Origin of the sequence: Acinetobacter sp. YH12156 (assembly GCF_013418235.1) — a bacterium.
GTDB classification, from domain to species: domain Bacteria; phylum Pseudomonadota; class Gammaproteobacteria; order Pseudomonadales; family Moraxellaceae; genus Acinetobacter; species Acinetobacter pseudolwoffii.
Genome location: NZ_VPCL01000008.1, coordinates 1 through 88,425, shown reverse-complemented (window position 1 = coordinate 88,425; position 88,425 = coordinate 1). Strand labels below are relative to the sequence as shown.

The following is an 88,425-nucleotide window of genomic DNA, read 5'->3' as shown; positions in this document are numbered from 1 at the left end:
TGCTTTCAAGGTCGTTTAGATGACTTGAACACCACAGTTCCTGGGGTGAACGATACCGACAGCGATGGCACCATCGACAGCAGCGTTGCAGCAGCGACAGCGGCGGTAGAAGCGGCTGAAGAAGCAGAGCAAAAGCTTATCGATGCGATTGCAGGCAAAGGCGGCGTGATTAATCCTGCTGACAAATTAGAGTTGGATGCACTCAAAGACTTAGTTGATACAGCGAAAGGCACAGCTCAAACTTTAGTTAATGCTTTACCAGACTCTGAATCAGCAAAACAAACAGAGCTTCAAGGTCGTTTAGATGACTTGAACACCACAGTTCCTGGGGTGAACGATACCGACAGCGATGGCACCATCGACAGCAGCGTTGCAGCAGCGACAGCGGCGGTAGAAGCGGCTGAAGAAGCAGAGCAAAAGCTTATCGATGCGATTGCAGGCAAAGGCGGCATCATCAATCCTGACGACAAAGCAGAATTGGATGCACTTAAAGCAGCCGTTGATACAGCGAAAGGCATAGCCCAAGGCTTAGTTGATGCATTGCCAGCCTCTGAATCAGCAAAACAAACAGAGCTACAAGGTCGTTTAGATGGCTTGACCACCACAGTTCCTGCGGTGAACGATACCGACAGCGATGGTATTGATGACAGCGTTGAAGCAGCACAAGACTTATTAAATGAAGCACAAGCTGCAGTGACAGCGGCTGAGAATGAATTAGTCACTTCGCTTGAAGACGATAAATTGACTGAAACTGAAGTTGAAGCACTTAAAAAAGCGATTGCTAATGCACAAACTAAGTTAAATGCGGCGGTTGAGGCGATTGATAAACTTCCAGAAGGTACAGCGAAAGAGGGCTTAGAGTCACAAGCTAAAAATATTCAAGATCGATTAGATGTGACGGGTGCATCAACCTCTGTTGCAGTGGCTGAGCAAGCTTATGCAGATGCGAATACAGCTATTGCAAATGCGAAACAAAATGGCTTTACGCCAGCTCAAAAAGCTGAACTTGAGCAAGCTGTGAAAAATGCAGAAAGCTTAAAAGCAATAGCTCAAGACAAAGTTGACGGTTTAGCTCCAGGTGCACAACCAGAACTTCAAGAGCGCTTAGATGACTTATCTAAACTAGATATTCCAGTAAATCTAGATATATCTCAGTTAACGCCTGTAGATACGGATGAAATGGCAGACGGTGAAGCAGATCGGTTGATTGTCAAAGGTCAAACCAGTGAAGCAAACACCACGGTTATCATTAAAGATCACGCTGGTGAAGAAATTTATCGCGGTCACACTGATGCAAATGGTGAGTTCTCATTCACACTTGATACCACGAAGGTTCAAGCGGGCAATCAAGTTCAAATTGAATTGGTTGGAGAGCAAGGCTCACTTGCAAATACTACAGCAACAGTGGGTGACTTAGAGTTTGTAGATGATACAGCGCCATCAACACCAACTGTGACAATTGGAAGCAATGCTGATGCATTTATTAATGCGACAGATATTGATGAAAATGGTCAGGTTACAGTCACAGTCACATTGCCAAGTGATGGTTCTGTGCGTGCAGGAGATACATTAACGATTAATGGTGAGGATCAAATCTTAACTGCTGAACAAGTTGCGGCTGGGAAAGTACAAGTCCAATTTACAACACCAAGTGAAGATAAGACATTAGCGTTATCGGTCAGCTTAACAGACCAAGCGGGTAACATTTCTAAGATTGTTAGTGCTACAGCAGTGGTTGATACTTTTGCAGATATCAAAATTACAGATTTTGCTGAAGATAATCTTGTACAGTGGAGTGAAAAAATAGAAGGTTTCACCATTAAAGGCACTGTCGATGGTGTGTCTGAAGGTGCAACTGTGACCTTAACTTTCAAAGATGCTCAAGGTCAGCCAATTCTTGGTGAAGATGGTGCACCAATCATGATAACTGCGACAGTGAACGCAGAGAAAGGTTGGACAGCTGAAATTTCATCTGAGATCTCTAAACAGCTGAAAGATGGTCAGGTTCATGCAAAAGTGACGGATACCGCAGGTAATATCGCCCAATCAACTCAAGACTATATTGTGGCTACACCACCAAAGTCTGTGATTGAAATTACAGGCTACTATGACAATATCGGTAGTGTTTATAATAAAGTGACAGACACAGGTATCGCTGCAGATGGTCAAGGTAAACTAACAGGGAAAATTACTAATAAGTTTGGTCAGGTGATAGAGTTTGAAGAGTCTTTAGGTTCTAATGAACTTTCAGGTATTGGTGAAATAACTTTTAATACAGATGGTTCATGGGTTTTGAATATTGCGGACATTCAAGAGCAACTAGACAGTTCTACTGCACCATTACATGCAACCTTTACTCTTAAAGATACATTAGGTCACAGCTATCAAATACAGTTCTCTGTTCGTAAGGATGCTGATTTTGCAACTACAACAGGTAAAGTCAGTGTTACAACGACGACAGTAAGTCTTGTTGATAAAGAGGTGGTTGAGAATGATGGCGAGACTCACACCCAGCTTACCAATGATGTCTTAGGCGAGCTGACTGGTAAAGTCGATTTAGCATTAGTGCAAAATGGTAAAGCTACTATTCGCCTCTATGTCAATAAGTTTAATACATCTGACACAGAGTCTTCGGTCGAGCCGTATCCAAATGGTGCGGATATTGAGGTAAATGTTGAAGCAGATGGTACGTGGAGACTGACGGAATCGGACTTGCAAAAAGTCTTAAATGAAATTTGGGCAGCAGATGAACTACGTGAAGATAATATTTATATTCAGGTTAAAGTTTACGACCCTGTCACTGGAAAGTTAAGTGAGGTTACTGACAAGTACACCTTTAAGACAGACATCACACCGCCAGAGGCGACCAATGTTGGCTTTGATGCAAGTCATGGCGAGCATGGTCAGGTGACGGCTTTAGTCACCAAGTCAGGCGAAACTTCTGCCGAAACAGGTAATATTGTCACGGTACTGTACGATGGTAAAATCGTGGGTACAGGTGTAGTAGGTGGAGATGCACTTGGATTTAATGGTTACTTAGATATTAAAGTGAGTCTTGATCAAGCCATTGAAAACTATGATCCACTTAAATTACAAGTTTTTGTTGAGGATAGTGCGGGTAACGTTGGTGTCAATAATGGTAAGACGCTTAACCCAGAGTTGAGTTTAGCCACTCCTGAAGTAATAGCTTATGTAGACAATGTTGCAGGTGGTATTGTTGGAAATATTGTCAATGGTGGTGTAACCAATGATGCACAAGGGGTGATCAAAGGTACAATTGACCTTGGTACAGATGGTTTAGTCAGCCAAATTTGGGTGTATTTACATAACATTAACACCCCAATTAAGATTGATATTCCACAGGGTGCAACGGGTGTTTATGAATGGAATGTATCATCTGATCAACTTTCTGCTGCGGTGACCACTGGTAAGTTGGTAGGTAACGTTAAAGTTACCGCAAAAGCTTATAATGATGAAACTGGCTTGCTTAGTGATGCATCAAATGAGTTCAACTTTACAGTCGATACTACACCGCCAGTGATTGAAAATATCGTTGTCAGCAACCAAATGGCAGCGGATGGTTCGGTTGCAAGCACCATAATGACAGTAAAAGTCAATGCGGATGCACAGCAGGTGTATACAACGCTTGATGGGGTGAAATACACTGCGGTTGCAACAGGTGTTGCAGGTGAATATAAATTAACACTTCCTGCGCTAGCGAAAGGTAAAACACTTGATATCTATGCTGAAGATGCTGCAGGTAACGTTGTGGTTTCAAAACAGTCTGGTCTAAACAACCAACCGACTGCGCCAGGCACGTCTTTCAATATCAAAGAAGATCAATCGATCATCTTGACACAGGCAGATTTACTGAAAAATGCCAAAGATATTGATGGCGATAGTTTGAGTGTGACTGCAGTGACTTTGGCAGACCCAAGTATGGGTAAAATTGTAGCCAATGCAGATGGTACATGGACATTCACACCAAAAGAGCATTTTTCGCATGCCAATACTACGGATGCTATTGTGCTGAACTACACAGTTTCTGATGGTACGCAGCAGATATCGACTACCGCAAAAGTCAATGTTGAAGCAGTCGCTGATGGTGCAAACATTATCTTAAATGCCAATATTTGGGATAACTCAAGCACAGGCGGTATAGCTGGTTCAGGTGTTGCATTAAAACCAGCACCTGCTTCAACAGGTCTAATTTTTAAACAATATAATAGCCTGAGCTTAAGTAGTAGTAAAAAGAATTTTGATTCAAATGGGCTTGAAGACTTGCTCGACACCGCTAAGGCAACTAGCACTGGACGTGCCAACGAGTTTGCAGGCAACTTTAGTGGTAGTAGTGTTACTAGTTCAATATTTGACGCTGTGTCTTATACGGGCTTAATTTACCTAGAAGCTGGGCGTGAGTATAGCTTTGAAGGTTATGCCGATGATGCAATGCATATTGAGCTTGGAGGTAAAGTTCTAGCACAAACTATCGGTGACGCCTATGGCAACTATCATCCGACCATTATTGGCGGAGATGGTAACGGTACCATTAATATCAGCAGTTTTGTACCTGAAAAAACCGGCTTTTATACTTTTGAAGCTTATTTTGCCAATCTAAATAGTAGAGGTGAATATAACATTAGCGTTCTAGAAAAAGGCAAAGGACAAAGTTGGGCTCAGGCAACATCGAAACTATTGACTTCTGAAAACTACAAACTTTATGGTAGTGCCGAAGAGTTACTGACTTTAGGTGCGGACGTGGGTGGTTTTGTAAGCAATACGACAGGTAAGCCTGATGGGGGTTACTTCTCTGCTGAAGCGGTTGATAATGGTATGCAAGACACACCAATCAAGCTATCTGGTATCCAGGTCGATTTGATTGATAAAGATGGATCTGAAACGTTAACTGCACTTGAGCTCAATGGAATTCCAGTTGGTATCACCATCACCGATGGTGTACATACCTTTACTGCTAAAGCGGGTCAAACAGGTTTGAGTATTAAAGACTGGAATTTGAATAACCTCAGCTTAATACCAAGCAAAGGCTTTACTGGTAAGATTAGCTTATCTATTTCAGCAACTACGACTGAAAGTAGTAATTCGCACAGTAAGACCACAACTAAAGCGTTGGAAGTAGAGGTACTTGACTTTAATAAAGCAACGACAGGCTTAGACAAAGATATCAAAAATACAGATAACTTGTTTCAGAATGGAACTGCTGCTAATGACCTTGTTGGTCATAAGCTGACCGCAACTGTCAAAGGCGAAACAGGTTCAGGTACTCCATGGTCATTGCAATATCATAATGACAAACCAAATACTTCAATTACTAAAGTGGTGATTGATCTAAGTAGTTCTAGAACTTCTAGTGTGCATTTTGGTGCTGCTAATACTGGACGCTTAGATACTGATAAACAAGGTAATCAGTTTAAGTCAGACAGCCCGAGTCATAAAGCTATTAACGAAAATAGCATGGTGCAAAGTTACGAAATTAAACGTAAAGGCACAAATGCAAATAGACCAGAGCTTTTAGAAATTAACTTTAAGGCTGGGCAGTTTACTGTAGGTAAAGAGTTTAATTTTGCTGCTGATACAGATAATTCTTCTTACAGAAATCATAGTTATGCCAGAGATATGGAAGGATCGACGATTACGGTTTACTTCAGTAATAATACGAGTCAAACCATGATCTATTCAGGTATCGGTTCAGGTAGCACAAGTTCTAGTATTTCAGAGGCGGTAGATGGTATCGGTTATCAATACTACAACGGTGGTGCGGGTGATGACACGATCTTTGGAACGACTTTAGATGATTACTTGGTGGGAGGTGATGGTAATGACTTTATTGCTGGTGGTGCCGGTAATGACTATCTGCTGGGTGGTGCCGGTGACGATATCCTCTATGGTGGTGCAGGCAATGATACTTTCGTTGGTGGTTTAGGTAGTGATACTGCAGTCTATGATGTTTTAGTTGCTGCCGATGCGACTGCTGGCAATGGTACCAATACATGGAATGATTTTACCGTTGGTAAGATTGGAGCGAATGTCAATGCCGATAAGATTGAGTTTAGCCAAGGATTCTTCCAAGGATTACTGGATGTCAATCAAGGCGATATCGGGCAGTACATTAAAGTCGAAGATGTGAATGGCACAGCGACGGTGAAAGTGGACCGTGATGGTGCTGCAGGTGCGCATGATTGGGCAAATCTGTTGGTACTTGAAGGGCATAAAGCTGCCGATGTAAATTTACAAACTTTATTAGATAATCATCAGATTATTATTGGATAAAGTGAATTGAATCCATGCCTCGGCATGGGTACAATAAAAAGCTGGTTGGTTGCAACCAGCTTTTTTTATTTTAAGAGTGTGATATTGTTTTTGGGCCTTAGGACGCAAGAATTGGCTATTTGCAGGTTCGCTGCGCAGTGGTCAGCGAGCGGCAAACATCATGACTTTAATCCAGTCAGCAAAGCTGAATGGACTGGATTCGTATGCCTATTTAAGTGATGTGCTGAAAAGGCTGCCGACACATAAAGTGACCCAGATTGAATAATTACTGCCACACCGCTGGAAATCTGAACCGAATTAAAAAATAGGCATGGTGTTAGCGGCAGTGTAAAAATGACCCCCTTGGTTAATATAGCTGTCATTTTGGACTGCTCAATATGTTAACTTTGGAGCAAGCAGCGACAATCCAAATTCTTCATCAACAGGGTAAATCTATTAAAGCCATTAGTCGTGAACTGGGGGTGTCTAGAAATACCGTGCGTAAATATTTACGGCAGAACATCACACCTCATTATCAGCGTATACAGCCTAGAAATAGTATCCTTGACCCGTATAAACCTTGATATGTGCTGAATGAGCAGGAGACTTTCACTTGGGATATGCTAGGCAGCTAACCGATAAAAGTTCTCTGCTATTTGATTTGGCGTTTTAAGAGCCTGTAAATAATTTTAAGTAATTGTGAACCGTACCGGGTTTGTCGGAGAGTTAATATTCTGAGAGACTATTCCGATGAAAAAACCAAACTATACCCCCGAAATTAGAGAAAGAGCGGTTCAATTACTAATTGAATCTGAAAAAGATTATCCTTCTACTTGGGCAGCAATCACAGCTATTGCGCCTAAAATCGGTTGTACTCCTGAAACATTGCGTGTTTGGTATTTAAAGCATATGGATCAACTAAATCCTGCCAAAGTACAACAGATATCTGACCAAGAAAAAATGAAGCAAATGGAACGTGAAATTAAAGAATTAAAGCGTGCCAATGAAATTCTACGCAAAGCAGCCGCTTTTTTCGCCCAGGCGGAGCTCGACCGCCCACACAAATAATGGTGGATTTTATCCATAACAATAAAGATCGATATGGTGTTGAAGCGATTTGTAGAATTTTACCGATTGCAGCTTCGACCTATTATCGGGCTTTAGATCTCGTTGATAACCCAGAACATCGAGCGAAACGTGCTCTGCATGATTTACATCATGCAGAGCAAATCAAACGTATTTGGAAAGAAAGTTCAGGTCGATATGGTGTACGTAAAGTTTGGCAACAATTGAAACGTGAGGGTTATGTTATTGCACGTTGTACAGTTGCTCGATTGATGCAAAAGCTAGATATACAAGGTGTTTGGCGTGGTAAGAACAAACAAACTACCCGCAGCCGAGATGATCAAAAACGGGCAGGTGATTTAGTGAAACGGAATTTTAGTGCTGATCGACCTGACCCTTGCGAAGCAGTGCTTCTCAGGTCAGTGACTTTAGTGTGCCGCAGCAAGCGGCGTAAGAGATGAGGGTATGGCCCCTCGCTATCGGCTTGCAGGAGCAGGTAGCAAACCACCATAAGCGGCTTGGATCAAAAGTCCCGGTCGTGAGCGTTATGGAAAAGGCATCGTAGAGATGTCAGGTAAGAATTAGGAAGGCGAACAACAGTGAACTGCCGTTCAAGTGTCGAAAGTACTCAAATGACATCAAAACCGGGGATGGAAGTTACCCCGCGATTAGTTTGGCCGTTACCTGCTTACGGGCCATTCGGTGTCCGGCGTAGAGGCAGCGCGATCCTAATTCAGGCTCTTACGTTGAACTGCGGGAACCTTCGGTGGCGATGTCAAGCGAAAGGCACAAGCTCAAAAGGCAAGGCTGATAATAGCAATGCGTCACCAAGGGGCGGAGCAACTCGTAGTAGTGTTGAAGTTACTGTAATGGTAATGGAGCGAAGGGGTTGCATTATCCAGGTCTACGGATTTGTCAACTGTGCAAGCAGGAGGAGCAAAACTTTATGACCAAACCATTTAATATTCCTAAAGCGTTAATCTGGGAGGCATTTAAAAAAGTCAAAGAGAATGGTGGCGCTCCAGGCGTTGATCATGAATCTATTGAGCAATTCGAAAAGCATTTAAAGAACAACCTATACAAACTATGGAATCGACTTTGTTCTGGCAGTTATTTTCCACCGCCAGTTAAGGCTGTTCCGATTCCAAAGAAGTCAGGTGGCGTGCGTATACTAGGTATTCCAACAGTTGCAGATCGAGTCGCGCAAACAGCAGTTAAGCTCTTATTAGAGCCGAAAATTGATCCATTATTTCATCCAAACTCATATGGATATCGTCCGGGGCGTTCTGCCCATGATGCAATTGCGATAGTGAGGAGACGAAGTTGGGATTATGACTGGGTTGTGGAATTTGATATCAAAGGTCTCTTTGATAACATCGACCATGATTTACTCATGCGTGCACTCAAGAAACACTGTGAAATTCCATGGATTCTTTTATATGTGCAACGTTGGTTAAAAGCACCAATGCAACACATAAATGGCCATCTTTTAGAAAGGAATCGCGGCACACCACAAGGTGGTGTTGTGAGTCCTTTATTGGCGAATTTATTTATGCATTATGCTTTTGATATGTGGATTACGAAACATCTTCAAAGTGTACGGTTCTGCCGTTATGCAGATGATGGCGTAATTCATTGTCGGAGTTTATCTCAAGCCAAACTTGTTTTACAAAAGATCGATGCACGATTTCGTGAATGTGGTCTCGAATTGCATCCAGACAAGACAAAGATTGTTTATTGCCAAGATATTAATCGTCGTAAAGCATATCCCGATGTTCAATTTACTTTTCTCGGGTACACGTTTAGGCCCCGTAAGGCTGTGGACAAGTATAAAAGAGTTTATGTAAATTTCTCTCCTGCAGTCAGTCGTGATGCACTTAAAGCAATGCGACAGACTATTCGGAAATGGCATCTACATCTGATGTGAAATCGCGAATTAAGTGATTTATCTGCAATATTTAATCCAATTCTTCAAGGTTGGCAGCAATACTATGGTCGATTCCATGGTTCAGCAATGTCAGCGATCTGGCAACACATGAATGCTTATCTTATACGCTGGATGAGGCGTAAGTATAAAAACTTGGCCCGTCATAAAAGACGGGCTAGATATGCCTTAGGGCGACTTGCGCGTGATTTTCCAAATGCCTTTGTGCACTGGAAAATGGGATGTTTACCATCGGTTGGATAATGGGAGCCGGATGAGCTGAGAGGTTCATGTCCGGTTCTGCGAGGGGCTAAGGGTGAAATTCCCTTGGTCTACTCACCCGTATATTCAAACCAATTCTGGCTGGGTCTACACCGCATTTATTATTGATGTGTTCTCACGAGCAATTGTTGGATGGAAAGTATCTACACGGATGAATACAGATATGGTGCTCGATGCATTGGAGCAAGCATTGCACGATCGAGGCATGCCAAAGAATGTAATTCATCATTCAGATAGAGGTGTTCAATATCTTTCCATTCGCTATACCAATCGTTTAGAAGCAGCAAATTTACGAGCATCAGTCGGTACAACGGGTGATTCATACGATAATGCTCTGGCTGAAACGGTGAATGGCTTATACAAAACAGAGGTGATTGAATATTTAAAAGCAGATTGGCAAGGTTTAGCAGATGTACAACTTGCGACACTAAACTGGGTAGATTGGTTCAATAAAGAGCGTGTACACAGCGCATTGGGTTATGTATCGCCTTTTGAGTTTGAAGCAATGTACTATGATAAGATTAATCCGTTAGGTCAGGTGGCCTAACTTAAATAAAAAAGTCTCCGACAAACCCGGTACGGTTCACTATCTAGTTAAGTATTTCTAATAAAACTATAAAGTGATACAGTTGACACAAAAAATAAATGTTCAAAATATACATTTATTTTGATATAAAGATGTTGAAATGTGCACTGCGTCACAATAATAATTTTTCAGTAGATTCATGGAAAGATATTTGTGTAGGAAATGTGCTTGAAATTGTTCCTTAAATTGTTCTAAGTCCACAAGGGATAGTTATGTTGAGATTGTCACTTTTAGCTGTTGTAGCTTCATTGGGGGTAGCGGCTTGCACATCAAGCCCATATACGAAGCCATCAGATTTACGTTTTCAGAAAAAAACGCAAGAAAATAATCAACCTATTGTATTAAAGCGAGATGAGAAGCTTTGTGGTGGTGATACAGCAGAACAGCAAAATTGCCCGATTGAATTTTATATTGACAGTATTAAAGCTGGAAATTTTTATATAAATAATTCGGCTCAATATGCATTGAAACCAGAAACATATAATTTCAAAGTAAAAAACTGTACTGAAGAATCATGCCAAAGTTGTGATGTTGACTTAAACGTAGGAAAGCTAACAAGCAATGAATTTGTACTCTCTGTCAATACAAACGGTAAACCTTTTATTTCCAATAATGGTCAGCCTTTAAGTTGTGAGGTGAAGCACAAGGTTGCTGCTCAGGAACAGATAATACGAGTGGATTTAGCTGCGGACACTTTATTTAAATTTAACGGTTCTTCCTTGAATGATTTACTGCCAAAGGGGCGTCAAGAGGTCTTGAATGTTGCTTCGCAAATTCATAACAACTTCGTTTCTGTAAGCCGCATTAATTTAGTTGGTCACACAGATCGTTTGGGAAGTGATAGCTATAACAATCAATTGGGGCAAAACCGTGCAGACACAGTACGCAACCTGTTGGTTCAAAACGGTGTATCTGAAAATAATATTTCAACGTCTAGTGCAGGCAAAAATCAACCTGTGACGAATGGTTGTTTTGATGTAAAACAGCGTGAAGAACTCAAAGCTTGTTTACAGCCTGACCGCCGTGTAACTGTCGAAATTACAGGCATTACTAAATAGTTAAAGTTTTAGAAGATAAAAGAATATAATTTTTTGGGTAAAAATATGACTAATTTTATTGTAATTGAGAAAGACTCATTAAATAAGTCTACAGTAAATGCGACACAGATTACATTAACCGAAGCTTCTATTGTTCATACTAAAATGAGCCGTGATGACGTCGACGAATTTATCCGTGATGGCAGTAACTTAGTGCTTAAGTTAAAAAATGGTGAAGTTGTTGTTATTGAGAATTTTTTTATAACATATGACGATGTCGCTTCAGATTTGGTTTTTGAAGAAGATGGGTGTGTTCTATATTGGTTTGATGGCGTATCGGGTTTTAAAGGCATTCCAGGATTAGAAGCATTATTGCCTGCTGTTGAAAGCAGTCAACTCGTTGGATTGTTACCTTGGTTGGTGGGTGCTGCTGTAGTTGGTGGCGCTGCAGCAATTATTGATCACAATGACAAGGATGAAGAACCGAAAGATACTACAGCACCTACAGCACCAACTGTTGAGATTAATGATGGTGGTGATGGTGTTATCAATCCAACTGATCTTGTCAACGGCAAAGTTACAGTGACTGTTAAGCCGACCGAGCCAGTTGTAGAGGGTGATAAGATTACGATCACTCATCCAGATGGTTCAATAGAAGAAATTGAAGTTACAGCATCAAGCAAAGATGACATTAACAACAATGGTATTACTGTTGAAGTAACTCCTGCTGCGGAAGGTAAAGATACAGTTGTTACCGCAACAGTGACCGATAAAGCTGGCAATACGTCACCAGAAGGCAGCGATAATTCAACAGTTGACTTGGTAGTTCCGGGCGATGTTGACGGTGACGGTGAAAAAGACCTAACAGGTGCGCCAGTTGTTGAAATTCAAGATGGCGGTGATGATGTCATTAACCCATCAGATGTTGATGAGAATGGCAAAGTTGATGCAAAAGTAACCTTCCCGAAAGATGCGGGTTATAGCGTTGGTGATACTGTTGTGATCAAAGATCAAGATGGCACTGAACTGGTTAACCGTCCATTAACAGCTGAAGACCTTGAAAACGGCATTACTGTCAAAGTAACTTCTGCAGCGGAAGGTGAAGACACTATGTCAAACATAACGCTCCTTTCATTCATTTTAAATTTGAATTTATCTTAAGTTAATTTTGGATAAAGATAGATAAAAATTGTAATGAAAATGGCTGCAATTACAGTACTCATTTAATGCTATGACGCAGCATTTGAAAAACTCCCACGGTATGAATTTACCAAGATGCTTAAATCATGAATTTTATAAAATCAAAGATATGGCTTGTGCTGTTTCTTCCGTTTTGTGCACCAATAATGCCTATTTATGCAGCAAAACCAAAAAATTATTTAGACTCAGCTAAAGCAAACATCGAACAGTTTTTTTCGTCGCAACCTGCAGATTTGAATCAAGTGAGTATTCAAGAACTAAGTAAATACTCATGGGGTGAGCAGACAGCGCAAGATACTTTGCCAGTTATCAAATTGAGTGGTATTCAACAACAACTTAAAGGTATGGAAAAAATAAGCATTAACTCTGAAGCTGAGCTAACACTTTTTGATGCAATTCATCAAGCGCTACAGCGTCGACCTGAAATCACTCAGAGTATTGCTACTATTGCAGGCCAAGGTGCAAACATTGATGCGGCGAAAGCACAATATTTTCCTCAAATCTCTGGTGGTATTAGTACAGCTGATTTAACGACTGGCGAACGGGGAAGACAGCTTTACAGTTTATCAGCGACACAGGTTTTATATGATTTTGGAAAAATCAAAAGCGATATCAATATAGAAGAAGCGAAGTTATTACGAGAACAAGCAAATACATTAAATAGCATTGATGATATTGCATATCAAACAGCGAATGCGATGGTCAATATTAACCGTTATCAAGAAATCGTTCGTATTGCTAATCAACAAATCAAAGGAATTGCTCGAATTGCAGAAATCGCTAATTTACGGGCTAAAGCGGGTATTAGTAGTCAGGCAGATCCGATTCAGGCACAGTCAAATTTAGAAGCGGCGCAGTCAAATTTACTCATACAAGAAACGCAGTTAAAGCAGTATCAGCAAAAGTTACAAATGCTGCTGGGCTATGATGTGTCCCATTTAAAGATGAGGATTCCAAATACTATTATTCGTAATGCAGGTTTATACAATGACCCTGAATTTACGCATCTTCCTAAGATGATAGCAGCTCAGGCAGCAGTACAAATTGCCAAATTTCAAAAAGAACAAACAAAACTAAGTACATATCCAACAATTAATATTAAAGGTAGCTTAAATCAAGCTTTGAATGGGAAAAACCCAAATAATAATGAAGATGATGGTTTTTATAGCTCTGTCATGTTGGAAGCGAATAGCAACTTTTTCCAAGGCGGGGCAGCCCGATCAAAACTCCGTTCTGCTAATTATGCGGAAGAAGCAGCAAAAGCAGCAGTTAACACAGTTTATTTAGATGTTTTGGATCAGGTACAGCTCATTCGTGTGCAGGTCGAAAATAAGCAAAAGCAAATGGATGTTCTAGCTTTAAGAAAAGAAACCACGGCACGGACAAAAGAGTTGTATCAAGAACAATATAAATTAGGCACCCGCACAGTGGTGGATTTATTGAATTCTGAACAAGCAATTCATGCTGCCGCACAGGAAATTGAAAATGCAAGATATGATATTTACGCGGCCCTAATTCAGTATATCTATGTTACTGGTGCTTCAAGAGCATTTTATCAACTAAATAATACTTCTATTCAAGGGTTTGAAATTTTACCATGAGCAAAACTATGAATTATCAGCCATGGCTTCAAGCCGTTCTAGCAATTGCAAAACATTATCGTATCGAACCATCTGAAGAGCGTTTACGCTTGCAACTCGATTGGAATCCGAGCCAGTCACTTGATGATATTTTGATTTTGGTGAGCCGTCAGATCGGGATGAGTCTAAGAAAAACTGAATTTAGTGAAGATATTTTGAATCCGTGGCGTTTACCACTTCTTATTCAAATGAGAGATGGGCAAGTTGGCGTATTGAATCAACTCGATGCCAATGGGAATGCGAATATTCAGTTCAGTGGTGATCAGGGATTAGCACAAGTACTTACTGTAGAGTTATTAAAAGAAAATGTGAACAATGTTTATATTTTAAGACCTGAGAAATCAATTCCTGATGTCCGTATTGATGAGTATATTAAACCATATGAGCAGAACTGGTTTTGGACGATTGTGCTAAGAGATTGGAAGCGCTATTTGGATGTGATGTTTGCATCATTAATGGCCAATATTCTTGCCTTGGCGACAATTTTATTTTCAATGAATGTTTATGATCGAGTTATTCCTGCACAGTCTGTTCCAACTTTATGGGTATTAGCCGGTGGTGTACTCATTGCAGCAATATTTGAATTTTGTTTACGAGTCGCACGTATTTATTTATCAGACATTATCGGAAAACGTGCAGATCTAAAAATCTCAGATAAGGTATTTGGTCATGCTTTAAGAATTAAAAATAAAGAGCGATCCAAATCCACAGGTACGTTTATTTCGCAAATACGTGAATTAGAAGGTGTTCGTGAATTAGTCACTTCTACAACCATTTCAGCGATTGCAGATTTGCCTTTCTTCTTTTTGTTTTTGGCAATTTTTTGGCTGATCGGTGGCAATCTGTTTTGGGTAATGGTTTTGGTTGTACCTTTAATGATTATTCCTGGAATTTTGATTCAAAAGCCATTGGCAAAATTAGCATCTGAAGGAATGCGTGAAGGTGCTATTCGCAATGCAACACTGGTGGAAGCTGTTCAAGGTATAGAAGATATTAAGTTATTGCGAGCGGAATCTCGATTTCAGAACCAATGGAATCACATGAATGAAGCTGCTGCAGATATTTCAATGCGCCAGCGGAAATTAGTTGGAATTGTGGGGGCGTGGACTCAGAAAGTGCAAGGGCTTACTTTTGCGATTGTCGTACTGGTTGGATGTTTTGCTGTGATGAAAGGGGAAATGACTACAGGTGCATTAGTTGCTTGTTCAATTTTATCATCGCGCATGCTTGGACCAATTGCACAGATTTCAGGAGTTCTAGGGCGTTTTCAACAAGCTAAAGTTGCTAAGACAAGTTTAGATGAGCTTATGAAGAAACCAGTTGACCAAGCACCAAATGCACATTTAATTCATAGACCTGTTTTGAATGGACATTATGAACTTAATAATATTGTCTTCAAATATAGTGAAAACGATGCAAAACCTACTCTCATCATTCCTAAACTTGAAATTCAAGCGGGTGAGAAAATTGCGATTTTAGGTCGTAATGGTGCAGGTAAATCAACGCTATTACAGTTGCTATCAGGGATGCAAGAACCTGTTCAAGGGAAAATCAATTTAGATGGGGTTGACTTGGGGTTAATTGATCCAACTGATGTACGTCGAGATATGGGCTTACTCAATCAGAATGCACATTTGTTTTTTGGTTCTGTACGTGAAAATTTAACATTAGGCTCACCTTTGGCGACTGACCAAGAGCTTTTAAATGTGCTCAAGCTCACAGGGGCATTAAACTTTGTATTAGATAAGAAAGAAGGTTTAGATCATCAAATTTTAGAAGGTGGTGTTGGTTTTTCTGGTGGCCAGCGTCAAGCTTTACTTTTATCACGATTATTACTTCGTCAACCAAATATTCTATTGCTTGATGAGCCGACAGCCGCAATAGATGACGTTTCTGAAAAACAACTAATTCAGAACCTTAAGGGGTGGTTAGGACAAAAAACTTTGGTCATTGCAACGCATCGTCGAGCAGTACTTGAGTTGGTGGATCGAATTATTGTAGTACATGATGGAAAAATTGTTATGGATGGTCCTAAAGAGCAAGTATTAGGTAATACTCAAACCAATATAGCGAGTACAGCATCATGATTAGAAAATATATAAAAAGTGATATTGTAAAGGCTAAAGAATTAGAACCTGCATTACCGAGAGCTAGCTTATTTATCTGGATTATTTGTATTGGTCTTTTGTCATTACTCATCTGGGCATGGCTTTTTAAACTTGAAGAAGTTTCAACAGGAATTGGCAAAGTTATTCCATCTTCTAAAGAGCAAGTAGTACAGTCTCTTGAAGGTGGAATTTTAACAAAGCTTTATGTGCATGAAGGACAAATCGTACAAGAAGGGCAGGTACTTGCTCAACTTGACCCAACTCGCTTTGCATCAAATGTTGGTGAATCTGCATCCTTACTACTAGCATCACAAGCAACAGCAGCGCGACTACGTGCAGAAGTTAATGGAACTAGTTTAAAATTTCCGAGTGAAGTACTTAAAGAGCGAGATTTAGTTGAAGAAGAAACAGCACTCTATCATTCACGACGATCTAATCTAGAAGAATCTTTGTCAGGTTTACAACAAGCACTTATTTTAGTTGATGAAGAGCTGCAAATGACTGAACCATTAGTAGCGAAAGGTGCAGCTAGTGAGGTCGAAGTATTGCGGCTCAAGCGCCAAGCAACAGATTTGCGCAATCAAATGAATGATGTGAGAAATCAATATTTGGTAAAAGCTCGAGAAGAGTTGGCAAAAGCCAACACAGATATCGAAACGCAATTACAAGTCGTAAAAGGTAAATCAGACTCTTTAAATCGTACTCTTTTTAAATCACCTGTACGAGGGATTATTAAAGAAATTGATGTTATGACTATTGGCGGAGTGATTTCTCAAAATGGCAAGTTGATGACAATTGTTCCTCTGGATGAACAACTTTTGGTTGAGGCACGTATTTCACCGCGAGATATTGCTTTTATTCATCCTGGGCAAGATGCACTCGTGAAGATCACTGCCTATGATTATTCTATTTATGGTGGGTTGAAAGGAAAAGTTTCAATTATTTCACCAGACACATTGAGAGATGAAGTTAAGCAAGATCAATTTTATTATCGAGTGTATATTCGAACGGATTCAGGAAAATTGATGAATAAAGCAGGCAAACAATTTAGTATTACTCCTGGCATGGTTGCAACAGTCGATATTAAAACAGGGGAGAAAACGATTTTAGATTATCTAATAAAACCATTTAATAAAGCACAAGAGGCTTTAAGAGAAAGATAGTTTTGAGTGAGCCTGTAAATAATTTTGTATTTGTGCTTTTTATATGTGAATACTAGGACTTCCACTGACACCAAGATTTTAGCATAACTTTTCTTTTAATCGTTCATAGGGTGTTTTGCCATTCATGGCTGCATGAGGTCGGGCATAATTGTAAAATGCCTCCCATTCGGCCAGCTTGGCTTTTAAATCCACATCATCGGTGTAGTCTAATAGCTGGTAGAACTCCATTTTATCCGTCTTATGAGATCGTTCGACCTTACCGTTATGTTTAGGTGTTCGGGGTTTAATATAGCGATGATGAACGGCATGATCATTCAGATGCCAATGGAATTTAGACTGAAACTCATGACCGTTTTCAGTCTGAATGGTATGAATACGGAAAGGAAATTTGTTGATCACATAATTGACTAAATCAATAGCATTGGCTTGATTATGTTTCTCATAAATCTTTAATACCCTAATTCTAGTTGCATCATCAATAGCGGTATATTGATATCGTTTGACTTGTTTTCCATTTTGATCTTTAAAAAAGAGAAACTTTACATCAACTTGAACGTGATGCCCTGGTACTTGTTTTTTATAACGTTGAGGAATAGGAATAGAACGTTTACGCTGATTTTGGGGTAATCGATTCATACCATGCCGTTTTAAAACATGGTACGCCCCAGCTGCTGAAATTTTAATTTGGTGATAACGCCATAAATACCAACTGATCCGTAGTTGTCCAAAATGATAGTGTTGACGTAAATAAATAATCTTATCTTCAATCACAGCAGGCGTGCGTAGCTTAAGGTTCTGTGGACATGGCTTACTGTTGACTAATCCTATCTCTCCTTTGGATTTATAATTCCTCTTCCAACGATAAAAAGTATTTCGTGAAATACCAAAATATCGACAGGTCAATACAACATTGCCATTTTGTTCAGCATGAGCAAACACTTTTAATTTATGGGCAATTTCCCGTTGGGCTTTTGTACTCAAAATTCAAACTCCTATGACATGAGGTAAAATTTACCAAAATGTCAGTAGAAGTCTCAATTTTCACACATTACTCAATTATCCATTTACTTTTAAGGTCGATTAGATCGATATAATTAAAATGTAGTCAAATTTACTGACATAGATTTTTGAACGCCCTCTTTTGAAGAGCGTGTAACCAAGTGTTTTTAAAACTGTATTTACACAGAATTATTTACACCCTTTACCAGTCAATTTCTTAACTGACTGGCATTAGTCCGTATCGAGGTATTTCAATTAATGCCATTTCGCACTTGTTGCAAAATCCAATCCTCATATTCTTGTAGTGTTTCTTGTAGCATATCCATAGGTCGTACGATGTAGTGCCTTTCAACTAATGCACTTGGTTTATGACCTGATATCTGTGCTAAAGATCCTTCATTGATTTTTGCCCAAATAGCTAACGTTTTATATGATCTCCTCAATCCATGGGGAGTAAGTTCAATATTTAGTTTTTTACATATTTTCTCTAAGCTATCGTAAGGATTAACAATATGGCCACATTCAGCGCCCTTACTGCTAAATATGAATTTAGAATCAGAATTTTTCTTTAGTTCTAATAATAAGCTTTCAACATATGCAGTTAGAGGAATTAGGCGACCTTCATCTTCAATTTTATCCCTGACTTTTGCTGTTTTCCAACGAAAATCGACATCTGTCCATTTTAATGAAAGCAGCTCATTCTTTCTGCAACCAGTGATTAAACTACATATCAAAAAAATCGCTATTTTTCTGCTAGTTAACTTATTTACCTCTTCAAACCATGGTTTTAGATGCTGTTTCATCAAACAATCATTCTTGGCTTTTGGGGAAGGGACTTTATCTTTAACTTTTTTTGAGTTGTATGATTTTGGAGGCACTAAGTTTTCATAATCCTCGTGTTCATCACACCAATTCAGGAAAGCTCGTGTAAGTCTGTATGCTTTAGCTGATGTTGTTGGACGGAAGTCATTGTGATCAAGCCAATCGCATAATACATCTGCAGTTAATTCAGAAAGTTTGTACTCAAACAGTTGAAAAATGGGTTGACTGGTATAAACACTATTTTTTTCAGGATCGTAACCACCTCTAGATAATTCGATGTGGTCCTGATAACTTCTTGGTCGCCAATTAGGTTGTCTTGCTTTTAAATATTCAAACCATACATCTTTAAATTTAATAGTTTTGCGTTTTTCTTGTTTTAGCAGTTCTTTATTATCAGCTAAACCTTTCTTACGCTCGATTAATGGGTCAATCCCTTTGTGGCACATAATCGCCAATTCTTGTGCATATTTACGAGCTTCATCTAATTTCCATACATCAACGTCACCAATTTTGATACGACGGTTTTGAAGACCAATACGGCCTTGGAAAATGTAGCTTTTATTATTTTTAGGTGTAACTTTGACGCCGAATCCTGGTGTTTTCTCATCCCAAAAAAAAGTTGGTTTATTTTTGTCTGAGCAATCAATTTTATCAATAGCAGGTTTTGTTAACTTCATTCTAGTAAGCATCTGGTAAGCAAGTAGTAAGCAAAATCAATATATATTAATCAACAAAAAGAGTTAATAATAAATTATTAAAATTACATAAATATATGATAATATTGACATTATATTTTTAATTTGTTGATTTTAAATTACTATGTTAACGGACTCATAATCCGTTGGTCGACAGTTCAAGTCTGTCTGGGCCCACCAAATTCATGTATTTATATAGTAAAATACATACTTAAACCCTTAATTCTAAAAGAGTTAAGGGTTTTTTAATGTCTTAAGAATACTCAGGTGTACTCGTATAAAAACACCCTATTTGTATCCTGGCTTGTATCCTGTATAAAAAATAGAACTCAGGATACAGGAGCCTAGTTTAATCTAGGAAAATCAAAATTTTATGGCTAAATCTAAATTACTCACAGATACCCAATTTGCAGTGTTAAAACCTAAAGAATTAGAGTATAGGGTTTCGGATATTATGGGTTTGTATTTAAAAGTCGTTGTAACAGGTAAAAATCATGGCAGTTGCGGTTTAAGAATACACTTGGTAAATGGACATAGCTTGGGACTTATCCAGTAATCTCAGTCAGAGAAGCATGTTCAATGGCCATTAAGTATTAAAATGGTGAACTCATTTTAAAAACTAAAAATGAGAAGTTATTGAAAGCTCAACAAAAAGAGAACCTATTTTTTGGTAATTTACTGATTAAATGGATGAAGACAAAGCAAGCTGTATGAACTGATAAAACTTATAAGAAAGAGTATCAGTCGATAGAAAAGCATATATTGCCAGTATTTTGTTATCGTCTATTCAAAGACATACCTGCTTCGGAGTGGAAAGGATTTTTCCAATAAAAACAATTAAATGAACAGATATTCAATCGATTTGAAAAACTAATTTCGTATTGTCGTAATGCTTATGATTTTACCATTGACGATAATTTAACTATTACACTTAAATAAAAATTAGGCAATATTTGAATCAACTTATAAAAAAGAGGTCTGGCTTCAATAGATGAGTTTTATGAGCCATTCTTGAGGATTTTTTATCTAGAAGAGTTTTACCTCAGGAAAAAAGTTTATATTTATGAATGGACTGTGATGCACTTCAAAAAATATCAGGAAATAAGATTAAAAGTAGATGAAATGCATTTTACAACTGAGAAAATTATGCTAATAAATAAGAGATGATTTTTTAGTCAGAAATCATGATGTTTCAGGAAGGAATATCTTAAGAAGCGTATTAAAAAAATGATTAAACAGGAGTTTCAAGATGCTTCAGCTATTAAGAAAATTATTTTGCTTGCATATCTATGAGTACGAGCAAATGCAGGAAATCGGGGAACACAGGGAGTGTCGTAAGTGTGGGATCAATAAGGACTGATGTTTTACAAAAAAAAGTGAGCGAGGGCTCACTTTTTTTATGCTTATACTTGGCTAATTTCCGTTAAAATTAGAGTGAAATTCCAAGCTGATGATCGGGCATATGAGCAAAAATTTTCATGCAGATACCTATATCGTAGACAGCAATCTGGCAGATACGCTGCATTGGCTTAGTCTGCATCAAGACAGTTATGAGTCTTTTAGCTATGATGCAATCACTCAGGAGTTAGTGGTGCATCATGCCAATGGAATGGATCAAATCAGAGTTGGAGATTATCTGAATGCCCGCTATGGCATACTGATTACTGCACATAACTTTTCAGCGACTTAATTCACTCCTATATTGCTTAGCCTGCCATCGCATCGGTCGCCAATGCACGTACACTTGGTTTAGGCTGCTCTGCAACCAGACCTAATTTCTCAAATAGCTTTTGGTCACGACCTTGGGCAGTATTTGGGGTGGTCAAAAGTTTTTCACCCGAGAAAATGGAATTGGCACCGGCCATAAATGCCAGAGCCTGATCTGAATCGGTTAACGATTCACGGCCCGCAGAGAGGCGGATGTAGCTTTTTGGCATCAAGAGGCGCGCCACTGCAATGGTACGAATCCATTCAATAACATCCAGTTTTTCTACATCTGCCATTGGTGTGCCTTCAATTGGAACCAGCATATTGATCGGTACAGATTCAGGGTGAATGACCAGCGTGGCAAGTTCATATAATAAACCAATCCGGTCATTACGGCTTTCGCCCAGTCCGACAATACCGCCACTACATACTTTTAAACCGGCTTGACGCACATGATCCAAAGTATCGAGACGGTCATCAAAGCTTCGGGTACTGATAATATGTGAATAATATTCACGAGAAGTATCCAGATTGTGGTTGTAGTAATCCAGACCGGCATCTTTCAAACGTTCTGCTTGGGATGCATTCAACATGCCCAGTGTCATACAGGTTTCCAGACCGAGTGCTTTAACTTCCTGCACCATTTCCAGAACATAAGGCATATCGCGCTCATGCGGGTTACGCCATGCAGCGCCCATACAGAAACGAGAGCTTCCAGAAGCCAGTGCCTGTTTAGCCTCCTGAATGACTTTATCGACCGCGATACGTTTTTCAGCTTCTAGCTTGGAATCATAATGCGCAGATTGTGAACAGTATTTGCAGTCTTCAGGGCATTTGCCTGTTTTGATCGAGAGGAGGGTGCTGACCTGAACTGTATTGGCAGTGAAGTGCTCACGATGAACCTGTTGCGCCTGAAACAATAAATCCATTAAAGGCTGCTGATACAGTGCCTGTATTTCTTCACGTGACCAATCATTGCGTACTGCATTACTCGTGTTCATATATCTGTCCTTGTTTGTGCTTATTTATCATTCACCTCATCTTAATAAAAATGTGTGTCTGCCTCACTAGCAAAATATGACCTTCTATAACAAACAAAGCCCACACGGGGTGGACTTTGTCATTATATTCAATCCTGAAATTTTTTATTCACGATGACCCCCATGAATATTCTGATTTTGCAGATCGTCACGATGCTGCTTGTTCAACACTCGTTCATCCTGCTCATGCTGATTGTTCTTAGGAGAATCGATTGGCCCATGTTGGGGCTGCTGCTGTTGTTGCTTCTGCTGTTTAAGTTGATCTAGCTGTTCGTGCTGTTGCTGTTTTTTATCTTGCTCTTGCATCTTCAATCCCTCTCGTCATTTTTTCATCTCTTTCTTTATGACATAAAGTGATCAAATATTGTGTAAGCCTTATAAGAGATCGAGTGAGCCGAAGTAATAAATTGAAAATTTATGCTGTTTTGGTCAACTGTTCCTGAATCGCCCAATCAATATGCACCTGCACAATTTCGTCATGTAATGCCCGTTGATGTTGTAAAGCGTAAACAATCTTTTCATCAAAAGGTGCATTGCCCAGACCAATTGCGATATTGCGCATGAAGCTTTGATAACCTGTACGGCGCATTGGACTGCCTTCGGTCGCACTTAAGAAGGTGGTTTCATCCCATTGCCATAAATCTAGCAAGCTGACCTGATCCAGACCATGTCGTGGATGAAAATCTTCTACCGGGGTGATTTGGGCAAAACTGTTCCAAGGACAAATTAGCTGGCAATCGTCACAACCAAAAACCCGGTTACCAATTCCGCGGCGCAAATCTTCTGGAATAATGCCTTTATACTCGATGGTTAAGTAAGCAATACATCGCCGTGCATCCAGCATATAGGGCTCGACAATGGCCTGAGTTGGACAGATGTCGATACAGGCCGTACAGGAACCACAATGTTTACTGGCAGGCGCATCAAAAGGGAGGTCCAGAGAAGTAAATAGCTCTCCAAGCACAAAGAAAGAACCAGACTTTTTATGAATCAGCAGGGTATGTTTACCTGTCCAGCCCATGCCAGCACTTTCAGCCAGTGATTTTTCAAAAATGGGTGCAGAATCGGCAAAAGGGCGTGATTCAAAATCGCCAACTTTTTCTCGGATTTTTGTCGCCAAGGTTTTGAGCCGACCGCGCATGATCTTGTGATAATCCCGGCCACGGGCATAACGCGCAATAATCGCGGAATTGGGTGCATACGGAACGTAACGTGGCTTTGGAGTCTCGACCAGATAATCCATACGCACGCAGATAATGCTGCGCGTGCCGGGGACAAGTAAGGCAGGATTGGCACGTTTTTCCAGATTATCTTCCAGAAATTTCATGTCGCCATGATAGCCACGATCCAGATATTCCTGTAAGCGCGCTAATTCTGCTTGAGCATCTGGTTTGGCAATGACACAATCAGAAAACCCCAATTCTAGCGCCTGCGCTTTAATCCAGGCTTTTAGCTCGGCTGGATCTTGTTGATAGACTTGAATTTGTGCGTAAGAATCGGGAATTGTCATAAACCAAAGACAGGGAATAAAAAATGCAGCAACAAGTTTACCATAGCCCTGTTTATCATAGCCAAAGTATTCAAGCATGGGAGCAGCGTTGGTTTCAGCAGCAAAATAGTTCCTATGGTTTGATGCAGCAGGTGGCTTGGTCAGTCACACAGCGTCTGAGTGTGCTATTTAAAGAAAAAAATATACAGAAAATAGCGGTGTGTTGTGGTCAGGGCAATAATGCTGGTGATGGTTATCTGATTGCAAAATATTTAAAACAGGCCGGTTTCGATGTAGATATTTATGCGGCTGAAAAAGGTCAATCAGTGGACTTGGCCAAAGCTTGGCAAGAAGCGCTGGATGCTGGATTGGAAGTAGGGCCGCATTTTCAGTTTAAGCATGAATATGACGCTTATATCGATGCCTTATTTGGCATTGGTTTAAATCGTGAGCTGGATGCGAACTGGCAATCCATCATCCAATTGATCAATGACCAGAAAGGTCTCAAAATCGCGGTTGATATACCGAGTGGACTGCATGCCAATACCGGTCAGCCTTTGCCTATTGCGGTTAAAGCGGATTTTACGTATACGGTTTTGGGCTTAAAGGCAGGACTGTTTACCGGACAAGCTAAGGAATATGCCGCTAAGGTTGAACTGATTTCTGCCATTCCAGTTGATGCCGAACTGCAACCAGTTGCCAAACTTTCCTCACAGCAGATTAAATTACCGAAACGTGAAGCCTTTGGTCATAAAGGCAGTTATGGTCATGTGCTGGTGGTGGGGGGGCATGCTGAAATGGGCGGAGCAGTGATTATGGCAGCAGAAGCGGCATTTGCTGCCGGAGCAGGTAAGGTCACCATTGTCTGTGATGCGAAACACCATACCGCCATTTTGTCTCGTGCGCCGAATATTATGCTGCGTGATATTAATGCTCTCAACATAGAGCAGCGCACAGCCTTAATTCAGCAGGTCGATGCAGTCTGTTTTGGTATGGGCTTGGGACGTGATCAATGGGCAAAAGAGCAATATCAGGCATGGTTTGATTTAATTCGAAATTCAGACTTAGACATTGTTTTAGATGCAGATGCATTGTGGTTTTTAGCCAAACAGCCGCAACAATTAAATTCTAAAACTTACACTACACCGCATCCGGGTGAAGCGGCAACTTTACTTGATTGTAAAACCTTGGACATTGAAACAGATCGGATTCAAGCGATTCATGCCTTAAGGCAGAAGTATGGCGGGCAATGGGTGCTAAAAGGTTCAGGCAGTCTGATTCTGGAACAACAGCTGTATATTTGCACTGCCGGGAATGCGGGTATGGGAACAGGCGGCATGGGGGATGTGCTGGCCGGGATGATTGCCAGTCTAAAGGCACAATTTGCTCAATCGATTCATTTGCATGAAATTGTGACGCTGCATGCACTGGCAGGGGATGAACTGGCCAAAAACGGCGAACGTGGTTTGCAGGCGCAGGACATGAAACATGCAATTTATCAGGTGGTGAATCGCTAAGGAGAATAGTGTGCCAGTCATCAAAATGAATATTTCAGGCCAAGTGCAAGGTGTGGGTTAGCGCTACTGGTTTGCTGAGCAGGCTGTGGCACTCGATTTAAAAGGCTAGGTGAAAAATTTAAGTAGTGGCGAAGTGGAGGCTGTTATTGTTGGCGCAGATTCACCGCTTCAGGAAATGATTGCACGAAGTTGGCAAAGGGCCTGCTTCTGCAATCGGACAAGCAATTATTCCAGAGCATCTGCAATCCGACTTAGGTATTCAAGGCTTTAAAATACTGCGCTAAACATTAACGACGACGGCTGCTGACCCGACTGCGGCCACGTGCCATGCCGCCCAAAGCATTGAGTACCGCCATTTTACTCATACTACCTGAGGCATGTGCATGACAAATGGCAGCCGCCAGTGCATCGGCGGCATCCTGTTGCGGTTTGATGCTGAGTTTTAAAATATTCATCACCATCATCTGTACCTGCTCTTTATCGGCAGCGCCATAACCCACTACAGACTGCTTGATCTGGCGCGCCGTATATTCAGCAACTTTTAAATCCAGATTGACCAGCGCGGCAACAGCAGCACCACGGGCCTGACCCAGTTTCAAGGCAGAATCCGGATTTTGTGCCATAAAGACCTGTTCTACTGCGGCTTCTGTTGGGCCATAAAATTTTACAATCCGCTCTACACCGGCAAAAATTCGTTTTAAACGTTCAGGCATTTCCGTGGTTTCGGTGCGGATCGTACCGGCATCGACAAAAGTCAGTTTGGAGCCGTCTTTTTCGATAATTCCGTAACCGGTTAAACGAGAACCGGGGTCAATCCCAATAATTAATGACATGCCTGCACTTTAAAAATAGAATAATGCCCATATTGTTACATAAGCGTATCAAAAAAGCTTGATCCTGATGAAGCAGTTGATTACATCATCCTATTATTTATTTTACTGAGATTAGATTAATTTTCATGAAATTATTTCTTATTATCCTTGCAGGCTTAATCCTAGAAGTATTTGTCTGGATTGGCGTGGGTGACCTCGTCGGGAGCATGTGGTACGTATTTTTCTGGTTTGTCGCTGCATTTTTTATTGGTATGAACCTGATCCGTAAATATTCGGCCGGTGTGATGCCACAGATGCAGCAAATGCAAATGGGGCAGATGAATGCAGATCCTGCATTAACAGGAAATTTACCTAAAATTTTAGCAGGCTTCTTCCTGCTTCTTCCTGGCTTAATTAGCGATGTACTGGCGGTATTAATGCTGATTCCAGCCGTGCAGCAGGTATTTAAAGCTGCCATGATGAAGGCGATGATGAAACGTCAGCAGGCCATGATGGAAAAAATGATGGGTGGCATGATGGGCGATATGGGGGGGGCGCAAGGCCAGAACCCCTTTGCCGAGATGATGCGTCAAATGCAGGATATGCAAAACCAGCAAGCAGGTCGTGGTGATTCAACCATCATTGATGGTGAAGCGCGTGAAGTGAAGCCTGAAGCGAAAAAAATTGAAATGAAAGATATCAATCCAAAATAAGATATCCATCTGCAAAGTTCAAAAGGTTGTATTTAAACCGAATCTGATGATTCGGTTTTTTATTGGAATATTCTCATTAGTTTGAACAAACGTTATAATCATTTTTTATAATTTAACGCTATTTTAATGTCTCTGCTTTTTACCATCTGCCTTCTACATTTTGTTGCTCAACTAAGTCCTGGCCCTGATATTCTACTGATCGCCAAAAGTGCTGCATCTACCACACGCCAAAATGCCCTGAAAATTATTGCAGGTATTTCGGCCGGTATTATCGTGTGGGTGGTACTGACACTGGCCGGATTTACCGTTTTAATCGAGCAGTTTCCATGGGTCCAGCAGGTCTTGATGCTGCTCGGTGGAATATTTCTGGCAAAAATGGGCTGGACAATGCTCAAGGGTGGTGTGCGCAGTTTTAGGAATAAACATCAGCCCGAAGATGATTCCAATGAACTGGCACAACCCGAAAATTACTTTATGTTGGGTCTATGGACCAACCTCTCTAATCCTAAAACGCTGATCTATTTTAGCAGCGTATTTTCACTGGCACTGAGTTCATCAGCCTCGGAATATCTGAAAGCACAACTCGCGGTGATTATTCCCTTGCAGACTTTTATCACTTTCGCTTTACTCATGTTGCTGATTTCACAGCCGAAAATTAAAGCTCTGTATCAGCGTTCAGGGAGTTATATTGATATCGTTTCAGGCGGGCTATTTTTACTCTTTGCGTTATGGTTATGGTATGACGCGCTTATTTTGATGAATTAACTGGATGATCATCCAAAGTGGATTCGGTGGGTTTAAGTGAAGAAGACACTAAATTTTCTTGTGTTTTAATCGCTGTTTGATAGCGGTTGGGTCTTAAGCTGGTTTCGGTATTTTCAGAACCCTGATAGCTACGGCTACGGTTGGCACGCTCGCGTAATCCACCTTTTTTAATTAACTGAACCATTGCATATCTCCCATTCCAAGATCTGCTATTGTAAATCAAATCTGGCAGCTATGAAGCTGTTTTTCTGCATAGCGATACTGGTATTAAAGCACTATAAAAAAAGACCTATTTTTCGGAACAGGTCTCTCAATCAGAGCTAAATAAAATTAACGAAGGCCTTTATTTTCTTCTTGTAAAACATCGAGTATAGAGTGTTGTACGGGAACTTCTTGTTGTTGTGATTGCACATAGACGTGCACCACTTTAAATACGATCGCTGTAGCAAGACAGGCCACCAGACACAAAATCCAGAAGCCAAAAGGACTGCGAATATGATGCGAACCGCAATCTGGACATGATTTTTCTGTAGATTCCACTACTTTTTCGCAGCAGGCACATTGATATTGGTAGTGCATTGTTCTTCTCCCAGGATGTTATCCTTTTTTATTCTTCGATCATGAAAGATGATTTGTCACCCTATCATAGGAGAGCTTTCGCAGGCTTGCAATACGAGATTATCGACAGTTACAGACCATCTATACAGAATCAAAATTAATGACATGCTTATGACAAGATTAGCAAGAAGATGAATGGACGCAGTGCTTATAAAATATACTGAATTTAAACCGGTAGTTATTGAAAAATAAAGCCCGCTTCAAGCGGGCTTTATTAGGGTTTTGTTAAGGATTACTGACCTGAGCGGATGATGTAATCAAATGCAGACAGTGATGCTTTCGCGCCTTCACCGGTGGCAATGATGATCTGCTTATACGGAACAGTAGTACAGTCACCCGCAGCAAATACACCTTTCACATTGGTTTCGTTACGCTCATTAATCAGGATCTCACCACGATTTGACAATTCAACCGCTGTTGCTTTTAAGAAATCGGTATTCGGCAACAAACCAATCTGTACGAAGATACCAGCCAATTCAACAGTGTGCTCTTGGTCAGTTGTACGGTCTTTGTATTTCAGTGCAGTCACTTGTGAACCGTCACCCACCACTTCAGTCGACAAGGCATTTTTAATCACCGTGGTGTTTGGCAAGCTTGTTAATTTGTCTTGCAATACCTGATCCGCACGAAGCTTGCTATCAAACTCAACCAAAGTCACATGCTCTACAATCCCTGCAAGATCAATCGCAGCTTCAACACCAGAGTTACCCCCACCGATTACCGCAACACGTTTGCCTTTAAACAGAGGACCATCACAGTGTGGGCAGTAGGCCACACCACGGGTTTTGTATTCCTGCTCACCCGGAACATTCATTTCTCTCCAGCGTGCACCGGTCGACAGAATCACGGTTTTCGATTCCAGTTTGGCACCATTCTCTAAAGTGACTTCTACCAGACCATTCGTTGTTTCATCTGCACCTTTGATGTTAGAGACACGTTGCAGGTTCATGATGTCGACACCGTATTCACGTACATGTGCTTCCATTTCAGCAGCAAACTTGGGACCTTGGGTTTTCTGAATCGAGGTATAGTTTTCGATGTCCATGGTGTCCATGACCTGACCGCCCATGCGTTCAGCCACGATCCCGGTTTTAATCCCTTTACGTGCAGCATAGATCGCAGAGGTATTCCCTGCAGGACCACCACCAATCACCAATACATCAAAAGCATCTTTGGCATTGAGCTTTTCAGCCTCTTTTGCTGCAGAGTTGGTGTCCAGTTTTGCCACGATTTCTTCCAAAGTCATACGACCCTGACCGATATGCTGGTTGTCCTGGAACACCATCGGCACCGCCATGATTTTGCGTTCTTCCACTTCATCCTGAAAGAAGGCCCCATCAATCATGGTGGCTGTTGTACCCGGGTTGTAAATTGCAATCAGGTTTAAGGCTTGAACCACATCCGGACAGTTATGGCAGCTGAGTGATACGAATACATCGAAATCAGATTTGATTCCTAAGCCTTTAATCGACTCTAAAACTTCAGCAGATACTTTCGGTGCATAACCAGAGCTTTGCAGTAAAGCCAGAATCAGTGAGGTGAATTCATGCCCCATTGGCAGACCTGCGAAGTAGACACGTGGTTCTTCACCTGCTTTGGCAATACCAAAGCTTGGAGCACGTTGGTTTGTACCATCAAAGCGTGCAGTGACTAAATCAGATAATGCAGCCACTTCCTCAACCAGTTCTTTGATTTTTGCAGATTTGTCGGAATCATTTAAAGTCGCAACCAGTTCAATCGGGCTTTCCAGACGTTCGAGTAGTGTTTTTAATTGAGCTGAAGTATTTTGGTCTAACATGGCTAACGTCTCCAAAGGAATAAATATTTATTTGATAAAGCGATATTAGTGCATAAATCAAAATAGGTAAAACAGTTTGTTTTTATAATATCGATCGGAATTACTAATTTATTGAAAAATGCATCATTAATTTCAGATTTTTATATGGCGTTAGAATAAGAATTTTCAAGTAATTTAACTTGATATTTGCTTAATTCAGTTAGTATTAGGCATCTATAACAGGAGGGCTGAATCATGGAATTACAGCGCGGAATTTATCAGCATTATAAAGGGCAGCTTTATCAGGTGTTGCATGTCGCCACGCACAGTGAAACTGAAGAAAAGCTGGTGGTTTATCAATGTCTCTATGGGGATTATTCGATTTGGGTGCGCCCTTTAACAATGTTCACTGAAACCATTACCACCAACGATGATCGTGAAGTGGAACGCTTTAAATTAATTCAGGCGCTTTAAGCTAAAAAAGCTCAGGGAGGGGCTATGCTAAATCCAGATGAATTTGAAAAATTCATGCATGAATTATATGAAAAATTTCATATGCATGATCTCAAGCAGACAGATCGACTGCAACGATATCGCAATATAGAACCAGAATCAGGTCGATTTTTATCCATGTTGATTTGTGCCCAGCAAGCCAAAGATATTTTGGAAATTGGTACATCCACAGGCTATTCGACTTTATGGCTAGCTGAAGCTGCTCAGCATACCCAAGCAGTGATAACCACACTGGAAATAGATAAAGCACGTGTCACTCAAGCGAAACACTATGCAAATACATTGGGTTTTGAGCATCTTATTGATTTTAAAGTGATGGATGCGCAGCAATATCTAGAAGCTTCACAGCAACAGTTTGATTTTATTTTACTGGATGCAGAGCGCGATGCCTATCTAGGCTATTGGAAGCATTTGGCTCGATTACTCAAGCCAAAATGTGGGATGCTTGTGGTGGATAATGTCATTTCACATGCAGCAGAAGTGGAAGAGTTTATTCATCTGATTCAGCAAGATCAGCGTTTTATCATCAGCACTGTACCGATCGGTGCGGGTCTGCTGATGGTCGGATATCGTGAATCGCATTAGTTTTAATCCATACAGACTTTATTGAAATGTAAATTATATTCAAGATATTTATGTACGAAAGCAGCTTTATCGTCACGTCTGAGCAGGTTGTCATAAATAAATTCGGGTACAGGATGATAGAGTTCCTTATGGCCATTACTATAAACGATTTTCAGGTGGCGGCTTGAGGGATTATATTTCCATGAAATCACTGTAAGCAGTTTTTGCATATGCGTTCCTCCACTGAATATTTATTTTCTTATCATTTGAACTTATGCCATGCCGTGCTGTAGATGTATAGCTATATTGTAAGAATGGGCAGAGGATTGTAAGAAAATAGCTGCAGCGAGAAATTAAAACTTATTCAGCGCAGTTTGATAGATCGCAAAGAAATAGACGATTCAAGCAATTTCGGGATAAATACACACACTCAATCTGCGTGTAAACATTACTTCTAAAATAAATAAATCAAATCAAAAGTTATAAAAAACCACGCTAAAGAGCGTGGTTTTTTTGAGTCAGTTTAATCTAATTAAAATTAGATTTTACCCACTAGGTCGATTGAAGGAGCAAGAGTTGCATCGCCTTCTTTCCATTTAGCTGGGCAAACTTCGCCTGGGTGAGCATGTACATACTGAGCTGCTTTAACTTTACGAAGAAGTTCTTGAGCATCACGACCGATACCACCGGCGTTGATTTCAACGATTTGGATTTTACCTTCTGGATCGATGACGAAAGTACCACGATCAGCAAGGCCGTCAGCTTCGATTAATACGTCAAAGTTTTTAGCAAGCGTCCAGTTTGCATCACCAACCATTACATACTGGATTTTTTTGATTTCTTCTGAAGAATCGTGCCAAGCTTTGTGTGTGAAATGTGTGTCAGTAGAAACTGAGTAGATTTCAACGCCTAATTTTTGGAATTCAGCGTAGTTGTCAGCAAGGTCACCCAGTTCAGTTGGGCAAACGAAAGTGAAGTCAGCTGGGTAGAAGAATACTACAGACCATTTGCCTTTAAGGTCAGCTTCAGTTACTTCAATAAATTGGCCATTTTGGAATGCAGTTGCTTTAAATGGTTTAACTTCAGTATTAATTAAGCTCATCATTGTCTCCATGATTGAGGTTTGTTTTGAATTTCAATTAGCTTATAGAAATTTACTTTATTGGTGAAATGGTATTTTTACATTACAAAAATCGGAAAAACCGAATCATGTAAAAATTCTCCATTTTCACAAAATAGCTTTGTTCATTGAGCAGCATCAAGATGATGGCTTCATGACAAAATTATCTCTTTTTCCTCGTGCTAACAAACATGATGCTGAAACTGAAAAATTCAAGGGCAAATCAGGAAAAAAATCCTGTTTTCCTCAAAATACTCTCGATATCAATTTAAAAATTAGGTTTATGCTTAAACTTAATCATGTGGACAGGTGAGAGTAGCGGGGTAATTTGCTCGATTTACTACGCCGAATTAAGGGAAATGAGACGAGTAAAGCCAATTTGTCCGGCACTTAACAGAACTACGACTATCTGAAAGCTAATGAACCAAGTAAAATAAACTTTTCCGGTTTTTTGATGTGGGTGTTTTCTCTGTGCAGAGTCATTTAAATGTAGATCAATGGATAATGGCGCGTGACCGTCACCGTTTAAATCGACTGAAGAAGGGGAAAGATGCCAATGCCAAGCAGTATCAGGAACTATTTGAAAAATCCAATCTGAAAGTGCGGCAGCGGCTGGAACGTCTTCCAGACATCAAGCTGAATCAAGATTTGCCCGTTACCCAATACGCTGACAAGCTGATAGCCGCGATTCAAAAGCATCAGGTCATTATTGTGGCTGGCGAAACCGGTTCTGGTAAAACCACACAATTACCGCAAATTGCCATGCTGGCTGGACGCGGCCTGACTGGTCTGATTGGACATACCCAGCCACGCCGACTGGCGGCTCGAAGCGTATCACAGCGTATTGCTGAAGAAGTTGGCGAAAAACTCGGGGAATCAATTTCCTTTAAAGTGCGTTTTACTGAACAGGGTTCCCAAGATTCAATTGTACGCTTGATGACTGACGGTATTCTGCTTGCCGAACTGACGCATGACCGCTACCTAAGCAAATATGACACCATTATTATTGATGAAGCACATGAACGTTCGCTGAATATCGACTTCATTATGGGCTATCTGAAGCAGTTACTGCCGCGTCGTCCAGACCTGAAAGTCATCATTACGTCTGCCACACTGGATGTAAACCGTTTTAGTAATTACTTTAATGGTGCACCCATTTTTGAAGTAGAAGGCCGTAGTTTCCCGGTTGAACTGCGTTATCGCCCGATCTCGGAAATGAGCATTGGCGGCAGCGATGATGATGAATTTGATGACTTTGAAGAAAACTTGCCACGTGCAGTGGTTAAAGCAGTTGAAGAATGCTTCCAGGATGCCCAAGAAAAAGGCCATCCCGAACATGCCGATATCCTGATTTTTGCCAGTACAGAACAGGAAATTCGCGAGCTACAGGAAACCCTGATCAAGCATGGACCACGGCATACTGAAGTCTTAACCTTATTTGCCCGTTTAGCCTTGGCAGAGCAGCAAAAAATCTTTAATCCTTCCGGTGGTGGGCGACGTATTATTATTGCCACCAACGTCGCGGAAACAGCGTTGACTGTGCCGAATATCCGTTATGTAATTGATAGTGGTTTTGCGCGTATTTCACGTTATAACTATCGTTCACGGGTGCAGCGCCTGCCGATTGAAGCCGTTTCTCAGGCTGCAGCCAATCAGCGTAAAGGCCGTTGTGGTCGTATTGCGCCCGGTGTCTGTATCCGCCTGTATTCGGAAGATGACTTTCTAAGCCGTCCGGAATTTACTGAACCTGAAATCAAGCGTACCAATCTGGCATCGGTGATTTTGCAGATGCAGAGTCTGGGTTTAGGTTCGCTGGAGGACTTCGATTTTATCGAACCACCGGATCACCGTCTGGTGAATGATGGCCGTAAGTTGCTGATTGAGTTGGGGGCAATGGCCGAGAAAAATTCTCCTAAAACTGAAGATGATCAAGCAAATCCCTCTAAATCTCCCTTTGAGAAAGGGAGACTTCAAAGCAGTGGATTAACCAAAATCGGTCAGCAAATGGCAAAAATGCCGATTGACCCACGTCTGGCCCGTATGATTTTGGGTGGCGCACATTTTGGTGTTTTAAACGAAGTCTTGATTATTGTTGCGGCGCTCGCGGTGCAAGATCCGCGTGAACGTCCTGCAGACAAACAAATGCAGGCCGACCAGAAACATGCCTTGTTCCGTGAAGCTGATTCTGACTTTTTGTTCTATATAAAACTCTGGGAAACATTGCACGGCAATCGCGAAAGTATGAGTGAGAATAAACGCCGTACATTTGCGCGGAATCATTTCTTGAGCTGGCTGCGTTTACGTGAATGGAAAAAAACCCATGAACAACTGGTGGACTTGGCTCAAGGTCTAAAACTGTCATTTAATGACAAAGCTGCCAGTTATGAAAATCTGCATCGTGCATTACTCACCGGCTTATTGTCGTTTATTGCCAACAAGACCGATGAACGTAATGTGTTTATGGCGGTACGTCAGCAGAAAGCCCGGATTTTCCCGGCATCGACTTTGCATAAGAGCAATACGCCGTGGGTCATGGCTTTTGAGATGGTGGAAACCTCGCAAGTGTATTTACGCACTCTGGCCAAGATTGAACCGGAATGGATACTGCTAGCCGCCCGCGATCTGCTCAAGCATCATTATTTTGAACCGCACTGGTCGAAAAAAGCCGGTGTGGTGAACGCTTATGACCAGATTTCATTATTTGGTCTGATCATTGAGCCAAAACGAGCAATCAATTATGAAAAAGTCGATCAGGCTGCGGCGCATGAAATTTTCTTACGCGATGCTTTAACTACGGGTCATCTCGGTATTAGTCCGCCATTTTTAAAGCATAACTTGCTTAAACTGGAAGAAGTCGAACGGGTTGAGGATAAATTGCGTCGTCGTGATCTGGTGGTAGACGAAGAAACCATTTACCAGTTCTATGCATCTAAAGTGCCAGCTGAAGTGGCCAGCCGCCGTACTTTTGAAGATTGGCGGGCTACGGTTGAGCCTCAGCAGCCACGTTATTTATTTGTTGATGATGATGCATTATGGCTGAATCACCGTCCAACCACACAGCAATTTCCTGACTATTTACGTAATGGTGAACTTCGTCTGGCAGCGACCTATCGCTTTGACCCGAGTCATGATGAAGATGGCGCGACAGTTAAAATTCCACTGCAAGCCTTGGCTCAGGTAGATGAATCAATCTGGTCCTGGGGAATTCCAGGCTGGCGTCTGGACCTGATTGAAGCATTGCTAAAAGGCTTACCGAAGGACAAGCGCCGTAATCTGGTGCCAATTCCAGATACTGCACGAAAACTCATGGCAAAAGTCGATGTACAGGATCTGCAGAAACATATCTTTGGTTTCCTGGCGTTCCAGTTACGTGGCGATCAAATCACTGAGAAAGATTTCAGCTTTGACCGGGTCGAACAGTATCTGTTACCGTTTATTAAAGTCACTGATGAAAAAGGTCGTGTCATTGAACAGGGTCGTGATTTGTCAGAGCTGAAAGCACGTTGCCGGGCTGAAACCCATAGTCCGGTCAAGCAGCTGAAAGGTGAATTTAAAACCTTCCCGGAAAGTTTTGTGTTTGAAGCCTCACAAAAAGTCACGGGTGTCGTGGTCAAGCAGTATCAGGCGCTGGTGCCGACCAAAGCCTTTGCTGCACTGGAGCAAAAAGATGAGTCGGGCGTGGTGATTCAGACCTTTAACGATCAGGCGGAAGCGATCAAAAAACATCGTGAAGGGGTGATCCGACTGGTGCATATGCAACTGGGAGACCTGATTCGCCAGTTAAAAAAACAGATCTCCAAACCTTTGGCACTGGCTTATTCGCCACTCGGTGACAAGGCCCAACTAGAACAAATGTTAGTTTATGCCACACTGCAAGTGTCCATGAATGAGCTACCTGTCAATGCGCAAGAGTTCCAAAAACTGGTTGAAGATGTAAAAAAATCTTTCTTAAGTCATGGGCAAGTTACCCTGAAAGAGATTACAGATATTTATATCCAGTGGCAGGAAATCCGCCGGAAATTATTGGTTTTAGACCATTCTGTGTTTGAGAAAAATATCAATGATATTGAAGATCAACTTGATTTAATGAATCTTTCTGACTTTGTATATCTTAAACCATCCGATGTATGGATCGAATTTCCACGTTATTTGAAAGCCTTGATCTTGCGTTTAGACCGCTTGCCCAATAATCTACAAAGGGACAATTCCGCCATTGACCAAATTGATCAATGGATGGAAAAATTGTTCAAGTTTAAAGATGACCCTCGTCTGAAAGAATTGTATTTCATGGTCGAGGAGTTAAGAATCTCATTGTTTTCACAACCGATGAAAACAAAAGCACCCGTGTCTCCAACTCGCTTGCAAAAAGTATGGGATCGTCTTGGAATCAGTTAAGATATAGGTAATTCAGAGAAGGAGTTTTACATGGGCATCCGCATTACGGGTACGGGCTTATTCCATCCGGAAAATGTCATCACCAATGAAGAATTAGTTGAAAGTTTAAATGCTTATGTGGAACTGTTTAATCACGAAAATGCTGACAAAATCGCTGCAGGCGAAGTTGAAGCACGTCGTGGTTCTAGCGCAGACTTTATTGAAAAAGCATCTGGCGTACAACGCCGTTATGTCGTAGAAAAATCAGGTATTCTTGATCCAAAACGCTTACGTCCTAATTTACCTGAACGTGCAGATGATGAAATTTCACTGCAGGCAGAATGGGGCGTAATCGCAGCCAAACAGGCGATGGAAAATGCCGGTGTGACTGCCGAAGATATTGATATCGTGATCCTGTCATGCTCGAATTTGCAACGTGCTTATCCTGCCGTAGCCATCGAGATTCAAACCGCTCTAGGTATCAAAGGCTATGCCTATGACATGAACGTGGCGTGTTCTGCAGCAACATTTGGTCTGAAACAGGCTTATGATGCGATCAAAGCTGGCGCGCGCCGTGTGTTATTGGTGAATGTAGAAATTACCTCTGCACATACCGATTTCCGTTCACGTGACTGTCACTTTATTTTTGGTGATGTGGCAACCGCTTCAATTATTGAAAATACTGACAGCAAAACCGGTTTTGAAATTCTTGATTCTGAGTTATTTACCCAGTTCTCGAATAACATCCGCAATAACTTTGGTTTCTTGAATACCTCTGAAAATGCTGACATTGACGACAAACGTTTCCGTCAGGATGGTCGTAAGGTATTTAAAGAAGTCTGTCCACTGGTTGCGAAAATGATTACTGCGCAACTGGAGAAGAATCAGATTGAGCCGACAGGTGTTAAACGCTTCTGGTTACACCAGGCCAATGCCAGCATGAATGAACTGATCCTGAAACTGGTCGTTGGTAAAGAAAATGCCAAACCTGGTTTGGTACCGATCATTCTGAATGAGTTTGCCAACACTTCTTCTGCTGGGGTGATCATCGCCTTACACCGTACTGCACATGAAGTTGAAGATGGTGAATACGGCGTGTTGTGTTCATTTGGTGCGGGTTATTCGGTAGGTTCGATTCTGGTCCAAAAGCGCGTGGCATAATCCGGAGTCAATAGGGAGCAGACAACTTGCAGGTCAAACATGATGGACAATGGATTAGACGCTTAAGTGCCTTATCCAAATTATATTTTACCCCTACCTTTTTAGGGGCTGAATATATGGATGCCAGTCGACCTGCAATGTATGTCGGTAATCATTCCATGTATGGCATCTTTGATGCGCCGATGCTGATTGATTACCTCTACAACGAACATAAGGTGGCTGTGGTCAGTATTGCAGATCATAGCCATTTTTATGTGCCGTTGTGGCGTGAAGCCGTGAAAAAGTTTGGTGCCATTGATGGAACACAAGCCTATGTGCGTGCTGCAATGCAGCAAGGCTATTCCATTCTGGTCTTTCCGGGTGGCGGTCGTGAAGTGCTCAAACGTCAGGGTGAGCAGTATCAGCTGATCTGGAAGCAGCGTTACGGCTTTTTAAAGCTGGCGCAAGAATTCAACTATGATCTTGTCCCTTTTGCCGCTCTCGGTGCGGATGAGGTCTATGAGATTGGCTTTAATGCCAATAAGATTATCCAGCATAAGTATTTTCAAACACTACTTAAAATACCACAACTCAATAAATTACTACGTCAGGGCGATGTGATTCCTTCTCTGCCCAAACACCTGTTGCCAAAACGCTTGCCCTTTTATTTTCAGTTTATGCCGCGACTATCGATTGCTCAGGTGCAGACGCAAGAGGAGCTGGTTGAGTTTCGGCATAGCTTGCAACAGCATATTTATACGGGTTTGGCAGCGCTCACTGTGCAGCGTCAGCAAGACCAGCAGGCAACCGAATCCTCGTTGTAAATCCAAGTTGTGACATATTGAGATGCGCTATATTTAGAAGTCATCCTGCAGTGCTGTTTTATTGTGCGAGTACTGCCATAATGTATGGTCAAATAGTCACTGATCGATGATCGAGGGCTCAACATGATTCAATATAAAAATAAAATAATATAGGTGCGTATATGGAACAGGGTGGTTGGGTAGCGCCGTTAAAATTGCTGGCACAACAATGTTTGAGGATTTCTCCGGAGTTGAACCAGCTTTATCTGGATCAGATGGCGATGATTGGTCATCTGACTGCACAAAATCTATTAAAAATTCAGCAGGGTCAATACCGGATTGAATTGCTGGACGGGTTGTTCTATATCCAGTTTTATACTGCATATGCACTGGACTCTGGAACTGCACCCGTTTTGGTCGAGAGTCATTTTTATTTTCAGCAATACAAAGCAGAAGCGCTAGAAGAATTTTTTTTACAGGATATCTATTTCCTGACTGGGGACTTGAAACCGCAGCATTCGCTGTATTTACGTGACAAAGCCAAGCAATTACGCAAACTGATTCTGAACCAGGTCTATGAAGCGGTAAATGGCCCAGCACGGGTATTGGCATTCCTGCGACAGATGTCGGTGCTTCAGGCTGAGATTATTGATCATCATTTAATAGAGGCCGGGTTGTATACAACACCAGTCATGCAAAACGTTGTTCTGGACGAACAGGATATTCCCCCGCAAATTCTTGAAAGCTTGCAACAGGCTTTTTCTTTGGCATTTCTACAGCAGGATGAGTTCCTGTCCATCCAGTCCTTAATGGACACTCTGGATGAATTCTGTTTTAGTGCCGCACAGCTTTTGCATCCGGCGACGTTTCGGATTATGTCCTTGTCTTTTGAAGAGCGTTTTAATTTACATGAACTGAATGATCACAGCGATGATATTCGGCTGTTGTATCGACATGCCGAGGAGCAGAGCCACCTGCTCGGTTTTGTCCGTTTGATGAATCGTGAGGTCTGGCATCGCGATGACTTATTAGCCAAACGAAATTTTCTGGAAAATCATCCCTATTTATGGCAAAAAAAGGTGGCCCGATTACCACTATTTGACTGTCATCGTGCAGTGAACTGGATTTTCAGGCAACCAGCCGAAGTGGTGGACTGGATCAGTGGCAATATTCAGCACAGCAGCGTGCGGGTGGCAGTGACGGCCTTAAGTTTTGTAGACAGCCATCATATTCATCCGCAGATTATTCTGGCGACCTTGCAATATTTTCAATATGTTTCTGCGCGACTGTTTATTCATAGCATGCATGAATATGCAATCCAGCATGACTGGTTTCAACATCAGCATAATCAGGCGGTGGTCTTAAAAGGCACACGTCAATCGATGGATGATCAGCGGATTGCAATCACTCCCTCGATTCTGTATCTAGACGAATGGATAGAATTGCTGCGTAACGTGGTCAAAATGGATGATCAGATCACCAAGAAAGTCTATTTGCAACTGAGCCGGGTGATGCAGGCATATATGCAGCATCTATATAAAATTACCGCGCATCTTCCAGAAGAAGTCTTGGCCTATATTCAGCCTCAAAGCCAGCAGAATCGGGATTTCTATCATGTGTTGCAGCGCTATCGGATTCCTTTTGTCGAATTTAGACAGCTGTTTTATTTACACAGTGGACATGTGCGTGAGTCTGTATTTGACAGTTATGTGCGTGACTATCTGGTGGAATATTTTTCCAGTCATAACGAGATTCCGAAAAACCTCAGCTGGAGTGGATTATTCGCTCAGGCCGTGATCTGGCATGATCAGATTCAGAAGCAGGAAATGATGGCCAAGCTGAAAAAAGAGTTTGCGCTCGTAACTTGGTCACCTTTGACGCAGGCCTCATTTTTATTATATTTCAACTGGCGTTTTGAGGAGCTTAAAAATCTGGATCGTATTCTGGAAGAATCCAAGGTTTTCAGGAACTGTCTGGCTGCCAGTTATGCCCAGCAGATTATTGAAGGGCAATATGTGGCCTTTCGCATGTCGCATCCGGATGTGCGTTTACCTTTAATTCTGGGCTGTCGAATCGTCAATGGGCAAGTGATCTTCGATCAGTTGGAATATCCGAACAATCAAAAGGCAGAAGCTGAATATAGCAATATCGCGATGCATTTTATCAACTGGCTCAACTTGCAGGCTTAAGTGCAAGATTAAGTGGTTTTCCGCCATGACGCTTAACTTTTCTGCCAAAAATCGTTAGGCTATAGCCGTTCTTTCACGGTATTGCTCTTATGAAACAGGAAACTGCCCTTAAGTTACTCAAAGCAGGAGAAAATGTCTTTTTAACCGGTTCTGCGGGTGCAGGAAAAACCTATACGCTGAATCAATATATTAATTATTTAAAAGCGCGTAAAGTCGCCGTCGCGATTACGGCATCGACCGGTATTGCAGCCACGCATATGAATGGTATGACCATTCACACCTGGGCCGGCATTGGGATTAAAGACTTTTTGTCCGAAGATGACTTAAAGCGCATGAAAGAGCGTAAATACTTAAAAGAACATCTGGAAAATGCCCAAGTTCTGATTATTGATGAAATTTCCATGCTGCATGCCAAGCAGCTGAATCTGGTCAATCAGGTGCTGAAATATTTTAAGGACAGTGATGAAGCCTTTGGCGGTATTCAGGTAATTGTGGCCGGGGATTTTTTCCAGTTGCCGCCAGTCGGTAAGAATGACGAGCGTAATCGCGATAAATTCTGCTTTATGTCGGAAGCCTGGGTAGAAGCCAAGTTTCGGGTCTGTTATCTGACCGAGCAGCATCGTCAGGGCAATGATTATCTGAATGACATCCTGAATGCGATCCGTGCGCAGGCGATTAGCCATGAACATCGCACGGCTTTACAGGCAACCCGACATCAAGAAATCGGCGATACCTATACGCGTCTGTATACCCATAATATGGATGTGGATAGTCTTAACTTTAAACATCTGAATGAAATTGACAATGATCCGCGCCAGTTTGATGCCCAGTGTGATGGCAATGAAAAGCTGATTGAAACTTTAAAATCTTCAGTACGTGCACCAGAAGCCTTAACCTTGAAAAAGCATGCCAAAGTCATGTTTGTAAAAAATAACTTTGATATGGGCTATATCAACGGCAGTCTGGGTGAAGTGATCAGTTTTGAAGAAGACGATGAATATGGTGTGCTGCCCAAAGTAAAACTGACCGATGGCACGACCTTGGTGGTGGAGCCGGAAACCTGGTCGGTAGACAATGAAGCTGGTAAGACTATTGCCAGTTTCCAGCAAATTCCTTTACGCTTGGCCTGGGCGATTACCATTCATAAATCTCAAGGGATGACCTTGGAAGCAGCAGAAATTGATCTGAGTCATACTTTCGAGAAAGGTCAAGGTTATGTGGCGTTGTCACGGTTGAAAAGCTTAAATGGCTTACGTTTAAAAGGCTTTAATGAACAGGCTTTGGAACTTGACAGTTTAGCGATTAAAGCTGATCGCCGTTTTCAGGAACTTTCTGCTGAAGCCGAAGCGAATTTTGAAAATGTCGATTTGACTGCGCAGCATAAAGCCTTTATCCGTCACTGCGGTGGCACATTGAATGAAGCAGAAATCCAGCGCAATGAAAAGAAAATTTCCAAGAGTGGCACGAAGCAGAGTTATGCCACTGCCACACTGGATGAAACCCGAGCACTGTTTGAAGAAGGCTATGAAGTTGCGGATATCGCGACTGAACGTGGTCTGACGCCAGCGACAATCATTAATCATCTAGGCCGTTTACACAAAGAGCAGGGACTGGATATTTCGGTGGCTCATCCGGGTGAGGAAGTGGTGGAGCAGGTGCGTAAAATTTATAAACGCTTAACCAAACGTCAAAGTGCTGAGCATTTTAATGATGATGGCTCGATTAAGTTGCGCCCGATTGTAGAACTTACCACGCCTAAAATGGCCTATGACCAAGTCCGTCTGGCACTGTTATTTGTAGAGTAATCCCCGAAATGATCCTTCAGAACTTTTAAGATGCATAGTTTATTCGTATACGGCACGCTTCGTCCGCAGCAACCCAATGCCCATGTCATGGAGCGGATTGGGGGAAGCTGGAAAGCCGCTTATATCCGTGGGCATTTGCAACAGCGTGGCTGGGGGGCTGAATTTGGTAGCCCGGGCATTCAGCTCAGTGATTCGGGCGAGACTGTTCAGGGTTATGTATTTATATCTGACCATCTTCCCCAATATTGGGAAGAGCTGGATGCGTTTGAAGGTGATGAATATCAACGGATTCCGGTTAAAGTATATTTGGAAAATGGCGAGATGATAGAAAGTTTGGTTTATGCCTTAAAAGATTAGGCTTGGATTTGTCATGCAGTAAATTTCAAATTTTTATCAGGTCACAGCTTGTTAAAGATCATTCTATTTTTTTGTATCGCTTTTATTTTAGCTTGGAAAGCTTACAACCAAGATGAATCTTCCGTTGATCTGATGACATATCCTGAGCAAGCTTGAAACACTGCTTTAAAGCTTGGTGCAAGGTAATCAATAGATGACCTGCATATTATAGGTCATGTGATGTATTTTTGAGAAATCTTTGCATACTGGTGATGCGTGCTGATGATTTGAATCTATTGCGTACCAATCAATAAGGATAAAATCCCGGCTGCAATCAGCGGCCCAACAGGTACGCCGCGTAACACCGCCACACCTGCTACAGTACCAATCAATAAGCCCGCGACAATATCCGGTTGATTCGACATCAGTTTCACACCGCGGCCACCGAGCCAAGCCACAAAAACACCAATGGCAATGGCCAGTAAAGATTTCCAGCTGAGAAATGACTTGAGAATACTTTCTCCGGCAATTTTGCCACTCGCAATCGGTGCCAATACCCCGATGGTTAAAATAATAATTCCAATATTCAAACCATGTTGTTGTACATAAGGCAACAGGTCGTGTAGCGGGGTAATTTTAAGAACAATCAGTACCGCTGCAGCGATGGTGACAGCACTATTGTGACTGAATATACCACAGGCCAGTAATACCAAAAGAACCATCAAATTTAAATCGAGTTGTGACATGGGCGGGAGAGGAAACATGGAAAATGCCACCATTGTAGAGCGTTTCAGCTGGTGATACGAAGAAAATAAGCGAAGCAATCAATTTAGGTGTGTTTCAGGATAGAATGCACAACTCTTCACGCGATACAGGTTTAAGCAGATGCTATTGGAAAAAATGTTGCAGTCACAAGGTTTCGGTTCCCGCAAGCATTGTCAGCAATTGATTAAAAATGGTGCTGTTTCTATCCAGAATGAAGTGATTGATCATCCTAAACATAAACTGGATTTGAATGATTTAGACTTCGAGGTCTATGGCAAGGCCCATCGCTATCGAGAGAAAGTCTATATCGCTTTAAACAAACCGCAGGACTATGAGTGTTCGCATCAGGCCACGCATCATTTTAGTGTGTTTGATCTGTTTGATGAGATGCTGCTGAATCGTGGCATTCAATGCGTGGGTCGTCTGGATCAGGACACCACCGGACTGTTATTGTTGACTGATGATGGCCAGTTTCTGCAAGCGTTAACACATCCGAAAAAACATGTGGCCAAAGTTTATCAAATGCAAACGGCAGATCCAGTCACTGATGCTCAGCTACAGCAACTGGAACAAGGCGTTGAGCTACGCAATGAAAAAGGTATTTTTGCAGCCACTGAAGTGATACGTCTGTCTGAAAGCCGTCTGCAAATGAGCATTCATCAAGGGGTATATCATCAGGTGAAACGCATGCTGGCAGCCGTCGGAAATAAAGTCGAGCAATTGCATCGTGCTCAAATTGGTGCTTTGGCTCTGCCTGAGCTGGCTGAAGGAGAATGGATCTATTTAAATGCAGAACAGGTGGCTTTGGCAAAATTCCGTTCAGAAGAATAATTGAGTTATTCTTCTCAAGTTTATTTGAACGATCAGATTTTATCTCAGGAAACAATGATAGGTCTGAAACTCATTATCCTTAATAAATCCCATAGATTCATACAATTCATGCGATTGGTAATTGTTCTTTTGGGTTTCCAGGCTAATTCTTAAGGCCTGTTCATGTTTGGCAAATAAAATTGCGGTATCAATCAGTTGTCTGGCTGCACCCTGACGCCGAAATATCGGGGTGATATAGACATCATCCAGAATATAATAGGTCGAGCAGGCCACCGAAGAAAAACCCAGATACAGGATAATAAAGCCGGTAAAAGTATCATCTTTGGTATTAATGAAAATGACGGTCTGTCCATCTTCAAAACGTTGTTTTAAAAATTGGTAGGAGAGTTCGGGGTTAGAGGAGGTGCCATAAAATTGTCGATATTCATCGAATAATATCGCAAGCTGATTCAGGTCTGCTGATTGAGCGCGTCGTACGAGCATTGCATCCTCCATGCTAATTTTTTATTCATTATCAGCATCAAGCATAGCGAAGTTTGTCAGTGGCCGGCTTTAGAAATTGTTCGGAAATGCAACAATGTTAAATTTTGTCGCTTTCACCTAAAATGGCATTCAGTTCTTCAAATAAATCCAGATGATCATCATCGAGCTGGATTTCCTGATCATCCAGAGAATTGAGTGTTGAATTTGGCAAGCTGCTTTGCCCATTCTGGATCTCATTTTGCTTCAGTTTGCGCAGTCGGATCAGTTGTTCCAGATTAATATTCTGGTTTTCAATCGAGAAGGGGATCGATTTGGTAATCACCACCTGTTTGAAAAAAAGACGCACGGCCTGAGCTGGCGTAATCCCCAATTGCTTAAATACCGCAAAGGCTTGTTTCTTCTCTTGCGAGTCCAAGCGAATTTGATAAACTTCAGTTTTTCTCATAATATTTTTAAAGCTTTAAATTACTTAACTTTTCGCCTTTATTCTAATCAATTACGTTTGAAATTCAATCTTAAAGCGACCGATTTTAGAAAATAATCTGTAATGACAAGCGATTTACAGTGTCAATTCAAGTTGCGAGCTGAAATTCATGCTTTTCTGCGTGATCGGATCGATGAATTGAATATGTTTGGCCAATAAACTTAAAGGGGCAGAAAAATCATCTTCCGCCTTGTGTGCTACCTGTGGATAAAAGGGATCGTGCTGAATCGGAATACCCAGATGATTCAAGTGCACGCGTAATTGGTGCTGTTTGCCAGTGTGTGGTTTCAGTTCATATTTGGCCCATTCTTTATTATGTTCTAACAGCTGGATTGCCGTTTCGCTATTGGCTTCGCCGTTGACCACCTGCATGGTATAGAAGGGCTGACCTTTTTCCATTCTTAATCGTGTGATCAATGGAAATTCTAAATCAGCCTTGTATGCTGCAATCGCATGGTAGGTCTTCTGCACTTGCCGTGTGGCAAACATCTGTTGATACAGGCCACGAGATTCTACATATTTTGAAATGAGAACCACGCCGGCCGTTTCACGGTCTAGCCGGTGAATCGGTGTTAAATGTTCATTGCCTGTTTGTTTTTTGAGACGAACCAGCAAGGTTTCCTGTACATACTGACCGGTCGGACTCATGGTCAAAAAGTGCGGTTTATCGATCACCATGAAATGCTCATTTTCAAATAAAATCTGATGTTGAAAAGGAACATGCACTTCATGTGCCAAAAATCGATAATAAAAACAATGACTATTGGCCTGAAATGGACTTTCTGTGCTTAATTGATGGCCCTGCGCATCATAGACCAGACCTTTGGCGAAACGGGCTTGCCATTCATCTGCTGCGATATGCGCAAATTGCGTGCATAAATAAGCAAAAACTGTCGGGGGTGCATCTAGACTATCCTGCAAGAACACTTTACTGGCACTGACCCCATTTAACATGGGCGGATTAAACTCAACAGTCGGATGCATGGCAGGCAGATCAACCTCTCAGAAACAGAAATGGTGAAAAAATACAGTTTCTCACACAGGTGAATAGGCTTTTAAAGCGTGGCGATGCTATCATATTTATTCTTTTGCATCATGTCGTGAGTAATATGCCTTATTCATTTAATGTCACTTTAAATCATGAAGACGATACCCAGAAACTGGCCAAGGTTCTGGCCGAAAATTTCCCTGCGGGAGTCGTATATCTGATCGGTGATTTGGGGGCAGGAAAAACGACCTTAACGCGCTATTATTTGCAACAGCTGGGTCATCAAGGTTCGGTGAAAAGTCCGACTTATACGCTGGTCGAACCGTATCAGATCAATGGGCAGGATATTTTTCACTTTGACCTGTACCGTCTGAATGACCCCTATGAACTCGAATTGATGGGAATCCGGGATTATCTGGAAACTCCGAATGCGCTATTTTTATTTGAATGGCCCTCCAAAGGTGGCGATGAAATTCCGCAAGCTGACCTGATTATTGAAATTTTAAAATCTGAAGATGAACTGACCCGTACTGCAAGCCTGATTTCCTCTAATCTTGCTTTGCGAGAGGCTTTGGAGCGTCAATTTTCACATGTCGAATGATTTAAGCCTACGCCGTATCCGTGCCCTTGATCCTGCGCTGGCCAACCAGATTGCTGCAGGTGAGGTGATTGAACGTCCGGCATCCGTGGTCAAGGAATTACTGGAAAACTCGATTGATGCGGGTGCGACCGAGCTGATCATCCGGGTGGAACAGGGTGGCAGTACCTTAATTGAAATTATGGATAACGGCCGTGGTATTCATGCTGAAGATCTGGCATTGGCCGTCATGCGTCATGCCACCAGCAAGATCCAGAGCGCTGATGAACTGTATGCGATCAGCAGTTTAGGCTTTCGTGGAGAAGCGCTGGCATCGATTGCAGCAGTCTCACGCCTGACCATGATCAGCAGTCAAAATGAGGATGGCATTGGTTATCAGGTAGAGGTAAACGGTACGGCTTTTGATCATCAGCAGATTCAAGCGGTCGCGGCTTCGAAAGGGACGCATATCCGGGTTCAGGATTTATTTTTTAATGTGCCTGCGCGGCGTAAATTCTTAAAGAAACCGGGCACTGAATTTGGCCACATTGAAGAAATTGTACGCCGTATGGCACTGACGCATTTTGATATCCGGTTTGTGCTGGAACATAATGAAAGCATCAAGCTGAATTTACCCGTGGCGGACAGCGGTGCTTTACGTTTCCAGCGGGTACAGCAGTTATTGGGTCGTCAGTTCACTGAAAATGCTTATTGGATCGATGCTGACAGTATAAACATGCGTTTATCAGGCTGGCTTGGTCATCCCTCAGATGCGCGTGCACAGGCCGACTTGCAATATGTCTATGTCAATGGCCGGATTGTCAAAGACAAAACCATTTCTCATGCCTTGCGGATGGCTTATGATGGCATTTTGCATGGCCATCAACATGCGGCTTATTTGCTGTTTTTAGAAGTTGATCCTGAAAATGTTGATGTCAATGTCCATCCCACTAAGCATGAAATTCGCTTTCTGAATCAGCGTGAAGTACATGAGTTTGTACGGCATTATGCCAAAGAAACTCTGGCACAATTCCAGACGGCAACTGCTGATTTAGCAACTGCGATGAAAGTTGATGATGAACCTGTTGCACTTGTACCGCAACCGCGTTATCAGGAACAGTTTAGCCTGCACCAGACTGCGCATGCGCAGCAGCAATTATCCTCTAACCTACCTGTAGCTGCTAAAGATGAAAATGAGGCATCGGATGTCCTGACCGACTTTGAATCTTCGCGGCCGCAAACGGTACATTATGCGCGAGACTATAATGCGTCTTATGCAGGCTCGCAGCAGCTGAATAATGCCCTGCAAAGCTATCTGGCACCGCTGCGTGATCAAGCGTCTGCCTATGAGCCACAAGTTGCAGAGCAAGCCTTGCAAAGTCATATACAGGCCAAAGTCGATGAACATCCACTCGGGATTGCGATTGCCCAGTTACATGGGATTTATATTCTGGCACAAAATACCGAAGGGCTGATCATTGTGGATATGCATGCAGCACATGAGCGGATTGTCTTGCAGCAAATGAAATCGGCTTGGGATAAACCTGAATTCTGGACATCACAGCAATTGCTGATTCCCAAAGTGGTCAACATCACTCGAATGCAGGCGATGCGGGTCGAAGAACTCAAAGAGCAGTTAATGCGTTTGGGGCTTGAAATTGACCAGTATGGTGATGAACAGGTGATTGTGCGTGGCGTACCTGCCATTTTGCACAAAGCAGATTTTGATGCACTGATTCCCGAGCTGTTAAATGATCTGGATCCGAATGATCAGGTACAGGGTCTATTGCAGAAACGTGACCAGATTCTGGCAGGTATGGCCTGTCATGGTGCAGTACGTGCGCATCGCATTTTAAGCCTGTCTGAAATGAATGCTTTACTGCGTCAGATGGAACACACTGAATTTGCCAGTCAATGTAATCATGGCCGTCCGACTTGGCGCGCTTTTCCATTGAATAAACTAGACAAACTTTTTGCTCGAGGAGAGTAGTTTTACATGTCCAATCAATTGCCGGTCATCAATTTAATGGGGCCAACTGCAAGTGGCAAAACCGCTTTGGCATGTGAACTGTATGAGCAGGGAAAATTCGAGCTGATTTCAGTCGATTCTGCGCTGGTTTATCGGGAAATGGATATTGGAACAGCCAAGCCTTCTAAAGAGGAACTGGCGCGCTATCCGCACCATCTGATCGATATTATCAGTCCGCTTGAAGTCTATTCTGCGGCAAACTTTGTTGAAGATGCTTGCCGGTTAATTGATGATATTCATGCACGTGGTAAAACACCGATATTGGTGGGCGGAACCATGCTGTATTTTAAAGCCTTACTTGAGGGGTTGTCAGATAATCTGCCCAGTGCCGACTATACGATTCGTGCTGAAATTGAAGCCAAAGGCGAGCGAGAAGGTTGGGAGACTGTTTATGCAGAATTAAGTGCCGTAGATCCCGTTGCTGCGGAGAAATTCAAGGTTAGTGACAAGCAGCGTATTATTCGTGCCTTAGAAGTGTTTAAACTGACCGGTGAGCCGATTACAAAACTACAGGCAGAGCAACCTAAAAATTTACCATATCGTTACAGTTTTTATAACTATGCACTTATGCCAGATCGGTTAGAATTACACGGGCGTATTGAACAACGTCTGCAAATGATGTGGAAAAACGGTTTTTTAAATGAAGTTGTTAGTTTAATTGAAAAATACGATTTTAATGAAAATCTACCTTCTATGCGTTCGGTAGGTTACCGTCAAGCTATAGAATTCTTAAAAAATGCTGACAAAACCAAGGAGAAGCAACAGGAAATGGAGGATAAAGCTTTATTTGCGACACGACAACTTGCAAAACGTCAATATACGTGGCTGAGGTCTTTGCAAGAAAAGCATAAATTTACAACATATTTTACGCTACAGCAGGCTCAACAAGACTTGCGAAACTGTCACGGATAAAGCAAAATTTAGGGACTATCTTTTTTATAATTTTTAATTGAAAAATAGAGATAGTTTTTGCGCTGATTTTTAATTTTTTTTTTGGAGTTATAACATGTCTAAAGGTCAAACTTTACAAGATCCATTCTTGAATTCTCTCCGTAAGGAACGTATCCCAGTATCTATCTTCCTGGTAAACGGTATTAAATTACAAGGTCATATCGAGTCTTTCGACCAATACGTGGTTTTATTAAAAAATACAGTAAGCCAAATGGTTTATAAGCATGCAATTTCAACTGTAGTGCCTGCACGTAATCCTCGTCCTGCTGGTGCGCCTGCTGGTCCACAAGGTGCTGGCTTTGGCGGTCAAGGTGCTACTGGTGGTTTCGGTGGCGGTCAAGGTGCTGGCTTTGGTGGTCAAGGTGGCTTCGGTGGCGGTCAAGGTGCTGGCTTTGGTGGTCAAGGTGGCTTCGGTGGCGGTCAAGGCGCTGGCTTTGGTGGTCAAGGTGGCGGCTTTGGTGGTCAAGGCGGCTTCGGTGGCGGTCAAGGTGCTGGCTTCGGTGGTCAAGGTGGCTTTGGTGGTCAAGGCGCTGGCTTTGACAACGATACTAAATTTGAAGATACTCAAGACGACGAAAATAATCGTTAATCGAGTCTGAAAATTAAAAAAACCTCTCATCGAGAGGTTTTTTTATGCCTGTAAGTTTTGCATGGATAAAAATTAAAAAGCCAGCAATCTAGCGCTGGCTTTTTAAAATGGATCTGGGCTTAACGATTACGTTTAGGATCCAGTTGTGGATCTTTGATTTCTACATAGGCATTGCTGCGTGTTTCACGTAACCAGCTGTCCAGCTCGGCATCAAACTGTCGTTCACCAAGTAATTGACGGGCCATACGTTCTTGATATTCCTCTGTCATATCCTGTTGACGTGTTTCGCTGACTTGCAGGATATGCCAGCCAAACTGGGATTGAAACGGTTTACTGAACTGACCCACTGGGGTGCTTTTCATCTGTTGTTCAAATTCAGGCACCATTACCCCAGGGCTTACCCAGCCAAGACTGCCACCATCACGTGCTGAACCGGTATCATTGGAGAAAGTTGAAGCTAAAACAGTAAAATCTTCGCCTTGTTGCAGGCGGCTATATAAACTGTCAATCATCTGTTTGGCATTTTCCGGACTGACTACTTCAGAGGGTTGAATCAGGATGTGACGGGTCAAGTATTGAGGAACCAGGGCTTTTTGTTCGCCACCTTTACGTTCTAGTAGCTTGAGTACATGTACCCCATCAGCAACCGGAATGAGTTCAGAGGTTTGATCTGGCTGTAGGGTCGTGACACGTGCAGCCAGTTCTGCCGGAATTTCTGACAGGCTTCTCACGCCCATGTCAGCAGCTTCGACTTTAATGCCGCCAGTGCTGTATTTTTTGCTGATTGCCTGAATATCATTGCTGTTATTCAGCTCTTGCTTTACCTGTGTAGCAATCTGTTCCGCATTTTCGCCGCTTACACGTAAATGCAGCACATGTACCTGACTGCCGAGTAAAGCCTGACCTTGCGGGGTATTTAGGAAGTTTTTAACATCCTGGTCTGTGATTTGAATCCGTGAAGTCACGACTTGTTGACGTAAACGATTCAGCGCTAAATCTTCCGCAATACGGTTGCGTAAAGAAGCATAGGTATTGGGCGCCATGGCATCCAGTTTTTGCTGGAAAGCTTCCAGACTGGTTGAGCCCGAATCGCGTGCAACTTTCAGTACTGCATCATTCAGGGATTTTTCATCGGGACGAATATTGTAGCGTTTAACTTGTTCAAGTTGTGCTTGACGAATAATGAGCTGCTCTAAGGCTTGTTGCTCAAGAAATTGTTGGGGTGGAACTGTCTGATTTTGCTTTTGCAGCTGATGAGAAATCTCGGCCACACCTTGAGCCAGATCACTACGCAGAATGATACTATTGTCGACCACAGCTACAACTTCATCTTTAGGTTGGGCAACAGCAAACGTCGTCATCGCTGAAGAAAGGCATAGCGCAAGTGCAGTCGCTTTAAAAATTTGTTTTAACTGTTTTGTCTTCATTAACGTTCTGTCCAAGTTTGATTGATATTGTTAAAACCTAGAATGCGATTTTCTAGTAATGAGGTGAGTTTGCTGCTTAACCCACCTAAGCCTTTCAGGCTGACCTCGGCCATAATGGCGCGTTTGGCTTTGACGTTTGAATCATTAACGTTGTCTAAGTCATTGTAATATGAACGACCATATACAGAAACTCCCCAACAGCATGACTCATAGTTCACGCCAAGTAAATATTCTCGTGCGACACTATTGTCGAGGTCAAACTGCGCATGTCCCACCAGACGCCAGTTGTTGGCAATCGGCTGGATAAATGAACCCACTACATGATCATAGCTCTTCTGACGGTTCGGAATGTCTTTACGATAGAAATAGCCGACGTTGTATAGATTGCCTTGCTCACCGGTATAATAAACCTGCAGATCGCGCTCAGCATTTTGGCCATTCGACATCCAGCTTGAGTTCAGATTAATGTGAACATTATTTGATAGCTGACTGGTGAGCTGAATGACAGGCCCTGTATGGCTTTCACGGTCAAATTTGTCTGCATCCTGTTCCAGTGTGACACGGCGATCTTCAAAGAAGAAACTTTGACCGACACTCGCGCGTAGGCGTTCCAGACCTTCTTCATTAAACAGGCTATAACTCAGGCCTAAAGAGGCAAAGTTATTGTCTTCCAAGCGGTCGTTGCCATAGAAGCGACGCGCACTGAAAAGCTGATCATAATTAATCGAAGCAACGACTGAATCAAAGTTAGGTTGATTCTGCTGGTTTTCATAAGGTGAATAGGCATAGAACAGACGAGGCGTTAAGGTCTGTAAATAGGTGCCTTCTTTTTCGAAAATTAAGCCGGTGTCCAGCGTGAATTGTGGCACCACAATGGACTGGCTTTCACTAGAACCACCACGGTCTCGGGTTTTCTCATCATAGAAGGTATTGATGTTGCGTACAGATGCTTCCGGAATAAAAAACGACCACGGGTTATAGTGATTATAACGCACCGAAAAGTCGTTATAGATGCGGGTGCCGCTTGGCTGGTAAACCTGCTCGTCATTTAGATCAATATCTGTAAAGTTTTTCAGGTCTTTCTGGAAATAAGCGGTATCGTTATTAAACTCAAACTGTAATCCGAGCGGATTGCCGGTTTTATAATTGACTAAAAGTTGTGGCAAGCGTGCATAAGGACGGTCTTCATCCAGTACAGTTGGATCGAGGGTCTGAAAATCTTCAACTTTGAATTGAGCCTTTAAGCCGGGAATGCCATTTTTATAATTAACTTCCCAGGCGCGGCGCAGGTTTAAGTCAGTTTTTGAGTTCGGGTTATTGTCCAGGTCGGCAAAGTAATCTTTGTCTGAGGCATAATTATATTCCAGATTGGTCGAAAACTGATCGTTGATCTGCCAATTATGCAAGTAATGTAAGCTTTTACGATCCTCATTATCATAACTTTCATCCGAAGGTAGATAGCCACCCCAGATGCGACCTTCACCATAATTTTCTGTCAGATAACGGAACTCGCCATCTAGCATGGCACCACGATCACCAATATAGCGCGGCGTGAGGGTAGCATCATACTGTGGGGCCAAATTCAGATAAACAGGAACACCGAGTTCAAGTCCGCCATCATTGGTAAAACCAAAAGTTGGCGTTAGAATGCCGGTAGTACGGCGGTCATCAATCGGGAAGTTGAAATAAGGGATTGCCAATACCGGAACGTCTTTGACATACAGTTTGGTATTGCGGGTTTCACCACGTCCGGTTTCCTGATTCAGCTTGATCTTTTCTGCCTGTATTTTCCAGGTCGGCTTTTGCTCAGGCGGGCAGGTAGAGTAAGTGGCATTTTCCAGTTCTATGGTATCAGTCGATGTTTTGGCAATCTTTTCTGCACGACCGTGGGCATGTTGCTGCTCTGCAATATAGAAACTGTTGTTTAAATCGCCCTGTTGGGTTTTTAAATTATAGTTAATATCATCACTTTGTGAGATCAGACCGCCTTGTGCTAACTGTACCTGACCTGCTGCTTTGGCATAGGTCTGGGTCTGATCAATGGTCACTCGTTCGGCACGGATTTGACGACCTTGCTGATCAATAACCACATTGCCTTCCAGATAGGAGTCGCCTGCCGGATCGTAGTGTCCATAATCGGCGGTAATGGTCGAGGTGGCTTGGTCTGGCGCAATAGTCGCTGCATCTGGAGCGATCGGGGTGACCCAGGCACCTTCACAATAAGCCGAACTTAAATACTGTCCCTGACGTTGCTGCGCTTCAGCCGAGGATTTATCGACATAGTATTGTGAAAAGAAGGCTTCACCTGGATAGGTCTCATTAATGCGCTGTTTGAGTTGTTCTGCATTTACATCGGATGAGACAGTTGATGCAGCATAGCTTGAGGCTGAGCTGCCACATAAAAGGGTTAAGATCGCAGTCGCTAGAGGGTTGATTTTAAAGTGATGCTTCATTTGTCTCATTAACCAATCATGCTTTTATCGCAATTAATTATTGTCGCATCATAGAGAAAAAGTTGATAAGTAGCTACACTTAGCACTTTAAAAACTCAGCCTGTATTAGAATTAATTGCAAATGAATACACAACGCGAACAATTGATACAATCTTGGATTGCCTCTGTACTCGGTTCAGATCAATTTGAAACTCATTTTTTAGCAGGTGATGCCAGCTTCCGTCGTTATGCACGAATCAAACTGAATAATAAAACATTTATGCTGATGGATGCACCACCAGAAAAAGAAGATTGTGTGCCTTTTGTGACGATTGATGAATTTTTTGATGCGCATGGCGTGCGTGTTCCGCATATTGTCGCCAAAGATCTGGAAAATGGTTTTTTGCTGCTCGAAGATTTTGGCGATGTCCTGCTTTCCAATCTGCTGAATGAAGAGACGGTGGATGCTTATTATGAGCAAAGCTTTAAGCAGCTGATTCAACTGCAATCAATTACTGGAGAAGGACATTTTCCGGAATACTCTTATGAAAAACTGATCTCGGAAATGCAGCTGCTGACTGACTGGATGTTGCCAGCCTTAAAGATCCAGCCGACTGAATCAGAAAGTGCCTTGATCAAACGTAGCTTTGCGATTCTGGCCAATGCAGCGCTGGCGCAGCCACAAGTGATTGTGCATCGTGATTTTCATAGCCGTAATCTGATGAAAATTGACAATGAAACCGAACTCGGTGTGATTGATTTTCAGGATGCGGTGATTGGTGCGGATACCTACGATCTGATCTCGATTACCCGTGATGCTTATGTGCAATGGAATGCTGATCGTGTCTATCGCTGGTTTGAAGCCTTTTATAATTTATTGCCAGCCTCAGCCAAAGAAGACCGTGATTTTGAGCAGTTCAAGAAAGATGCCGATATGATGGCGATTCAACGTCATATCAAAATTCTGGGTATTTTTGTGCGTCTGTTTGAACGTGATGGTAAGTCCGGTTATTTAAAAGATTTACCACGGGTGATGTGGTATTTATTAGAAGAATCTAAACCTTATCCAGAATTGCAGCCTTTTATGCAGTTTATGCATGAAAAAGTGATGCCGGCTTTTGAAGCAAAATATGGTTCATATGAGGTGGCTGCCTAAATGAAAGCGATGATTTTAGCCGCAGGCCTCGGTAATCGTATGCGGCCTTTAACGCTGCATACCCCAAAGCCTTTGCTTGAAGTCAGTGGCAAGCCGCTGATTGTCTGGCATATCGAGAAACTGGCTGCGATTGGCGTGACTGAAATCGTGATCAATACTGCATGGCTCGGTGAAAAACTGGCACAAGCCCTGGGTGATGGCTCACAGTTTGGTGTCAAGATTCTGTGGTCACATGAAGGTGAAGGTCTGGAAACGGCAGGCGGGATCATTCATGCCTTGCCGCTTTTGGGTAATCAGCCTTTTATCCTATTAAATGGTGATGTCTGGACCACAATGGATTTTGCACCTTTATTAGATGTTGATCTGAACGATAATTTGGCACATCTGGTCTTGGTCGAAAATCCGCAGCAACATCCAGAGGGTGATTTCACCCTTGCAGAAGGGAAGGCTTATACCTTCGATCAACAGGTCGAGGGTGAAAACCTGACTTTTAGCGGTGTATCCGTCATCAGTCCAAAAATGTTTGAAGGCTTAGAGGCTGGAAAGCGTCCTTTGGCACCTTTATTAAAGGCAGCGATGCTGAATCATCAAGTGGTTGCCTCTAAACTGGCAGGTATTTGGGTAGATGTCGGTACGCCTGAACGTTTAATGGCACTGGATTTGGCAATCCGTGAAGCTAAGTCTGTTTAAGTGAATATTCACTAAGCACTGCCTACTATGACAAGATATAGAAAACGGTATACTTCCACCTAACTTTTTCGAGCGTAGATTGTTTATGCACATGTTTTTTCAAGAACTAAAGCAGGGTAGCCAGGCTTTGGGTTTAGAGCTATCTGAAGAAGCTTTGAATTTATTACTCAAGTATCAGGACGCTTTGGTGCTGTGGAACAAAGCATATAATTTAACTGCGATCCGTGATCCGAAAGAAATGCTGGTCAAGCATCTGCTGGACAGTCTCAGCATTCTAAAAGATCTGCCAGCGGGTCGTCTGCTCGATATCGGTACGGGTGGCGGTATGCCAGGTATGATCATTGCTTTATGTCAGCCTGAGCGTGAATGTGTATTACTCGATTCAAATGGTAAAAAAATTCGTTTCCTGAAGCAGTTTATTGCCGATCTGAAACTTAAAAATGTCATTGCGGTGCAAACGCGTGTAGAAAATGAAGACAGCATTAACGAGCTGGGTCAATTTGATGTGATTACCAGTCGTGCATTTGCATCTCTGACTGACTTTGTGGATGCCTCTAAACCGTATATGCATGAACAGACCATTATTGCCTCGATGAAAGGCTTAATTCCTGAAGATGAAGTCGCTGCTTTAAAAAATGAATTTAGTTGTGAGATTATTGAACTTAAAGTTCCGCGCTTAGACGAACAGCGTCATTTACTGCTATTAAAACGTATTTAAGAATTTTAAAGGGATTGGGGGCAACATGGCACAAATTATTGCGATTGCAAACCAAAAAGGTGGTGTTGGTAAAACCACAACCGCAGTAAATTTGGCAGCATCTTTAGCTGTGTTAAAAAAGCGCGTTTTGCTGGTCGATATGGATTCGCAAGGCAATGCGACCATGGGGTCGGGCATTCAAAAGAATGACTTGCTCTATTCGGTCACCGATGTATTGCTGGGTGAAGTGCCGATTGAAACGGCGATCGCCAAGGCAGAAGTCGGTTATAAGGTTCTGGGTGCCAACCGTGATCTGGCTGGGGTTGAGCTGGCAATTGCAGATCAAGAAGGACGTGAATTCATCCTGCGTGATGCATTGCAAGAAGTCGAAAAGTCATTTGATTATATTATTGTCGATTGTGCGCCAAGTCTGAGCCTGATTACAGTGAATGCTTTGGCAGCGGTTGATGGGGTGCTGATTCCGATGCAGTGTGAATATTATGCACTGGAAGGTCTGGCTGATTTGACCCAAACCATTGACCGGATTCAGCAGGCATTAAATCCGAACCTGCAAATAGTCGGTGTATTACGTACCATGTATGATGCGCGTAATGCCTTGACCCGTGATGTCTCTGAAGAATTAGAACAATATTTCGGTAAAAAGCTGTATGACACCGTGATTCCACGCAATATTCGTCTGGCTGAAGCACCAGCACACGGTTTGCCGGTGATTTATTTTGAAAAAAGCTCAAAGGGTGCAGTTGCTTACTTAAATCTGGCAGCTGAAGTATTAAAGAAAAGCAAAGTGAAAAAAGGAAGTAAAGCATGACCGTCAAGAAACGTGGACTCGCTAAAGGTCGTGGCTTGGATGCCTTGCTAGGCTCAATTCAAAAAGAAAAATTACAGATGGAAGCCCAAGGTCTTGATCATGGTCAGCTCAAACAGATTGATGTGAACCTGCTCAAGCGTGGTGAATACCAGCCGCGCCGTTATATCAACGAGCAAGACTTGCAAGAGCTGGCGGCATCGATTGAAAAACACGGCATTATGCAGCCGATTGTGATTCGTCCGGTCGATGACGAACGCTATCCTTATGAAATTATTGCCGGTGAACGTCGTTGGCGTGCAGCGCAGTTGGCAGGTCTGACTGAAATTCCTGCGATTGTGCGCGAACTTCAGGATCAGGTCGCGATTGCATTGGCTCTGATTGAAAACATCCAACGTCAGGATCTGAATCCGATTGATCAGGCCATGGCTCTGCAACGTTTCCATGAAGAATTTGGTTTAAGCCATCAGGAAATTGCAGACACAGTCGGCAAAGCACGTACTACGGTCAGTAACTTACTTCGCCTGCTCAGTCTGGCTGAAGAAGTGAAAGACTTTATGCAGCAAGGCCTGCTGGATATGGGGCATGCGCGTGCGATTCTAACGCTGAAGGCAAAAGACCAGCTCAAAGTCGCTGATATCGTGATTGAAAAAAGCTTGTCTGTTCGTCAAACCGAGCAGTTAGTCCGTGATTTTAATGCACCTAAACAAGAAAAAGTAAAACAAGCGCTTGCACCGGATATTCAGCAATTGACCCAGCGCCTTTCAGAGCGTTTCAGTGCTGATGTGAAAATTGACTATAACAAACAAGGTAAAGGAAAATTAGTCATTAGTTATCATTCTTTAGAAGAGCTGGATGGCATTCTTTCTATTTTAGAAGATGAATAATTTATATATTTTTTTTATTGGGGAATAAATTAGATGTGGGAATTGGTTAAAGCGGGTGGCTGGCTCATGCTGCCACTGGTCTTGTGTTCTATTTTTATGTTGGCGATTTCGATCGAGCGCCTGATTCGCCTGAAGAGGAAAGCGGTACTTCCGTCTACACTTCTGATGAGTCCAGTGCAAAATGCATCACAAGTCATGCAAAAAATTCAACAAAGTACAGAATTGAAGCACAGTACTTTAGGCCGGGTATTTGCAGCAGGCTATGCCAGCAAGCCGCAGGGCGAACAGTATGCCCGTGCACAAATGGAAGTGATGGCATCGCAGGAAATTGGTTATCTGGAAAAGAATATTAACTTTCTGGGAACCTTAAGTGCTGTGGCACCATTGCTGGGTTTGTTGGGGACTGTGCTTGGGATTATCGAATCTTTTCTGATGATCGATGTGGGGACTGGGAGTGATCCGGTATTGATGATGCCAGGTATTTCCAAGGCTTTGATTACCACAGCAGCCGGGATGCTGATCGCGATTCCGGCACTCTTTGCGCATCGTTATTTTCAGCGTCTGGTTCAAGAATACGTGGCAGAGCTTGAGCAGCAGGCGACTTTGTTTCATGCAGATCTTTTCTGTTCTAATGTTGCGGATCTAGATCAAGATATGCAAAAAGCCAGCTAGGAGGCGGATGATGAAATTCAAACGCAGCCAGGTCGAAGATGTGCATATCAATTTGACCCCGATGATTGATTGTTTGCTGTTTATTCTGGTCTTTTTACTGTTATCCACTACATTTAGCCAAATGAGCCGAATGAACTTGACCTTGCCGGACGCGCAGGGTGTTCCGCCTAAAAGTTATGATCAAAAAGTTGAAGTGATTGTGGATGCAAATGGCCACTATGCAGTGAATGGTCAATCCTTGGCTAGCAAAGAAGTGGCAGATTTAAATACTGCAATTAAACAGATTTCCAATGAGCGCCGTGATTTAATGTTTGTCATTGCCGCTGACGCGAAAGCCAGCCATCAGGATGTGATTCGTGTCATGGATGTCGCTGGACAGCTCGGCTTTGTCAATATTAATATCAGTACCAAAGTACCCACCCGAGGTTATTAGTGAAGCACGATTTTAAGGTCTATCTTCGCCTTTTAAGTTATTTAAAACCATTTTGGGGCATTGCATTGCTTGTCCTGCTCGGTTTTTCTATTAATGCGGCTACAGAAGTTTCTGTGGCTAAATTACTGGAATATATCATTGAGGCCATTCAAGACAAAGACCAGAGTTTCACTTCGCTTTTCCCGTTTTTAGTGGTTGTCCTGATGTTCTTTCGTGGGCTGGGATTATTCATGGGGGGTTATTTTACTGCGGTGATTTCCCGTAATCTGGTGTTCAATATCCGTCAGGAAGTTTTTGCAAAACTGCTGCGTTTACCGTCTCAGTATTATCTGGACAATACCAGCGGGCATATTACTGCCAAGATCATGTATAACGTGGAACAGCTGACCGCTGCCTCAACAGAAGCGTTAAGAACCCTGTTGCAACAAGGTTTGATTACGATTGCACTATTAGGTTATCTGTTATATAGCAACTGGCGTCTGACCATGTGTATCCTGATTTTTGCACCCGTCATTGGCTTTGTGATCAGTAAGGCGGCTAGACGGATGCGTAAATTGTCACAGCAAGTGCAAGATACCATGGGGGATGTCAACCATGTGGTTCAGGAAACGGTCAATGCCAACCTGATCGTCAAGGGTTTTGGCGGCCAAAGTTATGAGCAGGAACGCTTTAAACAGAACTCGCTGGAAAACTTGCGTCGTGGCTTGAAAATGGTCGCTGTGCAGCAGTTGAACAGTCCTGTGGTTCAGCTGATCATGTCTATTTCACTCAGTATTGTCATGTTTATTGCCTTGCGTCCACAGATCCTTGGCGATACCTCTGCCGGTGAATTTGTGGCTTATATTACGGCTGCGGGCATGTTGGCAAGACCAATTAAGGCTTTAACAGATATCAATGAAAAAATTCAACGGGGTATGGCCGCAGCGCATTCGGTATTTGAATTGCTGGATATGCCCGAAGAAAAAAATACCGGGACTTTAAGCGATAGCTTAAAAGGTAATATTCAGTTTAAAGATGTCAACCTGTTTTATGATGATGGTCATCATGCCATTCGTGATTTTAATTTAGAGGTAAAAGCTGGTGAAACGGTTGCTCTGGTTGGGCGTTCCGGTGCCGGTAAAAGCTCACTGGTGAATTTGCTGGTACGTTATCAGGATACAACGTCAGGTCAGCTTCTACTGGATCAGAAACCGATTGAAGACTTTGAGCTGACTGCCTTGCGTACCCAGATTGCGATGGTGAATCAGCAAGTGGTGCTGTTTAATCGGACTGTGCGGGAAAATATTGCCTATGGTCAGCTCGAAGGTGCGACTGATGAAGACATTATTGCAGCAGCAAAAGCCGCTTATGCACATGATTTTATTATGGCTCTGCCAAAAGGTTATGATACCCAGCTAGGTGCTCAAGGTTTAAATCTGTCTGGTGGTCAGCGTCAGCGCATCGCGATTGCACGTGCGATTTTGAAAAATGCCTCTATTCTGATTCTGGATGAAGCAACCAGTGCCCTGGATAATGAATCCGAATACTTTATTCAGCGTGCCTTTGATCAGGCTATGCAAGATCGTACAACCATTGTGATTGCACACCGTTTATCGACGATTGAAAATGCGGATCGTATTGTGGTCATGGATCAGGGGTGTATTGTCGAGCAAGGGACTCATGCAGAACTGATTGCATTGCATGGGGCTTATTATCAGCTGCATCAACGTAATTTTGAGGAACAATAAGTTATGGCATTGGCGCAAATCATTCAGGATGCTTGGAATGCACAGGCAAAGTGGCTGGTGGTGCTGCGTCCTTTGTCATGCTTGTATCGTTTAGGTTTTGTCAGCAATCGCTGGCTGTACCAGAAAGGGATCAAGACAAGCTATAGTGCTCCGGTTCCGGTCATGGTGATTGGCAATATCACTGTCGGTGGTAGTGGTAAAACCCCTTTGCTGATTCATCTGGTTGATTATTTAACTCAACAAGGTGTAAAAGTTGGGGTGATTAGTCGTGGTTATGGCGGCAAAGGTCCATTTCCGGCTTATGTGGATTTTAATACCTTGCCTGAGGTCGTCGGTGATGAGCCTGCCTTGATTGTACAGGCGACGGGCGTTCCGATGGCCGTAGGGCCAAACCGGCAAAAAAGTATTGAACTGTTACTGCAAAGACATCAGCTGGATCTGATTATTTGTGATGATGGTTTGCAGCACTGGGCTTTAAATCGTCAGATTGAATGGATTGTACTGGACAATAATCGCGGTCTGGGCAACCAAAAACTGCTTCCGGAAGGCTATCTGCGTGAATCGGTGACACGCTTGGAAACAGGAACGGTAATTGAGCATTCGGCAAGTCCAAGTTCTGAGCTGCATATGCATCTGGCTGCATCACAGCCTTATCTACTCAATCAAGACAACAATAAAATCTTCGATCCTCAATCGGCTTTTTATGCCGTGGTGGGAATCGGTTTTCCGCAGCGCTTTTATCAGACCCTGAAAAATCTGGGCATAGAACAATTCCAGTGTCATGAATTTCCCGATCATCATGATTATGACATTGAAGATCTACAGTTTGATGATGCCAATCCGATCATTACCACGGAAAAAGACGCAGTCAAGATTATGGCATTACTGAAACAATATCCCGACTTTAAGCAGGATATCTGGGTGGTGCCAGTCGATGCAGTATTATCGCCAGCCTGCTATACGGTCTTGCAGCAACAGTTACAACAATACGGTATTCAAATTTCTTAAGGCTTATTCAGTATGAAACACATTGTTATTCCTGCACGTTTTGCCAGTTCACGTTTGCCGGGTAAACCCTTGCTGGACATTCATGGTCGTCCCATGATTTTGCGTGTGGTGGATCAAGCCAAAAAAGTACAAGGTTTTGATGATTTGTGTGTGGCGACCGATGATCAGCGTATTGCTGAGGTTTGCCGTGCCGAAGGTGTTGATGTGGTGATTACTTCGGTGGATCATCCTTCTGGGACAGACCGCCTCAGTGAAGTGGCGCGGATTAAAGGCTGGGACAGTCACGATATTATTGTCAATGTGCAGGGTGATGAGCCTTTATTGCCGGCACAACTGGTGAAGCAGGTGGCACAACTTCTAGAAGATCAACCGGATTCTTCGATGTCGACGCTATGTGAGCCGATTCATCAACTAGACGAATTTAAGCGTGACAGCATTGTTAAAGTGGTGATGTCCAAACATAATCAAGCTTTGTATTTTAGCCGTGCCACCATTCCTTATGACCGTGATGGTGCGAAACTGGCTGAAGCAAAACTGCATAATCAGGCCTATCGTCATTTAGGTTTATATGCTTACCGGGTGAAACTGCTTCAAGAATATGTCACCTGGGAGATGGGGGTTCTGGAAAAACTGGAATCCCTAGAGCAATTGCGGGTACTGGAAAATGGTCACCGTATTGCGATTGCCGTGGCTGAAGCCAATTTGCCACCGGGTGTGGATACTCAAGAAGATCTGGATCGATTGAATCAAATGGATCTTTCTCATTTTGCTTAAGAAGAGTTGAATACATGCCTTTTGATGTCAATGCACAGATTTATCCATGGCAGCAACAGGTTTGGGAAACGCTGACCGGACGTTTTCCCAAGCTTGGGCATGGTTTATTGTTTTATGGCAAAAAAGGCTGTGGCAAGGAGGCATTTAGCCAGCAGTTTCTGGCTTGGGTCTTGTGTCTGAATCGGCAGTCTTCTGGTGCATGTGGCGAATGTGGCAGTTGCCAATGGCTCAAGGCTGATACGCATCCCAATTATGTGCATATCAGCACCGACGAAGACAATAAAAAACAGAATGCCAAAATCAAGATTGAAAAGATTCGTGATCTGTTGCCTTTTGTGCAGCAGACCGTCGATGGCTGGCGAGTGATTGTAATTGAACCTGCGGAAGCCTTAAATATCTCCTCTGCCAATGCATTATTGAAAACGCTAGAAGAACCCGGTGACAATACGGTCATTATTTTGCTGGCAGATCATTATTTAAAATTGCCTGCAACGATACGGAGTCGCTTGCAGCATTTTGCCTTAGACCGGATTTCTGCAGAACAATTTAGTGATTATGTTCAGGCACAGTTGCCGGATGCAGGTTCTAGCCAGCAACAGTTATTGATGAACCTGTCCAATCAGATGCCCTTACAAGCACTCGAGGTTGCACAAAGTGCCTGGCTGCCACTGCGTCAGGAATTCCTGCAAGACTGGCAAAAACTGGTGATGCAAAAAAATATGCCGCTTGCAATTGCGACCAAATGGAACAAAAGCCTGAGCTTTGGTGAATTTGCTCCCATGTTTGAATACTTGTTGTCCGATTTAATTTGTGTCAAGCTCAATCAAACGGTGAAAAACATTGATCTTGAGTTTAATGTGCTTGCCGAACAATATTCATTAGCAGCACTTTTTAAAATTTATGAAGATTTTCAGCGTTCCAAGCAATATCTCGAGCAGAATGTTCAAAGCAATCTGGTGATCGATGAGCTGTTTATCAAGCTGATGAATCTTTAATTAAGGGGAAATCACATGCAACCACGTATGGGCGGTATTATTCAGGCCAATATTCCTGATATTGAAACACTGTTTGCCAGCTATATGCCTTATGTATGGGGTGGTGGACTGTTTATTCCGTCCAAGCAGCCGGTCAAGCTGGGTGAAGAAGTTTTTGTATTGACCACTTTGCCTGAACAGACCCAGAAAATTCCTTTAACCGGTAAAGTGATCTGGGTCTCGCAAAAGCAGAATGGCATCAAGCCACAAGGCTTTGGCATCCAGTTAAGCGGTGAAAAGGGTGTTTATTTCAAAAATGAAGCAGATCGTCTGGTTGCAGGTCTTAAATCTGAAGGGCGTAAAAGTTACACTATGTAGTTCATTTAGCTGTGGTAGGAACGCATTGTGTTTGTAGATACCCATTGTCATTTAACGATGCTGGATTTAACGCCGTATAACGGTGATCTGGATCAGGCACTCGCACAGGCCCGTGAAGCGGGTGTATCCAGATTCATGAGTATCTCGGTCGATCTGGATGATCATATCGCGCTGGCGAAAATTGCCGCGCGTCACCCGGATGTCGGTTATACCGTCGGGGTACATCCTTGCGAAGATGCTGCAACTATGGCGCGTGCCACGACTGAATATCTGGTCGAGCTGGCACAACCAGAAAAAGTCTGGGCGCTCGGTGAAACCGGTCTGGATTATTATCACAGTACAGATTTTGTCGAAGAACAAAAAGCCTGCTTTGCCCGTCATATCCATGCTTCGCAAATCACTAAGAAACCGGTGGTGGTACATACCCGTGCTGCCAAGCATGATACCGTGGATATTATCCGTGCGGAAAAATCCACGCATGGCATCTTGCATTGCTTTACTGAAGATTGGGAAACTGCCAAAGCGGTTTTAGACTGCGGTTATTATGTCTCATTTTCCGGGATTATCTCGTTTAAAAATGCCCAGGATCTGCGTGATGTGGCCAAACAGGTTCCGCTGGATCGTGTACTGATTGAAACCGATAGTCCTTATCTTGCGCCGATGCCATATCGTGGTAAATCTAACGAACCTAAATACGTTCCTTATGTAGCCAAAGCGCTTTGTGATGTATATGATAAGTCGCTAGAAGAAATGGCTTCTATCACAAAGCAGAACTTTGAAAATCTTCTAAATTTAAAGTAAATAAAGTTATATAAAGTACAAGAGAGTTTATAGGGTGAAGATGGATCGTCAGGCTCAGTTTCGAGCAAGAGAAACCTTGATTTTTCAAGTCGCAGAGCAGCTCCTGCTGGAAAATGGTGAAGCAGGAATGACGCTAGATGCGCTTGCTGCTGAACTTGATCTGGCCAAAGGGACACTCTATAAACATTTTCAGAGTAAAGATGAACTGTATATGTTGCTGATTATCCGTAATGAGCGCATGTTGCTGGAAATGATTCAGGATAGTGATAAAGCTTTTCCTGAACATCTGGCCTTCTTTATGTTGCACCATTTACATCATCCGGAACGTACGGTGCTGTTCCATCAGATTGAAGAACGTCTGTCGACGACTGGCGTGGGAATTCAGCATCTATTCAGTGAACTGTATCAGGTACGCAAACAGCGTTTACGCCTGATCATCCGCATGACAGAAAGTTATCTGGTTTCAATTCATAGCCGCATGTCGGTGCGTGACTATCTGGCGTCGATCTGGTCACTGACCCATGGCGCCGCTGCAATTCTCAATTCCAGTTTTTATCAGCGTTATCTGGGTTCACGCGATACCTTGCGCGTGGCCTATATCGATCAAGCACTGGCTTTGCCAAAGCAGGTGCATTCTGCCGAGCAGTTTGCCTAAGGTTAGAGCTTAGTATGATCAGATCATCTCACAGCGCAGTTCGTGGCTTTACCCTCATCGAATTGATGGTGGTGATTGTGATTATGGGAATCATGGCCTCACTGGTATTGCTGAATACCAGTGGTGTCGATCAGCGTAAGGCCATGCAGGCACGCGAGATTTTGTTATTAGACTTGCAGCGGGTCATGCGTGAGGCGAATGACCAGTCCAGAATACTGGCGCTTGATCTGCAACCCGCGACCGATGTCTCGCCATTTCGCTATGGGATTGTAGAATATCGTTCAGCAGCGCAGACTGAACAGAACCTGCAAAATGAAAAATGGCAGAATTATACAGAATTTAAATTACGTAAGCTGCCGGATCATGTGTCTTTTCGGATTCAGGGGCTAGAACAACAGCGTTATGCCCGTGCGCAAAATCGTGATCTGACGCAGGTGAATTCTCCGCAATTGATCTGGCTGGGGAATGGTGAGGTCAAGCCGGTACGGATTCAGTTCTTTTTAGAAGATCGTGAAGTCGGCTCTGCGATTGAGGTGGATCATCTGGGTAAAATCAATGAAATCTAGATCTTTCAAGCAAAGTGTGTGCTCCAGGCTGATCAAACCATTTAAATCGAGTGTTGATCGATTGCATTGTGGGCACTTCGAGCAGAGCTCTTGGTCTTGCGCAGCGGTGAAACAGCATTTCACTCATCGCAGCTCAGGCTTTACCTTGCTGGAAGTTATGGTTGCACTGGCAATTTTCGCCACCGCAGCCATGACGCTGACCAAAGTCGCGATGCAATATACCCAGTCAACCTCGAATGCCATTCTGCGCACCAAAGCACAGTTTGTTGCCCTGAACGAAGTGGCTCAAATGGAAATCAATCAGCAATGGATGGATGGTACGGCCTCCAAACAGCTGACCCAGCAAGGCGAAACCTGGCAAATTGACAAGCGCAGTGAACCGACGATCAGTCCCAATGTGCAGCGTATTGAACTACAGGTCAGTCTGGTCAATCAGGAGACTGGTCAAGTTGCATCCGGGATCAGCAGCTTGATGTTCTTTAATCATCGCATGAACAATACGCCATGAAGCCTAAAGGATTTACCCTGGTCGAATTATTGGTTGCCATTGCAATCTTTGCGGTACTGTCTGCTTTGGGCTGGAAAGTTTTTGATTATATTGTCAAAACCAAAGATCAAAATGCAGTACATGAACAGCGTCTAGGTCAGCTACAGGAAACCTATCAGCAAATTTTACGGGATACGGTACAGGCAGTCCCTTTAACGGCCAATATCAATAGTGATATTCAACCGGCTCTGGTTTTGCAAAATGGCCGTTTTAATTTTAGTAAAACTGGCGTGACTGATCCTCTGGAGGAGGGTATTTCGCCAGATGAACGCATTGAATATCAGTATCGGGCCGATGAACAAAAACTGTATCGACTGAAATATCGCAACCTGAATCAGACCGGTCGTGATCAACCTGAATCCAGTATTTTATTATCGGACGTTGAGCAATTTCAGGTTGTGGTGCTGAATCCAAATGAACTCACACAGTGGCCTGATTCTTCTATGGATTTAAATCAGCTAGAGCAGAAACAGCGCTTGCCCAAAGGCATTAAAATCAATTTAACCGTGAATGGCGTCAGCTATGAGTGGCTGTTTAGTTTATTAAATACGGACTTTTTGCTTGATAATCAGAATACAGGTCAACCCGGCTAAGAATCATAAAAAATGAAAATGAATAAACAGAGGCTGAAGCAGCAGCAGGGCATTGCACTGATTACCATTCTGGTGATGGTGGCATTGGCGACTATTCTGGCAGCCACGATTGCCCAGCGTCAGGCTGCAACTGCTGAAAGTACCGCCTATCTGATGCGGCAAAATCAGTCGCTGATGTATGCCAAAAGTGCCGAAGCCTTTTTTTCTGAATTACTGGTGGATGATGCTGAAAATGCCGCAGAGGTTGATCATCTACAGGAAACCTGGGCGCAGCCAATGCCGGCTTTTCCGGTCGATGACGGCTATGTTTCCGGAATCATCCAGGATGAATCGGGCAAGTTTAATTTAAATAGCCTGATCACTGCTGAAGATAGCGTCAATGAAAATGCCAAAGCATGGTTCGAGCTGATTTTAAGACGTGCAGGTTTGCCAGCGCAGCTCAGTGAAGCCGTAATTGACTGGCAGGATGAAAACGAGCTGGTGAGTGGAGGTATGGGTGCCGAATCTAATTATTATCAAGGCTTACCGAATGCCGCTTTACCACCGAATGCAAAATTTCATAGCGTAGAGGAATTAAAGCTGGTACGTGGTTTTGAAGAAAATAAGTACAAACTGATAGCACCTTATCTGAGTGCTGCACCGATGCAGGAAAGTCCGGTCAATATTAATACAGCATCTGCTTTTCTTTTAGCCAGTATGGATGAAAAACTGGATGTGAATGCGGTACAGCAATTGCTGGATCAGCGACAGGCCAATTTGGAACACTTTTCTAATGTGTCTGAGTTATGGTCACTCGAACCGTTTGCGCAAGTCGATGCTGCCAAGCGTAATCTGTTTAATAGCCTGCTCGGAGTGCAATCCAATTATTTTAAAGCTCAGATCGAAGTGGTCTTGAGTGAACGCAAGCGCCAGTTCAGTAGTGATCTGGTTCGTCAGGACAAACAGGTATATGTGGCTTATCGCAGTATGGAACCCTTTTAGTCAGGGCTTATTCAGTTATACCGTTAGTCTAAATCTGAACAGCAGCTTGATCCCTTTTCCCTATCAGGCTGAACAGCAAAATTAATCCTCAAAGCTGTAGTTTTGCTTTATAATCAAAATCAATTCACCTATTTTTTGACGACATTACGGCATATGTTAATTCGTAAGTTATTTAAGTTTGAGAATGCTCATATTGTGCGTAACTGCACGTCAGATCGCTGTAAGCGTTCAATCCATGGCCATAGTTATAAAGTCGAGCTACTGTTAAAAGCCTCGAAGTTAGATCATGGGCAAATGGTCTATGACTTTGGTCTGCTTAAAGGTGTGATTAAGGATTTCTTTGATTCTTTCGATCATGCGATCTGTTTCTGGCAAAATGACGACCCGGAATATATTCAGGCTTGCAAAACGTTCAGTGCGCGGTGGGTGTCGTTACCGGTATCACCATCGGCAGAGCAGTTTTCACGTATCTTTTTCTTTCTGGCGCAACAAGTGCTGGCATCGACCGTGACTCAAAATGGCGAAGGTGATGTCGAAGTCTATTCTGTGATTATGCATGAAACCGATACCGGTTATGCACAAAGCTTTTTAGAAGATATTCAAAATGAACAGATGGGCATTCTGAGTCTGGATCAAATTGAGTTTTCTGAACAGGTGCAAGCTGAATGGACCGATCCGGACATGTTGAACAAGCTGAAACAGGGCACAGCATTTCATAACCCGACTGTAGATTTACAGGTACAGATTTAAAGTCTGCGTGACTTGAAATCCATTGACATAGATTTAGGATTGAAGAATGTCTTTAAATGAACAGCAACTGGCCAAACTGAATAAGGTTCAGTTGGATGAAAGCTGGAAATATGGATTGAGTGAGTTTTTACTCAGTCCGAAAATGGACGAATTAAAAGCTTTTCTGGTTGAAGAAAAAAAAGCAGATAAAACAATTTATCCTCCCAATCATCTGATTTTTAATGCCTTGAATACCACGCCGCTCGATCGGGTTAAAGTAGTCATTTTAGGGCAAGATCCTTATCATGGCCCGAATCAGGCGCATGGATTAAGCTTTTCGGTGCAAAAAGGGGTTGCATTGCCGCCATCTTTGCGTAATATTTTCCACGAGTTACATGCGGATGTCGGGGTTGAACGACCAAAGCATGGTGACTTGACGCATTGGGCGGAGCAGGGTGTGCTTCTGTTAAATGCAGTACTGACCGTAGAAGCAGGTCAGCCGACTTCGCATCAAAAGCGCGGTTGGGAAGAATTCACCGATCACGTCATTGATGTTTTAAATGAGCAGCGTGAACATATTGTCTTTATTCTTTGGGGCGCATACGCACAGCGTAAAGGACAGCGCATCAATCAGGACAAGCATCTTGTGTTAAAGGCCGCACATCCATCGCCTTTGGCCGCAAACCGTGGTGGTTTTTTTGGTTGTAAAGTATTTTCAAAATCGAATAACTATCTCAAACAACATGGCATTGAGCCTATAGATTGGCAGCTGGACGCATGACATATTCTCCCCTTAATAAAACTTATCATCCGGATTTGATCGTTGAAGAAGCGCATAATGGCTGGCGTATCGTTCGTTTAAATCGTCCAAAGTCTTTGCATGCTCTGGATGAATCGATTGCTTCTGCACTTTTGGAAGTATTTCAGGATTTTCATACGGATGACAGCGTAAAAGCGATCTGGTTAGATTCAACCACACCGAAAGCATTCTGTGCCGGCGGCGATGTGCGTAAATTACGTCAACTGGTCATTAACGATGAAGTGGCGGCTGCCAATAAGTTTTTTGAACAGGAATATGCGCTGGATCTGTTATTGCATAATTATGCCAAACCGGTTTTGGTCTGGGGTGAAGGTTATGTGATGGGTGGGGGCCTTGGTCTGTTTATGGCGGCACCTTTCCGTTTAGTGACGCCGTATTCGCGTTTGGCGATGCCTGAAATCAATATCGGTTTATATCCCGATGTGGGTGCAACTCGCTTCCTGGCCGATCGGGGCGCGATTGGTTTATTTACCGGCTTGACCGGTTCAATCATGACCGCTGCAGGTGCTTATGGGATTGGCTGGGCAACACATATTTGTGATGCACAGCGTGATTCAGTTTTAGATAAAGTGATTAATATTGACTGGGATCATTATCCTGCCGGTGACTTCCGTGCCATTGATGACACTTTAAATAGTATGCATCGTCCGGTAGGGCCAGGACCACTGCAAAACTCTCTGGATGTGATTCATAGTGTTTGTCGTGGTGTCAACTTCGAGCATGATTATGAATCGATTATCGGTCTGAGTGATGCGCGCAGTGACTGGTTGCGTCAAGCCAGTGAAAATCTGCAAAAAGGTTCACCAACTACAGCTGCATTGACCTGGTTGCTCTGGCAATGGGGTAAGCAGGTACATTCCTGGAATGAAATTTTTGAACTGGAAACCCAGATTTCTGACTGGAAAATCCGTCATCATGATTTCGTTGAGGGGGTACGCGCGCGTCTGGTGGATAAAGACCTTTCTCCTGCATGGAAAAAGGGTGCAGATATGAGCTTAAAAGGTATTTTGTCTGCAAACCCTCCGGTGACCAATATTGAAAGCTGGAATGCCTTGTTAAAACAGTATGGTGTGATTTAAGTTTTACATGTCCGAAACACAATTGAGTCATGAATACTGGATGCAGCTTGCCTATGCGCAGGCTGCACTTGCTGCCGCACAGGGCGAAATTCCGGTGGGTGCGATTATTGTTAGTCAGAATCAGATCATTGGTCAGGGCTTTAATGCGCCGATTTCCTTAAATGATCCGACCGCGCATGCCGAGATTGTGGCGCTGCGTGATGCCTGTCAAAATATCCAGAATTATCGACTACCTGACGATGCAGTGCTGTATGTAACCCTTGAGCCGTGCACCATGTGTGTTGGTGCTTTGGTACATTCACGGGTTTCACGGGTAGTATTTGGCGCATTTGAAGCGAAAGCGGGTTCACTGGTCAGTGCACGTCAATTATTTGAAACTGGCTATTATAATCATGTGTTTTCCTTTGAAGCAGGCTGCATGCAGCAGCAATGCTCCGAACAGCTTAGTGCATTTTTCAAGTTGCGTCGTGAGCAGAAGCGGCAACTCAGGTTACAAGAAAAATTATTAAATACGCAGAAATAAATCTACTTTATCGCTAAAATTCCTTAGTTTCGAATCTATAATTTCAGGAAAAATAATGCATAGCATTCAAGTAAAAAAAGAATTTCCGGCATCGATTGATAAAGTCTTTGATTTAATGTCTAAGCATGCCACCTATAATATTGCCTTTGCGCCGATGCAGGTGCAACGAATCAAGGATTCTGCAGATGCTGAACATCCGGATGGACTAGGTTCGGTGCGTGCTATGGGTGTGGGTCCGCTCAAGCCGCTGAAAGAAAAGATTACATTGTTTGAGCCGAATGCTCGTATTGAATATCAGATTATTAAAAATCCATTGATCAAGCATCATCTGGGGATTATCGAATTTGAAGCGCTGGCCGATGATAAAACCCTGGTCACCTATACGATTGAATTACAGGCGCGTGCGCCTTTTGTGAGTAAATTAATTCTTGCACAGTTACAGGCAGCGATTAAACTAGGCCTGACGAAACTCGCAAAATCTGTTTAAACAACAACGGGAAAGCAATGACAGTTCAAATTATTACCATTGATGGTCCAAGTGGGTCTGGCAAAGGTACGTTGGCAGCAAAACTGGCTGCACATTATCAGTTTCACTTATTGGATTCTGGCGCGCTCTACCGGCTTTTGGGTTTGTCATTGCATCACCATGATTTACTGGATTCAATGGACATTAAGTTGCCAGAATGCGTACAAATCGCAACAAATCTGGATATCCAGTTTGTCAGTAGCGAAACCGGAGTGCAGGTGTACTTGGATGGCGAAGATGTTTCCCAGACCATTCGAACTGAACGCGTCGGAGAATTTGCTTCAAAAGTTGCTGCAATTCCTGAGCTTAGAATGGCAATGGTTTCACGTCAACATGCTTTTGCACAGGCACCTGGTCTGGTGGCAGATGGCCGCGATATGGCCACAAGTATCTTCCCGCAAGCTCAGGCTAAAATATATTTGACTGCATCGGCTGAATCGCGCGCGCAAAGACGTGTAAAGCAGTTGCAGGGTATGGGGCTGGATGTTAAAATAAACGATATTTTAGCTAATATCATCGCGCGTGATAAACGAGATATGGAACGCACTGTCGCTCCACTCAAGCCTGCCGATGATGCTTACATTATCGATAGTTCAAATTTGAACATTGATGAGGTATTCCAGTTGATGACCACTTATGTGGACCAGCAGTTAGCCAATTAACCTGATTTTATCAGCAAACGCATAGCTTGATCAGTTTTATATGGACTATGTAGATGCTTAATTAAACCGGCCTTGTCTGATCCAAGACCGCTGACTTTATCGGAAATATCATGACCGAATCTTTTGCAGCCCTCTTTGAAGCAAGTGAATTAAACCTCAACGTTGAAAAGGGTGCAGTTATCCAGGGCGTTGTAGTAAGCATTGACTCTGATTGGGTAACTGTTGACACTGGCCTTAAATCTGAAGGCGTTGTTGACCGTGCTGAGTTCTTAAATGAACAGCGCGAACTTGAAGTTCAAGTTGGCGACACTGTAGACGTAGTTGTTGAAGCGCTTGACAACGGTATGGGTCAAACTGTTCTTTCTCGCGAAAAAGCTAAACGCGCTGAGACTTGGACTAAACTTGAAAAAATCTTTGAAGACGGCGAAATCGTTACTGGTGTTATCTCTGGTAAAGTTAAAGGCGGTTTCACTGTTGACATCGGTCCAGTACGTGCGTTCCTTCCAGGTTCTTTAGTTGATACTCGTCCTATTCGTGATACGACTCACCTAGAAGGCAAAGAGTTAGAATTTAAAGTAATCAAACTTGACGCTAAACGTAACAACGTTGTTGTTTCACGTCGTGCTGTTATGGAAGCTGAATCTTCAGCTGACCGTGAAGCTCTTCTTGCTCAGCTTGAAGAAGGTCAAACTGTTACTGGTACGATCAAAAACCTTACTGACTACGGTGCATTCGTTGACCTTGGCGGTATTGACGGTCTTCTTCACATCACTGATATGGCTTGGAAACGCATCAAGCATCCTTCAGAAGTTGTTGAAGTGGGTCAAGAAGTTACTGTTAAAGTACTTAAGTTCGACCGCGAGCGTAACCGTGTTTCTCTAGGTCTTAAACAACTTGGCGAAGATCCATGGTTAGCGATCATGAACCGTTACCCTAAAGGTTCAATCGTTAAAGCGCGCGTAACTAACCTGACTGACTACGGTTGTTTCGCTGAAATCGCTGAAGGCGTTGAAGGTTTAGTACACGTTTCAGAAATGGATCACACGAACAAAAACATCCACCCATCTAAAGTTGTTCAGATCGGTGATGAAGTTGATGTTATGGTTCTTGAGGTTGATGAAGAGCGTCGTCGTATTTCTCTTGGTATCAAACAAACTCGTGCTAACCCATGGGAAGAGTTTGCTAAAGACCACGACAAAGGCGAAAAAGTTTCTGGTACGATCAAATCTATCACTGACTTTGGTATCTTCATCGGTTTACCAGGCGGTATCGACGGTCTAGTTCACTTGTCTGATATTTCTTGGAACGAACAAGGTGAAGAAGCGATTCGTCGTTACAAGAAAGGCGACACTGTTGAAGCGGTTATCCTTTCTGTAGACGCTGAAGGCAACCGTATCAGCCTTGGCATCAAGCAAATGAACAACGATCCGTTCAATGACTTCCTTGCTGCTAACGAACGCGGTGCGTTGGTTAAAGGTACTGTAACTGCAGTTGATGCGAAAGGCGCGACTGTTAAGTTGGCTGACGAAGTTGAAGCGACTCTGAAAGCATCTGAAATCAACCGCGATCGCGTTGAAGATGCAACTAAGTTCCTTGAAGTTGGTCAAGAAGTAGAAGCGAAGATCATCAACGTTGATCGTAAATCTCGCGCAATCAACTTGTCTATCAAAGCGAAAGACGAAGCTGAAGAGAAAGAAGCAGTTGCTAACTTGAAAACAGCGCCAGCTGCTGGTCAAGACAATGGTCCTAAGACGATTGGTGACCTGATCAAAGCTCAAATGGGCAACTAAGTAGACGTTTGAATTGTATTGTTAATGTAAGTTAACTAATACTTTTTATACAAATACTGTAAACGGTAGCGTAGTATTTAATTATTGCGCTACCGTTTTGTATTTAAACAGGTTATTATCGGGAAATAGATCCCAAGTAGCTTGATAATTAAAGAGGTCGCAGATGACTACTGAAGCACTTAATAAGTCTGACTTAATAGAGCGCATTGCATTAAAAAATCCGCATTTGGCCGAGCCTTTAGTGGAAGAAGCGGTTAAAATTATGATTGATCAAATGATAGAAGCTTTATCATCTGACAATCGTATCGAGATTCGCGGATTTGGTAGTTTTGCATTGCATCATCGTGAGCCACGCGTGGGTCGTAACCCTAAAACTGGTAAATCTGTAGAAGTGGCTGCAAAAGCAGTTCCGCACTTTAAGCCAGGTAAGGCCCTTCGGGATGCTGTAAACGAATCTGCAAATAAATAATTGTAAATATTTACGGGGTGTTCATGCGTTACGTTCTGGTCGTTCTTTTATTGGTGCTGTTTGGCTATTCATTGGCTTTGGTTTTGCAAAATGGTACCGAATTGTCCGTGGACTTGTTATTTACTCAAGTTCCTGCAATGCGTCTAGGATTATTGCTGCTCCTTACCCTATCTCTAGGCGTCGTTTTAGGCCTGTTATTGGGCGTTCAAATCTTCCGGGTTTTCCAGACCAATTGGGAAATCAAGCGACTGCGTAAAGACATTGAACATCTGCGTAAGGAACAGTTGAATACAGCCAAGTTAATGGCCGCTGAAGCAGCAGTCCATACCCGGCATGAAAAAACTGTATTAGATATTACCAATGAAAATCAAAGCCCATTATAATGGGCTTATTTTTTGCCTATTTGAAGGGATAATCTCTTGAGTATCATTGTTGCACTAGATGCCAAAAGCCAATTTGATGCCTTAGCCATTGCAGAACAGCTAGATCCTGCCTTGTGTCGACTAAAAGTGGGCAAAGAGTTATTTACCCATGAAGGTCCAATCATTGTCAGAGCACTTCAAGACAAAGGTTTTGATGTATTTCTGGATCTGAAATTTCATGATATTCCAAATACGACTGCACAGGCAGTCTGCGCGGCAGCTGATTTGGGTGTATGGATGGTGAATGTACATGCATCTGGTGGCCGAAAAATGATGGAAACCTGTGTGGAGCGTTTACAAGCAGGCAACTATAAAACTCAACTCATTGCTGTGACAGTGCTGACTTCAATGGGTCGTGAAGACCTCAAAGATATTGGTCTGGATATTGAGCCAAATGAGCATGTCAAGCGTCTGGCTCAACTGACCAAAAACAGTGGCCTGGACGGGGTGGTGTGTTCAGCTCAAGAAGCAAAAATGTTACGTGAAACATTAGGCCAAGACTTTGCTTTGGTAACACCCGGTATTCGTCCTGAAGGCTCAAATGCCGATGATCAGAAGCGTATTGTGACACCGAAACAGGCGATGCTGGATGGTTCGACTCATCTGGTGATTGGCCGTCCCATTACCCAGTCTAAGAATATGCGTCAGACTTTAAAAGATATTTTGGCAACGCTTTAATATGGTTTGAATGACAAAAAGCCTTTCAGTCGAAATAATGCTGATCAGTTAAGGAGTTTAGAAATAGACTCTTTAATTTTTTAGTCATTCACGTCGGAGTATTAATGTTATAAATCAAATTCTTGTAAATTATTTGTTACTTTGGTTTCGCCCAAAGTAACCAAAGGCATTTGTCATCCGCAAAACTCGTCAGCCACCATCGACTAGTAAATTTGTCGCAGAAACAATCATTTTTAAATGTAGTCCTGCCTCAAACAGTTGCGGATGACTTTTCTATCTATCAGATATAATCATGAATTTGAAAAAGAAAATGCTAATCAATTCCTTAACTGACTGGCATTATTTCAGTCGAAAGGCTTTTTTTATATATTGAAAAAAATGGTTATAAAATAAAAAGGAAAAATGATGACTTCATCTGAACCACAATTAGAAAAAGAACAGAATGACGTGATTCAAAATGTTCAACAGGCGGAACAGCTTAAGCAACAAGAACAGCAACAACAGCAGGGAAGCTCAGCAGATTGGACAGCAGGGATCGATGTGGTCAGTTTGGCATCTGATGCCATCAGCCTTGCTTCGGATGTTATTGAAACAGTAGGCGATGCCTTAAGTGATATTGATTTAAGTTTTTAGTCAGCCCTTCTTGCTTGTGCTTCGTTTTAAAATCCTGCTTTAGAACTTAGTCAGGAAGGAGAGTTCCTCTTTAGAAAAGAGAGATTTAGGGAGATTGAGAAAGCAATAAAGCAATTAAATCGCTGCCAGTACACTCACCATGACTGGTGCTAACAGTGACAAAATAAATCCACTGACCATAGCATGCGGAATAAAATCGTGACCGCAAGCCTGCTTAACCATCGGTAAAGTCACATCCATTGCAGTTGCACCTGCTGCGGAAATGGCAGATCTCGGGTATCTCCAGCCCATACAATACATCAGTAAGATGGCAAAAATTTCTCTAAACAGGTCATTCATTAGTGCAATGCTGCCGAGTTCTGCATTTCGAAGCTCGGTCACGACAACGCCTGACATTGAGTAAAATCCATAGCCTTGTGACAGCATGATCAAATCTTTCAGGCCAATCTGTGTGTTCCAGAATGAATAGAGCATAACTGCGAATAATGAACCGAAGATACAACCGATCGGAACCAGAAGAATTTTGATATTTAACCAAGAACGATCCAGTGGCGAATAAGCCAGATCTAAACCAATGAAAAACATAAATACCAGTAACAAATGCCAGGTGCTAATGTGTAAGGACAGATCAAACAGACTCAAGCCAGCATGTAAAAAGTATCCGCCTGCGAGTGCCAAAAAAGCATAACTCATATTCACTAAGGATTTAATTACCAGATCAAGGGATACTCTGCCTGAACTGGGAAGAAAACCAGCCCACTTGAACAGCAAATAGCAAATAGCAAAAGCACCGAGTGATGTCAGAAAGGCAATGCTGATGGATGTACTCAGAATCTGTAGGGGATGCTGTAATTCATCCACAAGCTGTGAGAATTCAAAGGAAATCGCAATCAGTAACACATAGCTAAAATAAGGTAAGAGCTTGAAACAGATTTTGATCATCGATACTGGAATCCGTTTCGCCAAAGCAAAACCGAGTGCCAAACAGAGAAGAAGCTGAAAGATGAGCCAAAGCGATTGCATAAGTTTAATAGATTGAAAAAATTATCTTTAAATTATGCCATCGCTTGATGCTAGATGGTGAAAAGCTTTTAGCTAACTTTATTGAATAATCGATAATCTGCGGTATTGGGTTTCTTGGTTTTCAGCCAGTATTTCCAGGTATAAGTCGGCCATAGGGCAAAATTCTTGCCACCTTCCTGCTGATACCAGCTGACACAGCCAGATTGCCATACGGTCTGTTCAAACATATGTTGCACCTGCTGATTAAATGTATCTTGCGCCTGCTCTTTGACCATAATGGCATCGCTATGTGATTGATCGACTCGCTGCATGAGCTGCAAGATATAGTCAACTTGTGCCTCAATCATAAAAATCACAGAGTTGTGTGCCAATAGGGTATTTGGGCCCAGTAATTGAAACAGGTTTGGGAAACCTTTCATGCAAATTCCATAATAACTTTCAGCCCCCTGTTTCCAGACCTCATTGAGCTGTAGATTATCCAGCCCAGTACATTGAAAATTCTTCATATAGATGCGTGGATCGGTAATGAACCCGGTGCCATAAATCAGACAGTCAATTGGCCGTTCCTGACCATCTTGGGTAATGATGCTATTTTCAGTGAGTTCCTGAATCTTTTCAGTCACCAGTTCTACATTCCTGCGGTTAAAAGTCGGGAAATAGCTATTAGAAACCAGAATTCGTTTACAACCCATGATGTAATCCGGAGTGAGTTTTTGAGCTAACTCAGGATCTTTAATCTGGTATTTGATGAACAGTTCTGCCAGTTTCTGGGTGTATTTCATGATTCCGGGTTTAACGATGGGGATGACCCGCGATTCATTTGACCAATATAAGCGGGCACGGTGCAGTTTTCGGAACCAGTCATATTTTTCAAATAGTGTCTTTTCGAGAGGGTGATAGACACGTTCATCGCGAGGAATGATCCAGGCTGCAGTACGTTGCATGACATAGAGTTGTTTGCATTGTGGGGCAATTTCCGGAACATATTGAATGGCGCTGCCACCTGTGCCAATCGATGCGACATTTTTGCCATTTAAATCATAAGTATGATCCCATTGTGCAGAATGAAAGACTTTCCCTTGAAACTTCTCAATACCGGGGATAGGTGGAATCTGGGGAATGTGCAAAGGCCCTGAAGCAAATATGACAAATTGGGCTTCCAGGATACTTTGATCTTGTAACTGCAATTGCCACAGACAGCGCTCTGCCTGGTAATGCGCTGAAAGGACTTCAGTATTTAAGCGGCAGAAAGCACGTAGCTTATAATCGTTTACCAGATCCTGAATATAGGAAAATATCTCGGGTGCTTCGGCATAGCGTTTTGACCAGTTGCTTTTCGGCGCAAATGACAGGGAATATAAATGTGACTGCACATCACAGGCTGCGCCAGGGTACTGGTTGTCTCGCCAGGTTCCACCAAATTCATTGCCTTTTTCCAGCAGAATAAAATCATGGATGCCTTGCTGCTGTAAACGTATTGCCATGGCAATACCGCCAAAACCGGCGCCAATAATGGCAACTTTGGTATGAGCGTGGGAGCGTGTGACAGTGGCATGATCTAGCATTCGTACATTCCTTGTTTATTTTAATGTTGGATATTTATCGTAATTTGCTCCTAAACGATTAGACATAAAATTGATCTAAACGGCAATAGCCGACACATTATTTTTATAGTACAACTAGTGCAAGCACATTGTATTTGTATGGTTATGAAACGTTCTGTTCTCAGTCTGATGTATTTGATTCAAGGGATGCGTAAGGCTGGCATGCAGGTCGATCAGAAACTGCAAAACATTGGGTTGCGTGTAGATGCCTTTGATCCAAGCTCGGTGATCCATCCGAGTCTGGAACATGATGTGCTCAAGGTGGTGGGGCAGGAAATTCAGCCTGAACAGGGATTATTGATTGGCCAGCATTATGCTTTGGCAGGTTATGGCCCCTTACTCATGTTGCTGGTGACCAGTCCTACGGTACGTGATGCACTGAATCAGGTGATCCGTTTTCAGCAGTTGACGCATTTGACCGGTCAGTTGGCCTTGCAGCAAAGCGAGCATCATAGCGCGCTGTGTTATCGAGCAAAGCAGCAGGATGATCATTTGGGAATGTTGCTGGCACAGGCGGAGATTTCCGGAACGTTTAAGTTTATCCGGGAAATTTACAAATTGATGGGCTTATCCAAACCGGATCTGCGGATCGAGTTGCCATTTGCCCATCCAGAAGATCTGAATACCTTAAAGGTCTACCATGATTATTATGGAACACAGGTACAGTTTGATGCATCTCGGGCAGCATTCTGGTTTGATGAAGCAGTGCTGGATATTAAAATTCCCTCTGCGGATGCGGTCACTTTTGCTGTCTATGAAGCCAAATGTCTGGCTGAAATGGAACGTTTGCAACAGGATGAGCAGACGCCGATTGTGGTGCAGCGTGTTCAGGATTATCTGGAAATCCAAAGTGGTTTGATGCCGAGCATGGCCGAAACTGCGCAGGCGCTAAATATTCCGGAACGAACCTTGCGGCATCAGTTACAGCAGTGTGATACCAGTTATAAGCAGATTCGCGAAGAAATTATTAAAGATAAGGCTTTGCGACTGATTGAATATAAACAGTATTCGATTGAAATGATTGCAGAATTATTAGGCTATTCCGAGCCGGCCGCTTTTAACCATGCCTTTAAACGCTGGTTTGGGCAAAGTCCTCGGCAATATATAAAATAGCCTAAGCCTGTTTATGCCAAAGTGTTATAGTGTGTTGATTAAACTCCGCTATAATTAAATTGATCCCAAATAGTACGAAACTCTATGTCCGATTTTAATTCACAGCACAGCACCGCCTTTAGTCTGATTTCTCCTGCAGAACGTTATGCACAAGCAATATCTTCGGGACAGTTTATGCCTGATGATGCACAGGCAATGGCAGTACATGAACTGAATCGTGTCTGGCTGGAATTGATTCAGCGTTTTAAGGCCTCGAAAAAAGCCTTTCGCCGTTTTCGCCGTCAGACTTCTCCCAATGGCGTGTATATGTGGGGTGGTGTGGGTCGTGGCAAAACCTGGTTAATGGATCAGTTTTATGATTCGATTCCATTTCGCCGTAAAACCCGGATGCATTTTCACCACTTTATGCAGCATGTGCATCGTGAATTAAATAAGCTCTCTGGGCAGCGTAATCCGCTGGATCTGGTCGCGGATCAGATTTATAAAGACGCGGTGATTATCTGTTTCGATGAGTTCTTTGTATCCAATGTCACCGATGCCATGATTCTGAGTGATCTGTTCCAGAAACTATTTGAACGCGGGATTACTTTGGTTGCAACTTCGAACATTGCCCCAGATGGTTTGTATAAAAACGGGATTCATCGTGACCGTTTCCTGCCGACGATTGAACTGGTCAAGAAAAACTGTGTGGTGTTAAACGTCGATGCCGGCGTCGATTACCGTTTACGCGTATTAAAACAGGCGCAGTTATTCAAATTCCCATTAACCCATGATCATAAAAACTGGATTGCGCAACGTTTCAGCGCTTTGACTCAGACGCAAACCTGCTCTGAAGAGCCGATTATCATCAATAACCGTATTGTGGAAACTGTGTCACATACCGAAGATGTATTGTGGTGCGAGTTTTCTGAGCTGTGTCTGAAACCACGTAGCCCGGCTGACTTTATTGAAATTGCCAATATTTATAATACGGTTTTAGTCAGTAATGTGCCGCACCTGACCGATTTCCTCAATGATGGGACGCGCCGTTTTATTTATCTGGTCGATGAGTTCTATGACCGTGGTGTCAAACTGTTATTGACCTCGGAAGACAATATTGTTGATATTTACCAGGGTGAAAAACTGGTCTTTGAAATTGAACGGACGCGTTCACGTTTGCTGGAAATGCAGTCGGATGAATATCTGAATTCTGAACATCGTCAGATTCAGAAAACTATCTCGAGTGAGTAGGAAGCAGAATAAAAGCGCTGGTCATTGACCGGCGCTTTTTTATAAAAATAAGCAGGTAAATGATCGACAATTAGGGCCAAACATGGCTTAATCTTGATCTAAATATGATCGTGTATAACTAGAATGCATAATTTTTACTCGAAAATCTGAACTTAAGTCTAATTTCTACATTTCGAAAACTTTATACACTGTCATTAGGGTATTTAGCAGAATGATATCTCAATGCGGCTGAGCGACGTCTGATATGTTTATGAGGGTACTCATATTATGAAAAATGCTCAGTATTTAGCAATTTGATAATACTATTCAGCTAGATTTTAATCGGTATACTAGAATCTCTTGTATAAAAAGTAGCAATATCAGGAAAGACAATGACTGCACGTATTCAAAAAGGCAAGTTAGCGATTGCTAAAGAACTTTACGATTTTATCGAAAATGAAGCACTACCAGGTTCTGGTTTGGATAGTGAAACTTACTGGAAAAACTTTGAACAAGTCGTTGTTGATCTTAGCCCTAAAAATAAAGCACTTTTGGCTAAGCGTAATGACATTCAAGCGAAAATCGATGAATGGCACCGCAATAACACATTTGAATTACAAGCTTACAAAGCTTTCTTGACTGAAATTGGCTACTTGTTACCAGAAGTAGAAGATTTTCAAATCAGCACTGAAAATGTAGACGAAGAAATTGCCGTATTGGCCGGCCCACAGCTGGTGGTACCGGTACGTAATGCACGTTACTGCCTCAACGCAGCCAACGCACGTTGGGGTTCTCTCTACGATGCACTTTATGGTTTCGATGTGATCTCTGAAGAAGATGGCGCGGAAAAAGGTAAAGGCTATAACCCGAAACGTGGTGAGAAAGTTGTCGCATTTGCGAAAAACTTCCTTGACGAAACTTTCCCATTGGCACAAGGTTCACACGCAGACGCAACTCAATATGCAGTTGATGGCAACGCACTGGTTGTAACATTAAAAGATGGTTCTACAACGACTGTTGCGGATAGCGCTAAATTTGTTGGCTTCAATGGCGAAGCGTCAGCACCGACTGAAATCGTATTTAAAAATAACGGTCTGCACGTTATTGTGCAAATTGATGCAACGAGCCCGATTGGCCAGACTGATGCCGCTGGCGTAAAAGACGTAGTTCTTGAAGCTGCAGTTACCACCATTCAGGATTTGGAAGACTCGATTGCAGCGGTTGATGCTGAAGAAAAAGTGGAAGGCTATCGTAACTGGTTAGGTCTGATGAAAGGCACTTTAGAAGAGTCCATTCAGAAAAATGGTAAAACAGTTACCCGTACACTGAATGCAGACCGTACTTTCAAAAATGTGGAAGGTGGTGAAACCAAGGTTCATGGTCGTTCATTGATGTTGCTGCGTAATGTCGGTCATTTGATGACAAACCCTGCCATTTTGGTCGATGGTGCAGAGATTTTTGAGGGCATCATGGATGCCTTGATTACACCATTGTTGTCTTTTGCCGACATCAAAGGTGAAAATACCATCAAGAACTCGCGTCAAGGTTCAATGTATATCGTTAAACCAAAAATGCATGGTCCTGAAGAAGTGGCATTTGCCGTTGAATTGTTTGAACGTGCGGAACAGGTACTGGGTTTGCCTGCAAAAACTTTAAAAATCGGGATTATGGATGAAGAGCGCCGTACTTCTGTAAACCTGAAGAACTGTATTGCACAAGCCAAAGACCGTACTATTTTCATCAATACAGGCTTCATGGACCGTACCGGTGACGAAATCCATACCTTTATGGAAGCAGGCCCATTCGTACGTAAAGGCGAAGTCAAAGGTCAGATCTGGTTCCCGGCTTATGAAAACCGTAACGTGATGATCGGTCTGCAAGCAGGTTTACGTGGCAAAGCGCAAATCGGTAAAGGCATGTGGCCAAAACCAGATATGTTGCTCGACATGTATAAAACCAAAACTGAACATCCGGAAGCAGGTGCGAGCTGTGCATGGGTGCCATCACCAACAGGTGCGGTAATTCACGCGATTCACTATCATCAGATTAATGTTGCGGATCGTCAGCAAGAGTTATTGGCAACTGAAGCCTTGTCACTAGATGACTTGTTAACGCCACCATTAGCAACAGACACTAACTGGTCTGAAGAAGAGAAAACCAAAGAACTTGAAAATAACTGTCAGGGGATCTTGGGTTATGTGGTTCGCTGGGTAGACTTAGGTGTAGGTTGTTCTAAAGTACTCGATATCAACGATGTCGGGTTAATGGAAGACCGTGCGACTCTACGTATTTCTTCACAGCACGTGGCGAACTGGTTGCGTCATGGTGTGGTAAGCCGTGAGCAAGTAGAAGAAGTGATGCAGCGTATGGCGAAAATTGTAGATCAGCAAAATGCCAATGATCCGTTGTATACGCCAATGTCTGCAGACTTTGCCAACAATATTGCATTCCAGGCAGCGTCTGACCTGATCTTTAAAGGTGGTGAACAGCCATCAGGTTATACCGAGCCACTTTTACATGCAGCACGTTTAAAGTTAAAAGGTTATACAGGTGACTAATCCCGTCTAACTTAAAAAAGCCTCTTCGGAGGCTTTTTTATTGTCTAATGGTAAGCGGCTGTCTTTCTGACTAGAAATTTTTCAGTTGAACTCTTAAAGTGGAGCAAAGCTTGCGAGGAACAATAAAATGATGACGGTATATCAGGACTTAGACCAGCAGTTTATTCATGGTCAGTGGCAACATGGAACTTCAACCAAAATCATAAAAAATATCAATCCTTTTACCCAAACCGAAATTATGAGTCTTGCAGCTGCCAGCTCTGTCGATGTAGACAGTGCGTATACGGCAGCAGAACAGGCTTTTCAACAGGGTGTTTTGAATTCCATTGAAGTCCGTAAAACAGTATTGCAAAATTTAATTAATATTATTCAGCAGCGCCGTGCAGAAATCATTGACTGGCTGATTATTGAATCAGGCAGTACGCGCATTAAAGCCGGCCTTGAGGTAGATGCTGCCTTGGGGATTATTCACGAAAGTCTGGCATTTCCAGATCAGCTGAAAACTGAACAGCTCGAAAGCAAAGATCCAGTACGGAAAAGTTTGGTCTTGCGTAAACCTTTAGGCGTGATTGCAGTCATCAGCCCATGGAACTTTCCATTTCATCTGTCCTTGCGTTCAGTGGCGACAGCGATTGCCTGTGGCAATACGGTTGTCTTGAAACCAGCCAGTGATACGCCGGTGACTGGCGGTACATTAATCGGGAAATTATTTGAAGAAGCCGGTTTGCCTCCGGGTGCATTGAATATTATTGCCGGTGCTGGCAGTGAAATCGGGGATTATTTTGTCGAGCATTCAGTGCCAAAAATGATTTCATTTACCGGCTCGACTGAAGTGGGGAAAAGTGTCGGCAGTAAAGCTCTGGCCAGTTCCAGAATCAAACGTTTGGCACTGGAACTGGGCGGCAATGCACCCTTGGTGATTCTGGATGATGCCGACCTTGATCTGGCGGTTGAACTGACCTTGATGGGGCGTTTTATGCATCAGGGACAAATTTGCATGAGCACCAATCGGGTTGTTATCGATGCATCTATTCATGATGCTTATGTGGATAAGCTTCTGGATCGGGTCAAAATGATTCCAGTGGGCGATCCGAATCTGGAAGATACCATCATCGGGCCGATCATTAATCGGAGTCAGGTCAAAAAGCATCAACAGATCATTCAGACAGGCAGCGAGCAGGGCGCACAGCTGGTATATGAGGGCGGAATTGAAGGAAATCTGGTCTATCCGCATATTTTCATTAACGTCGCAGCCGATTCTGATTTAGCACAACAAGAAAGCTTCGGTCCGATTTTACCGATCTTAAAAGCACGTGATGAGGCCCATGCTTTAAATCTAGCCAATGCAACAGAGTTCGGTTTGTCCAGTGCAGTCTGTACATCAAATATCGAACGCGGCAGCGCTTTTGCGGCACAACTGGATATTGGCATGACCCATATTAACGGGATCAGTGTTGCAGATCAGTCTAATGCACCCTTTGGCGGCGAGAAAAACTCAGGACTCGGACGTTTTAATGGTCGCTGGATTTTTGAGGAATTTACCCGGACACACTGGTTGACTATACCGAATTCATGATACTCAAATCTATATCAATATTACAGGTTTGGCTCAGACATCAGGTTATAATCGAGTGGTCGAATGATTTACATTAATCCGCCATGTGTGCCAACTTTAAACCTTTAAGCTTAGAACAATTGCATAATCTGGGATTGCCCGAAATTCCTTTTGAATATCCGGAAGAGGTCTATCCCAATTATGCTACACCGCTGTTATTTCATTCAGCTCAAGGACTGGAATGGCGGTCGGTAAATTTTGGCCTGATTCCAAAATGGGCAGAAGATAAAAGTATAGCTACCAAGACCTATAACGCCAGAAATGAAACTTTATTGCAAAAGCCAACCTTTGCTGAAGCCACTGCCAAATGTCATTTTGGGGTCATTCCTGTTGCCGAGTTTTATGAGTCCAAATATTTTGACAATAAACCACAGCGTTGGGGTATAAGACGTCAAGATGGTCAGGCGACTTTTATTGCGGCAGTATATGAGATTACACGAGTACAAGGGGAAATTGTACGATCTGCCAGCATGATTACGATGGATGCCATTGACCATCCGATGATGAAAGAATTTCATGAGCCTGGAAATATCAAACGTTCGGTGATCGTAATTCCACATGAACGACTACAAGAATGGCTGACACTGAGTCATCCGGATATTCGAAGTTTTGTACACGGCTTTCCGGAAGAAGAGTTTGAATGTTCACATGTTCCCAAAGAAAAAATCAAAAAAGCCAGCCCACAACTGAACTTTTTTGATTCTTAGAAAGCTCCGGTGAATTATTTATTATTGAAAGTATGCCAATTCGCCAGCGTCTATTTAAAAATAAAAAGTAGGACTTTTAACGAGCCAGGTTTTTAAAAATATGACGTAAACTTTCCATGGTTTTTTCAATTTGCAAAGGCGTCAAGCCTTCAAATGACTGCTCTAGTACTATATTGGTCAGATCATTGATCTTATGTGTCATTTGCATGCCTTTTTCGGTCAAAAATACCCGGGTAATTCGTGCATCATCTTCACATGAATAAGTCTCAACCAGACCCTCATCTTTTAAGCGATAAACAATTTTAGTGGTGGTCGACATTTTAGATACGACCATCTCTGATAAGTCGGATACACTCGCACGCGGTTTGGATTTTAAGGCAAGAAGGATACGGCGGCGCGAATTGTCGACACCATATTTTTTAAGTGCGTGATCGACATTAAGTACATATTGAGCATGAACCTGAGTAACCCAATAATAGGGAAAGTTTTCTAAATTAAATTCTTCCGTACACGGTAAAAATTTTGCATATTTCTTAGTCATGAAATGTTCCTTGTATTTATTTTTCTAGGGCCCGTCCATTTTATGAAAAAGTTTATGCATGTTTCAACCTTTATTTTAAAAATGTTAAAGAGATTGCACTTTTTAGTTTTTCTTAATAACCCCAGAAGTCGAGCAGTTCTGCATATGCGCTGATTCAGGACAGAGAATGGCCATTTTAAATCGGATGAAAGGCAATAATATTTTGTGTAAAATTAATACTTAATTGTATATTTCTGAGGCGGAATCATTTTCCGCAATGGTTTGTCATTCGACAGCATGATTCGCTTATCGGCCAAAATGCAATCACTCTGATTTTAATCAACCAGACAATTTTGCTGATGGATCTATGCAGTTATGCGGAGGAATTTCCCCATCAAAAAATTCAAGCCCTATTTTAACTGATTGCTTTTTTAATCGGTATATATTTGATGGCTGAATTTTTAGTTCACTTTAAAAGTGGTTGAGCTAATGAATGGTAATTACTACATATTTTTAATTAAAGTAAAATAATTTGTGAAGAAAAAAATTAAGTTTAATGCGTTTTATACACACTGATTAATGAAAAAAGTCTAAGGAAAATCATAATCATGTAATTTTTTTATAAATTTAGGACTTACGCACTATTATTTATAGATTCTCTGTGGTAGCAGATGATTTTTATCGAGAATAAAGTCATCAATGAAGTTTTTGATAACTGGTCTAAATAATTTCTTCTGCCAACGATATACATTTT

Annotated in this window: 78 protein-coding genes, 6 pseudogenes and 1 other annotated feature; of the genes and pseudogenes, 63 read left to right on the top strand and 21 right to left on the bottom strand. The window is 42.6% G+C overall.

Translation table 11 applies throughout. The features are described from left to right. The first annotated feature begins 24 nt into the window (after positions 1-24). From FTU87_RS15225 to FTU87_RS08605, 11 genes and pseudogenes are all read left to right on the top strand, one after another. Positions 25-6,288 (top strand): cadherin-like domain-containing protein, encoded by a 6,264-nt coding sequence (locus tag FTU87_RS15225; protein WP_180096992.1) that lies wholly within the window; start codon positions 25-27, stop codon positions 6,286-6,288. 91 nt (positions 6,289-6,379) lie between these two features. Next, positions 6,380-6,553, top strand: a pseudogene (locus tag FTU87_RS08650) (transposase domain-containing protein); the annotation flags it as partial. Between the two features lie 112 nt (positions 6,554-6,665). Then, positions 6,666-6,848, top strand: a pseudogene (locus tag FTU87_RS08645) (helix-turn-helix domain-containing protein); the annotation flags it as partial. Between the two features lie 169 nt (positions 6,849-7,017). Further along, positions 7,018-7,727 (top strand): annotated as a pseudogene (locus FTU87_RS08640) (IS3 family transposase); the annotation flags it as partial. After that, positions 7,293-7,409, top strand: a sequence feature (AL1L pseudoknot). It overlaps the preceding pseudogene by 117 nt. A gap of 551 nt (positions 7,728-8,278) precedes the next feature. Then, a pseudogene (ltrA, locus tag FTU87_RS08635) lies at positions 8,279-9,520 on the top strand (group II intron reverse transcriptase/maturase). A gap of 79 nt (positions 9,521-9,599) precedes the next feature. Beyond that, a pseudogene (locus tag FTU87_RS08630) lies at positions 9,600-10,085 on the top strand (IS3 family transposase); the annotation flags it as partial. A 251-nt stretch (positions 10,086-10,336) separates the two neighbouring features. Further along, entirely contained in the window at positions 10,337-11,182 is an 846-nt protein-coding gene (locus tag FTU87_RS08625; protein WP_163120772.1) for an OmpA family protein, read from the top strand. Positions 11,183-11,227: 45 nt separating this feature from the next. Further along, the gene (locus FTU87_RS08620; RefSeq protein WP_179997025.1) at positions 11,228-12,322 is read left to right on the top strand and encodes a BapA prefix-like domain-containing protein; all 1,095 of its coding nucleotides are present in this window, start codon (positions 11,228-11,230) and stop codon (positions 12,320-12,322) included. A gap of 125 nt (positions 12,323-12,447) precedes the next feature. After that, on the top strand, positions 12,448-13,962 hold the full coding sequence (locus tag FTU87_RS08615) for a TolC family protein (protein WP_179997024.1): 1,515 nt from the start codon (positions 12,448-12,450) through the stop codon (positions 13,960-13,962). Further along, positions 13,959-16,088: a type I secretion system permease/ATPase gene (locus FTU87_RS08610; protein ID WP_179997023.1), complete on the top strand. Its 2,130-nt coding sequence runs from the start codon at positions 13,959-13,961 to the stop codon at positions 16,086-16,088. Before FTU87_RS08615 ends, FTU87_RS08610 begins: the two co-directional genes overlap by 4 nt. Then, on the top strand, positions 16,085-17,272 hold the full coding sequence (locus FTU87_RS08605) for an HlyD family type I secretion periplasmic adaptor subunit (RefSeq protein ID WP_179997022.1): 1,188 nt from the start codon (positions 16,085-16,087) through the stop codon (positions 17,270-17,272). Before FTU87_RS08610 ends, FTU87_RS08605 begins: the two co-directional genes overlap by 4 nt. A gap of 78 nt (positions 17,273-17,350) precedes the next feature. Here FTU87_RS08605 and FTU87_RS08600 read toward each other — a convergent pair whose 3' ends face one another. Both FTU87_RS08600 and FTU87_RS08595 read right to left on the bottom strand, forming a co-directional pair. Next, entirely contained in the window at positions 17,351-18,253 is a 903-nt protein-coding gene (locus FTU87_RS08600) for an IS481 family transposase (RefSeq protein WP_179997021.1), read from the bottom strand. A gap of 269 nt (positions 18,254-18,522) precedes the next feature. After that, positions 18,523-19,770 carry an integrase family protein gene (locus FTU87_RS08595; RefSeq protein ID WP_180096991.1) on the bottom strand — a complete coding sequence of 416 codons (1,248 nt, stop codon included), beginning with the start codon at positions 19,768-19,770 and terminating at the stop codon, positions 18,523-18,525. A 391-nt stretch (positions 19,771-20,161) separates the two neighbouring features. Between FTU87_RS08595 and FTU87_RS08590 the strand changes: the two genes are divergently transcribed. Then, on the top strand, positions 20,162-20,344 hold the full coding sequence (locus tag FTU87_RS08590; RefSeq protein ID WP_074383277.1) for an Arm DNA-binding domain-containing protein: 183 nt from the start codon (positions 20,162-20,164) through the stop codon (positions 20,342-20,344). 906 nt (positions 20,345-21,250) lie between these two features. Further along, positions 21,251-21,478 (top strand): hypothetical protein, encoded by a 228-nt coding sequence (locus tag FTU87_RS08585; protein ID WP_074383544.1) that lies wholly within the window; start codon positions 21,251-21,253, stop codon positions 21,476-21,478. A 16-nt stretch (positions 21,479-21,494) separates the two neighbouring features. Here the strand turns inward: FTU87_RS08585 and bioB are convergent, their stop codons facing one another. From bioB to queG, 3 genes are all read right to left on the bottom strand, one after another. Beyond that, on the bottom strand, positions 21,495-22,496 hold the full coding sequence (gene bioB / locus FTU87_RS08580; RefSeq protein WP_180096990.1) for a biotin synthase BioB: 1,002 nt from the start codon (positions 22,494-22,496) through the stop codon (positions 21,495-21,497). 144 nt (positions 22,497-22,640) lie between these two features. Next, entirely contained in the window at positions 22,641-22,841 is a 201-nt protein-coding gene (locus FTU87_RS08575) for a hypothetical protein (protein WP_005097383.1), read from the bottom strand. A gap of 109 nt (positions 22,842-22,950) precedes the next feature. Beyond that, positions 22,951-24,045 (bottom strand): tRNA epoxyqueuosine(34) reductase QueG, encoded by a 1,095-nt coding sequence (gene queG / locus FTU87_RS08570; RefSeq protein WP_005170301.1) that lies wholly within the window; start codon positions 24,043-24,045, stop codon positions 22,951-22,953. 23 nt (positions 24,046-24,068) lie between these two features. Between queG and FTU87_RS08565 the strand changes: the two genes are divergently transcribed. Beyond that, positions 24,069-25,541: an NAD(P)H-hydrate dehydratase gene (locus FTU87_RS08565; RefSeq protein ID WP_100535264.1), complete on the top strand. Its 1,473-nt coding sequence runs from the start codon at positions 24,069-24,071 to the stop codon at positions 25,539-25,541. Positions 25,542-25,828: 287 nt separating this feature from the next. On the opposite strand, the gene ruvC is transcribed toward FTU87_RS08565, so the two are convergent. Next, positions 25,829-26,374: a crossover junction endodeoxyribonuclease RuvC gene (ruvC, locus tag FTU87_RS08560; RefSeq protein ID WP_004278925.1), complete on the bottom strand. Its 546-nt coding sequence runs from the start codon at positions 26,372-26,374 to the stop codon at positions 25,829-25,831. 125 nt (positions 26,375-26,499) lie between these two features. Here ruvC and FTU87_RS08555 point away from each other — a divergent pair, with 125 nt between their 5' ends. Further along, a complete protein-coding gene (locus tag FTU87_RS08555; protein ID WP_005170309.1) occupies positions 26,500-27,066 on the top strand; it encodes an FxsA family protein in 567 nt (188 codons plus the stop codon). Positions 27,067-27,192: 126 nt separating this feature from the next. Beyond that, complete coding sequence (locus FTU87_RS08550; protein WP_159138587.1) at positions 27,193-27,831, top strand: LysE family transporter; 639 nt, start codon at positions 27,193-27,195, stop codon at positions 27,829-27,831. On the opposite strand, the gene FTU87_RS08545 is transcribed toward FTU87_RS08550, so the two are convergent. The 3 genes from FTU87_RS08545 to ahpF all read right to left on the bottom strand — a co-directional run bounded on the left by FTU87_RS08545 (position 27,815) and on the right by ahpF (position 30,247). After that, the gene (locus tag FTU87_RS08545) at positions 27,815-28,015 is read right to left on the bottom strand and encodes a hypothetical protein (RefSeq protein ID WP_100329909.1); all 201 of its coding nucleotides are present in this window, start codon (positions 28,013-28,015) and stop codon (positions 27,815-27,817) included. The genes FTU87_RS08550 and FTU87_RS08545 overlap by 17 nt on opposite strands. Positions 28,016-28,161: 146 nt before the next feature. Further along, positions 28,162-28,410 carry a hypothetical protein gene (locus FTU87_RS08540; protein ID WP_005097376.1) on the bottom strand — a complete coding sequence of 83 codons (249 nt, stop codon included), beginning with the start codon at positions 28,408-28,410 and terminating at the stop codon, positions 28,162-28,164. 271 nt (positions 28,411-28,681) lie between these two features. Continuing rightward, positions 28,682-30,247, bottom strand: coding sequence for an alkyl hydroperoxide reductase subunit F (gene ahpF / locus FTU87_RS08535; RefSeq protein ID WP_100355383.1), 1,566 nt, complete (start codon positions 30,245-30,247; stop codon positions 28,682-28,684). Between the two features lie 234 nt (positions 30,248-30,481). Here ahpF and FTU87_RS08530 point away from each other — a divergent pair, with 234 nt between their 5' ends. Together FTU87_RS08530 and FTU87_RS08525 are read left to right on the top strand one after the other, a co-directional pair. Beyond that, complete coding sequence (locus tag FTU87_RS08530) at positions 30,482-30,700, top strand: DUF1653 domain-containing protein (RefSeq protein WP_005097373.1); 219 nt, start codon at positions 30,482-30,484, stop codon at positions 30,698-30,700. A gap of 24 nt (positions 30,701-30,724) precedes the next feature. Further along, positions 30,725-31,324 (top strand): O-methyltransferase, encoded by a 600-nt coding sequence (locus FTU87_RS08525; RefSeq protein ID WP_005097372.1) that lies wholly within the window; start codon positions 30,725-30,727, stop codon positions 31,322-31,324. Between the two features lie 2 nt (positions 31,325-31,326). Here the strand turns inward: FTU87_RS08525 and FTU87_RS08520 are convergent, their stop codons facing one another. Together FTU87_RS08520 and ahpC are read right to left on the bottom strand one after the other, a co-directional pair. Continuing rightward, on the bottom strand, positions 31,327-31,533 hold the full coding sequence (locus FTU87_RS08520; RefSeq protein ID WP_005170323.1) for a KTSC domain-containing protein: 207 nt from the start codon (positions 31,531-31,533) through the stop codon (positions 31,327-31,329). A 308-nt stretch (positions 31,534-31,841) separates the two neighbouring features. Next, on the bottom strand, positions 31,842-32,405 hold the full coding sequence (ahpC, locus tag FTU87_RS08515; protein WP_005097370.1) for an alkyl hydroperoxide reductase subunit C: 564 nt from the start codon (positions 32,403-32,405) through the stop codon (positions 31,842-31,844). Between the two features lie 489 nt (positions 32,406-32,894). Here ahpC and hrpA point away from each other — a divergent pair, with 489 nt between their 5' ends. The 6 genes from hrpA (at position 32,895) to FTU87_RS08485 (ending at position 43,091) form a co-directional block, all read left to right on the top strand. After that, positions 32,895-36,818 (top strand): ATP-dependent RNA helicase HrpA, encoded by a 3,924-nt coding sequence (gene hrpA / locus FTU87_RS08510; protein ID WP_180096989.1) that lies wholly within the window; start codon positions 32,895-32,897, stop codon positions 36,816-36,818. A 30-nt stretch (positions 36,819-36,848) separates the two neighbouring features. Continuing rightward, positions 36,849-37,958: a beta-ketoacyl-ACP synthase III gene (locus FTU87_RS08505; RefSeq protein WP_180096988.1), complete on the top strand. Its 1,110-nt coding sequence runs from the start codon at positions 36,849-36,851 to the stop codon at positions 37,956-37,958. A 26-nt stretch (positions 37,959-37,984) separates the two neighbouring features. Beyond that, positions 37,985-38,761, top strand: coding sequence for a 1-acyl-sn-glycerol-3-phosphate acyltransferase (locus FTU87_RS08500; protein ID WP_180040990.1), 777 nt, complete (start codon positions 37,985-37,987; stop codon positions 38,759-38,761). A 161-nt stretch (positions 38,762-38,922) separates the two neighbouring features. Beyond that, entirely contained in the window at positions 38,923-40,929 is a 2,007-nt protein-coding gene (locus FTU87_RS08495) for a hypothetical protein (protein WP_180096987.1), read from the top strand. 89 nt (positions 40,930-41,018) lie between these two features. After that, positions 41,019-42,734, top strand: a complete 1,716-nt coding sequence (locus tag FTU87_RS08490; protein WP_180096986.1) for an AAA family ATPase — start codon at positions 41,019-41,021, stop codon at positions 42,732-42,734. A gap of 30 nt (positions 42,735-42,764) precedes the next feature. After that, complete coding sequence (locus tag FTU87_RS08485; protein ID WP_100355378.1) at positions 42,765-43,091, top strand: gamma-glutamylcyclotransferase family protein; 327 nt, start codon at positions 42,765-42,767, stop codon at positions 43,089-43,091. 272 nt (positions 43,092-43,363) lie between these two features. On the opposite strand, the gene FTU87_RS08480 is transcribed toward FTU87_RS08485, so the two are convergent. Continuing rightward, positions 43,364-43,816 carry a DUF441 domain-containing protein gene (locus FTU87_RS08480; RefSeq protein ID WP_005097358.1) on the bottom strand — a complete coding sequence of 151 codons (453 nt, stop codon included), beginning with the start codon at positions 43,814-43,816 and terminating at the stop codon, positions 43,364-43,366. Positions 43,817-43,955: 139 nt separating this feature from the next. Here FTU87_RS08480 and FTU87_RS08475 point away from each other — a divergent pair, with 139 nt between their 5' ends. Next, a complete protein-coding gene (locus FTU87_RS08475) occupies positions 43,956-44,666 on the top strand; it encodes a pseudouridine synthase (protein ID WP_005097357.1) in 711 nt (236 codons plus the stop codon). A 39-nt stretch (positions 44,667-44,705) separates the two neighbouring features. Here the strand turns inward: FTU87_RS08475 and FTU87_RS08470 are convergent, their stop codons facing one another. The 3 genes from FTU87_RS08470 to FTU87_RS08460 all read right to left on the bottom strand — a co-directional run bounded on the left by FTU87_RS08470 (position 44,706) and on the right by FTU87_RS08460 (position 46,617). Continuing rightward, complete coding sequence (locus tag FTU87_RS08470; RefSeq protein WP_159516028.1) at positions 44,706-45,149, bottom strand: N-acetyltransferase; 444 nt, start codon at positions 45,147-45,149, stop codon at positions 44,706-44,708. 97 nt (positions 45,150-45,246) lie between these two features. Further along, on the bottom strand, positions 45,247-45,594 hold the full coding sequence (locus FTU87_RS08465; protein ID WP_005097354.1) for a type II toxin-antitoxin system RelB/DinJ family antitoxin: 348 nt from the start codon (positions 45,592-45,594) through the stop codon (positions 45,247-45,249). A 114-nt stretch (positions 45,595-45,708) separates the two neighbouring features. Further along, entirely contained in the window at positions 45,709-46,617 is a 909-nt protein-coding gene (locus FTU87_RS08460) for a pseudouridine synthase (protein ID WP_180096985.1), read from the bottom strand. A 125-nt stretch (positions 46,618-46,742) separates the two neighbouring features. Between FTU87_RS08460 and tsaE the strand changes: the two genes are divergently transcribed. The 4 genes from tsaE (at position 46,743) to hfq (ending at position 50,767) form a co-directional block, all read left to right on the top strand. Continuing rightward, positions 46,743-47,222, top strand: a complete 480-nt coding sequence (gene tsaE, locus FTU87_RS08455; protein ID WP_005097351.1) for a tRNA (adenosine(37)-N6)-threonylcarbamoyltransferase complex ATPase subunit type 1 TsaE — start codon at positions 46,743-46,745, stop codon at positions 47,220-47,222. Further along, complete coding sequence (gene mutL / locus FTU87_RS08450; RefSeq protein ID WP_005170358.1) at positions 47,212-49,188, top strand: DNA mismatch repair endonuclease MutL; 1,977 nt, start codon at positions 47,212-47,214, stop codon at positions 49,186-49,188. Before tsaE ends, mutL begins: the two co-directional genes overlap by 11 nt. Positions 49,189-49,194: 6 nt before the next feature. Beyond that, the gene (miaA, locus tag FTU87_RS08445) at positions 49,195-50,139 is read left to right on the top strand and encodes a tRNA (adenosine(37)-N6)-dimethylallyltransferase MiaA (RefSeq protein ID WP_005097348.1); all 945 of its coding nucleotides are present in this window, start codon (positions 49,195-49,197) and stop codon (positions 50,137-50,139) included. A gap of 94 nt (positions 50,140-50,233) precedes the next feature. Continuing rightward, positions 50,234-50,767, top strand: a complete 534-nt coding sequence (hfq, locus tag FTU87_RS08440; protein WP_074383259.1) for an RNA chaperone Hfq — start codon at positions 50,234-50,236, stop codon at positions 50,765-50,767. 119 nt (positions 50,768-50,886) lie between these two features. On the opposite strand, the gene FTU87_RS08435 is transcribed toward hfq, so the two are convergent. After that, positions 50,887-52,194 carry a peptidylprolyl isomerase gene (locus FTU87_RS08435; protein WP_180096984.1) on the bottom strand — a complete coding sequence of 436 codons (1,308 nt, stop codon included), beginning with the start codon at positions 52,192-52,194 and terminating at the stop codon, positions 50,887-50,889. Then, positions 52,194-54,647 (bottom strand): LPS-assembly protein LptD, encoded by a 2,454-nt coding sequence (locus tag FTU87_RS08430; RefSeq protein ID WP_180096993.1) that lies wholly within the window; start codon positions 54,645-54,647, stop codon positions 52,194-52,196. The genes FTU87_RS08435 and FTU87_RS08430 overlap by 1 nt, the downstream gene beginning before the upstream one ends. 121 nt (positions 54,648-54,768) lie before the next feature. On the opposite strand from FTU87_RS08430, the gene FTU87_RS08425 reads away from it, so the two are divergent. The 29 genes from FTU87_RS08425 to FTU87_RS08285 all read left to right on the top strand — a co-directional run bounded on the left by FTU87_RS08425 (position 54,769) and on the right by FTU87_RS08285 (position 77,322). After that, positions 54,769-55,782: an aminoglycoside phosphotransferase family protein gene (locus FTU87_RS08425; protein WP_180096983.1), complete on the top strand. Its 1,014-nt coding sequence runs from the start codon at positions 54,769-54,771 to the stop codon at positions 55,780-55,782. Beyond that, on the top strand, positions 55,783-56,472 hold the full coding sequence (gene murU / locus FTU87_RS08420) for an N-acetylmuramate alpha-1-phosphate uridylyltransferase MurU (RefSeq protein WP_180096982.1): 690 nt from the start codon (positions 55,783-55,785) through the stop codon (positions 56,470-56,472). 85 nt (positions 56,473-56,557) lie between these two features. Continuing rightward, positions 56,558-57,190 (top strand): 16S rRNA (guanine(527)-N(7))-methyltransferase RsmG, encoded by a 633-nt coding sequence (gene rsmG, locus FTU87_RS08415; protein WP_005170375.1) that lies wholly within the window; start codon positions 56,558-56,560, stop codon positions 57,188-57,190. Positions 57,191-57,215: 25 nt separating this feature from the next. Beyond that, positions 57,216-57,998, top strand: coding sequence for a ParA family protein (locus FTU87_RS08410; RefSeq protein ID WP_180096981.1), 783 nt, complete (start codon positions 57,216-57,218; stop codon positions 57,996-57,998). Then, positions 57,995-58,882 carry a ParB/RepB/Spo0J family partition protein gene (locus FTU87_RS08405; protein ID WP_005097335.1) on the top strand — a complete coding sequence of 296 codons (888 nt, stop codon included), beginning with the start codon at positions 57,995-57,997 and terminating at the stop codon, positions 58,880-58,882. The genes FTU87_RS08410 and FTU87_RS08405 overlap by 4 nt, the downstream gene beginning before the upstream one ends. 33 nt (positions 58,883-58,915) lie before the next feature. Continuing rightward, on the top strand, positions 58,916-59,554 hold the full coding sequence (locus FTU87_RS08400) for a MotA/TolQ/ExbB proton channel family protein (protein ID WP_180096980.1): 639 nt from the start codon (positions 58,916-58,918) through the stop codon (positions 59,552-59,554). 10 nt (positions 59,555-59,564) lie between these two features. Further along, entirely contained in the window at positions 59,565-59,987 is a 423-nt protein-coding gene (locus tag FTU87_RS08395; RefSeq protein ID WP_180096979.1) for a biopolymer transporter ExbD, read from the top strand. Continuing rightward, on the top strand, positions 59,987-61,714 hold the full coding sequence (gene msbA / locus FTU87_RS08390; protein ID WP_180096978.1) for a lipid A export permease/ATP-binding protein MsbA: 1,728 nt from the start codon (positions 59,987-59,989) through the stop codon (positions 61,712-61,714). Before FTU87_RS08395 ends, msbA begins: the two co-directional genes overlap by 1 nt. A 3-nt stretch (positions 61,715-61,717) precedes the next feature. Continuing rightward, a complete protein-coding gene (gene lpxK / locus FTU87_RS08385) occupies positions 61,718-62,722 on the top strand; it encodes a tetraacyldisaccharide 4'-kinase (RefSeq protein ID WP_180096977.1) in 1,005 nt (334 codons plus the stop codon). Between the two features lie 12 nt (positions 62,723-62,734). Further along, entirely contained in the window at positions 62,735-63,496 is a 762-nt protein-coding gene (gene kdsB, locus FTU87_RS08380; RefSeq protein WP_100355374.1) for a 3-deoxy-manno-octulosonate cytidylyltransferase, read from the top strand. Between the two features lie 14 nt (positions 63,497-63,510). Further along, positions 63,511-64,491: a DNA polymerase III subunit delta' C-terminal domain-containing protein gene (locus FTU87_RS08375; RefSeq protein ID WP_100329621.1), complete on the top strand. Its 981-nt coding sequence runs from the start codon at positions 63,511-63,513 to the stop codon at positions 64,489-64,491. A 15-nt stretch (positions 64,492-64,506) separates the two neighbouring features. Further along, on the top strand, positions 64,507-64,848 hold the full coding sequence (locus tag FTU87_RS08370; protein ID WP_005170399.1) for a PilZ domain-containing protein: 342 nt from the start codon (positions 64,507-64,509) through the stop codon (positions 64,846-64,848). Between the two features lie 27 nt (positions 64,849-64,875). Then, complete coding sequence (locus FTU87_RS08365; protein WP_100535277.1) at positions 64,876-65,649, top strand: TatD family hydrolase; 774 nt, start codon at positions 64,876-64,878, stop codon at positions 65,647-65,649. A 40-nt stretch (positions 65,650-65,689) separates the two neighbouring features. Next, entirely contained in the window at positions 65,690-66,304 is a 615-nt protein-coding gene (locus FTU87_RS08360; protein WP_004645466.1) for a TetR/AcrR family transcriptional regulator, read from the top strand. Between the two features lie 14 nt (positions 66,305-66,318). Beyond that, entirely contained in the window at positions 66,319-66,870 is a 552-nt protein-coding gene (locus FTU87_RS08355) for a type II secretion system protein (protein WP_180096976.1), read from the top strand. Between the two features lie 106 nt (positions 66,871-66,976). Continuing rightward, positions 66,977-67,378, top strand: coding sequence for a type II secretion system minor pseudopilin GspI (gene gspI / locus FTU87_RS08350; RefSeq protein ID WP_252721253.1), 402 nt, complete (start codon positions 66,977-66,979; stop codon positions 67,376-67,378). Further along, complete coding sequence (gene gspJ / locus FTU87_RS08345) at positions 67,375-68,010, top strand: type II secretion system minor pseudopilin GspJ (protein ID WP_005170411.1); 636 nt, start codon at positions 67,375-67,377, stop codon at positions 68,008-68,010. The genes gspI and gspJ overlap by 4 nt, the downstream gene beginning before the upstream one ends. A gap of 12 nt (positions 68,011-68,022) precedes the next feature. Further along, the gene (gene gspK / locus FTU87_RS08340; protein WP_180096975.1) at positions 68,023-68,991 is read left to right on the top strand and encodes a type II secretion system minor pseudopilin GspK; all 969 of its coding nucleotides are present in this window, start codon (positions 68,023-68,025) and stop codon (positions 68,989-68,991) included. A 153-nt stretch (positions 68,992-69,144) separates the two neighbouring features. Then, a complete protein-coding gene (locus FTU87_RS08335; RefSeq protein WP_005097321.1) occupies positions 69,145-69,741 on the top strand; it encodes a 6-carboxytetrahydropterin synthase in 597 nt (198 codons plus the stop codon). Positions 69,742-69,787: 46 nt separating this feature from the next. Beyond that, the gene (gene ung / locus FTU87_RS08330) at positions 69,788-70,501 is read left to right on the top strand and encodes a uracil-DNA glycosylase (RefSeq protein ID WP_005097319.1); all 714 of its coding nucleotides are present in this window, start codon (positions 69,788-69,790) and stop codon (positions 70,499-70,501) included. Further along, positions 70,498-71,619 carry an enoyl-CoA hydratase/isomerase family protein gene (locus FTU87_RS08325; protein WP_005097318.1) on the top strand — a complete coding sequence of 374 codons (1,122 nt, stop codon included), beginning with the start codon at positions 70,498-70,500 and terminating at the stop codon, positions 71,617-71,619. The genes ung and FTU87_RS08325 overlap by 4 nt, the downstream gene beginning before the upstream one ends. 7 nt (positions 71,620-71,626) lie before the next feature. Further along, positions 71,627-72,142 carry a tRNA adenosine(34) deaminase TadA gene (tadA, locus tag FTU87_RS08320; protein ID WP_100358124.1) on the top strand — a complete coding sequence of 172 codons (516 nt, stop codon included), beginning with the start codon at positions 71,627-71,629 and terminating at the stop codon, positions 72,140-72,142. Between the two features lie 55 nt (positions 72,143-72,197). Then, positions 72,198-72,629, top strand: coding sequence for an SRPBCC family protein (locus FTU87_RS08315; protein ID WP_180096974.1), 432 nt, complete (start codon positions 72,198-72,200; stop codon positions 72,627-72,629). 17 nt (positions 72,630-72,646) lie between these two features. Then, entirely contained in the window at positions 72,647-73,330 is a 684-nt protein-coding gene (gene cmk / locus FTU87_RS08310; protein WP_005097314.1) for a (d)CMP kinase, read from the top strand. 110 nt (positions 73,331-73,440) lie between these two features. Further along, positions 73,441-75,120: a 30S ribosomal protein S1 gene (gene rpsA / locus FTU87_RS08305; RefSeq protein ID WP_005097313.1), complete on the top strand. Its 1,680-nt coding sequence runs from the start codon at positions 73,441-73,443 to the stop codon at positions 75,118-75,120. A 163-nt stretch (positions 75,121-75,283) separates the two neighbouring features. After that, positions 75,284-75,589: an integration host factor subunit beta gene (locus FTU87_RS08300; protein WP_005097312.1), complete on the top strand. Its 306-nt coding sequence runs from the start codon at positions 75,284-75,286 to the stop codon at positions 75,587-75,589. A 23-nt stretch (positions 75,590-75,612) separates the two neighbouring features. Next, positions 75,613-75,972 carry a lipopolysaccharide assembly protein LapA domain-containing protein gene (locus FTU87_RS08295; protein WP_100355368.1) on the top strand — a complete coding sequence of 120 codons (360 nt, stop codon included), beginning with the start codon at positions 75,613-75,615 and terminating at the stop codon, positions 75,970-75,972. A 36-nt stretch (positions 75,973-76,008) separates the two neighbouring features. Next, entirely contained in the window at positions 76,009-76,689 is a 681-nt protein-coding gene (pyrF, locus tag FTU87_RS08290) for an orotidine-5'-phosphate decarboxylase (RefSeq protein WP_005097309.1), read from the top strand. Between the two features lie 405 nt (positions 76,690-77,094). Then, positions 77,095-77,322 carry a hypothetical protein gene (locus FTU87_RS08285; RefSeq protein WP_180096973.1) on the top strand — a complete coding sequence of 76 codons (228 nt, stop codon included), beginning with the start codon at positions 77,095-77,097 and terminating at the stop codon, positions 77,320-77,322. Between the two features lie 114 nt (positions 77,323-77,436). Here the strand turns inward: FTU87_RS08285 and FTU87_RS08280 are convergent, their stop codons facing one another. Both FTU87_RS08280 and FTU87_RS08275 read right to left on the bottom strand, forming a co-directional pair. Beyond that, the gene (locus FTU87_RS08280) at positions 77,437-78,345 is read right to left on the bottom strand and encodes a lysine exporter LysO family protein (protein WP_005170429.1); all 909 of its coding nucleotides are present in this window, start codon (positions 78,343-78,345) and stop codon (positions 77,437-77,439) included. 68 nt (positions 78,346-78,413) lie between these two features. Further along, positions 78,414-79,910, bottom strand: coding sequence for an NAD(P)/FAD-dependent oxidoreductase (locus tag FTU87_RS08275; RefSeq protein WP_180096972.1), 1,497 nt, complete (start codon positions 79,908-79,910; stop codon positions 78,414-78,416). A gap of 144 nt (positions 79,911-80,054) precedes the next feature. On the opposite strand from FTU87_RS08275, the gene FTU87_RS08270 reads away from it, so the two are divergent. The 5 genes from FTU87_RS08270 to FTU87_RS08250 all read left to right on the top strand — a co-directional run bounded on the left by FTU87_RS08270 (position 80,055) and on the right by FTU87_RS08250 (position 87,151). Further along, entirely contained in the window at positions 80,055-81,062 is a 1,008-nt protein-coding gene (locus FTU87_RS08270; protein WP_180096971.1) for an AraC family transcriptional regulator, read from the top strand. A gap of 84 nt (positions 81,063-81,146) precedes the next feature. After that, positions 81,147-82,292, top strand: coding sequence for a cell division protein ZapE (zapE, locus tag FTU87_RS08265; RefSeq protein ID WP_180096970.1), 1,146 nt, complete (start codon positions 81,147-81,149; stop codon positions 82,290-82,292). A gap of 371 nt (positions 82,293-82,663) precedes the next feature. Then, positions 82,664-84,829, top strand: coding sequence for a malate synthase G (locus FTU87_RS08260; protein WP_159516017.1), 2,166 nt, complete (start codon positions 82,664-82,666; stop codon positions 84,827-84,829). A 127-nt stretch (positions 84,830-84,956) separates the two neighbouring features. Next, the gene (locus FTU87_RS08255; RefSeq protein WP_100329611.1) at positions 84,957-86,405 is read left to right on the top strand and encodes an aldehyde dehydrogenase family protein; all 1,449 of its coding nucleotides are present in this window, start codon (positions 84,957-84,959) and stop codon (positions 86,403-86,405) included. Between the two features lie 83 nt (positions 86,406-86,488). Continuing rightward, a complete protein-coding gene (locus FTU87_RS08250) occupies positions 86,489-87,151 on the top strand; it encodes an SOS response-associated peptidase family protein (RefSeq protein WP_005097295.1) in 663 nt (220 codons plus the stop codon). A 76-nt stretch (positions 87,152-87,227) separates the two neighbouring features. Here FTU87_RS08250 and FTU87_RS08245 read toward each other — a convergent pair whose 3' ends face one another. Further along, positions 87,228-87,692 (bottom strand): MarR family winged helix-turn-helix transcriptional regulator, encoded by a 465-nt coding sequence (locus FTU87_RS08245; RefSeq protein ID WP_074383241.1) that lies wholly within the window; start codon positions 87,690-87,692, stop codon positions 87,228-87,230. Positions 87,693-88,315: 623 nt separating this feature from the next. Beyond that, positions 88,316-88,425: pseudogene (locus FTU87_RS08240) on the bottom strand (IS701 family transposase); the annotation flags it as partial.

Coding starts and splice junctions, on each gene's coding strand:
- FTU87_RS08480 (WP_005097358.1), bottom strand. CDS start 43,816: ATGTCACAACTCGATTTAAATTTGATGGTTCTTTTGGTATTACTGGCC.
- FTU87_RS08360 (WP_004645466.1), top strand. CDS start 65,690: ATGGATCGTCAGGCTCAGTTTCGAGCAAGAGAAACCTTGATTTTTCAA.
- ung (WP_005097319.1), top strand. CDS start 69,788: ATGTCTTTAAATGAACAGCAACTGGCCAAACTGAATAAGGTTCAGTTG.
- FTU87_RS08410 (WP_180096981.1), top strand. CDS start 57,216: ATGGCACAAATTATTGCGATTGCAAACCAAAAAGGTGGTGTTGGTAAA.
- FTU87_RS08490 (WP_180096986.1), top strand. CDS start 41,019: ATGAAACAGGAAACTGCCCTTAAGTTACTCAAAGCAGGAGAAAATGTC.
- lpxK (WP_180096977.1), top strand. CDS start 61,718: ATGGCATTGGCGCAAATCATTCAGGATGCTTGGAATGCACAGGCAAAG.
- FTU87_RS08370 (WP_005170399.1), top strand. CDS start 64,507: ATGCAACCACGTATGGGCGGTATTATTCAGGCCAATATTCCTGATATT.
- FTU87_RS08590 (WP_074383277.1), top strand. CDS start 20,162: ATGGCTAAATCTAAATTACTCACAGATACCCAATTTGCAGTGTTAAAA.
- FTU87_RS08550 (WP_159138587.1), top strand. CDS start 27,193: ATGTCTCTGCTTTTTACCATCTGCCTTCTACATTTTGTTGCTCAACTA.
- FTU87_RS08355 (WP_180096976.1), top strand. CDS start 66,319: ATGATCAGATCATCTCACAGCGCAGTTCGTGGCTTTACCCTCATCGAA.
- FTU87_RS08295 (WP_100355368.1), top strand. CDS start 75,613: ATGCGTTACGTTCTGGTCGTTCTTTTATTGGTGCTGTTTGGCTATTCA.
- FTU87_RS08610 (WP_179997023.1), top strand. CDS start 13,959: ATGAGCAAAACTATGAATTATCAGCCATGGCTTCAAGCCGTTCTAGCA.
- FTU87_RS08435 (WP_180096984.1), bottom strand. CDS start 52,194: ATGAAGACAAAACAGTTAAAACAAATTTTTAAAGCGACTGCACTTGCG.
- FTU87_RS08520 (WP_005170323.1), bottom strand. CDS start 31,533: ATGCAAAAACTGCTTACAGTGATTTCATGGAAATATAATCCCTCAAGC.
- FTU87_RS08465 (WP_005097354.1), bottom strand. CDS start 45,594: ATGAGAAAAACTGAAGTTTATCAAATTCGCTTGGACTCGCAAGAGAAG.
- FTU87_RS08575 (WP_005097383.1), bottom strand. CDS start 22,841: ATGCAAGAGCAAGATAAAAAACAGCAACAGCACGAACAGCTAGATCAA.
- FTU87_RS08625 (WP_163120772.1), top strand. CDS start 10,337: ATGTTGAGATTGTCACTTTTAGCTGTTGTAGCTTCATTGGGGGTAGCG.
- FTU87_RS08495 (WP_180096987.1), top strand. CDS start 38,923: ATGGAACAGGGTGGTTGGGTAGCGCCGTTAAAATTGCTGGCACAACAA.
- FTU87_RS08505 (WP_180096988.1), top strand. CDS start 36,849: ATGGGCATCCGCATTACGGGTACGGGCTTATTCCATCCGGAAAATGTC.
- FTU87_RS08470 (WP_159516028.1), bottom strand. CDS start 45,149: ATGCTCGTACGACGCGCTCAATCAGCAGACCTGAATCAGCTTGCGATA.
- FTU87_RS08275 (WP_180096972.1), bottom strand. CDS start 79,910: ATGCTAGATCATGCCACTGTCACACGCTCCCACGCTCATACCAAAGTT.
- FTU87_RS08395 (WP_180096979.1), top strand. CDS start 59,565: ATGAAATTCAAACGCAGCCAGGTCGAAGATGTGCATATCAATTTGACC.
- rpsA (WP_005097313.1), top strand. CDS start 73,441: ATGACCGAATCTTTTGCAGCCCTCTTTGAAGCAAGTGAATTAAACCTC.
- tadA (WP_100358124.1), top strand. CDS start 71,627: ATGTCCGAAACACAATTGAGTCATGAATACTGGATGCAGCTTGCCTAT.
- FTU87_RS08620 (WP_179997025.1), top strand. CDS start 11,228: ATGACTAATTTTATTGTAATTGAGAAAGACTCATTAAATAAGTCTACA.
- FTU87_RS08315 (WP_180096974.1), top strand. CDS start 72,198: ATGCATAGCATTCAAGTAAAAAAAGAATTTCCGGCATCGATTGATAAA.
- FTU87_RS08565 (WP_100535264.1), top strand. CDS start 24,069: ATGCAGCAACAAGTTTACCATAGCCCTGTTTATCATAGCCAAAGTATT.
- FTU87_RS08545 (WP_100329909.1), bottom strand. CDS start 28,015: ATGGTTCAGTTAATTAAAAAAGGTGGATTACGCGAGCGTGCCAACCGT.
- FTU87_RS08300 (WP_005097312.1), top strand. CDS start 75,284: ATGACTACTGAAGCACTTAATAAGTCTGACTTAATAGAGCGCATTGCA.
- FTU87_RS08540 (WP_005097376.1), bottom strand. CDS start 28,410: ATGCACTACCAATATCAATGTGCCTGCTGCGAAAAAGTAGTGGAATCT.
- FTU87_RS08260 (WP_159516017.1), top strand. CDS start 82,664: ATGACTGCACGTATTCAAAAAGGCAAGTTAGCGATTGCTAAAGAACTT.
- FTU87_RS08615 (WP_179997024.1), top strand. CDS start 12,448: ATGAATTTTATAAAATCAAAGATATGGCTTGTGCTGTTTCTTCCGTTT.
- cmk (WP_005097314.1), top strand. CDS start 72,647: ATGACAGTTCAAATTATTACCATTGATGGTCCAAGTGGGTCTGGCAAA.
- FTU87_RS08460 (WP_180096985.1), bottom strand. CDS start 46,617: ATGCATCCGACTGTTGAGTTTAATCCGCCCATGTTAAATGGGGTCAGT.
- tsaE (WP_005097351.1), top strand. CDS start 46,743: ATGCCTTATTCATTTAATGTCACTTTAAATCATGAAGACGATACCCAG.
- FTU87_RS08595 (WP_180096991.1), bottom strand. CDS start 19,770: ATGAAGTTAACAAAACCTGCTATTGATAAAATTGATTGCTCAGACAAA.
- murU (WP_180096982.1), top strand. CDS start 55,783: ATGAAAGCGATGATTTTAGCCGCAGGCCTCGGTAATCGTATGCGGCCT.
- ruvC (WP_004278925.1), bottom strand. CDS start 26,374: ATGTCATTAATTATTGGGATTGACCCCGGTTCTCGTTTAACCGGTTAC.
- FTU87_RS08270 (WP_180096971.1), top strand. CDS start 80,055: ATGAAACGTTCTGTTCTCAGTCTGATGTATTTGATTCAAGGGATGCGT.
- hfq (WP_074383259.1), top strand. CDS start 50,234: ATGTCTAAAGGTCAAACTTTACAAGATCCATTCTTGAATTCTCTCCGT.
- FTU87_RS08585 (WP_074383544.1), top strand. CDS start 21,251: ATGAGCAAAAATTTTCATGCAGATACCTATATCGTAGACAGCAATCTG.
- gspK (WP_180096975.1), top strand. CDS start 68,023: ATGAAAATGAATAAACAGAGGCTGAAGCAGCAGCAGGGCATTGCACTG.
- FTU87_RS08430 (WP_180096993.1), bottom strand. CDS start 54,647: ATGAAGCATCACTTTAAAATCAACCCTCTAGCGACTGCGATCTTAACC.
- FTU87_RS08475 (WP_005097357.1), top strand. CDS start 43,956: ATGCTATTGGAAAAAATGTTGCAGTCACAAGGTTTCGGTTCCCGCAAG.
- FTU87_RS08525 (WP_005097372.1), top strand. CDS start 30,725: ATGCTAAATCCAGATGAATTTGAAAAATTCATGCATGAATTATATGAA.
- FTU87_RS08530 (WP_005097373.1), top strand. CDS start 30,482: ATGGAATTACAGCGCGGAATTTATCAGCATTATAAAGGGCAGCTTTAT.
- FTU87_RS08485 (WP_100355378.1), top strand. CDS start 42,765: ATGCATAGTTTATTCGTATACGGCACGCTTCGTCCGCAGCAACCCAAT.
- FTU87_RS08335 (WP_005097321.1), top strand. CDS start 69,145: ATGTTAATTCGTAAGTTATTTAAGTTTGAGAATGCTCATATTGTGCGT.
- FTU87_RS08555 (WP_005170309.1), top strand. CDS start 26,500: ATGAAATTATTTCTTATTATCCTTGCAGGCTTAATCCTAGAAGTATTT.
- zapE (WP_180096970.1), top strand. CDS start 81,147: ATGTCCGATTTTAATTCACAGCACAGCACCGCCTTTAGTCTGATTTCT.
- miaA (WP_005097348.1), top strand. CDS start 49,195: ATGTCCAATCAATTGCCGGTCATCAATTTAATGGGGCCAACTGCAAGT.
- mutL (WP_005170358.1), top strand. CDS start 47,212: ATGTCGAATGATTTAAGCCTACGCCGTATCCGTGCCCTTGATCCTGCG.
- ahpC (WP_005097370.1), bottom strand. CDS start 32,405: ATGAGCTTAATTAATACTGAAGTTAAACCATTTAAAGCAACTGCATTC.
- FTU87_RS08375 (WP_100329621.1), top strand. CDS start 63,511: ATGCCTTTTGATGTCAATGCACAGATTTATCCATGGCAGCAACAGGTT.
- kdsB (WP_100355374.1), top strand. CDS start 62,735: ATGAAACACATTGTTATTCCTGCACGTTTTGCCAGTTCACGTTTGCCG.
- FTU87_RS08280 (WP_005170429.1), bottom strand. CDS start 78,345: ATGCAATCGCTTTGGCTCATCTTTCAGCTTCTTCTCTGTTTGGCACTC.
- FTU87_RS08250 (WP_005097295.1), top strand. CDS start 86,489: ATGTGTGCCAACTTTAAACCTTTAAGCTTAGAACAATTGCATAATCTG.
- ahpF (WP_100355383.1), bottom strand. CDS start 30,247: ATGTTAGACCAAAATACTTCAGCTCAATTAAAAACACTACTCGAACGT.
- FTU87_RS08245 (WP_074383241.1), bottom strand. CDS start 87,692: ATGACTAAGAAATATGCAAAATTTTTACCGTGTACGGAAGAATTTAAT.
- FTU87_RS08405 (WP_005097335.1), top strand. CDS start 57,995: ATGACCGTCAAGAAACGTGGACTCGCTAAAGGTCGTGGCTTGGATGCC.
- FTU87_RS08255 (WP_100329611.1), top strand. CDS start 84,957: ATGATGACGGTATATCAGGACTTAGACCAGCAGTTTATTCATGGTCAG.
- FTU87_RS08285 (WP_180096973.1), top strand. CDS start 77,095: ATGACTTCATCTGAACCACAATTAGAAAAAGAACAGAATGACGTGATT.
- FTU87_RS08400 (WP_180096980.1), top strand. CDS start 58,916: ATGTGGGAATTGGTTAAAGCGGGTGGCTGGCTCATGCTGCCACTGGTC.
- rsmG (WP_005170375.1), top strand. CDS start 56,558: ATGCACATGTTTTTTCAAGAACTAAAGCAGGGTAGCCAGGCTTTGGGT.
- gspJ (WP_005170411.1), top strand. CDS start 67,375: ATGAAGCCTAAAGGATTTACCCTGGTCGAATTATTGGTTGCCATTGCA.
- FTU87_RS08605 (WP_179997022.1), top strand. CDS start 16,085: ATGATTAGAAAATATATAAAAAGTGATATTGTAAAGGCTAAAGAATTA.
- FTU87_RS08325 (WP_005097318.1), top strand. CDS start 70,498: ATGACATATTCTCCCCTTAATAAAACTTATCATCCGGATTTGATCGTT.
- bioB (WP_180096990.1), bottom strand. CDS start 22,496: ATGAACACGAGTAATGCAGTACGCAATGATTGGTCACGTGAAGAAATA.
- FTU87_RS08425 (WP_180096983.1), top strand. CDS start 54,769: ATGAATACACAACGCGAACAATTGATACAATCTTGGATTGCCTCTGTA.
- queG (WP_005170301.1), bottom strand. CDS start 24,045: ATGACAATTCCCGATTCTTACGCACAAATTCAAGTCTATCAACAAGAT.